Source organism: Pseudarthrobacter sulfonivorans (assembly GCF_014712225.1).
Taxonomy (GTDB): Bacteria; Actinomycetota; Actinomycetes; order Actinomycetales; family Micrococcaceae; genus Arthrobacter; species Arthrobacter sulfonivorans.
In genome coordinates, this window is record NZ_JACXBW010000005.1 from 169,046 (window position 1) to 284,388 (window position 115,343).

General features: G+C 65.6%; 101 protein-coding genes and 1 tRNA gene (2 of these 102 running past the window's edge). 35 read left to right on the top strand and 67 right to left on the bottom strand.

The features are described 5' to 3' along the window. The 5 genes from IAQ70_RS08610 to IAQ70_RS08630 all read left to right on the top strand — a co-directional run. Window positions 1–1,309, top strand: partial view of a leucyl aminopeptidase gene (locus tag IAQ70_RS08610; protein ID WP_190988894.1) — the 3' portion only. The gene continues 215 nt to the left of window position 1, outside the view; 1,309 of the gene's 1,524 nt are visible here — the last part of the coding sequence; its start codon lies off the left edge, out of view; its stop codon occupies window positions 1,307–1,309. Window positions 1,310–1,557: 248 nt separating this feature from the next. Then, a complete protein-coding gene (lpdA, locus tag IAQ70_RS08615; RefSeq protein WP_190988895.1) occupies window positions 1,558–2,940 on the top strand; it encodes a dihydrolipoyl dehydrogenase in 1,383 nt (460 codons plus the stop codon). A gap of 123 nt (window positions 2,941–3,063) precedes the next feature. Next, on the top strand, window positions 3,064–4,806 hold the full coding sequence (gene sucB / locus IAQ70_RS08620; RefSeq protein WP_190988896.1) for a 2-oxoglutarate dehydrogenase, E2 component, dihydrolipoamide succinyltransferase: 1,743 nt from the start codon (window positions 3,064–3,066) through the stop codon (window positions 4,804–4,806). A 98-nt stretch (window positions 4,807–4,904) separates the two neighbouring features. After that, window positions 4,905–5,255 carry a hypothetical protein gene (locus tag IAQ70_RS08625; protein ID WP_190988897.1) on the top strand — a complete coding sequence of 117 codons (351 nt, stop codon included), beginning with the start codon at window positions 4,905–4,907 and terminating at the stop codon, window positions 5,253–5,255. Window positions 5,256–5,448: 193 nt separating this feature from the next. Continuing rightward, complete coding sequence (locus IAQ70_RS08630) at window positions 5,449–5,877, top strand: OsmC family protein (RefSeq protein ID WP_190988898.1); 429 nt, start codon at window positions 5,449–5,451, stop codon at window positions 5,875–5,877. A 101-nt stretch (window positions 5,878–5,978) separates the two neighbouring features. Here IAQ70_RS08630 and IAQ70_RS08635 read toward each other — a convergent pair whose 3' ends face one another. Further along, the gene (locus tag IAQ70_RS08635) at window positions 5,979–9,503 is read right to left on the bottom strand and encodes a S41 family peptidase (RefSeq protein WP_190988899.1); all 3,525 of its coding nucleotides are present in this window, start codon (window positions 9,501–9,503) and stop codon (window positions 5,979–5,981) included. An 82-nt stretch (window positions 9,504–9,585) separates the two neighbouring features. Here IAQ70_RS08635 and IAQ70_RS08640 point away from each other — a divergent pair, with 82 nt between their 5' ends. Continuing rightward, entirely contained in the window at window positions 9,586–10,476 is an 891-nt protein-coding gene (locus IAQ70_RS08640) for a TIGR01777 family oxidoreductase (protein ID WP_190988992.1), read from the top strand. 2 nt (window positions 10,477–10,478) lie between these two features. Here the strand turns inward: IAQ70_RS08640 and IAQ70_RS08645 are convergent, their stop codons facing one another. Continuing rightward, window positions 10,479–12,416, bottom strand: a complete 1,938-nt coding sequence (locus IAQ70_RS08645) for a serine/threonine protein kinase (protein ID WP_190988900.1) — start codon at window positions 12,414–12,416, stop codon at window positions 10,479–10,481. Between the two features lie 137 nt (window positions 12,417–12,553). On the opposite strand from IAQ70_RS08645, the gene lipB reads away from it, so the two are divergent. The 4 genes from lipB to IAQ70_RS08665 all read left to right on the top strand — a co-directional run bounded on the left by lipB (window position 12,554) and on the right by IAQ70_RS08665 (window position 15,525). Beyond that, window positions 12,554–13,222 carry a lipoyl(octanoyl) transferase LipB gene (gene lipB / locus IAQ70_RS08650; RefSeq protein ID WP_190988901.1) on the top strand — a complete coding sequence of 223 codons (669 nt, stop codon included), beginning with the start codon at window positions 12,554–12,556 and terminating at the stop codon, window positions 13,220–13,222. Next, window positions 13,219–14,226: a lipoyl synthase gene (lipA, locus tag IAQ70_RS08655; RefSeq protein WP_190988902.1), complete on the top strand. Its 1,008-nt coding sequence runs from the start codon at window positions 13,219–13,221 to the stop codon at window positions 14,224–14,226. Before lipB ends, lipA begins: the two co-directional genes overlap by 4 nt. A gap of 88 nt (window positions 14,227–14,314) precedes the next feature. Beyond that, on the top strand, window positions 14,315–15,067 hold the full coding sequence (locus tag IAQ70_RS08660; protein WP_190988903.1) for a DUF4191 domain-containing protein: 753 nt from the start codon (window positions 14,315–14,317) through the stop codon (window positions 15,065–15,067). 107 nt (window positions 15,068–15,174) lie between these two features. Then, complete coding sequence (locus IAQ70_RS08665) at window positions 15,175–15,525, top strand: DUF3817 domain-containing protein (RefSeq protein ID WP_190988993.1); 351 nt, start codon at window positions 15,175–15,177, stop codon at window positions 15,523–15,525. A gap of 21 nt (window positions 15,526–15,546) precedes the next feature. On the opposite strand, the gene IAQ70_RS08670 is transcribed toward IAQ70_RS08665, so the two are convergent. After that, the gene (locus IAQ70_RS08670) at window positions 15,547–15,984 is read right to left on the bottom strand and encodes an RDD family protein (protein WP_190988904.1); all 438 of its coding nucleotides are present in this window, start codon (window positions 15,982–15,984) and stop codon (window positions 15,547–15,549) included. Between the two features lie 261 nt (window positions 15,985–16,245). On the opposite strand from IAQ70_RS08670, the gene glnA (IAQ70_RS08675) reads away from it, so the two are divergent. Together glnA (IAQ70_RS08675) and IAQ70_RS08680 are read left to right on the top strand one after the other, a co-directional pair. Further along, complete coding sequence (gene glnA, locus IAQ70_RS08675) at window positions 16,246–17,670, top strand: type I glutamate--ammonia ligase (RefSeq protein ID WP_190988905.1); 1,425 nt, start codon at window positions 16,246–16,248, stop codon at window positions 17,668–17,670. Between the two features lie 344 nt (window positions 17,671–18,014). Further along, complete coding sequence (locus IAQ70_RS08680) at window positions 18,015–18,758, top strand: polysaccharide deacetylase family protein (RefSeq protein ID WP_223859579.1); 744 nt, start codon at window positions 18,015–18,017, stop codon at window positions 18,756–18,758. Between the two features lie 326 nt (window positions 18,759–19,084). Here the strand turns inward: IAQ70_RS08680 and IAQ70_RS08685 are convergent, their stop codons facing one another. From IAQ70_RS08685 to glnA (IAQ70_RS08705), 5 genes are all read right to left on the bottom strand, one after another. Further along, window positions 19,085–19,606 carry a GNAT family N-acetyltransferase gene (locus tag IAQ70_RS08685; protein ID WP_190988906.1) on the bottom strand — a complete coding sequence of 174 codons (522 nt, stop codon included), beginning with the start codon at window positions 19,604–19,606 and terminating at the stop codon, window positions 19,085–19,087. A 79-nt stretch (window positions 19,607–19,685) separates the two neighbouring features. Further along, the gene (locus tag IAQ70_RS08690) at window positions 19,686–20,435 is read right to left on the bottom strand and encodes an amino acid ABC transporter ATP-binding protein (protein WP_190988907.1); all 750 of its coding nucleotides are present in this window, start codon (window positions 20,433–20,435) and stop codon (window positions 19,686–19,688) included. Next, complete coding sequence (locus tag IAQ70_RS08695) at window positions 20,432–21,868, bottom strand: amino acid ABC transporter substrate-binding protein/permease (RefSeq protein ID WP_190988995.1); 1,437 nt, start codon at window positions 21,866–21,868, stop codon at window positions 20,432–20,434. The genes IAQ70_RS08690 and IAQ70_RS08695 overlap by 4 nt, the downstream gene beginning before the upstream one ends. Window positions 21,869–22,070: 202 nt before the next feature. Next, the gene (locus IAQ70_RS08700; protein ID WP_190988908.1) at window positions 22,071–25,082 is read right to left on the bottom strand and encodes a bifunctional [glutamine synthetase] adenylyltransferase/[glutamine synthetase]-adenylyl-L-tyrosine phosphorylase; all 3,012 of its coding nucleotides are present in this window, start codon (window positions 25,080–25,082) and stop codon (window positions 22,071–22,073) included. Window positions 25,083–25,091: 9 nt separating this feature from the next. Continuing rightward, window positions 25,092–26,432: a type I glutamate--ammonia ligase gene (gene glnA / locus IAQ70_RS08705; protein WP_190988909.1), complete on the bottom strand. Its 1,341-nt coding sequence runs from the start codon at window positions 26,430–26,432 to the stop codon at window positions 25,092–25,094. A 264-nt stretch (window positions 26,433–26,696) separates the two neighbouring features. Here glnA (IAQ70_RS08705) and panB point away from each other — a divergent pair, with 264 nt between their 5' ends. Next, the gene (gene panB, locus IAQ70_RS08710) at window positions 26,697–27,602 is read left to right on the top strand and encodes a 3-methyl-2-oxobutanoate hydroxymethyltransferase (RefSeq protein ID WP_190988910.1); all 906 of its coding nucleotides are present in this window, start codon (window positions 26,697–26,699) and stop codon (window positions 27,600–27,602) included. A 22-nt stretch (window positions 27,603–27,624) separates the two neighbouring features. Here the strand turns inward: panB and IAQ70_RS08715 are convergent, their stop codons facing one another. Beyond that, window positions 27,625–28,215: a YceI family protein gene (locus IAQ70_RS08715; protein ID WP_190988911.1), complete on the bottom strand. Its 591-nt coding sequence runs from the start codon at window positions 28,213–28,215 to the stop codon at window positions 27,625–27,627. Window positions 28,216–28,238: 23 nt separating this feature from the next. Continuing rightward, window positions 28,239–28,403, bottom strand: coding sequence for an SPOR domain-containing protein (locus IAQ70_RS08720; protein ID WP_190988912.1), 165 nt, complete (start codon window positions 28,401–28,403; stop codon window positions 28,239–28,241). A 120-nt stretch (window positions 28,404–28,523) separates the two neighbouring features. On the opposite strand from IAQ70_RS08720, the gene map reads away from it, so the two are divergent. From map to IAQ70_RS08740, 4 genes are all read left to right on the top strand, one after another. Beyond that, a complete protein-coding gene (gene map / locus IAQ70_RS08725; protein WP_190988913.1) occupies window positions 28,524–29,402 on the top strand; it encodes a type I methionyl aminopeptidase in 879 nt (292 codons plus the stop codon). Between the two features lie 52 nt (window positions 29,403–29,454). After that, window positions 29,455–30,258 (top strand): polyphosphate--glucose phosphotransferase, encoded by an 804-nt coding sequence (gene ppgK, locus IAQ70_RS08730; RefSeq protein WP_190988914.1) that lies wholly within the window; start codon window positions 29,455–29,457, stop codon window positions 30,256–30,258. A gap of 2 nt (window positions 30,259–30,260) precedes the next feature. Further along, complete coding sequence (locus IAQ70_RS08735) at window positions 30,261–31,034, top strand: SDR family oxidoreductase (RefSeq protein WP_317983613.1); 774 nt, start codon at window positions 30,261–30,263, stop codon at window positions 31,032–31,034. A 218-nt stretch (window positions 31,035–31,252) separates the two neighbouring features. Next, on the top strand, window positions 31,253–32,236 hold the full coding sequence (locus IAQ70_RS08740; RefSeq protein WP_190988915.1) for a patatin-like phospholipase family protein: 984 nt from the start codon (window positions 31,253–31,255) through the stop codon (window positions 32,234–32,236). Window positions 32,237–32,265: 29 nt separating this feature from the next. Here the strand turns inward: IAQ70_RS08740 and nrdR are convergent, their stop codons facing one another. From nrdR to IAQ70_RS08755, 3 genes are all read right to left on the bottom strand, one after another. Then, window positions 32,266–32,772, bottom strand: a complete 507-nt coding sequence (nrdR, locus tag IAQ70_RS08745; RefSeq protein ID WP_190988916.1) for a transcriptional regulator NrdR — start codon at window positions 32,770–32,772, stop codon at window positions 32,266–32,268. A gap of 125 nt (window positions 32,773–32,897) precedes the next feature. Further along, on the bottom strand, window positions 32,898–34,274 hold the full coding sequence (gene hisD / locus IAQ70_RS08750; RefSeq protein ID WP_190988917.1) for a histidinol dehydrogenase: 1,377 nt from the start codon (window positions 34,272–34,274) through the stop codon (window positions 32,898–32,900). Window positions 34,275–34,283: 9 nt separating this feature from the next. Then, window positions 34,284–34,817: a hypothetical protein gene (locus IAQ70_RS08755; protein WP_190988918.1), complete on the bottom strand. Its 534-nt coding sequence runs from the start codon at window positions 34,815–34,817 to the stop codon at window positions 34,284–34,286. 131 nt (window positions 34,818–34,948) lie between these two features. On the opposite strand from IAQ70_RS08755, the gene IAQ70_RS08760 reads away from it, so the two are divergent. Continuing rightward, on the top strand, window positions 34,949–35,446 hold the full coding sequence (locus tag IAQ70_RS08760) for a flavin reductase family protein (protein WP_190988919.1): 498 nt from the start codon (window positions 34,949–34,951) through the stop codon (window positions 35,444–35,446). Between the two features lie 4 nt (window positions 35,447–35,450). Here IAQ70_RS08760 and dnaE read toward each other — a convergent pair whose 3' ends face one another. From dnaE to dinB, 23 genes are all read right to left on the bottom strand, one after another. Beyond that, a complete protein-coding gene (dnaE, locus tag IAQ70_RS08765) occupies window positions 35,451–39,008 on the bottom strand; it encodes a DNA polymerase III subunit alpha (RefSeq protein ID WP_190988920.1) in 3,558 nt (1,185 codons plus the stop codon). Window positions 39,009–39,058: 50 nt separating this feature from the next. Beyond that, window positions 39,059–39,985, bottom strand: a complete 927-nt coding sequence (locus tag IAQ70_RS08770; RefSeq protein WP_190988921.1) for an RluA family pseudouridine synthase — start codon at window positions 39,983–39,985, stop codon at window positions 39,059–39,061. Then, window positions 39,978–40,550: a signal peptidase II gene (gene lspA / locus IAQ70_RS08775; RefSeq protein ID WP_190988922.1), complete on the bottom strand. Its 573-nt coding sequence runs from the start codon at window positions 40,548–40,550 to the stop codon at window positions 39,978–39,980. Before lspA ends, IAQ70_RS08770 begins: the two co-directional genes overlap by 8 nt. Window positions 40,551–40,641: 91 nt before the next feature. Continuing rightward, the gene (locus IAQ70_RS08780; RefSeq protein ID WP_190988923.1) at window positions 40,642–41,337 is read right to left on the bottom strand and encodes a DivIVA domain-containing protein; all 696 of its coding nucleotides are present in this window, start codon (window positions 41,335–41,337) and stop codon (window positions 40,642–40,644) included. A gap of 178 nt (window positions 41,338–41,515) precedes the next feature. Continuing rightward, window positions 41,516–41,803: a YggT family protein gene (locus IAQ70_RS08785; protein ID WP_190988924.1), complete on the bottom strand. Its 288-nt coding sequence runs from the start codon at window positions 41,801–41,803 to the stop codon at window positions 41,516–41,518. A gap of 121 nt (window positions 41,804–41,924) precedes the next feature. Then, window positions 41,925–42,455, bottom strand: coding sequence for a cell division protein SepF (locus IAQ70_RS08790; protein WP_190988925.1), 531 nt, complete (start codon window positions 42,453–42,455; stop codon window positions 41,925–41,927). Between the two features lie 89 nt (window positions 42,456–42,544). Beyond that, window positions 42,545–43,273 (bottom strand): YggS family pyridoxal phosphate-dependent enzyme, encoded by a 729-nt coding sequence (locus IAQ70_RS08795; protein WP_223859581.1) that lies wholly within the window; start codon window positions 43,271–43,273, stop codon window positions 42,545–42,547. Between the two features lie 4 nt (window positions 43,274–43,277). Continuing rightward, on the bottom strand, window positions 43,278–43,970 hold the full coding sequence (locus IAQ70_RS08800; protein WP_190988927.1) for a polyphenol oxidase family protein: 693 nt from the start codon (window positions 43,968–43,970) through the stop codon (window positions 43,278–43,280). An 8-nt stretch (window positions 43,971–43,978) separates the two neighbouring features. Then, complete coding sequence (ftsZ, locus tag IAQ70_RS08805) at window positions 43,979–45,214, bottom strand: cell division protein FtsZ (RefSeq protein WP_190988928.1); 1,236 nt, start codon at window positions 45,212–45,214, stop codon at window positions 43,979–43,981. A 202-nt stretch (window positions 45,215–45,416) separates the two neighbouring features. Continuing rightward, entirely contained in the window at window positions 45,417–46,334 is a 918-nt protein-coding gene (locus tag IAQ70_RS08810; RefSeq protein WP_190988929.1) for a cell division protein FtsQ/DivIB, read from the bottom strand. After that, window positions 46,327–47,703 carry a UDP-N-acetylmuramate--L-alanine ligase gene (gene murC, locus IAQ70_RS08815; protein ID WP_190988930.1) on the bottom strand — a complete coding sequence of 459 codons (1,377 nt, stop codon included), beginning with the start codon at window positions 47,701–47,703 and terminating at the stop codon, window positions 46,327–46,329. Before murC ends, IAQ70_RS08810 begins: the two co-directional genes overlap by 8 nt. Then, entirely contained in the window at window positions 47,700–48,800 is a 1,101-nt protein-coding gene (gene murG, locus IAQ70_RS08820) for an undecaprenyldiphospho-muramoylpentapeptide beta-N-acetylglucosaminyltransferase (RefSeq protein ID WP_190988931.1), read from the bottom strand. Before murG ends, murC begins: the two co-directional genes overlap by 4 nt. 6 nt (window positions 48,801–48,806) lie before the next feature. Further along, window positions 48,807–50,237, bottom strand: a complete 1,431-nt coding sequence (ftsW, locus tag IAQ70_RS08825; RefSeq protein WP_190988932.1) for a putative lipid II flippase FtsW — start codon at window positions 50,235–50,237, stop codon at window positions 48,807–48,809. Window positions 50,238–50,239: 2 nt separating this feature from the next. Then, window positions 50,240–51,817: a UDP-N-acetylmuramoyl-L-alanine--D-glutamate ligase gene (gene murD / locus IAQ70_RS08830; protein WP_190988933.1), complete on the bottom strand. Its 1,578-nt coding sequence runs from the start codon at window positions 51,815–51,817 to the stop codon at window positions 50,240–50,242. Beyond that, window positions 51,799–52,908, bottom strand: coding sequence for a phospho-N-acetylmuramoyl-pentapeptide-transferase (gene mraY, locus IAQ70_RS08835; RefSeq protein ID WP_190988934.1), 1,110 nt, complete (start codon window positions 52,906–52,908; stop codon window positions 51,799–51,801). The genes murD and mraY overlap by 19 nt, the downstream gene beginning before the upstream one ends. Next, a complete protein-coding gene (locus IAQ70_RS08840; protein WP_190988935.1) occupies window positions 52,905–54,371 on the bottom strand; it encodes a UDP-N-acetylmuramoyl-tripeptide--D-alanyl-D-alanine ligase in 1,467 nt (488 codons plus the stop codon). The genes mraY and IAQ70_RS08840 overlap by 4 nt, the downstream gene beginning before the upstream one ends. A gap of 6 nt (window positions 54,372–54,377) precedes the next feature. Beyond that, complete coding sequence (locus IAQ70_RS08845) at window positions 54,378–56,018, bottom strand: UDP-N-acetylmuramoyl-L-alanyl-D-glutamate--2,6-diaminopimelate ligase (RefSeq protein ID WP_190988936.1); 1,641 nt, start codon at window positions 56,016–56,018, stop codon at window positions 54,378–54,380. Between the two features lie 77 nt (window positions 56,019–56,095). Next, on the bottom strand, window positions 56,096–57,898 hold the full coding sequence (locus tag IAQ70_RS08850; RefSeq protein WP_190988937.1) for a peptidoglycan D,D-transpeptidase FtsI family protein: 1,803 nt from the start codon (window positions 57,896–57,898) through the stop codon (window positions 56,096–56,098). Between the two features lie 94 nt (window positions 57,899–57,992). Beyond that, window positions 57,993–58,673, bottom strand: a complete 681-nt coding sequence (locus IAQ70_RS08855) for a hypothetical protein (RefSeq protein WP_190988938.1) — start codon at window positions 58,671–58,673, stop codon at window positions 57,993–57,995. Next, window positions 58,670–59,662 carry a 16S rRNA (cytosine(1402)-N(4))-methyltransferase RsmH gene (gene rsmH / locus IAQ70_RS08860; protein ID WP_190988939.1) on the bottom strand — a complete coding sequence of 331 codons (993 nt, stop codon included), beginning with the start codon at window positions 59,660–59,662 and terminating at the stop codon, window positions 58,670–58,672. The genes IAQ70_RS08855 and rsmH overlap by 4 nt, the downstream gene beginning before the upstream one ends. A gap of 167 nt (window positions 59,663–59,829) precedes the next feature. Next, window positions 59,830–60,258 (bottom strand): division/cell wall cluster transcriptional repressor MraZ, encoded by a 429-nt coding sequence (gene mraZ / locus IAQ70_RS08865; protein WP_190988940.1) that lies wholly within the window; start codon window positions 60,256–60,258, stop codon window positions 59,830–59,832. 558 nt (window positions 60,259–60,816) lie between these two features. After that, entirely contained in the window at window positions 60,817–61,191 is a 375-nt protein-coding gene (locus tag IAQ70_RS08870; protein WP_190988941.1) for a DUF3040 domain-containing protein, read from the bottom strand. Between the two features lie 265 nt (window positions 61,192–61,456). Continuing rightward, window positions 61,457–62,614 carry a DNA polymerase IV gene (gene dinB, locus IAQ70_RS08875; protein WP_190988997.1) on the bottom strand — a complete coding sequence of 386 codons (1,158 nt, stop codon included), beginning with the start codon at window positions 62,612–62,614 and terminating at the stop codon, window positions 61,457–61,459. A 140-nt stretch (window positions 62,615–62,754) separates the two neighbouring features. Between dinB and IAQ70_RS08880 the strand changes: the two genes are divergently transcribed. After that, on the top strand, window positions 62,755–63,285 hold the full coding sequence (locus IAQ70_RS08880; RefSeq protein ID WP_190988942.1) for a hypothetical protein: 531 nt from the start codon (window positions 62,755–62,757) through the stop codon (window positions 63,283–63,285). Beyond that, the gene (locus tag IAQ70_RS08885; RefSeq protein ID WP_190988943.1) at window positions 63,282–64,376 is read left to right on the top strand and encodes a polyprenyl synthetase family protein; all 1,095 of its coding nucleotides are present in this window, start codon (window positions 63,282–63,284) and stop codon (window positions 64,374–64,376) included. Before IAQ70_RS08880 ends, IAQ70_RS08885 begins: the two co-directional genes overlap by 4 nt. A gap of 75 nt (window positions 64,377–64,451) precedes the next feature. Here the strand turns inward: IAQ70_RS08885 and IAQ70_RS08890 are convergent, their stop codons facing one another. Next, a complete protein-coding gene (locus IAQ70_RS08890) occupies window positions 64,452–64,805 on the bottom strand; it encodes an Rv2175c family DNA-binding protein (protein WP_190988944.1) in 354 nt (117 codons plus the stop codon). 240 nt (window positions 64,806–65,045) lie between these two features. On the opposite strand from IAQ70_RS08890, the gene IAQ70_RS08895 reads away from it, so the two are divergent. Beyond that, window positions 65,046–66,425, top strand: a complete 1,380-nt coding sequence (locus IAQ70_RS08895) for a lytic transglycosylase domain-containing protein (RefSeq protein WP_190988945.1) — start codon at window positions 65,046–65,048, stop codon at window positions 66,423–66,425. Between the two features lie 115 nt (window positions 66,426–66,540). After that, entirely contained in the window at window positions 66,541–68,631 is a 2,091-nt protein-coding gene (pknB, locus tag IAQ70_RS08900) for a Stk1 family PASTA domain-containing Ser/Thr kinase (RefSeq protein ID WP_190988946.1), read from the top strand. Between the two features lie 46 nt (window positions 68,632–68,677). Here the strand turns inward: pknB and IAQ70_RS08905 are convergent, their stop codons facing one another. Together IAQ70_RS08905 and IAQ70_RS08910 are read right to left on the bottom strand one after the other, a co-directional pair. Continuing rightward, window positions 68,678–70,069 (bottom strand): class II 3-deoxy-7-phosphoheptulonate synthase, encoded by a 1,392-nt coding sequence (locus tag IAQ70_RS08905; protein WP_190988947.1) that lies wholly within the window; start codon window positions 70,067–70,069, stop codon window positions 68,678–68,680. A 65-nt stretch (window positions 70,070–70,134) separates the two neighbouring features. Then, on the bottom strand, window positions 70,135–70,917 hold the full coding sequence (locus IAQ70_RS08910; protein ID WP_190988948.1) for a lysophospholipid acyltransferase family protein: 783 nt from the start codon (window positions 70,915–70,917) through the stop codon (window positions 70,135–70,137). Window positions 70,918–71,028: 111 nt separating this feature from the next. On the opposite strand from IAQ70_RS08910, the gene IAQ70_RS08915 reads away from it, so the two are divergent. From IAQ70_RS08915 to IAQ70_RS08925, 3 genes are read left to right on the top strand one after another with little or no spacing between them, the layout of a single operon-like run. Next, on the top strand, window positions 71,029–71,880 hold the full coding sequence (locus IAQ70_RS08915) for an alpha/beta hydrolase (RefSeq protein ID WP_190988949.1): 852 nt from the start codon (window positions 71,029–71,031) through the stop codon (window positions 71,878–71,880). Then, window positions 71,877–72,671 carry an alpha/beta hydrolase gene (locus IAQ70_RS08920; protein ID WP_190988950.1) on the top strand — a complete coding sequence of 265 codons (795 nt, stop codon included), beginning with the start codon at window positions 71,877–71,879 and terminating at the stop codon, window positions 72,669–72,671. The genes IAQ70_RS08915 and IAQ70_RS08920 overlap by 4 nt, the downstream gene beginning before the upstream one ends. Next, entirely contained in the window at window positions 72,664–73,362 is a 699-nt protein-coding gene (locus tag IAQ70_RS08925; RefSeq protein ID WP_190988951.1) for a hypothetical protein, read from the top strand. The genes IAQ70_RS08920 and IAQ70_RS08925 overlap by 8 nt, the downstream gene beginning before the upstream one ends. Window positions 73,363–73,445: 83 nt before the next feature. Here IAQ70_RS08925 and IAQ70_RS08930 read toward each other — a convergent pair whose 3' ends face one another. After that, entirely contained in the window at window positions 73,446–74,534 is a 1,089-nt protein-coding gene (locus tag IAQ70_RS08930) for an ROK family glucokinase (RefSeq protein WP_223859589.1), read from the bottom strand. A gap of 178 nt (window positions 74,535–74,712) precedes the next feature. Between IAQ70_RS08930 and IAQ70_RS08935 the strand changes: the two genes are divergently transcribed. Further along, entirely contained in the window at window positions 74,713–76,518 is a 1,806-nt protein-coding gene (locus IAQ70_RS08935) for an AMP-dependent synthetase/ligase (protein WP_190988952.1), read from the top strand. A gap of 80 nt (window positions 76,519–76,598) precedes the next feature. Here the strand turns inward: IAQ70_RS08935 and IAQ70_RS08940 are convergent, their stop codons facing one another. Continuing rightward, window positions 76,599–80,000: a pyruvate carboxylase gene (locus IAQ70_RS08940; RefSeq protein WP_190988953.1), complete on the bottom strand. Its 3,402-nt coding sequence runs from the start codon at window positions 79,998–80,000 to the stop codon at window positions 76,599–76,601. A gap of 304 nt (window positions 80,001–80,304) precedes the next feature. On the opposite strand from IAQ70_RS08940, the gene IAQ70_RS08945 reads away from it, so the two are divergent. Then, window positions 80,305–81,126 carry a ParA family protein gene (locus IAQ70_RS08945; RefSeq protein WP_190988954.1) on the top strand — a complete coding sequence of 274 codons (822 nt, stop codon included), beginning with the start codon at window positions 80,305–80,307 and terminating at the stop codon, window positions 81,124–81,126. Between the two features lie 85 nt (window positions 81,127–81,211). Here IAQ70_RS08945 and IAQ70_RS08950 read toward each other — a convergent pair whose 3' ends face one another. The 5 genes from IAQ70_RS08950 to gcvH all read right to left on the bottom strand — a co-directional run bounded on the left by IAQ70_RS08950 (window position 81,212) and on the right by gcvH (window position 84,296). Beyond that, window positions 81,212–81,808, bottom strand: a complete 597-nt coding sequence (locus tag IAQ70_RS08950; protein ID WP_190988955.1) for a MerR family transcriptional regulator — start codon at window positions 81,806–81,808, stop codon at window positions 81,212–81,214. 238 nt (window positions 81,809–82,046) lie between these two features. Then, entirely contained in the window at window positions 82,047–82,550 is a 504-nt protein-coding gene (locus tag IAQ70_RS08955) for a bifunctional nuclease family protein (RefSeq protein ID WP_190988956.1), read from the bottom strand. Next, window positions 82,550–83,266: a transcriptional regulator FtsR gene (gene ftsR, locus IAQ70_RS08960; protein ID WP_190988999.1), complete on the bottom strand. Its 717-nt coding sequence runs from the start codon at window positions 83,264–83,266 to the stop codon at window positions 82,550–82,552. Before ftsR ends, IAQ70_RS08955 begins: the two co-directional genes overlap by 1 nt. Window positions 83,267–83,289: 23 nt before the next feature. Further along, the gene (locus tag IAQ70_RS08965; RefSeq protein WP_190988957.1) at window positions 83,290–83,766 is read right to left on the bottom strand and encodes an FHA domain-containing protein; all 477 of its coding nucleotides are present in this window, start codon (window positions 83,764–83,766) and stop codon (window positions 83,290–83,292) included. A 143-nt stretch (window positions 83,767–83,909) separates the two neighbouring features. After that, window positions 83,910–84,296 (bottom strand): glycine cleavage system protein GcvH, encoded by a 387-nt coding sequence (gene gcvH, locus IAQ70_RS08970; protein WP_190988958.1) that lies wholly within the window; start codon window positions 84,294–84,296, stop codon window positions 83,910–83,912. Between the two features lie 275 nt (window positions 84,297–84,571). On the opposite strand from gcvH, the gene IAQ70_RS08975 reads away from it, so the two are divergent. Together IAQ70_RS08975 and IAQ70_RS08980 are read left to right on the top strand one after the other, a co-directional pair. Beyond that, window positions 84,572–85,441, top strand: coding sequence for an Fpg/Nei family DNA glycosylase (locus tag IAQ70_RS08975; RefSeq protein WP_190988959.1), 870 nt, complete (start codon window positions 84,572–84,574; stop codon window positions 85,439–85,441). A 456-nt stretch (window positions 85,442–85,897) separates the two neighbouring features. Continuing rightward, entirely contained in the window at window positions 85,898–86,230 is a 333-nt protein-coding gene (locus IAQ70_RS08980) for a hypothetical protein (protein ID WP_190988960.1), read from the top strand. 60 nt (window positions 86,231–86,290) lie between these two features. Here IAQ70_RS08980 and IAQ70_RS08985 read toward each other — a convergent pair. The 10 genes from IAQ70_RS08985 to IAQ70_RS09030 form a co-directional block, all read right to left on the bottom strand. Continuing rightward, a tRNA-Pro gene (locus IAQ70_RS08985) sits at window positions 86,291–86,367 on the bottom strand. Between the two features lie 147 nt (window positions 86,368–86,514). After that, a complete protein-coding gene (gene der / locus IAQ70_RS08990) occupies window positions 86,515–88,065 on the bottom strand; it encodes a ribosome biogenesis GTPase Der (protein WP_190988961.1) in 1,551 nt (516 codons plus the stop codon). Further along, window positions 88,062–88,757 carry a lysophospholipid acyltransferase family protein gene (locus IAQ70_RS08995; protein ID WP_190989000.1) on the bottom strand — a complete coding sequence of 232 codons (696 nt, stop codon included), beginning with the start codon at window positions 88,755–88,757 and terminating at the stop codon, window positions 88,062–88,064. Before IAQ70_RS08995 ends, der begins: the two co-directional genes overlap by 4 nt. 28 nt (window positions 88,758–88,785) lie before the next feature. Continuing rightward, window positions 88,786–89,499 carry a (d)CMP kinase gene (gene cmk / locus IAQ70_RS09000; RefSeq protein ID WP_190988962.1) on the bottom strand — a complete coding sequence of 238 codons (714 nt, stop codon included), beginning with the start codon at window positions 89,497–89,499 and terminating at the stop codon, window positions 88,786–88,788. Continuing rightward, window positions 89,499–90,608 carry a prephenate dehydrogenase gene (locus IAQ70_RS09005; protein ID WP_190988963.1) on the bottom strand — a complete coding sequence of 370 codons (1,110 nt, stop codon included), beginning with the start codon at window positions 90,606–90,608 and terminating at the stop codon, window positions 89,499–89,501. The genes cmk and IAQ70_RS09005 overlap by 1 nt, the downstream gene beginning before the upstream one ends. Before the next feature lie 3 nt (window positions 90,609–90,611). Further along, window positions 90,612–91,913 carry a pseudouridine synthase gene (locus IAQ70_RS09010; RefSeq protein WP_190988964.1) on the bottom strand — a complete coding sequence of 434 codons (1,302 nt, stop codon included), beginning with the start codon at window positions 91,911–91,913 and terminating at the stop codon, window positions 90,612–90,614. A 111-nt stretch (window positions 91,914–92,024) separates the two neighbouring features. Beyond that, window positions 92,025–92,708, bottom strand: coding sequence for an SMC-Scp complex subunit ScpB (gene scpB / locus IAQ70_RS09015; protein ID WP_190988965.1), 684 nt, complete (start codon window positions 92,706–92,708; stop codon window positions 92,025–92,027). Further along, on the bottom strand, window positions 92,705–93,517 hold the full coding sequence (locus IAQ70_RS09020) for a segregation and condensation protein A (RefSeq protein WP_190988966.1): 813 nt from the start codon (window positions 93,515–93,517) through the stop codon (window positions 92,705–92,707). Before IAQ70_RS09020 ends, scpB begins: the two co-directional genes overlap by 4 nt. A 7-nt stretch (window positions 93,518–93,524) precedes the next feature. Continuing rightward, complete coding sequence (locus IAQ70_RS09025) at window positions 93,525–94,424, bottom strand: ParA family protein (protein ID WP_190988967.1); 900 nt, start codon at window positions 94,422–94,424, stop codon at window positions 93,525–93,527. A gap of 234 nt (window positions 94,425–94,658) precedes the next feature. Beyond that, a complete protein-coding gene (locus IAQ70_RS09030; RefSeq protein WP_190988968.1) occupies window positions 94,659–96,005 on the bottom strand; it encodes a cation:dicarboxylate symporter family transporter in 1,347 nt (448 codons plus the stop codon). 142 nt (window positions 96,006–96,147) lie between these two features. On the opposite strand from IAQ70_RS09030, the gene IAQ70_RS09035 reads away from it, so the two are divergent. Together IAQ70_RS09035 and IAQ70_RS09040 are read left to right on the top strand one after the other, a co-directional pair. Beyond that, window positions 96,148–97,803, top strand: a complete 1,656-nt coding sequence (locus tag IAQ70_RS09035) for a sensor histidine kinase (RefSeq protein WP_190989001.1) — start codon at window positions 96,148–96,150, stop codon at window positions 97,801–97,803. After that, complete coding sequence (locus tag IAQ70_RS09040; RefSeq protein WP_190988969.1) at window positions 97,800–98,513, top strand: response regulator; 714 nt, start codon at window positions 97,800–97,802, stop codon at window positions 98,511–98,513. Before IAQ70_RS09035 ends, IAQ70_RS09040 begins: the two co-directional genes overlap by 4 nt. Here the strand turns inward: IAQ70_RS09040 and IAQ70_RS09045 are convergent. Then, a complete protein-coding gene (locus IAQ70_RS09045) occupies window positions 98,510–100,408 on the bottom strand; it encodes an acetate--CoA ligase (RefSeq protein WP_190988970.1) in 1,899 nt (632 codons plus the stop codon). The genes IAQ70_RS09040 and IAQ70_RS09045 overlap by 4 nt on opposite strands. Before the next feature lie 175 nt (window positions 100,409–100,583). Between IAQ70_RS09045 and IAQ70_RS09050 the strand changes: the two genes are divergently transcribed. From IAQ70_RS09050 to IAQ70_RS09065, 4 genes are read left to right on the top strand one after another with little or no spacing between them, the layout of a single operon-like run. After that, window positions 100,584–101,240, top strand: a complete 657-nt coding sequence (locus tag IAQ70_RS09050; RefSeq protein ID WP_190988971.1) for a GntR family transcriptional regulator — start codon at window positions 100,584–100,586, stop codon at window positions 101,238–101,240. After that, window positions 101,233–102,753 carry an MmgE/PrpD family protein gene (locus IAQ70_RS09055; RefSeq protein ID WP_190988972.1) on the top strand — a complete coding sequence of 507 codons (1,521 nt, stop codon included), beginning with the start codon at window positions 101,233–101,235 and terminating at the stop codon, window positions 102,751–102,753. The genes IAQ70_RS09050 and IAQ70_RS09055 overlap by 8 nt, the downstream gene beginning before the upstream one ends. A 35-nt stretch (window positions 102,754–102,788) precedes the next feature. Next, entirely contained in the window at window positions 102,789–103,694 is a 906-nt protein-coding gene (gene prpB / locus IAQ70_RS09060; RefSeq protein ID WP_190988973.1) for a methylisocitrate lyase, read from the top strand. Window positions 103,695–103,728: 34 nt separating this feature from the next. Next, a complete protein-coding gene (locus IAQ70_RS09065) occupies window positions 103,729–104,874 on the top strand; it encodes a bifunctional 2-methylcitrate synthase/citrate synthase (RefSeq protein WP_190988974.1) in 1,146 nt (381 codons plus the stop codon). A gap of 64 nt (window positions 104,875–104,938) precedes the next feature. Here IAQ70_RS09065 and IAQ70_RS09070 read toward each other — a convergent pair whose 3' ends face one another. The 10 genes from IAQ70_RS09070 to IAQ70_RS09115 form a co-directional block, all read right to left on the bottom strand. Then, window positions 104,939–105,424 (bottom strand): 8-oxo-dGTP diphosphatase, encoded by a 486-nt coding sequence (locus IAQ70_RS09070; RefSeq protein ID WP_190988975.1) that lies wholly within the window; start codon window positions 105,422–105,424, stop codon window positions 104,939–104,941. 1 nt (window position 105,425) lies between these two features. Further along, a complete protein-coding gene (gene xerD, locus IAQ70_RS09075; protein ID WP_190988976.1) occupies window positions 105,426–106,454 on the bottom strand; it encodes a site-specific tyrosine recombinase XerD in 1,029 nt (342 codons plus the stop codon). Further along, window positions 106,454–107,116, bottom strand: a complete 663-nt coding sequence (locus IAQ70_RS09080; RefSeq protein WP_190988977.1) for an NUDIX domain-containing protein — start codon at window positions 107,114–107,116, stop codon at window positions 106,454–106,456. The genes xerD and IAQ70_RS09080 overlap by 1 nt, the downstream gene beginning before the upstream one ends. 25 nt (window positions 107,117–107,141) lie before the next feature. Then, on the bottom strand, window positions 107,142–108,902 hold the full coding sequence (locus IAQ70_RS09085) for a CTP synthase (protein ID WP_190988978.1): 1,761 nt from the start codon (window positions 108,900–108,902) through the stop codon (window positions 107,142–107,144). 89 nt (window positions 108,903–108,991) lie between these two features. Continuing rightward, entirely contained in the window at window positions 108,992–110,731 is a 1,740-nt protein-coding gene (recN, locus tag IAQ70_RS09090) for a DNA repair protein RecN (RefSeq protein WP_190988979.1), read from the bottom strand. A gap of 3 nt (window positions 110,732–110,734) precedes the next feature. Next, window positions 110,735–111,760, bottom strand: coding sequence for an NAD kinase (locus tag IAQ70_RS09095; protein WP_190988980.1), 1,026 nt, complete (start codon window positions 111,758–111,760; stop codon window positions 110,735–110,737). Window positions 111,761–111,773: 13 nt separating this feature from the next. Then, window positions 111,774–112,586: a TlyA family RNA methyltransferase gene (locus tag IAQ70_RS09100; RefSeq protein WP_190988981.1), complete on the bottom strand. Its 813-nt coding sequence runs from the start codon at window positions 112,584–112,586 to the stop codon at window positions 111,774–111,776. A gap of 2 nt (window positions 112,587–112,588) precedes the next feature. Next, window positions 112,589–112,819 carry a hypothetical protein gene (locus tag IAQ70_RS09105; RefSeq protein ID WP_190988982.1) on the bottom strand — a complete coding sequence of 77 codons (231 nt, stop codon included), beginning with the start codon at window positions 112,817–112,819 and terminating at the stop codon, window positions 112,589–112,591. Window positions 112,820–112,836: 17 nt separating this feature from the next. Further along, entirely contained in the window at window positions 112,837–113,826 is a 990-nt protein-coding gene (locus IAQ70_RS09110) for an HAD-IIA family hydrolase (RefSeq protein ID WP_190988983.1), read from the bottom strand. A gap of 6 nt (window positions 113,827–113,832) precedes the next feature. Continuing rightward, on the bottom strand, window positions 113,833–115,343 hold the 3' portion of the coding sequence (locus IAQ70_RS09115) for a tetratricopeptide repeat protein (protein WP_190988984.1). 289 nt of this gene lie beyond the right edge of the window; the window shows 1,511 of its 1,800 coding nt (coding positions 290–1,800); the start codon falls outside the window, past its right edge; its stop codon occupies window positions 113,833–113,835.

Genomic DNA, 115,343 nt, shown 5'->3' on the forward strand with positions numbered 1-115,343 from the left:
GCCTGAAACCGGAGCCGGCGTGCTTGTCCTGGCAGGCGTGGGCAAGGTCGCGGCCGGCCAGCCGCTGTCCGAAGAAGCACTCAGGCGCGCTGCCGGTTCCGCCGTCCGCCAGTTGGCCGGACTGCCCACCGTTGTCTTGGCGTTCCCGACGACGGGAGTCGCCGACGTTGCGGCAGTCGCCGAGGGTGCCGCACTGGGCGCTTACGCCTTCACCGAGCACAGGTCCACCAGCGATGGACTGAAGGATCCGGTCCGCAACGCGGTGATCTACACGGACGTGGCGTCAGGCGACGAACTCAGCGCAGCGTTGAAGCGCGCGGGCCTGATCGGCCAGGCAGTTAACGCCACGCGATCGCTGGTCAACCAGCCGCCAAGCCATCTCTACCCCGAATCATTCGCCGAGGCCGCGAAGGAACTGGCCAAGGGCCTGCCCATCAAGGTGACGGTCTGGGATGAGAAGCGTCTGGAGAAGGAAGGCTTCGGCGGCATCATGGGCGTGGGCAAGGGCTCCACCCGCCAGCCGCGCCTGGTGAAAGTGGAGTACTCCCCCGCAAAAGCGACAAAGAAGATCGCCCTCGTCGGGAAGGGAATCACTTTCGACACCGGCGGCATTTCCTTGAAGCCGGCCCTCGGCATGGGTGACATGAAGAGCGATATGGCGGGCGCCGCCGTCGTACTTAACACTGTGCTGGCAATTGCGCGTCTTGGCCTGCCCGTCAAGGCAACCGCCTGGCTGTGCATCGCCGAAAACATGCCCGGTGGTGCGGCATCCCGCCCCGCCGACGTCCTCACCATGTTCGGCGGCAAGACCGTTGAGGTGCTGAACACCGACGCCGAAGGCCGCCTGGTCATGGCGGACGGCATCGTCGCAGCCAGCCGCGAATACCCGGATGCCATCATCGACGTCGCCACGCTCACCGGCGCGCAGCTTATTGCCCTCGGAAACCGCACAGCGGGGGTCATGGGCTCGGACAGCGTCACCGCCCCGCTCAAGGCCGCCGCCGACCGCGCCGGCGAACTGGTGTGGCCCATGCCGCTGCCCGAGGAGCTGCGCCCGAGCATCGACTCGCAGGTGGCGGACCTGGCCAACATCGGCGAACGGCACGGCGGCATGATGACCGCTGCGGTCTTCCTGCGCGAGTTCGTGGGCAAGGGCAAGGACGGGGAACAGATCCCCTGGGCCCACATCGACATTGCCGGCCCGTCCTTTAACAACGGCAGCCCGTACGGCTACACCCACAAGCAGGCCACCGGCTGCACTGTCAGGACCCTGGTGGCCTACGTGGAGGATGTCCTCGCGGCAGCCTGACCACGTTCCGGTCTGTGACGCGGCTTTGTGCCGGCGTGATCCGTCGGGCACATAGCCGCGTGACACTGGACACAAGCGCTCCACAAACGCAGCGGCGAGGTGGAGCATGGATAAGTGGTTCGCTAAGGTAAACCACGGTAGTCACAAATGAAAGAGAACCTGCCTGCTGGCATAATCACGGCAGTACAAGTTCCAAGACCAGATGATGCGCAAAGCTCGCGTCATCGTTCACGCGAGGGAGCGTCTAAGTGGCCGATCAGGCAACTGCGCAAGAATTCGACATCCTGGTACTCGGCGGCGGAAGCGGCGGCTACGCCACCGCCCTGCGGGCCGTTCAGCTTGGCTTCACCGTTGGTCTCGTTGAAAAAGGCAAGCTCGGTGGAACATGCCTGCACAACGGCTGTATCCCCACCAAGGCCCTGCTGCACTCCGCTGAGCTGGCCGACCACGCCCGCGACTCCGCAAAGTACGGCGTGAATGTCACCCTGGACAGCATCGACATCACGGCTGTCAACGCTTACAAAGACGGAATCGTTGCCGGCAAGTTCAAGGGCCTCCAGGGCCTGATCAAGTCCAAGGGCATCACGGTCATCGAAGGCGAAGGCAAGCTGACCGCCCCGGACACTGTCACGGTCAACGGCACGGCCTACAAGGGCAAGAACATTGTGCTCGCCACCGGCTCCTACTCGCGCACTCTGCCGGGCCTGGAAATCGGCGGCAAGGTCATCACCTCCGACGAAGCCCTCACCATGGATTACATCCCGAAGAGCGCCATCATCCTGGGCGGCGGCGTCATCGGCGTCGAGTTCGCTTCGGTGTGGAAGTCCTTCGGCGTCGACGTCACCATCGTTGAGGGCCTGCCCTCGCTGGTCCCGAACGAGGACGCAACGATCGTGAAGAACTTCGAGCGCGCCTTCAAGAAGCGCGGCATCAAGTTCTCCACCGGTGTGTTCTTCCAGGGCGTCGAGCAGAACAACGACGGCGTCAAGGTCACCCTGGTGGACGGCAAGACCTTCGAAGCGGACCTGCTCCTCGTTGCTGTGGGCCGCGGCCCCGTCACCGCCAACCTGGGCTACGAGGAAGCCGGCGTCACCATTGACCGCGGCTTCGTCATCACCAACGAGCGCCTGCACACCGGCGTTGGCAACGTCTACGCCGTCGGCGACATCGTCCCCGGCGTCCAGCTGGCCCACCGCGGCTACCAGCAGGGAATCTTCGTCGCCGAGGAAATCGCAGGCCTGAAGCCCGTCATCGTCGAGGACGTCAACATCCCCAAGGTCACCTACTCGGAACCCGAAATCGCCACCGTCGGCTACAGCGAGAAGGCCGCCAAGGAGAAGTTCGGCGAGGACCAGGTGGAAACGCAGGAGTACAACCTGGCCGGAAACGGCAAGAGCTCCATCCTGGGCACCAGCGGCCTGGTCAAGCTGGTCCGCCAGAAGGACGGCCCCGTTGTGGGCGTACACATGATCGGCGCCCGCATGGGCGAGCAGATCGGTGAAGCGCAGCTGATCGTGAACTGGGAAGCCTACCCCGAGGACGTGGCCGCACTGGTCCACGCCCACCCCACCCAGAACGAGTCCCTGGGCGAGGCCCACCTCGCACTCGCGGGCAAGGCCCTGCACGGCTAACAGCCCCCCGTTTCACCGCAAGACATCAGGGTTTGGTGCACCCGGCTCATTCTGCCGGGTGCACTAAGCTCGAACAGGCAGCAATCATCCGCACTAAAGATCAATAAGGAGAACGGGGACGACATGTCTGAATCCGTTAACTTGCCCGCCCTCGGTGAGAGTGTCACCGAAGGAACCGTCACCCGCTGGCTCAAGCAGGTAGGTGACCGGGTAGAGGTGGACGAACCGCTGCTCGAGGTTTCCACCGACAAAGTAGACACTGAAATCCCCTCTCCAGTAGCCGGCATTATCGAGGAAATCCTCGTAGCCGAAGACGAGACCGCCGAAGTAGGCGCTCCCCTGGTCCGCATCGGTGACGGTTCCGGCGGCGGGTCAGCCCCCGCAGCAGCACCCGCCGCAGAAGAAGCCCCTGCCGCGCCGGCAGAAGAAGCACCGGCAGAGGAGGCTCCCGCCGCACAGGCTGAGGAAGCTCCTGCCGCAGAGGCCCCGGCCGCTTCCGGCGGCGAAAGCCACGACGTCACCCTGCCTGCCCTGGGCGAAAGCGTCACCGAAGGAACCGTCACGCGCTGGCTGAAGGCCGTGGGCGACACCGTCGCCGTCGATGAGCCGCTGCTCGAGGTTTCCACCGACAAGGTTGACACCGAGATCCCCTCCCCTGTTGCCGGCACGCTCCAGGAAATCCGGGTCAACGAGGACGAGACTGCCGAGGTTGGCGCCGTCCTCGCCGTCATCGGCTCCGGCGCGGCAGCCCCTGCGGCTGCAGCCCCGGCTGCACCCGCAGCACCCAAGGCCGAGCCTGCAGCACCTGCTGCTGCGCCTGCCCCCGCCCCGGCCGCCCCCGCGGCACCGAAGGCAGAAGCGGCTCCGGCTCCCGCAGCACCGAAGGCAGAAGCGGCTGCCCCCGCTGCCGCACCGGCGCAGGCTGCAGAGTCCGCCGGCGGCGAGTCCGGCTACGTCACCCCCCTGGTCCGCAAGCTGGCCAACCAGCACGGTGTTGACGTCTCCGCACTGTCCGGCACCGGCGTCGGTGGCCGCATCCGCAAGCAGGACGTTCTCGCGGCCGCAGAAGCCAAGGCCGCCCCGGCAGCAGCTCCTGCCGCCGCCGCGGCAAAGCCGTCCGCCGCTCCTGTGGTTGCTTCCTCCCTCCGCGGGACCACGGAGAAGGCTCCCCGCATCCGCCAGGTCATCGCCCGCCGCATGCGTGAGTCGCTGGACCTTTCCGCCCAGCTGACCCAGGTGCACGAGGTCGACATGACCCGCATCGTCAAGCTGCGGACCGCAGGCAAGGATAACTTCCTTGCCACCAACGGCGTGAAGCTGACTTACCTGCCGTTCATCGCCAAGGCTGTAGCCGAGGCCCTGAAGCAGCACCCGAAGCTGAACGCCGAGTACAACGAGGAAACCCAGCAGATCACCTACCACAACGCCGAGCACCTGGCGATTGCGGTGGACACCGAAAAGGGCCTCCTGGTTCCCGTGATCTCCAACGCCGGCGACCTGAACCTTGGCGGCATCGCCGGGAAGATCGCCGACGTCGCCTCCCGTACGCGCCAGGGCAAAATCGGTCCTGACGAACTGTCCGGCGGCACGTTCTCCATCACCAACATCGGCAGCGTCGGGGCACTCTTCGACACCCCGGTCATCAACCAGCCGAACGTCGCCATCCTCGGGACCGGTGCGATCGTCAAGCGCGCCGTAGTGGTGGCCGATGAAAACGGCGACGACTCCATCGCCATCCGCTCCATGATGTACCTGTCGCTGACCTACGATCACCGCCTGGTGGACGGCGCTGACGCAGGCCGCTTCCTCCAGACCCTGAAGGCACGCCTTGAAGAAGGCGCCTTCGAGGCAGAACTGGGCCTGTAACGCCATTACCCGACAGAGACCGGGTCAATGCAGGGCACCTTCCCGCAAGGGAGGGTGCCCTGCGGCGTTTACCGACAGCTTGTCGCTAAGCTGAAGGCATGGACATTCTCAAATACTTCCTGGTCTTCCTGCACATCCTGGGCGCCGCCGCGATCGTCGGTGGCTGGTTCGCCACCTTCAAGAAGCCCACCGTCCTGCCGGTGCAGCTGTACGGCGCCATTGCGCAGTTAGTTACCGGACTGGCACTCGCAGGAATCGCGGGCGCCACCCATGATCCCCTGAACTACGGCAAGATCGCGGTCAAACTGGTGATCGCCGTCGTTGTGCTAGTCGCCGCCGTCATCGGGTACCGCAAGGCCACTTCCGGTGCGGGCGTCTCCAAAGGCCTGGCACACGGCGTTGGCGGGATGGCACTTATCAACATCGCAGTCGCCACGCTCTGGAACTGATCACCCAAGCACCACCCACGACGGCGGCCCTCCCCTCATGGGGGAGCGCCGCCGTCGAGGTTTAATCACCGCATGCGGTCATAATCCTCTGAGAGCGGACACTCCGTGCATGCGTGCAGACGAATCCCTAGGATGGGAACCGGCGGGGGCGGCAACGGCCGGCCCCGGTTCGTATCGACTTTGAGGAGTGGACATGGCAGCAACACGCACCGCACACACAGTATGGAACGGCGACCTGATGTCAGGGGCGGGTCAGACCACGCTGGACAGCTCCGGCCTGGGCACGTTTGACGTCACCTGGAAGGCGCGCACCGAGGCCGCCGAGGGCAAGACCAGCCCCGAAGAACTGATCGCAGCAGCCCACGCGAGCTGTTTCTCGATGGCATTCAGCAACATGCTCGCCCAGGCGGGCCACGCCCCCGAGGAAGTAAACACCAAAGCGGACGTCACCTTCGTTCCTGGCACCGGCATCACCGGCAGCCACTTGACCGTGTCCGCGAAGGTCCCTGGCCTCTCCGAAGAGGAATTCCAGCGCATCGCAGGCGAGGCCAAGACGGGCTGCCCCGTTTCCGGCGCACTCGCCAGCATCGAGATCACCATGGAAGCGACCCTCCAGTCCTGATCTGCCCGGCGGCGTAAAACGCCGCTGAACCGCGACAAAAGGCCCTGCCCCCGCCGGATGACCGGATGGGAGCAGGGCCTTGTGTCTGTGCTGCGACGCCGTCAGCCGCCGTGACGGCGGGCCGGGAGCGGCCCGGGCAGCAGGCGGCGGTAGCCTTCACGGGCCGGCGGACGGTCGGTGGGCAGTTCCTCGATCATTTCCCTCAGCGCGCCGATACCGTATTCCAGCTGCGGGTCCCGCCCGGCCGCGTAAGCGTGCGGCGGATACGTGACCTCGATGTCGGGATCCACGCCGTAGTTTTCGACGGACCAGCCCACTCCACCGCCGAACCAGGTGGCGTAGCGCGGCTGGGTGACGCCGGTGCCGTCGGCCAGCGAGAACCTGTTATCGATGCCCACCACCCCGCCCCAGGTCCGCGTGCCGATGACAGGCCCGATGCCCCGCAGCTTGGACACCTGGGTGATGATATCGCCGTCGGACCCGGCAAACTCGTCGGCGAGGATGATCACCGGACCCCGCGGGGCGTGATGCGGGTACGTTCGCGGGCGTTCCCCGCGCGGCATGCTCCAGCCGGTGACCTTACGGCCGATCAGCTCGGCCACCAGCTGCGATGTGTGGCCGCCGCGGTTGCGCCGGACGTCCACAATCAGCCCGTCGAGGGCCGTTTCGGTGTCCAGGTCACGGTGCAGCTGGGCCCAGCCGTTGGCCATCATGTCCGGGATGTGGAGATACCCGTAGCGTCCGCCCGATGCCTCCCGGACAGTCCGGCGGTTCGCTGCCACCCACTCCTGGTACCGCAGGCGCTCCTCGTCCTTGACCGGGACGACGGCGATGCGCCGCTGCTTCCCTGCTTCGGCTCCGTGGCCGGGGCCGTTGCGCAGCGTAAGCTCCACGGCGCGCCCGGCTGCGCCGACCAGCTGCATCGCCGGTGTCACCGTGCCGGACAACGGTACGCCGTCAATGGCGAGGAGCACGTCCCCGGCCATGGCGGCAGCACCCGGGCGGGTCAGCGGCGAGGTGGCCAGCGGATCGGACGACTCTCCCGCCAGGATGCGCGTGATCTCCCAGCCCGCAGGGGTGGAGGCCAGGTCAGCGCCCAGCCGTCCCTGGCCGTTGCTGCCGTTTTCCGTGACCATTGCGGGCCTGACGTAGGCGTGGGACGTGCCCAGCTCCCCGTGCAGTTCCCAGAGCAGGTCCACCAGGTCGTCATGCGAACCCAGCCTGTCCACCAGCGGACGGTACCGCTTGTGGATCGATTCCCAGTCCTGGCCGGCCATGTCCTCCGCCCAGAAGAAATCACGCTGCAGGCGCCAGGCCTCGTCAAAGGCCTGGCCCCAGACGCTGACGGGGTCCATCATCACGCGGATCCGGCCCAGATCAACCTTGACCAGCTGCCCGGCTTCCTCGTCCGCCTTGGCGGCGGAAGGAACAACGCTGACCTGCTTGTCGCTGATCAGCACTACCTTTTGGCCGTCTTGGGAGAGCCGGTAGCTGTCCAAAGCCTCAACGAGCGTGGCGGGCTTGCGCCGTGCGAGGTCGAAGCGGACCAGGCTGGGGCGCGCGTCCTTGTCTTCCCGGCTGGCCTTGCCGTCGCCCGTGACGCCTGCGAGAGCCCAGTCGAGCCACAGCAATGCACCGTCCGTGGCTGTCAGCGCGGTGTAGTTGCCCTGCGGTACCGGGACGGTGATGACGCGGTGCGCGAGCCCTTCCGGATCCACCTGCACCGGGGCTGCTCCTGCCTCGTCGGTCTTTTGGTCCGCGCTGGCGGCCGGCGCCAGGTCGACAGCCGGACCAAAGGGCGACGGCGTGGCCGCCGCGAGTGCTACGAGGTAGGGCTTGATGGGGCTGGGGAACGAAAGGTCGAACGAGTGTCCGTCGTAGACCGGGTCAAAGCTGCGGTTGGACAGGAACGCCAGGAACTTCCCGTCCGGCGTGAAACTCGGCGATTGGTCGCAGAAGCGTCCGTCCGTGACCTCAACAATTCCCTTGCCCGGCTCCGCCACACGTGCCAGCCGCAGCCGGCTCCGGGAGCCGAACGACGTGACCGGTTCAGACCAGGCTAGCCACTGTGAATCCGGCGACCATGCCAGCTCCGCGATGGTGCCCTCACCGATGCTGGTGACCGGTGACAGCTCCCCCGTGGCCGCGTTGGCAACGTACACGTCGCCGAAGGAGGTCCCCACGGCAAGCCACTTGCCGTCCGGGCTTGCTTCCATGGCGCTGGCGCGCGACGGCTTCGGAAAGGCGATGCGGGACGCGCCGTGGCCCGGCGCGTCGCTCGGTGCAGCGCCGGTTTCGCCGTCGGCAGCACCGGCATCGGGGTTAGTCCCGGCCGCAGCGGGGACGGCTTCGTTGGAGGGGGCGTCGTCGGGGATCACGACGTCGGCAGTCACCACGCCGGCCGGGCCGGCGGCCGGAACCGGGCTGGGAAGCGGCGGGGCCAGTTCCTCCGGTGCGGCTGCATCACGGGTGGTCACCGCAGCGGCAGGAACCGCGGGTGCGGCCGCTGCCGCGACGGCACCCTGAGGTGCGGCAACGTCGGCGGCGATTTCCCTGATGTAGATGGCCTCCACACCCTCGTGGTCGGCAACGTAGGCGAGCCGTCCGCCGTCGAGCGGTCTGGGCAGCCGCGCCCGGACTCCGGGGGTGGCTTCGACGATACGGGAAGGTCCGTCCTTGTGCCGGATCCAGTGGACGGTGCCGTGGGCCTCGACGGCGCTGGCGGATCCGCTCGCGTCCGGGACCACCTCACCCAGGTGCTTGGCGGCCTTCAGCAGGCCCGGGCGCCGCGACTGCGACGCCGAGCCCAAGGTGATGTCGAGTCGGACAGCCTCCGAGGACAGGTCATGGAGGACCCAGAGCTCGCCTGCGGATTCGAAGACCACGCGTTCGCCGTCGCTGGCGGCGTGCCTGACGTAGAAGTCCTCATGGTCCGTGTGACGGCGCAGGTCACCGCCGCCGGGAAGCACCGAGTAGAGGTTTCCAAACCCTTCGTGGTCGGAGAGGAACGCGACCCGCCCCTTGACCCACATCGGGTCGGTGAGGTTTCCGTCCAGTTCGGGAACCAGGCGTTCGAACTCGCCGTTCCCGTCAGCATCAATCCACAGTTTGCCGGCGGTTCCCCCACGGTAGCGCTTCCACCAGGCTGGCTCCCGGGAGAGCACGCTGGCCAGGACAACCGGCCGTTCGTCGCCGACCTCCGGGCCAAAGGCCACGGACTCCACGGGACCGAAGGGGAGCTCTTCGGCCCAGCCGCCCTCAACGGGCAGGCTGTACGCGTAGGTGTGCCGGCTTTCGGCCTGGCGGAAGGCGCTGGTCACCACTACGTCACCCGCGGCGGTAAAACCCTTGACCTTGGTGGTGCCGTGGCCGAAATAAGTCAACTGACGGTACCCACCGCCGTCGACCTCGGCCGAAACAACTTCCGGGGCTGTCCCTTGGATCACAGTCCAGACCAGCCGTTTGCCGTCCGGCGTGAAGCGCGGGTTGCGTGCGGGCAACTGCAGTGACGAAACACGCCACGCCCGGCCACCGCTGAACGGCGCGATCCAGACGTCGTCCTCTGCAACAAACGTGACCAGATCGCCGTGGACATGCGGAAATCGGAAGTAGCTCGAAGAAGTCATCGTTCGATCATAGTCAACCCCCGCTGACGTCCCGGGGAGGTACGGCGGTTCCGTCAAAGGTTGGGTCGTGGTGAGATGGATCATGCACATCGTCATAGCCGGAGCCTCCGGGCTGATCGGGACACAGTTGTCCGCAACGCTGCGCGGAGCCGGCCATGAGGTGGTTACCCTGGTCCGCCGCAAACCCTCCTCGCCCACTGAAATCCAGTGGGATCCTGCAGCCCACAGCCTGGACCCGGCGGCGCTGGCCAGCGCTGACGCGGTGATCAACCTGTCCGGCGCCGGGATAGGCGACCGTCCGTGGACCAGCGCCCGGATCAAGGAGTTGCTCAGTTCACGGCTAAGGGCAACGCACACCCTGGTTGAGGCCATGGGCAAGCTCGATGACCCGCCGCGGGCCTTTATCAGCCAGTCCGGGGCTGATTTTTACGGCGATTCGGGGTCTGCGGAGCTTCGCGAAGACGCCTCGCCGGGTTCCGGCATCCTCGCCCAAATCTGCGTGGAGTGGGAGGCCGCCGCCCACCGGGCCCCAGCCGGCGTCCGCGTAGTCACCACCCGTTCCGGAGTTGTCCTCAGCCGCTCAGGCGGCTCGATGGGACGGCTGTTGCCGCTGCTTCGGCTCGGCGTGGGCGGTCCGCTGGGCAATGGCAGGCAGTACTGGCCCTGGATTACTTTGCCGGATATCAGCGCCGCTCTTGAGTTTCTGGCGCGCTCGGACATTCACGGCCCGGTGAATGTGTGCGCCCCCCAGGAAACGGACATGAACTCATTGATCGCGGCGCTGGCCTCAGCGCTGCACCGTCCGGCCTTTTTCCGGGTGCCGGCACCGGCACTCCGGCTGGTCATGGGCAAGATGGCCGACGAACTCCTGCTGTCCGGCAAGCGGATGGAGCCGGCTGTCCTGAAGGCAGCAGGTTTCCGGTGGCAGCATCCCTCCCTTGATCAGGCCGCAGCCTGGGTTGCCGGACGCTAGCGTCAGGAGCCTGGGAGGATATCCGTAATCCGCCATTGCCCATCCAGGGTAACCAGAACGAGCCGAAGGGCCTGTTCAGTGCCGGCGGCACCGGCGGCCACCATCGCGCCGGAGCTGTCCTGTTCCACGTACGGCGATGTCGCCGAAGTGACGCCCACTATCGCCTGGCCGGCTGAACTTCCCGGCTGAACCTGGACACCGGAAACTGTGCTGGTGAAGCCCGCGAGGACGTGACCGGATCCCTGGAGCTCGTCCTTGAGGCGTGCATCGGTGGCGGCCGCCGCGGACCCCGGGGCGTTAACAAGGTCCAGGAGCTCCAGCCGGCCCGAGCTGAACGCCAATGAGCGGACGGCAGCAAGCCCGTGGACTGCCTCGGCCGGGTCCCTAGAACCCAGCCGCGCCGCGACGGCAGCCGGAATCCCGGTGTCGTCGGTTCCCCCCGCCGCCTGCCGGGACGGGTCCGGATCGGAACCGTTCCGCGCCGCGTGGGCCGAGTCGCTGCCGGCGGCCGGCCCTTCGAAGCCGGCCAGATTTGCGAACGGTCCGCCCGGCCCGAAGGCGCCGGCCGTCCAGATGACACCTGCCACCACGGCAGCAGCGCCCGCGGCCAGCACAACGGTCCCCCGCCTGTGCACCGCCTTCGGCACCTGACTGCCCCGTCCTCTGGGACCGGAGCGCTGCCGCCCCGAGCCTTGTGGAGGCGAGGGTTCCGGAGGCGTGTCCGGAGGTGAGGGTTCCGGAGCCGTGTCCGGAACCCGCAGCCCGGTCCCCGGCTGCCGGGCGTGCTTGCCGAGCGGCGTGCACTGTTCCGCTCCTGCGGTCAGGGGCAGTCTGGCAGGGAGAGCCGCGTCTGAACTGGGCGGTCGCGGCTCAGGTGCCTCCTGCTCGGCCGGGAAAGGGAGTGCCTGCCGAACTCCGATGAGTCCGGACCAGCGCGACGTCGAGATTTTTCTGCGCCAGGCCCGCAGGCCGTTCCGGGCAACACTGTCAGGATGCTCCGGAGCGCGACGCCGGGTCAGCAGCTGCGGGATGACGGTGGCGTGGACAGAGGACGCGAGGTCTATCGGCAAGGGCGGCGCGCAGCGGTAGATCGCCGTCGCTAGCTCAACGGCCGTGGGCCGCAGCCGACGGTCCTCATTCAGGCCGGCCTCGAGGGCTGCCGTCAGCTCGGGCGGCACCTCCGGGAGCAGGAGCGATAGCGGTGCGCGGTCCGCGGTCCGCCGCGGCGGCTCACCGGTCAGGCAGTACCACCCCAGGGCTGCCACCGAATAAACATCACGTTCCGGCTGCAGCCCGGCCCGGACCGCATCCACCGGTGCCGGGTCCATAAAGCCGGCCGTGCCATGGTCCGCCACCGCCGATGCGTCTCCCACCATCCTGGCAATACCGACGTCGGCAAGCATCGGTTTGCCGTGCGCCGTGAACAGGACATTTCCGGGCGAGACGTCGCCGTGCGTAAACCCCTTGGCATGCAGGTAACCCAGCACCTGGGCGATGGGGGTCAACACGGTGACAGTCTCGCCAACGGGGAGTTGACGGCGGCTGCCAACCAGGTCTGCCAGGGAGCCGCCGGGCGCGTAATCCAGCAGTAGGCCAATCCCGTGGCTGCCGGCTTCCGCCGTCCCTCGCTCTTTCGGAAGCCGCGCGAAGCGGACGGCGTCGTGGGCCTTGATCAGATGCTGATGGTCCAGCACCGACAGGATCCGGATCTCACGGCGGACGTCGTCCTCGTCGGCGGCGACGGCGGCCGGTCCGGCGTCAACCGCGCCCGTTCCCCCGCTGCCTTCGAAGGCCTCCATACTCCGGTTGCCGAGGCATTTCAGCGCAAACTCCCGGCCGGTCCTTTCCTCGGTCACCAGCCACACTGTTGAGCTTCCGCCGCGGCCCAACATGCGTCCCACCAGGAAACCCGGAACCACCGGAGCAGTGAAATGATCCATGAGTCATGTCTAGCGGAATCCCGGAAGGCGCGCAGAAGTTATCCACAGGCAGTGGACGTCCTGGTCCGGCCCGGGCAGCATGAGAGGTGCGCCACTTATATCGGACCCCTCAGGGACCGGGGTCTAAGCTGGATGCCATGACTCTTGAGTTTTCACAGGTGGGTCTCGCCCCCGACTTGGTCGAGTACACACGGGGCTGGGACCTGCAGCGCGAAATCCACGCCAAGGTGGTCGCAGCCGAGGCACCCAGCACGGTCCTGATCCTTGAGCACGCCGCCGTCTACACCGCCGGCAAGCTCACCGAAGAGCACGAGCGCCCGCTGGACGGAACCCCCGTGATCCCTGTGGACCGCGGCGGCAAGCTGACCTGGCATGGCCCGGGCCAGCTGATCGCCTATCCCATTCTCAAACTGAAGAACCGGTCGGGCATCCGCGACTACGTTGAGCGGCTCGAGGCCGTCATGATCGCCGTCATGGCTGACTACGGCATCAACGCCGAGCGCATCAAGGGACGCGCCGGAGTGTGGATCACCGCGGACAGCAAAGGCCCGGACCGGAAGATTGCCGCCATCGGCATCCGCGTCCTGGACGGGGTCACCATGCACGGCGTGGCCATCAACTGCAACAACGACCTGGCTCCCTACGCGCAGATCATTGCCTGCGGTATTCCCGACGCCGGCGTCACCACGATGTCCATCGAAGCCGGCAGAACAATCAATCCGAGTGACATAGCAGACCGGTTTATGGACGAGTTCCGCAAACACGAAGAAGCACTCGTTTCAAACCCCGAAGGAGCGCTCCTGTGACATTGGCACCAGAAGGCCGGAAGCTGCTGCGCGTTGAGCAGCGCAACTCCGCTGTACCCGTGGAGCGGAAGCCGGAGTGGATCAAGGCCAAGGTCCAGATGGGTCCTGAGTACGTCCAGCTCAAGAACCTGGTCAAAAAAGAGGGACTTCACACGGTCTGTGAAGAGGCCGGCTGCCCGAACATCTTCGAGTGCTGGGAAGACAAGGAAGCCACGTTCCTGATCGGCGGCTCCGAATGCACCCGGCGCTGTGATTTCTGCCAGATCGATACCGGCAAGCCCTCCCCGGTGGACATGTTCGAACCCACCAAGGTGGCCCGCTCGGTCCAGGCCATGCAGCTGCGCTACGCCACCGTCACCGGCGTGGCCCGTGACGACCTCGCCGACGAGGGCGTGTGGCTGTACGCCGAGACGGTCCGGAAGATCCACGAGCTAAACCCCGGCACCGGCGTGGAACTCCTGATCCCGGATTTCTCCGGCAAGCCCGAGCACATCGCGGCGATCTGCGATTCCAAGCCCGAGGTCTTCGCACACAACGTCGAGACCGTGCCGCGGATCTTCAAGCGGATCCGGCCCGCGTTCCGGTACGAGCGGTCCCTGGATGTCATCACGCAGGGCCGGGCCCTGGGCATGGTGACCAAGTCCAACCTGATCCTGGGCATGGGCGAGACCCGCGAGGAAATCTCCGAAGCCCTGAAGGACCTGCACGAGGCCGGCTGTGACCTGATCACCATCACCCAGTACCTGCGCCCGTCCGAGCGGCACCTGCCGGTGGACCGCTGGGTCAAGCCGCAGGAGTTCGTGGACCTCCAGAACGAGGCCAACGAACTCGGCTTCCTCGGCGTCATGAGTGGCCCGCTGGTCCGCTCCTCCTACCGTGCCGGCCGGCTCTGGGCCACCGCGATGCGCAAGAAGGGCTGGGAAATCCCCGCCGAACTCGCCCACATCGAGTCCTCCGGCAGCACCCGCCAGGAAGCCAGCTCACTGCTCGCGGCACGATCCTGAGCAGCAAATTAGTTGTGCCCTGAGGGCCGGCACCGGACAACGTCCGGCGTCCGGCCCTCAGTCATAAATCACGTAGAATTGAGGCACTATGGCGAAATCCCCTGATTCCAGTAACACTGCACCGGCGGCCGACGGCGCCCCGAAGCGTGGCCTCTTCTCGCGCAAGCCAAAAGAAGCGAAGGTCAAGAAGCCCAGCCGGCTCAAGCAGATCGGCGAAGTCTTCAACATGACCCGCCGCCACGACCCCATGGTTCCGTGGCTGATGCTGCTGGTCTTCCTTGGCGTTGTGGCCATCAGCTTCCTGGTTGGCTTCTGGCTGGAGAACTGGATCACGGGCTTGCTGATCGGCATTCCGCTGGGCCTCCTCGGTGCCACCCTGATCCTGTCCCGGCGGGCGGAGCGCGCGGCGTTCGCGCAGATCGAGAACCAGCCCGGCGCTTCAGGTGCGGCCCTGGGCACGCTCAAGCGGGGCTGGGTCACCGAAGACCAGCCCGTTGCCGTCAACCCGCGCACCCAGGATGCCGTGTTCCGCGCCATCGGCCGTCCCGGCGTCGTCCTTGTCAGCGAAGGCCCCACCGTCCGCGTCAAGCCGCTGCTCGATGCGGAGCGCAAGCGACTGGCGCGCATCCTCCCGAACGTCACGGTCCATGTGATCGAGAGCGGCCGCGGGGAGGGCCAGGTGCCCATCAGCCAGGTTGCCAAGAAGATGGGCAAACTGAAGAACGAACTGACAAAGCTCGAGGTGAACGCAGTGTCCAAGCGCATCTCGTCTTTGGGCAACCGCCTCCCCATCCCCAAGGGAATCGACCCCTACAAAGCGCGTCCCAACCGCGGACGCTAAGAACCTAAAACCGCCCCGGATCCGGCTCAGGCTGGGCACCGGGGCGGTCTTTTTTGTGGCGCCAACCGGCGCGCCAACGCATCGTGAGATCGGAGAAGCCCATGAAAATGCCGCTGAAGACTGTTGTTATCCGTACCTTCCGGATCCTGGCGGTCGCCGAGGCGTTCAGCTGGGCGGCCCTGCTGATCGGCATGTATTTCAAGTGGATCGCCAAGACCACCGAGCTGGGCGTAGAGATCGCCGGACCCATTCACGGCGCACTGTTCGTTGGCTACGGAGTGGCAGCCCTCGCGCTGTGGCGGTTCCAGCGCTGGCCGTTCGTCGTGGCGCTGTTTGCCGGGGTATCAGCGGTCTTCCCGTTCGCGACCATCGCCTTCGAACGCTGGGCCGGGAAGCGCGGTCACCTCACCGACAACTCAGCACGCACCGCAGAAGTCAAGGAACCCGCAGGCGTCTAGGACCGCCCCGGGCGGGAGATTCTACCGCCGCACCAGGACCGTGTTCATGGCTTTGTCGTGCAGGCCGCGGTGGTCCGGGTCGAAGATCACGGCCGGAATGACCAGGCACAGGAGCAACGACCGCACCAACCCGGCCAGCGGGCCCGCCGGAGCCCCGCCCAGGCGGAGAACGTGGATCCCCACTATCCGGTGGCCGATGCTGTAGCCGAGGGTGCCGACGAGCAGCATCTGCTCCACGGCGAATACGGCCAGGGTGGCCCAGGAGTCACCGCCGAACGCGAAGTTGCTGATCAGCAGGGCCAGTCCCCAATCCAGCACGATGGCCACAATTCGCCGTCCCGCACGGGCGATGGAACCGGGTCCGGATTCGGGCAGCCCCAGCCGCTCCCCCGGATATTTGGAGATGCCGGAAGTGTCCGGTCCGGTGAGCCAGGAGCCAATGTCGTTGCGATCTACCACCGTCCAATCCTACCGACTCGTCACCGTTCACAGCGTGGAAGCCGCTGGACCGCAGTGTGGTCGCCCGATAGCGTTGCGTGAGCGGGGCATTCTGTAACCTGCGCGAAACAATACGGACACTGTCGGGAAATGACATGTCCATAAGGTTGGTAGCAGTTTCAAGCAATGGCCCGAGCAGGGGAACACTGTTTCCCTGCCCTTCGGATTGCGCTGGACCAGACGGCTTGCAGCCAGATATTTACATATGCGATAGGAGCATAGATGTTCAAGAATGCGGACGAAGTCCTCAAGTTCATCAAGGACGAGGATGTCAAATTCGTCGATATCCGCTTCACCGACCTCCCCGGCGTCCAGCAGCACTTCAACGTGCCGGCCAAGAGCGTCGACGCTGATTTCTTCGTCAACGGCCAACTCTTCGACGGTTCCTCCATTCGCGGTTTCCAGGGCATCGCCGAATCGGACATGCAGCTGATCCCTGACGTCACCACAGCATTCCTGGACACTTTCCGCATGGAAAAGACCCTCGCGCTGAACTTCTCCATCGTGAACCCGCGCACCGGCGACCCGTACCACCGCGACCCCCGCGGCGTGGCCGAAAAGGCTGAGGCCTACCTCGCCTCCACCGGCATCGCCGACACCGCATTCTTTGCTCCCGAGGCCGAATTCTTCGTCTTCGACAACGTCCAGTACCAGTCCTCCCCCGAGGGCAGCTTCTACAAGATCGACTCCGAAGAAGCGCACTGGAACTCCGGTCGCGAAGAAGAAGGCGGAAACCTCGGCTACAAGACCCCCGTCAAGGGCGGCTACTTCCCGGTTTCCCCCACCGACAAGCAGGCGGACCTCCGCGACGCCATGTGTATTGCCCTGGACGAGGCCGGCCTTGAGGTCGAGCGCAGCCACCACGAGGTGGGCTCCGCCGGCCAGGCTGAAATCAACTACAAGTTCACCACCCTGACCCACGCGGCTGATGACCTGCAGAAGTTCAAGTACGTCATCAAGAACACGGCCGATGCCTGGGGCAAGTCCGTGACTTTCATGCCGAAGCCGGTCTTCGGTGACAACGGCTCGGGCATGCACTGCCACCAGTCGCTGTGGACCAACGGCGAACCGCTGTTCTACGACGAAAAGGGCTACGCCGGCCTGTCCGACATGGCACGCTGGTACATCGGCGGCCTGCTGAAGCACTCCGACGCAGTGCTGGCCTTCACCAACCCGACGGTGAACTCGTACCGCCGCCTGGTCAAGGGTTTCGAAGCCCCGGTCAACATGGTTTACTCGCAGGGCAACCGCTCCGCCGGTATCCGCATCCCGATCACGGGTTCCAACCCGAAGGCCAAGCGCATCGAATTCCGCGCTCCCGACCCGTCCTCCAACCCGTACCTGGCCTTCGCTGCCCAGCTGATGGCCGGCATTGACGGCATCCGCAACCGCATCGAACCGCCCGCCCCCATCGACAAGGACCTCTACGAGCTCCCCGCCGAGGAAGCCAAGGACATCCCCAAGGCTCCGGGCAGCCTGGAAGAGGCCCTCGAGGCACTCCGCGAGGACAATGAGTTCCTGCAGGCCGGTGGCGTGTTCACCCAGGACCTGATCGACACCTGGATCGAGTACAAGTACGAGTACGAGATCCGCCCGCTGTCCCTGCGCCCGAACCCGTACGAGTTCGAGCTCTACTACGGCGTCTAGCATTATTTCGCGGCAAGAGCGGCCGTAGCCCGCAGACAGTCCGAAAAAATCGAGTTACAGCAAGGCCGGTCCCCTGCACCACCCGGGGCCGGCCTTTGCTGTGGCCGGATTCGCCCGGCCGGATCGGCGAAACCGCAGGTCAGCCTGCCGCCGCCGCGCCCCCGACGGCCGCCCGCGTGCTCTCCCTTGTGGGCCACATGCACCGGGTGTGGCCCATGTGGTCGGCGCCGGTAAATTGCCGGGTCCCCCGCGGTGCCATGCCGAGCAATTGGCTATTTACAGCGCCTCAGCGGGCGCCGTAAGGTGCTCACCTAGCAAAGTGTGGACATCCTTGAGAAGGGAAGATGAGCACCATGACAAGGAGCAAGATTGCCGTAACGGCCCTGGCCGCCGCGAGCTTGGCCTTCGCCTTGCTGGCCGGCGGCCCCGCCGTGGCGGCCCAGGCCGCCGACAAACCGCTGATTGGCCTGACCTTCGACGACGGGCCCTCGCCCCAGCGCACCGCGTTCGTCCTGGACGTCCTCAAGCAGAAAGGCGTCAAGGCGACGTTCTTCCTCGAGGGCTCCCACGCCCAGCAGTACCCCGACCTCGTCCGCCGGATCAAGGCCGAGGGCCATGTCATCGGAAACCACTCCTGGGACCACGCCAACTTCCCCGACATCACCCAAGCGGCGCAGAAGCAGCAGATCGACCGCACCAACAACGCCATCAAGGCCGCCACCGGCGAGGCGCCCAAGCTCATGCGCTTCCCGTTCGGCAACAGCACCTCCTACTCCCTGAACTACATCAAGACCATCGGCATGACCGGCGGAATCCTCTGGCGCTGGCATATCGGCCAGCCCGGTGACTTTGAGTGCCCCGGCGCGGCCGGCGTTCAGAAGTATGTGATGGACGAGGCGGCACCCGGCGCGATCATCCTGCTCCATGACGCCGAGGACGTCCTGTCCTGCCCCTCGTCGCAGTGGACCTACCTGGCCAAAACCATCGACGCACTGCGGGCGAAGGGCTACGAGTTCGGGGTGGTCGCCCCCTCCACCAGGGCCAACCCGCTCAACGAGGGCTCACCGGCCGTCGTGGTAGCACCCTAGGCCCTCGCCCGGCCGCCGGCTTAGTCCGCGCGGCAGGCCTTCTCAAGGGCACAAATATCCCGGCACACTTCAGTCCGACGAAGTCCGCCCGGAGAGCCGGCATCCATGCTGAGCCGTCCGGGCGGACTTCTTTTAATCCGGCAGGTTTGGCGAAAGGTGGAGGCTGGCTCCAGACGTGCTGAGACCAAGAGCCAGCCCCCTGACATGTGCTCCCCCGGACGAAGACTTTCAAGCCTTCCCCCCAACAAGGACTGAAGAACACCGCCACCCACATGATGGGTCAATGTGCGCCCGGAGGCAATGTTGTGGCTGCGTGTCTGGCCGAATTATCCCCTGAAGGCGCGGAACATGATCCGTTGGGGCCCGGAACTCCCGCCCAGGTATTGTCCCTTGTCCACGAATCCTGCGTTCCGGTAGGCGGCCAGGCCGGCAGGGTTGCCCTCATTGACTGAAAGTACGACGCCGGCCTGACCGCCGCCGTGCCTCGCTGTCAGTTGCGCGGCTGCCGCCACTGCCGCGGCCGCCGCGAGCCGCCCCAGTCCCCTTCCCTGGTGCCGACGGTCGATCGCGAACCCGCGCAGCAACCAGGCGGATTCGTCATCCGGCCAGCCGGCGAGGGTTGCCGCGCCTGTCTGCAGTGTCAGGATACCGACGGCGATCCCGTTGGAGTCAATGGCGTAAGGATGCCGGCTATCCTCTTCCAAGCCCACAAGTGCCATGCGCAGGGGTTCATCCACGTAGCTCCGCTGGTCGGCGGTGACTTCGAGTTCGGCAATCTCCCCCAGCTTCACGGCGCGGGCGTCGTCGTCGACATCCTTCAGCGGCAGCAGCCACACGTTTTCAGGCATCACAGTAGCCTGCCCAACGCATTGCCGTGTCCTCGCTCCCGCGCACGCCGGAGCGGGCCGTCCCGTACCGGTCTCAGGATCAAAGAACCTTGGACAGGAAGTCCTGGGTCCGCTGTTGCTGCGGGTTTCCGAACAGCTGCTCCGGCTTCCCCTGCTCGCAGATGACACCGTCCGCCATGAAAAGCACACGGTCGGCGACCTCGCGGGCGAAGCCCATTTCATGCGTCACCAATACCATGGTCATGCCTTCGGCAGCCAGGTCCTTGATGACCTGCAGCACCTCGCCCACCATCTCGGGGTCGAGCGCGGATGTAGCTTCATCGAAAAGCATGATGTCCGGGTTCATGGCCAGCGCCCTGGCGATCGCCACGCGCTGCTTTTGGCCGCCGGACAGCGACGCCGGCCGGGAGTCGGCTTTCTCGGCCAGTCCGACACGTTCCAGCAGCTTCAGGGCGTTTGCCCGGGCCTCGTCCTTGCCCTGCTTCTTCGATTCCACCGGTGCCAGCATGATGTTCTCAATAACGGACATGTGAGGAAAAAGGTTGAAGTGCTGGAAGACCATGCCGATGTGGCGGCGAACCTCGTTGATGTCCACTTTGGGATCCGACACGTCGAAACCATCCACGGTGACGTGGCCGGCGGTGATGTCCTCGAGCTTGTTCAGGCAGCGCAGGAATGTGGATTTGCCTGAGCCGGAGGGACCGATCACGCAAACCACCTCGCCTTCCGCAACCTCCGCGTTGATGCCTTTGAGGACCTCATGCGCCCCGAAGGACTTCTTGAGGTCCCTGACCGAGATCTTGCTGGCGGCACTTACTGCTGTGCTCATTTGTTGAACCTCTTATCTGCCACGTTGGCCAGTTTGGTCAAGAGCATGATCACCACGAAGTACAGAACAGCCACAATCAGCAGCGTTTCGGTAATCCGGAAGTTCCCGGCGTAGATCTGCTGGCCTTGGTAGAGGAGTTCGGCGAAGCCGATGGCGAGCAGCAGCGAGCTGTCCTTGAGCATGATGATCAGCTGGTTGATCAGGGAGGGCGTCATGATTTTGAAGGCCTGCGGGACAACGACCTTCTGCATGGACTTGGCGTAGCCGAGGCCCAGGCTGCGGCTGGCTTCGAGCTGGCCCGGGTCCACGGACTGGATGGATCCGCGGACGATTTCCGTGATGTAGGCACCTGAGTTGAGGCTCAGGGTCAGCACGCCCGCCACCCAGATGTCGATCGGCTGGCCGGTCAGCTGCGGGACGCCGAAGTAGAAGAAGAAAGCCCACACCAGCAACGGGGTTCCGCGGAAGACGCTGACAAAGGTCGTCGCAATGCCACGGAGCAGCACGCTGGTGGAGATCTTCAGGAAACCCATGAAGAGACCGATCAGCATGGCGATCGCGAAGGAGATGGCCGTCACCAGCACGGTGTTGCCAAGTCCCTTCATGAGCGCGGGGAAGCTATTGACCAGCAGGTCCCAGAAGCTGGACGGGGTAGCCTGGGTCGGGTCCTTGAGGTACTTGTCCAGAATTTCCTGGTATTTGCCGGTGGACTTCAGCTCCCCCAAGCCAGTGTTAAAGGCCTGCAGCAATTCCGGGTTCTGGCCCTTGTTGACGGCGAAGCCGTAGGAGCCACCCTTCTCCTTCTCTGTCACGGCCTTCAGCCCGTTGTTCTGGCTGATGCCGTACGCCAGGACCGGGTAGTCGTCGAAGACGGCGACAGCGTTCCCGGACTTCACGAGCTCGTACATGGTGGCGGACTGGTCCAGGGACTTGACCGTGAAGCCGTACTTGTCCGCGATGGACTTGGCGAAGGTTTCGCCCTCGCTGCCGGTCTTGGCCGTGACCGTCTTGCCCTTGAGGTCCTCGTAACCCTTAATGTCCGAGTTGGACTTGGCGACGGCCATCTGGACGCCCGACTCGAAATAGGGGTCGGAGAAATCGTAAATCTGCTTGCGGGGCTCGGTGATGGACATTCCGGCGATCACACCGTCCACCTGGTTGGAGGAGAGCGCCTGGAGTGCGGCGTTGAAGCCGAGCGACTTGATCTCGACGGCGAATCCCTGCTTCTTCGCGATCTCCTGGATGATGTCCATGTCGATGCCGGTCAGGTCACCGCCGGCATCGCGGAACTCGAACGGGGCGAATGTGGTGTCCGTGCCAATGACAAAGGTCTTGCCCGAGAGGCTCGTCGACGCGGTGGCCGGCGCTGAACCGATGGTGGCCGCGGTGGCGTGTGCCGGCGCGGCCGAGGCGCCGACGGCACCGAAGAACATGGCGGCAATAGCCAGCAACGCTCCGATGACTGTGGCCGTCCGGTGCCTGACGGCCCCGGTCTGCTGGAGTCTGGACAAGTTCTAACAACCCCTAGGTAAAGTGCGGCGGCCGGTCCTTGGACCGGCAAACTGACCCCTAGAGGTTACCCGCATTTCGCGGCTGTCATCACCGGCGCGCCCGCCGGGCGGACTTGTCCGGCCGCTAATGACCGTAGAAAACCCTCTCGAAGACCGCCCTGGCACGCCGGCTCAGGCGCAGGTAATCCTCCTCCAATGCGGCAGCGTGGCCAGGTTCGTAGCCGCACCAGCGCGCCACGGCTTCAAGGTCCCGCCGTGAGGACGGCAGCAGGTCCGAGGCCCGGCCGCTCCAGATGACGTTGGCAGAACGGATCCGGCTGGCCAGGCGCCACGAATCCGCCAGGAGTTTCGCATCAGCCACGGAGAGCAGGCCCAGGGACGCCGCAGCGTCCAGGGCCTCCACAGTGGACGTCGTCCGCAGCTCCGGGTGCTTCCCTGCGTGCTGGAGCTGCAGGAGCTGGACCAGCCATTCGACGTCGCTCAGTCCCCCGCGCCCCAGTTTCAGGTGGCGTGCAGGATCCGCCCCGCGCGGCAGCCGCTCCGCCTCCACCCGGGCCTTAACCCTGCGCACCTCGCGGACGTCGTGCTCGGAAATCTTTTCCGGGTATCTGATCGGATCGATGAGGGCCACGAAATCACTGGCCAGGGAATCGTCCCCGGCCATCGGGCGCGCCCGCAGCAAGGCCTGAGCCTCCCAGACCAGGGACCACCGGCGGTAGTACTCGGCGAAGGAATCCAGGGAACGCACCATGGCGCCGTTCTTCCCCTCGGGACGAAGATCCGCATCCATCTGCAGGACCCGTTCGGCCATGATGGCAGGCTTCAGCGGCTGCGTCAGGAGGCTGGAAACCTTGGAGACGATGCGGGCGGCCTGCTCCTGGGCTTCCTCCTCCGTGAAGCCGGGCAGGGCCCGGTGAACGTACATCACATCGGCATCGGAGCCGTACCCGATCTCGCGCCCGCCCTGCCGTCCCATGGCAACGATCAGCATGGCGGTCTTGAGCGGGCCCTTCGCAGACACGATGCCTTCGGCTACCCGCAGGGCACCCAGCACTGCTGCCCGGTCCGTGTCCGCCAGGGCTGCGCCAACCTCCTCCTGGTTGAGCAGTCCCGCAGAGTCGGCGATCGCTATGCGCAGGATCTCCCGGCGCCGGATCAGGCGGATCAGCCGCATGGCGCTTTCCGGATCGGAATGGCGCGACATCTTGGCGGTAATTTCCTGCCATTGGGCTTCGAAACCCAGCGGTGCGAGGTCCTTGTTCGTTCCCAGCCAGGCCACCGACTCCGGCGAGACCTCCAATAAGTCCGCGATCAGGCGGGAGTTGGAGAGAACGTGGCACAGCCGCTCGGCCGCGGCCGTGGAGTCACGGAGCATACCCAGATACCAGTGTGTGGTTCCGAGCGCTTCGCTGACCCGCCGAAACGCGAGGAGTCCCGCATCAGGATCAACCCCTTCGGCGAGCCAGTCCAGCAGGATGGGCAACAGCTGGCGTTGCAGGGCGGCGCGTCGGCTGACGCCGGCTGTCAGCGCCTCGATGTGCCGCATGGCTCCCTTGGGGTCAAGGTAACCCAGGGCAGCGAGGCGGCCCTGGGCCGCCTCGGGCGTCAGCCTCGCATCTTCGGTGCTGAGTTTGGCGGCCGTGTTAAGCAGCGGACGGTAGAAAATGCGTTCATGCAGCTCGCGGACGGACCTCTTGGTTTTCTGCCACTGTGCGAGCAGGGCGTCCGAATGCGGACGGTCGGTGGAGAACGGCCCAAGCACTGCCTTGGCCAGCGCGCGCAGGGCCGGTTCACTGACTGGCATGAGGTGCGTACGGCGGAGCTGGAACAGCTGGATCCGGTGCTCCAGGAGCCGGAGGTAGCGGTAGGCCTGGTCGAAGGCCGCGGCGTCGGACCGGCCAATGTAGCCCCCCGCAGACAGTGCCGCTATCGCCGAAGTCGTATCCCTGCGGCGAAGCGATTCATCGGATTTTCCGTGCACCAGCTGAAGCAGCTGGACGGTGAACTCAACGTCCCGGAGACCGCCCCGGCCGAGCTTGATCTGGCGCTGCTCCTCGGCTGCGGGAATGTGTTCGGTAACCCGGCGGCGCATCGCCTGCACTGATTCGACGAAGCCCTCCCGCCCGGCTGAACTCCAGATGAGCGGCGCCACCGCGTTTTCGTAGCGTTCCCCAAGTTCCCTGTCCCCCGCGATGGTGCGGGCCTTCAGCAGCGCCTGGAACTCCCAGCTCTCGGCCCAGCGGGCGTAGTAGCTCTCGTGGGACGCGAGGGTCCGCACCAGCGGCCCGGACTTGCCCTCCGGCCGCAGGTTGGCGTCCACCTCCCAGAGGCCCGGCTCCCGCGCCACCGAGGAAATCGCCCGGGAGATGCCGGCGGCCAGGGCCGTACCGATCGTGCTGGCCCGGGCATCGTCCAGCTCTCCGGCGTCGATCACATAGATAACGTCGACGTCGGAGATGTAATTCAGTTCGCGGGCCCCGCATTTGCCCATTCCGATGACGGTCAAGCCAACGGCCGCCACTTCCGCTGCGCTGAACTTCTCTGCCGCCTCCGCCCGGGATACCGCCAGGGCAGCCTCGATGGCGGCCCCTGCAAGGTCGGCCAGTTCGGCTCCGACGGCGGGCATGAAGTCCAGCGGGTCCGCGGCGCAGAGGTCCTTGACTGCCAGGTCCACTACCCCGCGGCGGTAGGCCGTTCGTAACGCGGCATAGGCGTCGGAGCCGGTTATCCCGGCCAGCGGCCTGGCCGACCTTGAGTCTGCCCGGACGGATGAGAGAAGAGCTGCCCGGAGCTGCTCCGGGTCTGCCTGCAGCGGTTCCGGACTGGCGGTGACCTCGAAGGCCACCAGGTGTTCCGGATGCCGGATCAGGAATTCACCCAAAGCCTCCGAGGCGCCCAGGACGCGGTAAAGCGGCTCGCTGGTCTCCGGGTCCGCAGCAGCCAGCTCCCGGAGGGCCGGGTGTTTCTCGATCAGGCGGACCAGGGACTGCAGCGCGACGTCGGGGTTTGCGGCCATCTGCAGGCCCGCAAAGACCCTCTCCGGGTCCAGGCCTTCCAGTTCGGGGGCAGCCAGGAACCTCCCGCCCTTCTCCAGGTCACTGAAGCCGGCAGAGATGAGGCGGCGGGCGAGGCTCACCGCTGCCGCCTAGAGGATGCCGAGGTTGCGCTGCAGTTCGTAGGGCGTCACCTGGAGCCGGTAGTCCTGCCACTCGGCCCGCTTGTTGCGCAGGAAGTGTTCATAGACCTGTTCGCCCAGAATCTGCGGCATCAGTTCCGATTCCTCCATGCTCCTAATCGCGTCGTGGAGGCTGGCGGGCAGCGGATCATGCCCCATGGCCCGCCGTTCAGCCGAGCTCAACGACCAGACGTCATCCTCCGCCGCTGCCGGCAGTTCGTAACCTTCCTCGATGCCCTTCAGGCCCGCGCCCAGCAGGACCGCGTACGCGAGGTAGGGATTGGCCGCGGAATCGATTCCGCGGTATTCGATGCGGGCTGACTGGCCCTTGCCCGGCTTGTACAGCGGCACCCGGACCAGCGCGGAACGGTTGTTGTGACCCCAGCTCAGGTAGCTTGGGGCTTCGCCGCCGCCCCAAAGACGCTTGTACGAGTTGACGAACTGGTTGGTCACCGCCGTGAACTCCGGGGCGTGCTTCAGAATGCCGGCGATAAACTGGCGCGCCGTCTTGGAGAGCTGGAACTCTGCGCCGGCCTCGTAGAACGCGTTCGCGTCGCCTTCAAACAGCGAGAAGTGGGTGTGCATGCCGGACCCCGGGTGCTCGGTGAAGGGCTTCGGCATGAAGGTGGCATAGGTGCCCTGCTGCAGGGCCACCTCTTTGATGACAGTCCGGAACGTCATGATGTTGTCCGCTGTCTGGAGGGCATCAGCGTAGCGGAGATCGATCTCGTTCTGGCCCGGCCCGGCTTCATGGTGGCTGAACTCCACCGAAATGCCAACGGATTCCAGCATGGTCACCGCGGTCCGGCGGAAATCCTGGGCCACGCCACCGGGCACGTGGTCGAAGTAGCCTCCTTCATCCACCGGAATGGGTGAGCCGTCGGGGCCAGGCTCCTGGGACTTCAGGAGGTAGAACTCAATCTCGGGGTGCGTATAGCACGTGAACCCCATGTCTGCAGCCTTCGCCAGCGTGCGCTTGAGGACGTTTCGCGGATCCGCGGAGGACGGTTCACCGTCCGGGGTCAGGATGTCGCAGAACATACGGGACGTCTGTTCGGTCTCACCGCGCCACGGCAGGATTTGGAAGGTGGACGGATCCGGCTGTGCCAGCATGTCCGATTCGAAGACCCTGGCCAGGCCTTCGATGGATGAGCCGTCGAAGCCGAGGCCCTCTTCGAAGGCACCCTCAACCTCGGCCGGCGCCAGTGCCACCGACTTAAGCGAACCTACGACGTCGGTGAACCACAGACGTACGAACCGTATGTCGCGCTCCTCGATTGTGCGCAGGACAAACTCTTGCTGGCGGTCCATGGGGGCCTCTTCTCCGGTCAACGTTCATGCCCCGGTTCCGCGGAAGCGGCAGCCGGCAGCAGTTCATCACCACTTTACTAAGCAATCCATCCCGATGCGGGAGCCGCCGCCGCACGTAACACAGGGTTAACATCGCAACGCAGGGCGATCGTGCAAACCAGCGGCCCAATCGCCCCGTCCGGCGCCGAGGTTATGATGCGTATCACAGCGCGCGCGGCTGCAAGCGGGTGGCTAGGACCGTCTGTGCCGCACTACGCTCTTGCCATGGCCACAACCAATAGCTCCCACTCAAGCGCGTCCGCCGAAGTACCCGCACCCTACGGAAGCGGGCCCGCACCGGCGCAGGCGCCGTCGTCGGGGGCTTCCGCGAAGCCATCATCCAGAGTCCGGCTCCACCACCTGCAGCAGGCCAAGCGTGACGGCACCAGGTTCGCCATGCTGACCGCCTATGAGCAGTACAGTGCCGAGATCTTCGACCAGGCCGGCATCGACGTCCTCCTGGTGGGAGACTCCGCCTCCAACAACGTCTTTGGCAACGAGACCAGCCTGCCGGTGACCGTGGATGAACTCCTCCCGCTTTGCCGGGCCGTGGCCCGGTCGGCAAAACGCGCCCTGGTGGTCGCAGACCTGCCGTTCGGCAGTTACGAGGTCTCCGCCCAGCAGGCCGTGGCAACCGGCGTCCGGTTCCTCAAGGAAGGCCTGGCGCACGCCGTCAAAATCGAAGGCGGCAAGTACTACGCGGAGACGGTCCAAGCCATGGTGCAGGCGGGAGTTCCGGTCATGGCCCACATCGGGTTCACCCCGCAAAGTGAGCACGCACTGGGCGGGTATCGCGTCCAGGGCCGGGGCGACGACGCCCAGCGACTGATCGACGACGCCGTCGCGCTGGCTGAAGCGGGCGCGTTCAGTGTCCTGATGGAAATGGTGCCCGCGGAGACCGCGGCTGCCGTCGACGCAGCAATTGACGTTCCGACGGTGGGGATAGGCGCCGGCAACGCAACCACCGGCCAGGTTCTGGTCTGGCAGGACATGGCCGGCCTCCGGGGCGGCCGGATGGCGAAGTTCGTGAAGCAGTACGCCGATCTCCGCACCACCCTCAGCGACGCGGCGAAGGCCTACGGCGAGGAAGTCCGGTCAGGACAGTTCCCGGGCCCTGAACACTCGTTCTAGCGCAGCCGCCTAGGCCGGCGTCTTACTCCCCAGCGTTGGTGGCACCCTCTTTTGTGGCAACGCCGTCGACCTTGATGGCGGACACCTCGAACTCCAGGGTGATTTTGTCCGACACCAGGACCCCGCCGGAGTCCAGCGTGGTGTTCCATTTAAGCCCGAAATCCTGGCGGTTGATGCGACGGGAACCTTCGAAGCCGGCCCTCAGGTTGCCCATTGGATCCCGCTCGACGCCCATGAAGTCGATCGGAATCGACACCTCCCGCGTGATGCCCCGGATGGTCACGCCTCCGCTGACAATGAAATGGCCTTCGTCCACCTGATCAACACGGTCGCTCACGAACGTGATCTCCGGGAACCGGGGAGCGTCAAAGAAGTCGTTGGTCCGCAGGTGCTGATCGCGGTCCGCATTCCGGGTATCGATGCTTGCGACCTTGATGCTTACCTGCACACCTGAGCGTTCAGGGGCATCCGGGTCGACGGTGATGGTGCCCTCGACATCATTGAAAGCTCCACGGACCTTGGTGACCATTGCGTGGCGGGTGGAAAAGCCGATACGCGTATGCGCCGGGTCGAAACGCCACTGACCTGCGTATTCCGGCCTGATGTCAGCCATGACGTGCCTCCTTGCGGTACGGTTCAGTCCTCGTCGCCTTTTTCCCAGGATTCGTTGCGGGCACGGACTTTCTCCAGCGCGTGCTCCGCCTCTTCACGTGTCTTGTACGGGCCAATCAGCTGGCTCCAGTCAGAGAGCGCGTCCTCTTCCACTTCGTGGGTATTCACGTTGTACCAGTACTCAGTCATCGATGCTCCTCGTTCCGGCTTGCAGGAGGCCCCGCTGTGATCCACGTAACGTAACAGCAGATGCGGACAGGTTGGGGCTTCCATTACTTGGCGTTCTGCGGCGCCTTATATGATCAATGTATGCCTTCCCTCGCCTCAACTGCACCTACCGGAACCCTGACCAGGGGAACCGTCAGCCCGCAGCTCCCCGTTCCGGCGTCCATCCCGCGGCCGGAGTACGTGGGCAAGCCCGGCCCGGCCAAGTTCACCGGCTCGGAGGTCAAGTCGGCCGAGACCGTTGAAAAGATCCGGATTGCCAGCAGGATCGCGGCCCGGGCCATTGTGGAAGTGGGGAAGCATATCCAGCCGGGAGTCACCACGGACCAGCTGGACAGAGTGGGTCACGAGTTCCTGTTGGACCACAAGGCCTACCCGTCCACCCTGGGCTACCGGGGATTTCCGAAGTCCCTGTGCTCATCGCTGAATGAGGTCATCTGCCATGGCATCCCGGACAGCACAGTGGTCCAGGACGGCGACATCATCAACATCGACATCACGGCCTTCATTAACGGCGTGCACGGCGATACCAACTACACCTTCCTGGTAGGGGACGTCGACGAGGAATCACGCCTCCTGGTGGAGCGCACCCACGAGTCGCTCAACCGGGCCATCAAAGCCGTGGCCCCGGGCCGGGAAATCAACGTGATCGGCCGTGCCATCCAGTCCTACGCCAAGCGCTTTGGCTACGGCGTGGTGCGCGACTTCACCGGTCACGGCGTGGGTGAAGCGTTCCACACCGGCCTGATCATCCCCCACTACGATGCCGCCCCTGCCTACAGCACCGTGATCGAGCCTGGAATGGTCTTCACCATCGAACCCATGCTGACCCTGGGCACCATCGAATGGGACATGTGGGAGGACGACTGGACAGTTGTCACCCGCGACCACAAACGGACCGCCCAGTTTGAACACACCCTGCTGGTGACTGACTCCGGCGCCGAAATCCTCACGCTCCCCTAATTATCCCCGGTCAGCCGCCCGGCCTGCCCGCCCTGCCACGAACGGAACAACATTGGCCAACAAGGACGAGAAGTCGCACAAAAAAGCCCCGCTGATCGGCATCGACATCGGCGGTACCGGGATCAAGGGCGGCATTGTCGACCTGAAGAAGGGCAAGGTCCTGGGTGAACGGTTCCGTGTTCCCACTCCCCAGCCGGCCACCCCTGAGGCCGTAGCCGAAGTGGTGGCACAGGTCGTGGCCGAGCTTTCCGGCCGCCCCGAGGCTCCGGCCGCCGATTCGCCGGTGGGCGTCACGTTCCCCGGCATCATCCAGCACGGTGTGGTGCATTCCGCGGCGAATGTGGACAAGAGCTGGCTCAACACGGACATCGACGCCCTGCTCACGGCGCGTCTGGGCCGCCCGGTAGAGGTCATCAACGACGCCGACGCCGCCGGGCTGGCTGAGGCGCGGTACGGCGCAGGCGCCGGGATTGACGGCACGGTCCTGGTCATCACCCTGGGCACCGGAATCGGGTCGGCCTTTATCTTCAACGGCAACCTGGTACCGAACGCCGAGCTGGGCCACCTGGAGATTGACGGCTTCGACGCTGAGACCAAAGCGTCCGCCGTGGCCCGCGAGCGGGACGGCCTGACCTGGGACCAGTACAGCGTGCTGCTGCAGCGCTATTTCTCGCACGTCGAGTTTCTTTTCTCCCCGGAGCTGTTCATTGTGGGCGGCGGCATCTCCAAGCGCGCGGACGAATACTTGCCCAACCTGAAGCTCCGCACCCCCATAGTCCCCGCTGAGCTGAAGAACGAGGCGGGAATCGTGGGCGCCGCCGTCGAAATCGCTGTGAAGCACAAGCTCACCAAGTAGCGTTGACTGACTTGGCTGCCCCGCGGCCCCGGGTGCCGGTGATGATCGTTACCGGTGCCAGCAGGGGCATCGGGGCGGCCATCGCCCGCCGCGCTGCCGGCGAGGGCTACGCCGTGGTCGTCAACTATTCCGCCGACGCCGCCGGCGCCCGTTCGGTGGTGCAGGACATCACCGGTGCGGGCGGAAAAGCCGTTGGCGTCCTAGCGGACGTGAGCGACCCGGCTGCCGTGGAAGCCCTGTTCGCGGCGGCTGACGGCCTGGGCCATCTGGCAGCGGTGGTGAACAATGCGGGCATCACCGGGAACCTGATTGGCAAACTCGCCGACGTTCCCGCGGAGACGGTGCGGCGGGTCATCGACGTCAACGTGTCCGGCCTGATCTACGTGTGCCAGGCCGCTGTCCGCAGGCTTGGGCGGAACAGCGGCGGCACGGGCGGCTCCATCATCAACATCTCCTCCACTGCCACGAAGGCAGGTTCGCCCGGCACGTGGGCACACTACGCCGCGTCCAAGGGCGCCGTGGATGTCCTCACGGTGGGTTTGGCGGCTGAGGTCGCGGAACAGGGGATCCGGGTCAACTGCGTGGCGCCCGGCAGTACCAACACGGGACTGCACGCCGCAGCCGGAATGCCGGACCGGATGGAGCGACTCAACTCGGCCATTCCCATGGGACGGGGCGCGGAGCCGCATGAGGTTGCGGCAGCGGTGATGTGGCTGATGTCCGCGGAGGCCAGTTACATCACCGGCGCGGTGCTGCCCGTCTCCGGCGGCGGCTAAAGGCGCCCACCACAGATGACGGCGCAGCGGCCGGCTTGATGCCCGTTGCGCACCGCATCGCTGGTGTGCGATCATTCCCGTAATCGTGATCCATCGGCAGGAGGTGAGACCCATGTACGCAGTATCCGCAATGGGCGCTCCCCGGCAGTCCGGGATCGCGCGGCTGAACTAGTCGCAGCCGGGAGCGCCCGCCAGGCAATTCGCGAAAGACGGCTCCCATGAACACAACACCTTCATCAGCTTTCCGATTCCCCCCAACAACGGCCTCCCACCGGCAGTGGTCCGGTCAGGATCAGCCGCAGGCCGACGCCCCGCAGCGCGGGCACGTGGCGGGCGGGCGGGCGCTGGTCCTCGGCGGCGGTGGATCGACAGGCAACGCGTGGCTGATCGGCGTCATCGCCGGCCTGTCCGATGCCGGGCTGGATGTGACCGAGGCCGATCTGGTCATCGGCACATCGGCCGGCTCCACGGCCGCGGCCCAGCTGGCCGGCGCGACCCCGGCGGAACTGCTTGCCGCCATCCTTGCCGCCGCGCCGCAGCAACGCACCGGTCCCCGGGGCGGCCGCGTTCCGATCGGGCCGACGGCGGACCACCTGCAGCGAACGGGCAGGATCATCGCCGCCGCTGAGGATGCGGCCGACATGCGCCGCAGAGTGGGCGCGGCGGCGCTCGACATGGCTGCGGCATCGGAGGGTTCCGGGCAAATGCGGTGGCGCGCGACCGTTGCCGCCCGGCTGCCCAGTCAGCGCTGGCCGCAACGAACGGTACTCATCACGGCGGTGGATGCCCCTACCGGTGAACCGGTCGTATTCGACCGCCGGAGCGGAGTCGACCTGGTGGACGCCGTTGCCGCCAGCTGTGCCAGTGGCTTCGCATACAGGATCGGGGACAACCAATATATCGACGGCGGCTACCGACGCAACGAGAATGCCGACCTGGCCGCCGGATACGGGCGGGTACTGGTGCTGTCGCCCTTCGGTGGCAGAACACGGACGCCGTTGGAGTGGGGCATGCAGCTTGCAGCACAGGTCGACGAGCTACGCGCAGGCGGCAGCCGGGTCGAAACGATCTTCCCGGACAACGGCTCCGAGCACATGTTCGGCGCCAATGCGATGGATCTGTCGCTGCGTCCGTCCGCTGCCCGGACGGGTTATGACCAAGGCAGGGCCCTTGCCGGGCGGCTCACCGAATTCTGGCGGTAGCCGGGCTTCCCGGCCACCGGCACCACTGCCTACAGCGGGCTCTTCTCCGAGCTCCTGGTGCTCTTCGCTGCCGGCCCGGCGGTTTCTTCCACCGACTCATGGCGGAGCAAGGCAATGGCCGTCTCGAAGTCCTCCAAGGATTCGAACGCCTGGTACACGCTGGCGAAGCGCAGGTATGCAACCTGGTCAAGCTTCTGCAGCGGGCCCAGGATCACAAGACCCACTTCGTGCGCTTCGATCTCCGCAGCCCCCGAGGCGCGGATCTGTTCCTCCACCTCTTGGGCAAGGAGCGCGAGGTCATCCTCGCTGACCGGGCGGCCCTGGCACGCTTTGCGGACACCGTTGATGACTTTACTGCGGCTGAAGGGTTCACCGACACCGGAACGCTTGATGACCGAAAGGCTGGTGGTTTCCACCGTCGTGAACCTGCGGCCACACTCGGGGCACTGACGGCGGCGCCTGATGGCCGAACCGTCGTCTGTCATGCGGCTGTCCACAACGCGGGAGTCCGGATTGCGGCAGAACGGACAGTACATGGTGTCCCCTCCTCCATCGTCAGCTAGCGGTCTACGAGTGATCTTACGTCATGAAGGAGCCCGCTTGCACTACATGTAGTGGTGGTCCCAACTACATGTAGTGCAAGCGGGCCCGTTCCGCGGACTCAGGCAGTCCCGGCGAAACGTGCCGTGACCGCCTGGCCGTGCGCCGGCAGGTCCTCGGCACCGGAAAGGCTGACGATGTGGCCGCTGACTTCCTGCAGCGCGGCCCGGCTGTAGTTGACCACCTGGATGGCGCGGAGGAAAGTGGTCACGTTCAGGCCGGAGGAGAACGCCGCCGTACCGCTGGTGGGCAACACGTGGTTGGAGCCGGCACAGTAGTCCCCCAGGCTGACGGGACTGTAGTCCCCCACGAATATGGCGCCCGCATTCCGGATTCTGGCGGCAACCGCGGAGGCGTCGGCGGTCATGATTTCCAGGTGCTCGGCAGCATACGCATCGCAGGCTGCAACGCCCTGATCGAGGTCCTCCACGAGGACGACGCCGGACTGGGGCCCGGACAGTGCCTCGCACACCCTGGCTGAGTGCTTGGTGGCGGCCGCCTGCCGGTCCAGTTCACTGCGGACGGCGGCCGCAAGATCCTCCGAGTCGGTGATGAGAACCGAAGCGGCCTTGGGGTCGTGTTCGGCCTGGCTGATGAGGTCGGCAGCTACAAGGTCCGGCTGCGCCGAGGAATCGGCCAGAATGGCGATCTCGGTGGTACCGGCCTCGGAGTCGATGCCCACTACGCCTTTGACAAGCCGCTTCGCAGTGGCCACAAAGATGTTGCCGGGACCGGTGACCACATCAACGGGCTCCAGGGCCGGTCCCGCGTCAGAGGCCTCCACCCCGTACGCGAACGCCGCGATCGCCTGCGCCCCGCCGATGGCGTACACCTCGCTGATGCCGAGCAGGGCGGCCGCAGCAAGAATGGTGGGGTGCGGGAGTCCCCCGAAGTCTTTCTGCGGCGGGGATGCAAGGGCGATGGATTCCACTCCGGCGGCCAGCGCCGGGACAACGTTCATGATGACCGAGGACGGGTAGACCGCCAAACCGCCGGGAACGTAGAGCCCCACACGCGAGACCGGCACCCAGTTCTGGCTCACCAGAGCGCCGTCGCCGAGTTCGACGTCGACGTTGCGCGGCCGCTGCCCGTCCGCGAACTGCCGCGCACGGCTGATGGATTCTTCCAGCGCGCTGCGGACGGCCGGGTCCAGTTCGGCCAGGGCCTTCGCCAGCGAGTCGGCCGGAACGCGGGGGTGCACCTGGTCAACTCCGTCGAACCGCCGGGCAAGGTCGCTGAGGGCGGCGAACCCCTGCTGGCGGACCGCATCGATGATGTGAAGGACCTTTTCTTCAGCGTCCGCCACGGTGTTCTGCCTAGCGCGGGGCACGGCGGCGCGCAGGCCGGCCAATGTCAGTCCCCGTCCCCGCAGGTCGACTGTCCGGAAGTTGACGGTTGCGGCTGGCAGGGTTGCTGGAAATTCAGGAGAAATGGTCACCGGTTCATTTTACGCGCCGGGCGAGGTGCCTTCGGCGACGGGTGCGCTCCCGGCGTCGGGCCCCTTCCGGAGCAGGTTGAGCAGGCTCAGGGCAAACACTGACACTGCTGTTGCGGCCGGCCACAACAGTAGTACGGACAACGAGCGGAGGGAGAACGCCACACTGGCAACGAACGTCGGATCCACTGCCGGGCCCCACAACCGCCCCGACAACACCCCTGTTTGCCAGGCAAGGATGGCGCCCACGAGGCCGCCTGCCAGGCTCAGGAGAAAGGCCGGCTGCGCAGCACGGCCGCCCTTGTCGGTCAGGAATACGGCTACGAGGCAGCCGGCGAAGACCAAGAGACCGCCGAGCGTGAGGTCACGCGGCAACCACACTTCCGGATTGGTCCCGTCACCCAACGCAGGAGTGCGCGTGATCAGGTTCAGTCCACCGGGTGCGAGCAGCCACCACAGCAGCCCCACCGGAACACCGCCCGCCGCGGCAGCACCAAACCATGTCCATGGCAGCCGGGCAGAAGGGTGGCTGATGTGTTTTTCCATGAAACAAACCTTAACAAATGTGGCTGTGCATTGCCGCATGACGTGGGTGGTCAGCCGATTCCGCTGTGCACGGCCGGAGCAATACGCTTAAGGGAGAATTCATATGAGCATGTTGAGGGAGCAGTTTTACGATGTCAGATGCAGCGCCGTTTGAGGGCACGTTCAAGGAAATGTTCCGGCGCCACGCTGCCGGCGTCGCGATCATCACGGTGAACTACCAGGGTGAGCCGTACGGCTTTACGGCCACGTCCGTGGCATCCCTCTCAGCCCAGCCGCCGCGGTTCACCTTCAACATGGCCCGCAGCTCAAGCTCCTGGCCGGCCGTGGCCAACGCCACCCATCTCGGCGTCCATATGCTGGGCCTGGAAAACCAGGCACTGGCCGACCGCTTCGCGCGGACCAAGGACCGTTTCGGCGGCGATCACTGGGAACTGGGACCCCATGATGTCCCGATCCTCAAGGACGTCGCAGGCTGGCTGATCGGCAAGATCCAGATGCGGCTCTCGTTCGAGAACAACGCCGTGGTCGTCGTCGAAGTGGTGGAGGGTGCCGTGGGCGAGGACGGCTCGCCGCTCCTGTACCACGCAGGCAGTTATGGCCAGCCGGTCCCCCTGGATTACGAAATCTAGCCGCCTAGTTATCCAGGCAGGTCGGCCCGAGGAGGACTTTCAGGTCCCCGAACAGCGACGGGCTTGGATTGACCCTGAGGTGGACCGGGAGGGCCATGACTTCGGTCCGGGTGTCCCCCTGCAGGTGCAGCCGGACTTCCGAGTTCCCGCGATGGTTCCGCAGGACATCCCCGAGTTCGGTGACCACGGCCTCGGTGGCCTTGTGGGTGGGCATCGAAATCTGCACCGGACCGTTTGTTCCCTCGCTAAGGTCCGGGACGCTGAGTTCCATGCAGTTCAGTGCCACGGCGCCGTCATCGCGCCGCTGCAGGCGGCCTTTCACCACTACCACCAGGTCCTCGGCGAGCACCGATGCGATGGGTCCGTAGACCTGGCCGAAGAACATGACCTCGATGGAGCCGCCAAGGTCTTCGATCTCAGCACGTGCGTAGGCGTTGCCGCTCGCCTTGGCAATCCTTCGGCTGAGCGAGGTGATCATGCCCGAGATGGTGATGATCGAGCCGTCATGCGGGCCGTCGTCGGCGATGACCGAGGTGATGCTCTGGTCAGCGTGCTGGCTGAGGAGTCCTTCAAGGCCCTGCAGCGGGTGGTCTGAGACATACAGGCCCAGCATGTCCCGTTCGAAGGAAAGCTTGTCCTTCTTCTCCCACTCCGGCAGGTCGGGAATCTCTATGCTCAGTGACGCCTCGGACTCGGCTTCCTCGAAGCCGGCGAAGAGGTCGAACTGGCCGATGGCCTCGTTGCGCTTGAGGGTAATGACCGAATCGATGGCCTCCTCATGGATCATCGCCAGCGCGCGGCGATGGTGGTTGAGGGAGTCGAACGCGCCGGCCTTGATCAGGGATTCAATGGTGCGCTTGTTGCACACCACGGCGGGGACCTTGACCAGGTAATCCTTGAAGGACGTGTACGCCCCTTCCTTTTCGCGGGCGGCCACCATGGCTTCGACGGCGTTGACACCCACGTTGCGGATAGCCCCCATGCCGAAGCGGATGTCATTGCCCACCGGAGTGAAGTTCAGCGCTGACTCGTTGACGTCCGGCGGCAGCACGGTGATTCCCATGCGCCGGCACTCATTGAGGTAGATCGCCGATTTGTCCTTGTCGTCGCCCACCGAGGTCAGCAGGGCGGCCATGTACTCGGGCGCGTAATGCGCTTTCAGGTAGGCGGTCCAGTACGAAATCACGCCGTACGCGGCCGAGTGCGCCTTGTTGAAGGCGTAGTCCGAGAACGGGAGCAAAATGTCCCAGAGGGTCTTGACGGCCGCCATGGAATAGCCGTTGTCCTGCATGCCCTGGGAGAAACCGGCGAACTGCTTGTCCAGCTCGGACTTCTTCTTCTTGCCCATGGCACGCCGGAGGATGTCTGCCTGGCCCAGGGAATACCCGGCGAGTTTCTGCGCCACGGCCATAACCTGCTCCTGGTACACGATCAGGCCGTAAGTTCCGCCAAGAATTTCCGCGAGGGGTTCCTTGAGTTCGGGATGGATCGGAATGACTTCCTGGATCCCGTTCTTTCGCAGGGCATAGTCGGTGTGCGCGTTGGCACCCATCGGACCCGGCCGGTAGAGCGCCAGGACGGCGGAAATGTCTTCGAAGTTGTCAGGCTTCATCAGCTTCAGGAGCCCACGCATAGGGCCGCCGTCGAGCTGGAACACGCCCAGGGTGTCGCCGCGGGCCATCAGTTCGTAGGAGGCGACGTCGTCCAGGGCCAGGCTGTCCAGGTCCAGGTCGTGGCCGCGGTTGAGCTTGATGTTCTCCAGGGCGTCGGAAATGATCGTCAGGTTTCGCAGACCCAGGAAGTCCATCTTGATCAGCCCCAGGCCTTCGCAGGTGGGGTAATCGAACTGCGTGATCACCTGGCCGTCCTGGATGCGGCGCATGATGGGAATGACGTCGATGATGGGGTCCGAGGACATGATGACGCCCGCGGCGTGGACTCCCCACTGGCGCTTCAGTCCCTCGATGCCGAGCGCCGTCTCGAAGACCTTGGCGGCTTCGGGGTCGGTGCTGATCAGCTGGCGGAAGTCCCCCGCCTCGCTGTACCGCTTGGAGTCCTTGTTCTGGATGTCGGCCAGCGGGATGTCTTTAGCCATCACGGCAGGCGGCAGGGCCTTGGTTAGTTGCTCGCCCATGCTGAACGGGTAGCCCAGCACGCGGGAGGAGTCCTTGAGCGCCTGCTTGGTTTTGATGGTCCCGTACGTGACGATCATGGCCACGCGTTCGTCACCGTACTTGCGGGTGACGTAGTCGATCACCTCGGACCGGCGGCGATCATCGAAGTCGACGTCGAAGTCAGGCATCGAAACGCGGTCCGGGTTAAGGAAGCGCTCGAAGATCAGGCCATGGTGCAGCGGATCAAGGTCGGTGATCCGCATGGCGTAGGCAACCATGGAACCCGCGCCCGAACCGCGGCCCGGACCGACGCGGATGCCGTTGTTCTTGGCCCAGTTGATAAAGTCGGCCACCACCAGGAAGTAGCCGGGGAATCCCATCGAGGTGATCACTTCGAGCTCGTAATCAGCCTGCGTGCGGACCTTGTCCGGGACGCCGCCCGGGTACCGGAATTCCAGCCCGGCTGCCACTTCCTTGACCAGCCAGGATGTCTCGTCCTCGCCCGGCGGGCAGGGGAACCGCGGCATGTAGTTGGCGCCGGTGTTGAACGAGACTTCGCAGCGCTCGGCGATCAGCAGCGTGTTGTCGCACGCGTCCGGGTGGTCCCGGAACAGCTCGCGCATCTCCTGCGGAGACTTGAGGTAGTAGCCGCTGCCGGAGAACGCAAAACGCGAACCACCATTGTCGTACGTAGGCTCCAGCAGCGTGGAACCCGACTGGATGGCGAGCAGGGCCTCATGGGCCTTGGCATCATGTTCGTGCGTGTAGTGCAGGTCGTTGGTGGCCACCAGGGGCAGGTTCAGATCCTTGGCCAGCCGCAGCAGGTCCCCCGTGACCCGGCGTTCGATGTCCAGCCCGTGGTCCATCAGCTCGCAGAAGTAGTTCTCCGCGCCGAAAATGTCGCGAAATTCCGACGCCGCTTCCAGGGCCTCGCGGTACTGGCCAAGCCGGAGCCGGGTCTGGACTTCGCCCGACGGGCAGCCGGTGGTGGCGATCAGGCCTTCGGAGTAGGTGTTCAGCAGTTCGCGGTCCAAGCGCGGCCATTTACCGAAGACAGCATCCAGGGAGGCGATGGAGGAGGCCCGGAAAAGGTTCCGCATGCCGGCGTTGTTGTAGCTCAGCAGCGTCATGTGGGTATAGGAGCCACCGCCGGAGATGTCGTCCTTGCGCTGGTGTTCCTCACCCCAGCGGACACGGCTCTTATCCGTCCGCGCAGTACCGGGGGTCACATAGGCTTCGACGCCGATAATCGGTTTGATGCCCTGGTCGGTGGCACGCTTCCAGAAGTCGAAGGCGCCGAACAGGTAGCCGTGGTCGGTGGTGGCGAGGGCTGGCATGCCGAGGCGTTCTGTCTCATTGAAAAGCTCTCCCAGACGGGCGGCGCCGTCCAACATGGAGTACTCGGTGTGGTTGTGGAGATGAACGAACGAGGCATTGCTGGAAGTCACCGGACCATTCTAAGCGCTGGCCGGCCGTCCCTGCCGCAGCGACCCAGCGCCTAGGCCTGGCCCGACTCCAAGACCTCCAAAGCGTAGGCCAGGTCCTGCGGGTATTCGCTGGTGACTGTCACACGCTCGCCGGTGACGGGGTGGTCAAAACCGAGCTGGCGTGCATGCAGCCATTGCCGTGTCAGGCCCAGTGTCGCGGCGAGCCGGGGATCAGCGCCGTAGGTCAGGTCGCCGGCGCACGGGTGGCGCAGGGCCGAAAAGTGGACCCGGATCTGGTGGGTGCGGCCCGTTTCCAAGTGCACTTCCACCAGGGTTGCCTTGCCAAACGCTTCGAGCACCTCGTAGTGCGTGATCGACGGGCGGCCGTCCTCGATCACCGCGAAGCGCCAGTCGTGTCCGGGGTGGCGGCCGATCGGGGCGTCAATGGTGCCCTCCAGCGGATCCGGGAGCCCCTGGACCACCGCGTGATAGACCTTGTCCACGGTGCGTTCCTTGAAGGCACGCTTCAGGGCGGTATAGGCGCGCTCGGTCTTGGCCACGACCATCACGCCGGACGTGCCGACGTCGAGCCTGTGGACGATACCCACCCGTTCGGGGGCCCCCGAGGTGGAGATCCGGTAACCGGCTCCGGCGAGGCCGCCCACTACGGTGGGCCCCACCCACCCGGGCGAAGGATGCGCGGCAACCCCTACGGGCTTGTCCACCACAACAAAATCGTCGTCGTCGAGCAGGATTTTCAGGCCTTCCACAACTTCCTCCACCACTTCGAGCGGGTCCCGTCGTTCAGGCACCGTCACTTCCAGGACGTCCCCGGCCACCAGGCGCGCGGACTTTCCGAGTTTCTTACCGCGGCTGAGCACGTTGCCTTCGGCAATGAGGGTCGCCGCCAGCGACCGGGAAATCCCCATCAGCCCCGCGAGCCCGGCATCCGCCCGGTTTCCGCCGAATTCGTCGGCCACCACCACGCGCTCAGGCATTGCCGGACTTTTCCTTGGGCGGCGCGACATGCCGGGAGCCATCCAGCGATATCCCCCGCAGCGTCAGGATACAAATGATGGACACCGCGGAGACCACGGCGGAATCGGCGATGTTGAAAATCGCGAAGTTGGGCAGCTGGATGAAGTCCACCACGTGCCCCATGGCAAAGGACGGCTCCCGGAACAGCCGGTCCGTCAGGTTGCCCAGCGCACCACCGAGGAGCAGGCCCAATGCCAGGGCCCACCAGGCCGAGCCGAGCTTGCGCACCTGGAACAGGATGGCAATGGAAACCCCGGCCATGATGATGGAAAACACCCACGTCACGTTCTCGCCGATGGAAAAGGCGGCGCCGGAATTCCGGATGAAGTACCAGTGCAGGAGCGGGGGCAGCACGGGTATACGCTCCCCTTCCACCATGGTGGTGGTCACCCAGATTTTGGTCAGCTGGTCAAAGGCATACGCAAAGACTGCGAAGCCCGCGAAAAGCGAGAGCAGAAGCCTTTTCCCTGGACGGGATGATGAGGGTGCGGGGGGTGCAGCGTCGGCGGCGAGGTCGTCAGTCATGGTGCTTTCATTTGTAAAACCGGTGTTAATCACAAAAGCCGGCGGCCGAGGAATCCTCAGCCACCGGCTTTCAGAATACGTGCTTGACGGACTAGTTCGCTTCGACCTCAGGCGCCGCGACAGAACCGCGGGCGTCAAGGTCGCGCAGCTGGCCTTCGATGTAGGCCTTCAGGCGTGAGCGGTAATCGCGTTCGAATCCACGGAGCTGCTCGACCTTGCGCTCCAGGACGGACCGCTGCTGCTCCAGTGCGCCGAGGATCTTGCGGGACTTCTCCTGGGCATCGTTGACCAGGCTGCTGGCCTCGATCTGGGCCTCGGCGATGATCTTGTCCTTCTGGGACTGGCCATCCGCCACGTGACGGTCGTGCATCTGCTGGGCCATGGCGAGCAGGCCGGCGGCGGACTCGGCGGAAACGCTGCTTCCGGCGGCGGGCGCGGGGGCAGCAGCAGGAACGGCTGCAACGGCGGCTGCCGGCTCGGCTTCCTTCTTCTTCGCAGCGTCGGGAGCCTTCGTCTCGGCCTCGGCCTTCGCCGGAGCTTCAACCTTGTCCAGCTTGGCCGGTGCGGGGACCTTCTCAACCACGGGTGCGGCTGCAGCGGAGCTGGCAGGCACGGCGGAACCGGACTCGGCAAGCTTCTTCCGGAGCTCGTCGTTCTCCTGGTTCAGGCGCCTGAGTTCCACAACGATTTCGTCCAGGAAGTCGTCAACTTCGTCCTGGTCATAGCCTTCGCGGAACTTGGTCGGCTGAAAGCGCTTGTTGACAACGTCTTCTGGCGTCAAAGCCATCTGGTCACCTCATTGGTCTAGTTAGTCAGTAGGCCTTCCGGCCGTCAAAACTACGGTACCTAAAATCTGTCTCGTTCCTCTAATTCAACACTGGGTGTCAAACCGGAGATTTTTTTCGCTTCACAGGGAAGTGTTCCATTCCAGGAACCACCCCTGAACTGCTAGGTCTTGTCGAAGATTACGCGAAACCCCTGGTCACCGCCATTGCGATACTCACCGCAATGAAGAGAACCAGGAATCCGAGGTCCAGGGTCACTCCGCCGAGCCTCAGCGGGGGGATGACCCGCCGGAGCCCCTTGAGTGGCGGGTCAGTCACCGAATACACCGTGTGCGCGGCCACGAGGGCCACACCGCGGGGGCGCCATTCCCTGGCAAACATCTGCACCCAGTCAAAGACCAGGCGGATGATCAGGGCTACGAAGAACAGCAGCAGGGCAATATAGAGAAGTCCGAAAACAATTCCCATGACTTAACTCATATCTCCATGTCCATTCCTTATACCGCAGTGTCCTGCCAACGTTTCTTGTCTATTTCAGCACAGATGCCAGACAGGTGTCCCTGCCTGGCATCTGCTCTAAGCTTTGTGGCTAGCTTTGGTTGAAAAAGCTGGCCTGGGTCTCGCTGACCTTCTTGTCATCGCCGATGACCTCTATGTACGACGGCGAGAGCAGGAAGACCTTGTTCGTCACCCTCTCGATGCTGCCACGGAGGCCGAACACGAGTCCTGCCGAGAAATCAACGAGCCGCTTGGCATCAGCCTCGCCCATGTCGGTGACGTTCATGATGACGGGAATGCCGTCGCGGAAACTCTCACCGATGAGCTTGGCGTCATTGTAGGACCGCGGGTGGATCGTGGTGATCTGCCGAAGTCCGGACGTTTCTTCGCGGCTCGAGGCCGCACGCTTGATGGGGGTCACGGGTGCGCGGTATTCCTCTTCAGGGGCGTGGACCGATTCACGGCTGACTTCGCGGACCGGTGCAGGGGCCCGGCGTTCCTCGCGGTCAGCTTCCATTGAATCGTCCTCGTCCTTACGTGTTGTGGTGTGCTCGGACTCGTAGTGTTCATCGCCGTCGGCGAGCCCAAGATAGATCATTGTCTTGCGCAGAGCGCCGGCCATGGTCGACTCCTAATCGTGTCCGTAGGCGGGCCGCCCAATAACTTGACAGCACTGGAATCCCCCGCCACTCACTTCCTATGTGCTCGACGCTACCCCACGGTGGGACGCGATCCGAGAATATCGGAACCGATTCGCAGGTGTGTCGCCCCGAACCTGATTGCCGCTTCCAGGTCCTGGCTCATGCCCGCAGAGATGGCTGTTGCAGACGGATGCACAGCCACCAGGGACACTGACATGGCGGCGAGTTTTTCGAAGGCCACCTCCGGACTGGTCCCGAGGGGGGCTACTGCCATCACGCCTGCCAACTCCAGTCCGTCGGCCGCGGCCAGCCTGTCAGCGAGGAGCGGCACTTCACCCGGCGTCGCCCCACCGCGGTGGGCGCCGGCGTCGTCATCGAGACTGACCTGGATGAAGCACTGAAGGGCGCCGCGGCCGGTCCGGTCCTGCTCCGCGGCGATGGCGCGCTCCAGGCCATCAACCAAGCCCGTCCGGTCGATGGAGTGGACGGCATGGGCGTACTTGGCCACAGACTTGGCTTTCTTGCTCTGCAACTGTCCGACAAAGTGCCAGTTGAGCCCGAGGTCGGCCAGTTCGGCGGCCTTGCTTGAGGCTTCCTGATCACGGTTTTCGCCCACATCGCCTACCCCCAAGGCAGCCAGGCGCCTGATGTCCGCGGCCGGATGGAACTTGGTGACCACGATCAGTGTGGGCACCCCATCGCCGCGGCCTGCCTCCGTCATGGCGGATCCGATACGCCGCTGAACCGCGGCCAGCCGTTCCGCCAGCTCCGAGATCCGCGCGGTGCCTTCCGCGGTCATTCCGTCATTCATGGGACCACACGAGTCCGGCAAAGCGTCCGGTAGCGGCGGAGCGACGGTAGGAGAACAGCTGATCACTTTCGAGTGTGCACTGCCCGGCGTACTCAAGAACCACCCCGGCGGCCTCCAGCTGGCTGCGCGCTCCCGCCGGCAGATCCAGCGCGGGAGTCCCCCATGACGTTTCAGCCCAGGCTGACGGCACCTGCCCAGCCACCCGGTCACGGAGGTCTGCGGGAACTTCGTAGCAGTTGCCACAGATTGACGGGCCCAGCCAGGCCCGGATGCCGGAGGCACCGGCTGCCCGCATGCGTTCCACTGCTGCGGGCAGAATGCCGTTGGCTACTCCCGGCCGGCCCGCGTGGACAGCGGCCAGGACCGGACCGCCATCCGGGCCGTGCCCCACGAGCACCGCCGGGATACAGTCCGCCACCATGACCGCGAGCGGCAGCCCCCGGGACACCATGGCGTCAGCCGTCGGCGAGGGAGTGCCGGGCTCCATCATTTCCACCGTTGAGCCATGGACCTGGTCCATGAACCGCAGGGAGCCCGGGGCCAGGTCCACGGCGTCCTCCAGCATCCTGCGGCGCCGCCGGACCTCGGCAGCGTCGTCACCTACATGGAGGGCCAGATTGCCGGCGCTCAGGTCCGTAAAAGCCACACTCACGCCGGGTGAGACTTCAGCCCGCCAAAGGAACAAGCCGTGCCCTACTTCAGGAAGTCGGGGACATCCAGGTCATCGGCGCGGTTCCCCGAGAGATCCGGCTCCACTACTGAGGGAAGGTCGACGTCGAAGCCTGAGTCCGCGGGGACGGCCGACGGGCGCTGCTGGCCCCAGTTGCTGAGCCCGGAGGCACCTACCCCGGCGTGGACAGGCTGCGTGTTCATCTGGTGGCTGCCGCCGCCGGACGTGGGGGCCTGAGCCGGTGCAGGAGCCGCGGCGGGCCGCTGCGGCGCCACCTGCGGCTGCGACTGGTCCATGGAGGGCGAGGTGGCCTTCACGTCGTCGAAGCCGGCGGCGATGACCGTGACACGGGCTTCGTCGCCGAGGGCGTCGTCGATCACGGCACCGAAGATGATGTTGGCTTCGGGGTGGGCCACTTCCTGGACCAGGCGTGCGGCTTCGTTGATTTCAAAGAGCCCGAGGTCAGAGCCGCCCTGGATGGACAGCAGGACACCGTGGGCACCGTCGATCGAGGCTTCCAGCAGCGGGGAGGCGATGGCCAGTTCCGCAGCCTTCACGGCACGGTCCTCACCGCGTGCGGAGCCGATGCCCATGAGGGCCGAGCCTGCACCCTGCATGACGGACTTGACGTCGGCGAAGTCCAGGTTGATCAGGCCGGGGGTGGTGATGAGGTCCGTGATGCCCTGGACACCGGACAGCAGGACCTGGTCAGCGGAACGGAAAGCGTCCAGGACGGAGACGTTGCGGTCGCTGATGGAAAGGAGTCGATCGTTCGGGATCACGATCAGGGTGTCCACCTCGTCGCGGAGGGCGTCGATGCCCGCCTCGGCCGAGCCGGCACGGCGGCGGCCCTCGAACGTGAACGGACGGGTGACCACACCGATGGTCAGCGCGCCGAGGGAGCGGGCGATTCGGGCCACGACGGGAGCGCCACCGGTTCCGGTGCCGCCGCCTTCGCCGGCGGTCACGAAGACCATGTCGGCGCCGCGGATGACCTCTTCGATCTCGTCGGCGTGGTCCTCGGCCGCCTGCTTGCCCACCTCAGGGTTGGCGCCAGCGCCGAGGCCGCGGGTCAGCTCACGCCCGACATCGAGCTTGACGTCGGCGTCACTCATCAGCAGTGCCTGCGCATCTGTGTTGATGGCGATGAACTCGACACCCCGGAGGCCGACCTCGATCATGCGGTTGACTGCGTTCACGCCACCGCCGCCGATGCCGACGACCTTGATGACGGCCAAGTAATTCTGCGGAGCTGCCACGTTACGTGTCCCTTGTTCGTGTCCTATTGCGAAAACTGTGGAGTCGGGCTTGAAGCTTGCAACCTTAACCTTCGAGTTGAAGGTTATAGTTATGTCAAGTAACTCATGTCTGGAACGCTATTTCCTATGGTTCTGACATTCAATAACCGGCGCCGCGTGTCGCGGGAATACCGGGAAAGTTTGCAGGTGCCGGGAGAGGCGTTCAACGCGTCACCGGATGCCGGGGCGCGCTCACATCGTACACGCGCACGGGGTTCTTCGGATCGGCGGGGACCTTCAGCAGGGCTGCAAGCACTTTGGCTTTGAGCTCCTTCTCCCCCGCGTTTCCCCAAATGATGGTCTGACCGTCCACAAGCTTCAGCTCCACGGCATCCACGGACTGGGCGGAGGCGTTGGAGAGCTTCGACAGCACGTCGGGCGGGAGCGCCCCCAGGACCTCGGCGGTGGCCTGGAAGAGGTCCTTCCCGATGGTGCCGGCACCGCCGTCGATCACGGGCAGGGAAACGGATGCGGGGTCCGCCGTGGTGCCCAGCACCACGCCGTCCACGTCCACCAACTGGTATTGTTCCCCCTGCTTGACCAGAGCCACCGGGACCCGTTCGAGCACTTGCACCACCAATTCCGACGGCGGCCGCGCTTGCGTCGACACGGATTTGATCTGGACCAGCGGCTCAAGCATGCGGCCGACCTCGTCGTCGCTGACCTGCGGGAGCGGTTTGCCCTTCAGGGGCTCAAGCGCGGCCCGGACCTGGTCCGTCGTGACCAGCTTGGTCCCCGTCACAGAGATAGTCCCTACGGCCAGGATGGGAGAAAAAATGGCTGCAGCCAGCAGGGCGGCAACCAGCCCCAGGACAGTTCCCGCGGCGACCAGGAGATGCCGCTTCCGGCGCTTTGCCGGCGGTTCAGGAAAGACCAGCACGTTGTCGCCGGCGGCCGCCGCCTTCTCCCGGGACGGTGCTGAGCCAGCACCCTTTCCCTTTTTGCGGCCGGGCGTGGAAGCTGTGTCCGGAACGGGGGCGCTTTTGGAGGCGGAGATGGTGTCCGGTTCAGCCGACGGCGTCTTGGCCGCAGGCTGCCGAGGTGTCGGTGAAGCGTACGTGGGGCGGCGCGGGCTACCCACCGAGTGCCTGCACGATCTGCGGCCCGAAGCCTGTCACGTCGCCCGCTCCAACGGTCAGGATGATGTCGCCCGGCACGGCGGCTCCCGCGAGGGAAGCCACTGCTTCCGCCGGCTCCACCAGGCGACCGCCCGGTCCCAGATGATCGGCGATAAGCTGGCTGGTCACCCCGGGGATGGGATCTTCACGGGCAGGGTAGATGTCCAGCACCAGGGCGGTGTCCGCCAGGTTCAGGGCCTCGGCGAACTCGCCGGCGAACTCCCTGGTGCGCGAGAACAGGTGCGGCTGGAACAGGACGTGGACGCTGTGCCCGCCTGCCACGGACCGGGCCGCGGTCAGGGCCGCCCGGACCTCGGTGGGATGGTGCGCATAGTCATCAAAAACGCGCACGCCACGCGCCTCCCCCTTCAGCTCGAAACGCCGGGACGCCCCGGAGAACTGCGCCAAGGCACCTGCAGCAGCATCGGCGTCGACCCCCAACTCCAGGGCGACGGCGACGGCGGCGGCCGCGTTGAGCGCGTTATGCCGGCCCGGGACCTGCAACTGCAAGGCGAACCGGCCGGCCGGAGAGGACACCTCCACATGCCCGGGGCCGTCGTCGTGCAGCACCAGGTCGGACCGCTCCGAGGTTCCGTACAGGACCACCCTGGTGTTTCCGCGGGCCCGCGTGCGTTCTGCGAGGGCGAGGGCGCCGGCGTCATCCGCGCAGGCGATCAGGACGCCGTCGGCCGGCAGCAGCCCGGTGAAGCGGTCAAAGGACTCGTACACAGCTTCCGCCGTGCCGTAGTAGTCCAAGTGGTCGGGCTCGACGTTGGTGACCACGGCAATCCTGGGCCGGTAGTTCAGGAACGAACCGTCGGATTCGTCCGCTTCGGCCACAAAAATTCCGGCGGAGCCGTGGGCTGCGTTGACTCCCAAGGCAGGCACGTTGGCACCGATGGCAAACGACGGGTCCAGCCCGGCTCCCTGGAGCAGGACCGCAATCATGGAGGTGGTGGTGGACTTTCCGTGGGTTCCCGCGACGGTCACCACAATGTCATCCCCCATGGTGGCTGCCAGCGCCTCGGACCGATGGAGTACGGGCAGGCCGGCAGCACGCGCGGCCACCAGTTCGGGGTTGTCAGCACGGATGGCCGAACCCGCCACCACGGTCTGGGCGTCGCCCAGGTTGGCCGCGCCGTAGCCGACGGCGATCCGGGCTCCGGCGGCAGCCAGCTCCGCCATGACCGGCAGGTCCTTGGCGTCTGAGCCGCTGACGGTGGCACCGCGGGCCACCATGATGCGGGCCACGGCGGACATTCCGACGCCGCCGATCCCGATGAAGTGGACGCGGCCCAGGGACTCCTGGCTGCGGATGCCTGCGGGGGTCATGCGGATACCGCTTCCAGGACAAGACCAGCCATGCGCTGGTCGGCGTTTCTGATGCCAAGTTTGCGGGACTTCGCAGCCATCGTGGCCAGCCGGCCGGAGTCGGTGGCCAGCGGGATGAGTTCGCCCGTTATCCACTGCGCGGTGAAGTCCTTGTCCGGGACCAGGAGGGCGCCACCGGTTTCGACCAGTCCTGCCGCGTTGAGGGCCTGCTCGCCGTTGCCGATGGGGAGCGGGACAAAAACAGCCGGAACTCCGACCGCTGCCACTTCGCAGACTGTGGCGGCACCGGACCGCGCCAGCAGCAGGTCAGCGGCCGCATACACGAGTTCCATGCCGTCCACGTACTCAACCTGCCTGTACCCGTCAGCGGTGAGCGGGCTGCCGTCGGGCCCTTTGACCGTCTTGCCGCGCCCGGTGATGTGGAGGGTCTGGATCCCGGCGGCGCCCAGCTCCTGCACCGCAGCCGCAACTGCGTCGTTGATGCTCTGGGCGCCGGAGGACCCGCCCGTCACAATCAGCGTGGGCTTCTGCGCATCCAGCCCCAGCGCTTCACGAGCAGTTCCACGGGCGGCATCCCGGTCGAGGCCGGAAATTTCGGTCCGCATGGGCATGCCCACGTGGCGCGCGTGCCTCAGGCGGGTGGTGTCAAAGGCGGTGGCCACGTGACGGGTCAGGAAGGAACCCACGCGGTTGGCCAGGCCCGGCCTGGTGTTGGCTTCATGGATCACGATCGGGATCCCCCGGCGGCGTGCGGCGAGGTACAGCGGCGTGCACACGTAGCCGCCCACGCCTACCAGGACGTCAGCCGAAGCTTCGTCCAGGATGCGGCCCGACTGCCGCACCGCCCCGGCCAGCCGGCCGGGCAACTTCAGGAGGTCCAGCGAAGGTTTACGGGGAAACGGAACGCGGTCGATGGTGGCCAGCTCGACGCCCGCAGCGGGCACCAGCCGGGTTTCCATGCCTGCCGGCGTGCCCACGGCGAGCAGCCTGGACCCCGGAGCTGCGGACCGGAGGGCAGCCGCAATGGCCAGGAGCGGGCTGATGTGGCCGGCGGTTCCGCCGCCCGCGAGGACAATGGACAGGTTCTGGGAAGTCATCTGGTGCTAGGTACGCTTTCTTGCGGTCTTGGTGCGGGTGGTTTTCCCGGCCTTTTTGGTGCCGAACTTCAGCATTCTCTTGGGCCGGATGGCCGGCGCCATCTGTTCGCGGGCCAGCGACAACACCACCCCCACGGCGCACAGGGACATCAGCAATGCCGAGCCGCCATACGAAATGAACGGCAGGGGCACGCCAATGACGGGCATCAGGCCCGTCACCACGGCCATGTTGACAGTAGCCTGCCCCAGCAGCCACACCATGATGGTGCCGGCCAGGACGCGGTGGAACATGTCCTCCTGCGCCACCACCACTCGGTAGATGGCGGCTCCGAGGATGGCAAAAAGGACAAGTACGACGACGGTGCCAACCAGGCCGAGTTCCTCGCCGATGATGGCGAAAATGAAGTCGTTGTGGGCTTCCGGAATCCAGCTGTACTTCTGCCTGCTTTGGCCAAGGCCCACGCCGAACCAGCCGCCGGATGCGAGGCCGTAAAGCCCGTTGGTGGCCTGGTAGTTGGCATCGATGCCGTCGGCGCAGGACTGCCCGGTCCACCAGGAGGTGATGCGGCACATCCGGTTGGAGCTGGTGATGGCCATAACGGCCGTTCCCGCTGCGGCCGCCACGGCCGCGAATCCGAAGAGGTAAAGCGGCACGCCGGCAAAGAACAACGCCGCAGCCGTGATCATCATGATGATCATGGCCGTGCCGAGGTCATTGCCCAACAGCACCAGGCCGATCACCAATCCTGCCGCCGGCACGGCGGGGATCAGCACGTGTTGCCAACGCCGAAGGAGCTTCCCTTTCCTGGCAAGTACCGTGGCCATCCACAGCGCCAGGGCAAGCTTGGACGCCTCGGACGGCTGGAAGGTGATACCGCCCAGGTCGATCCAGTTCTTGTTTCCGTTGACTTCGTCACCGACCAACTGGACCAGCGCCAGGAGGACCAGGGCCGCGCCCAGTACCGGCCAGGCCAGGCGCTTGAGCCAGACCACGTTGATGCGCGAGAGGACGAACATCACGAAGATGCCGATCGCGGCGAACATCCCCTGTTTGAGGGCGTCACCGTACGGCGATTTTCCGGCGGCGATGGATTCAACGCTGGAAGCCGAGAGCACCATCATGATGCCGATGGCCGTGAGCGCCAGCGTGGACCCCAGGATGAGGTAGTACGTGGAGCCGTTCCGGGACGTCCCGTTTCCTTCCAGGGCGGACCAGAAGCCCCGGTACCAGCCCCTGATCCGGGCGGGCAGGTTGGGCCGGGCCCCCGGCGCACCGGAGGCGCCGGGACCGGAGGCGCCGGGACCGGAGGCGCCGGGCCTGGACGCGGCAGGTCTGGCCACCGTGGGCCTGGGTGCCGCGGGCGTGGAAGCCTTGGGCGACTCAGGTTTCCCGGCGCGCGGCTGTGAAGCCTTCGGCCGGGTGGGCGTGCTGACCATTGTTACTCCTCGCCGGTCTGGGCCTGCCCTTCCACCAGCTCGCGGACAGCGTCGATAAAGGCGTTGCCGCGGTGAGCATAGGAAGAGAACTGATCCATGGAAGCAGCTGCCGGTGCCATCAGTACGGTGTCACCTGATACGGCCAGCTGCGCCGCTGACGCAACGGCCCGGGACATCACGGCCTCCCCTGAAACCGGAGAGTCGCCCGCGATGGCTCCGCCCGTTACGGCAGTCTGCATGTTTTCAGTGTCGCCCGCCTCAGTGGTGATCACGGGGACATCCGGCGCGTGTCGCTGCAGGGCCTCGGCCAGCGGAGCGGTGTCGGCGCCGATGAGCACCACTGCCTTGAGCCGTGCCGCCTGGTCCCGGACCAGGTCGTCATAGCTGACACCCTTGGACAGTCCACCGGCGATCCAGATGACGTTTTCAAAGGCAGCCAGCGATGCTGCTGCGGCGTGGGGGTTGGTGGCCTTGGAGTCATTCACCCAGAGAACACCGTTCTGGCGGGCGACTGTCTGGATGCGGTGGTTGCCCGGCACGTAATCCTGGATGCCCCGGCGCACAGCCTGCGCGTCCACTCCATATGCGCGGACCAGGGCGGCCGCCGCGAGGGCGTTGGCCACCATGTGGCGGGGGGCAAACTGCCCCAGGTCCGCCATCGAGGCCAGCTCGGCGGCACTGTCCTTGCGCTGCTCAATGAAGGCGCGGTCCACCAGGAGGCCTTCCACCACGCCAAGCATGCTGATGGCCGGCGTGAGGGTGGTGAAGCCGACGGCCCGGCAGCCCTCAACAACGTCGGCGTCCTCCACCATCCGTTCGGTTTCGATCTGTTCGGCGTTGAAGATGCAGGCCTTTTGGGTCCGCGCATAGACCTTTGCCTTATCGGCGAGGTACGAGTTGTAGGAGCCGTGCCAGTCAACGTGGTCTTCGGCCACGTTGAGGCACACACTGGCGACGGGCGACAGGGACCCGGCCCAGTGCAGCTGGAAGCTGGACAGTTCAACCGCGAACACGTCGTACTCAACGGGGTCGCGGAGGGCATCCAGGATGGGTGTGCCCACGTTGCCCACGGCGATCGCTTTCAGTCCCGCGGCCTGCAGCATCGACGCCGTCAGCCCAACCGTGGTGGTCTTGCCGTTGGTGCCGGTGATGGTCAGCCAGTCAGCGGTCTTGTGCCCTTCCCGGACGCGCAGCCGCCAGGCGAGTTCGACGTCGCCCCACACCGGGATGTGCGCGCGCGCAGCGGCGGCGAGGAGCGCCTGGTCGGGACGCCAGCCCGGCGAGGTGACGATGAGGTCGGGGAAGCTGCCATCCACCTTCGGGACCCTGCTGACGGCCTCTTCGCCGAGGAACACGTCCACGGCGCCGACAATCTTCAGGGTGTCGGCCTGAGCCCTGGCTGTGTCCGTGGTGGCGGCGTCGACCACCACCACGCGGGCCCCGAGTTCGATGAGGGTGTCTGCGGCGGCAAACCCCGACACCCCGATCCCGGTGACCACAACGCGCAGGCCCGCCCAGTCGGAGTCCCAGGTGACAAGGCTCTGGAGGCGTGGAGAAACAGTCACAGGAGCACAACCCATTCAGCGTAGAAGACACCCAGGCCCACGGCTACGAACAGCCCGCCCAGGATCCAGAAGCGGACAACTACTGTCACTTCGGCCCAGCCTTTGAGCTCGAAGTGGTGTTGCAGCGGCGCCATCTTGAAGACGCGTTTACCGCCGGTGATCTTGAAATAGCCCACCTGGATGATCACTGAGAGGGTAATCAGGACGAACAGGCCGCCCACGATGCCCAGGAGGAGTTCAGTGCGGGACAGGATGGCGAAGCCGGCAATGGCACCGCCGATGGCAAGGGACCCGGTGTCGCCCATGAAGATCTTGGCGGGCGAGGTGTTCCACCACAGGAAGCCCACCAGGGCTGCACTCAGGATGGCCGCCAGGAGCGCCAGGTCCAGCGGGTCCCGGACCGTATAGCAGCCACTGCCGGCCTGGCGTGGTGATCCGCAGGCCTGGTTGTTCTGCCAGATTCCCATGAGGGTGTAGGCGCCGAAGACCATGACGGAGGCTCCGGCAGCGAGCCCGTCCAGGCCGTCCGTGAGGTTCACGCCGTTGGTTGCTGCCGTGACGATCAGGTTGGACCAAAGGACAAACAGAATGGCGCCGACAACTGTCCCGCCGAAGGCCAGGTCCAGCCAGGGAATGTCGCGGACCAGGGAGATTTTCGTCGACGCCGGCGTGAGGCCGTCGGGGTCGGGAAAGTTCAGGGCGAGGACGGCGAAGGCGATGCCTACCGCCGCCTGGAGGATGAGTTTGGCCTTCGCATCCAGGCCCAGGCTGCGCTGGCGCGAGATCTTGATGAAGTCGTCGAGGAAGCCCACCAGGCCCATGCCGACCATGAGGAACAGCAGGATCAGGGCCGAGGCTGATGGGCCGGCGGACGCCGGGTTCATCAACCACATGATCAGGTGGGTCAGCCCGTAGCTGAGCAGGACTGCTCCCACCACCACGGTTCCGCCCATGGTGGGCGTGCCGCGTTTGGTGTGGTGCGATGTGGGTCCGTCATCGCGGATGAACTGTCCGTAGCTTTTGCGGACGAGCAGGCGGATAAACAGGGGGGTTCCCACCAGGGCGAACAGCAGGGCAAGTCCCGCGCCGATCAATAGTGCGATCACAGCAGCTCGCTCCTTTCTTCGGCAGGTTCCGTGGTTTGTGGTGGTAAGGCTATCCGATCGCCCAGGTGCCGAAGCCCCACGCTGTTGGAGGACTTGAAGAGCACCAGGTCACCGGGTTCGAGTTCGGCGTCGAGGAGCGAATGGGCGTCCTCGATTGTCTCAGCGAACACGCATTCGTCACCCCAGGAGCCTTCCTGGACGGCGGAAACGTACAGGGCCCGCGCCTCGCGGCCGACAACCACCAGCCGCGAAATGTTCAGGCGCACCACTTGGGTTCCCACGGCGGTGTGTTCGCGGATGGAATCCGGGCCCAGCTCAAGCATGGCTCCCAGCACGGCCCAGGTGCGGCGTCCGCGGCCCAGGTCGGCCAAGGTGCGCAGGGCGGCGCGCATGGACTCGGGGTTCGCGTTGTAGGCGTCATTGATGACCGTGACGCCGTCCGCGCGTTCGGTGCGTTCCATCCGCCAGCGGCTGGCCGCCGTCTGGGTGCTGAGGGAAGCTGCGATGTCTGTGCCCGGCACACCTGCTGCATGCGCTGCCGCTGCTGCCGCCAGGAGGTTTCCCGTGTGATGGGCACCAATCAGTCCGCTGCTCACGTGGAGGCCGGCTTCACTGCCGGGCAGGAGAAGGTCGAATTCCGGGTTCCCGAAGGCGTTCGTGTCCGGGTCAACAGCCCGCACGGCCGCTTCGGGGCGGTTCTCGGCGGAGAAGCCCAGCACGGCGGCGACGGTGCGGGGCCGCATGCCCGCGACCCGGTCGTCGTCGAGGTTAAGGATGGCGGTGCCGGTGGGCGCGAGTGCCTCGACGAGTTCGCCCTTGGCAAGCACGATGTTTTCGACGCCGCCGAATTCCCCCGCGTGGGCTGTGCCGACGCCCAGGACTACGCCGATGTCGGGCTTGACCATGTCGGCGAGGTAGCGGATGTGCCCGATGCCCGTGGCACCCATTTCGATGACCAGGTACCGGGTCCCGGTGTCGGCCCGGAAGACGGTGAGTGGCACGCCGACCTCGCCGTTGTAGGAGCCTTGAGGCGCGACGGTGTTGCCCTGCTTTGTGAGGATCCCGGCCAGGAGGTCCTTCGTGGTGGTCTTTCCTGCTGAGCCCGTGATACCGACGACGGTGAGGGTTTCGCCGGCCGAAGCACGGGCCGCACGGATGCGGCGGACGGCTTCGGCGGCCAGCGCGCCCATGGCCAACACCGCGTCCTGGACCAGGACTGCGGGATAGTTCACGCCGTCGGGCCCTGTGACGGGCCGCTCCGCGAGAACCAGCACGGCACCTTGGCTGAAGGCGGCTGCGACGAAGTCGTGCCCGTCCGCGTGCTCGCCGGGTTTCGCGACGTAGAGCGTCCCGGGCGTGGCATCGCGCGAATCGGTGACCACCGAACTCGGGGTGATCCCCGGATCGGCGTCCAGGCGGCCGTTTGTGATTTCGGCGATTTCCGCCGCAGTAAGTGCAATCATCTCGGTCTAGGACTCTATCCGGTCGTCTTGGAGAACGGTGAATCCCCTGGCTGTCAAGGCGTTCCGGAGTTCCACCCGGTCATCGAGGGCAAGGTTGACACCTTTGACCTCTTGCCAGACCTCGTGTCCGCGGCCGGCCACGAGGATGGTGTCCTGACGTCGGGCCAGCTCAACGGCACGTTTGATGGCGGCGTCACGGGGATGGATTTCCTCGATGACGCACTCAAGGGCTCCCTGTTCCTGGGCGGTCCGGGCACCCGCGAGCACGTCCGCGCGGATGGCTGCTGCGTCCTCGTCATGGGGGTCGTCATCGGTGACGATCACCACGTCGGCGAGCTGGGCCGCGATGGCTCCCATGGCCGGTCGCTTGCCCTGGTCCCGCTGTCCGGTTGCACCGAAAACGACAATGACCCGGGAACCGGGAAGCGGCGACCGGACAGCCTCAAGGGCACGGGCCAGTGCGTCGGTGTTGTGGGCAAAATCCACGACGGCGGCCGGCTCCTCCGAGACGAGTTGCATGCGGCCTGGTACCGCCACGGTAAAGGGGTCATGGTGTGCCAGGGCGGCCTGGACGGCGGCGGCGTCCACTCCCCCGGCCAGGACCATCACGGTGGCCAGCGCCGCGTTGGCGACGTTGAATGCCCCGGGCAGGCCGGTGTGGACCTGCAGCCGGGCGCCGTCCGGCCCGCTGAGGGTGAACCCGGTACCCAACCCGCGCGCCGCGGTCGCGGTGACGGTCCAGTCCGCCGAACCGCTCTCCGGCATGGCCGCGACTGTGGTGACCGGGATCCGGGCCGCAGCAGCAAGCTTGCGGCCCCATTCGTCGTCGACCATCACTACGGCTGCCCGGGCGCGGCGGGGCGTGAACAGCTCGGCCTTGGTGGCAAAGTACTCGTCCATGGTGCCGTGCAGGTCCAGGTGGTCCTGGGTCAGGTTCGTGAACCCGGCGACGTCGAAAACCACTCCGTCGACGCGCTGGTAGGAGACGGCGTGGGAGGACACTTCCATGGAAGCTGCGTCCAGGCCCCGCTCCCGCATGAGAGCCAGCAGGCCGTGCACATCCGTTGACTCGGGCGTGGTCAGAAGGCTGGGAATGGGGTCTCCACCGGCGAGGATTTCGATGGTTCCGATCAGGCCGGTCCGTCGCCCCAGGGCACGCAGGAGGGCATTGATGAAGTACGTAGTGGTGGTCTTGCCGTTTGTACCGGTTACCCCGAACAGGTGCGGAGGGTGGCCGGCGGCGGGCTGGCTCTGGTAGATCATGGCGGACAGCGGACCCACCACGTTGCGCGGACCGTCCACCACGAGTACAGGGACCGCAGCCTCCGCCGCCAACGCAAGCAGGCGCGCCCCGGCGTCGTCCGTAAGGACCGCCACTGCTCCCCTCCCGACGGCCTGGGTGACAAAGTCAGCTCCGTGGCGGGAAGCGCCCGGCAGGGCCACGTACAGATCCCCGGATTCGACGGTGCGTGAGTTGAGCGAGATCCCCGTGACACCCACGGCGGCCGAGACACCCGGAACCTGCACGCCGATGGCTTCCCCGATGCTGGCCAGGCGGACCGCGGCAACGGCTGTCGGCCTGAACCGGGCAGCTGCGGGTTCCTCCGCAGGCGCGGTATGACTGCCGGGTGCGTACTGCTCTGACAAGGGAATCTCCGATGGTGCTAGTGGATCATGCCCGCGCGAAAAAGCCCCGCGGGCGGTGTAGGTGCTGCTGCCTGACGTTACTTGGCGTACTGCGGCAGCCGGGCCGGTTCGCCCGTGGAGGGCTGTACGTTGTAGGTGCGCAGTGCCTGGCTCATGACCGACCGGAAGACCGGACCATTGGTGATGCCGTAGATGCTGCCCTTGGGACGCTGCAGGACCACCTCCACAATAAACCGCGGATCGTCCATCGGCGCCATCCCCACCATGGAGGCCGTGTAGCCGCAGTAGCCGGACTTGCCGTCGTCGCACGGGGACTCGGACGTTCCGGTCTTGGCTCCCACGCGGTAACCGTCGATGGCTGCGTCCTTGATCTGGCCTTCGGTGACCGCACTTTCCAGGATGTCCTGTACCTGCTGCGCGGTGCTGTCAGACACCACCTGCCGTGGCGGCTGCGGGGCCACCTTTTCCTCGGTGCCGTCCGCTGAAACGTAGGAGTCGATCAGGCGGGGCTGGAGCATTACGCCGTTGTTGGCGATGGTCTGGAAGGCGCGGACCGTCTGCAGCGTGGACTGGGAGACGCCCTGGCCGAACAGCACCGTGTACTGCTGGCGGCTGTCCCACTGGTCCGCTGGCGCAAGGATGCCGGACGCCGTGGCAGGCAGTCCGATGTCCGGCGCCTCGCCGATGCCGAACTTCCGCAGCCAGTCGTAGCGTTGCTCCTTGCTGAGCCGGGAGCCGGCCGCAACGGTTCCGGTGTTCATGGAGTAACCCAGAATGCCGGCGAGCGTGCGTTCCTCGGTGCCGTGGGTAAAGGCGTCCGTGAAGGTCTGCCCGTCGATCGTGTACGAGGGCGGCAGCGTGAAGGTGTCCAGCGGGCTGGATTTTCCTTCGTCGATGAGCGCCGATGCCGTGATCATCTTTTGCACCGAGCCCGGCTCGTAGGCTGCTGTCACCGATCGGACGCCCCTGTCCTTGGCCGCCACCCTGCCGGGGTCGTTCGGGTCAGGGGAGTTGGTGTCCGCCATGGCCACGATGTTGCCCGTCTTGGTATCCATGACCACGATGCTGCCCCACTCCGCACCAAGTTTGTCGCTCTGGCTTTGGATGGCCTGCTGGGCGAAGTATTGAAGATCCGAGTTGAGGGTGAGCTTGACGTCCTTGCCGTCCTGCGGGGGTGTCAGTTCATCCACGCCGACGGGGATCCTGAGGCCGTCGGCCCCGATTTCGAAGAGCCGTTTGCCGTCTTCTCCGCGCAGCAGCCCGTCCTGGGTCTGCTCAATACCGGCCTGGCCGGTGTTGCCGTCCTGGAGGAAACCGATGATCCCGCCGGCAACGGATCCGTTCGGGTAGACCCGCTTACTGACGCCCACTGTGTCTACTCCGGGGATGCTCAGTTTCGAGACCCTGAGCTCGACGTCCGGCTTGAGGTCCTTCGCCACGATGTAGTACCGCTGTTCGCCGGTGACAGCTTCGCGGATGGCATCCTGGCTCATGCCTAAGACCAAGGCCAGTTCCTTCAGGCCCTGCTCCCGGCTGACGTCCACCAGCTTGTCCTTGCCATCAACTTTTTCGAAGCGTTTAAAGCTCTCGGTTTTTGTATTGACGGTCTGGTCCACCACCACGTTGTACCGGATGACGCTGTTGGCCAGGACTGTGCCGTTGGAGTCCAGGATGCTGCCGCGCTCGGCCGGAAGGGTAGTTTCGCGCATGCGGTAGTCAAGGGCAGCCGCAGCCATCCCGCCGACGTCCAGGCCCTGGACCATAAAAAGCTTGCCGCCGACGACCAACAGCAGTGTCAGCATGATGCCCAGGCCGAGGCGCAATCGCTTGGTAGCGTTTGGCACTTTGACGCCTCTTGCGTTGCCGGTCCTCTGCGCCACCGTAATCCCTTGCTGCTCGCCTTGTTGCCTGCTGTGGAGCCGGGCTGGGCGCCTGGCCGTTCTGCGTGACCGCTTGCTTTTCAGCGGCCGTCAGTTACTGCCCCGGCACCTTTTGTTCCGGCGCCGGGACGGAACCGCCGTGGAGCTCGACGGCGGGAGCCGGGGGTGCCGGTACCGCTACCGGTGCTGCGGCGGGCGCGTCAGCCGGAGCCGGCACCGCCGCTGCCGGCGCAGGACCTTCGCTGGCCGGCTTGCGGCTCGCTGACGGCTCGGAGGCTGTTACCGGCGGAACCACTGTCAGCACCCCGGCGATGGCTGGAGCCGGGATAACGGCTCCAGCAGCGCCGCCCTTCACGGCCGGTGTTGCCTTGCCCGTGACGGTGAGGGTGGAAAGGTCGATCTGGCCTTTAACAGTGGAAGCCACCATTCCCAACTCTGCCGCCTTGGCAGCAAGGTTCTGGGGAGCTTCGAAGTTCTGGAGCTGCTGTGTCAGATCCTGGTTCTCTTTCGTGAGGGTGCTCTGCTTGCTCCTCAGTTCCACCAGCTGGTACTGGGAGGTGGACACCGAAATATTGAGGACCAGCACCGCCACCAGGGCCACGGCGAGCAGGGCGAAACACATCACGACAAACGGGGCCCGGCGCTTCTTCGGTGCTGAGCGCACCACGGACAACGGTGTGCGTTCCTTCCGGCCCGGACCGGCAGGCAGGGCCTTGATAGCGGGCGCGCTGCTGCCGGAGAGGACCGGAAACTTCTTGACGGCGGCGGTGCTCATGCTTCTCTCCTGGCTCTGATGCGTTCCACTGCGCGCAACCTGGCGGAGGCTGCGCGGGGGTTTTCGGCGATTTCGACGGCGGTGGGTACCTCGGTGCCCTTGGTCAGGGTTTTCAGGGCTGCCTTGTGTTCTTCCAGTTCCACCGGGAATCCAAGCGGTGCTGAGGATTTGGAGCCGGCCTGGAAAACCGACTTGACGATCTTGTCCTCGAGGGAGTGGTACGACATCACCACGATGCGTCCGCCCAGTGCTGTGGCTTTCACGGCCGCGGGAACCGCGCGTTCCAGCACGTCCAGTTCCTCGTTGACTTCGATCCGGAGAGCCTGGAAAGTCCGCTTGGCCGGGTGGCCGCCGGATTTGGCGGCGGCGGCGGGAACCACCGAACGGATCTGTTCCACCAGCTCCCCGGTTGTGGTGATCGGTTTGACGGCCCTTGCTGCGACGATCCTGTTGGCGATCCGGCCGGCGAATTTCTCCTCGCCCCATTTCCGGATGATCCGAACGAGGTCCTCTTCGCTGTAGTTGTTGACCACGTCCGCCGCTGTCTGACCGCGGCTGGTGTCCATCCGCATGTCCAGCGGCGCGTCAAAGGAGTAGGCGAAACCACGTTCGCGCTCGTCCAGCTGAAGGGACGAGACCCCCAGGTCCATGAGGATGCCGTGGACCTCCTTAACCCCCAGGTCCTCGAGAACCTCGGCAATTTCGTCGTACACAGCGTGCACAAGGTCCGTGCGGTCAGCGAAACGGGCCAGCCGCTCCCCTGCCAATGCCAGCGCCTCTTCGTCGCGGTCGATCCCAATCAGGTGAAGGTCCGGGAAGCGCTCCAGCATGGCTTCGGAATGGCCGCCCATGCCGAGCGTCGCATCTATGGCGATAGGTGTTTCGCCCCGGAGGCGCGCCGCCTCGAAACCTGGTGCCAACAAATTGATGCACCGGTCCTTGAGGACCGGCACATGGCGTTCGGACGTCGGCTTCGGGTGGTCATTCATGCCTTCGTCCTTTCATTCGGCGGGTATCCGGGGTGCTTCTTGAGCCAGATCCCCATCCGCGCCTATCGGCCCGACCGCCTGGCTCCGGGGAAGTGAGCCAGGTGGACTGACAGATGGGCGGCTGGAGATCTCGTTCAAGAAGCGGGTCTTCGGTGCCGTTCAGGTGATTACAGAATCCCCGGAATGGCGTCGTCGGTTTCAGAGAAGGCGGTTTCCTTCTCTGCCAGGTACTCGTTCCAGGCCTGGGCGTCCCAGATCTCGGCGCGGGTTCCTGCGCCGATGACAGCCAGTTCCCTGCCGAGGCCTGCGTACTCCCGGAGCGCCGCCGGAATGGTCACGCGCCCCTGCTTGTCAGGTACCTCGTCCGAGGCTCCAGAGAGAAAGACACGAATGTAGTCCCGAGCCTGCTTGGAGGAGATGGGCGCCTCCCGCATTTGCTCGTGAACCCTCGCAAATTCCTGCTCACTGAAGACGTAGATACAACGCTCCTGGCCCCTTGTGAGAACCAGCCCGGCGGCAAGTTCCTCGCGGAACTTTGCGGGGAGGATAATTCGGCCCTTTTCGTCCAGTCGTGGCGAGTGCGTGCCCAGAAACACTGGCCCACCGCCCGTCTGCCGTCAGGAACTGCACATCCCCTAATGTTGCAACTACCCTCTTATGTCCTCCACATTACTCCACTTTCCCCCACAGTCAATGCAAAATGGCCCTCAGCGACCCCCTTTGGGTGATCTTTTCCGCCACATGGCGCGGAAGCGCGTGGTGGGTGAGAGTGGAGGGCCGGGGGAGTCAAGTGGGCCTCCCCGGACCGGAGGGCCCGACGGCGGTGCGCACGCGCCGTCGTGCGCTCCCCTCCGGAGTCCCCGGCCGCCGTCGCTCATTTCCCAACTGTGCCGCTGCCGCCACCACGAATTCCCAACTAGGTAGCAGTAGGTGTCGTTTTGAGCGCCCAAAACGACACTTACTGCTACCTACTTGGGGCTGCTAGGCGGTTAAACGCAGAAGACCCGCCGGGGCGGGTCTTCTGCAGCGGTCCCACTCAGCAACGGGAGCCAGGGGGAGAAAAGTGGAGGGGTGGGAAGTGGAGTGAAAAGGACGGCAATCAGCGCGGCGGGCAATTCAACACAAAGAACCGTGCAATCAGCGCAGGCCGGGCCTTAGGAGTCGTCGCGGCGACGCTCGTCCCAGCGCTCCTCAAGGCTGGACATGAAGGTACTCCGGGGCTTTCCGGACTTCCCCGGACCGGAAGCGGAGCCACCCTTGGCGCCGGACGCATTGCGCATGGTGGCGAAGTAGACACCACCGCCCATAACGACGAAGCCGAGGACGCCAACAATGATCATCTGGGTGGTGACGCCGACCAGTAGCAAAGCGATGCCCGCCAAAGCGCAAAGGACACCGATGACAAGGTGCCGGGTGGACCAGGTACGTCCAGGATCCGATCCCATGGAATTCGCGAACTTCGGATCGTCCTCGTGCAGCTGCTTCTCCAGCTGCTCGAGCAGCTTCTGTTCGTGCTCCGAGAGCGGCATCACGACCTCCTTATGTAGGCCAACGTCCGGGCTGATCCCATCCCGTACTCCTGCCCCAATAACGACCCGCATGCCCGGGAGGTTCCCGCCCCGCCAACAGTGGCGGATTGCGAACACCGGCATGTGGGTGATTGGAACGGCAGTACGTCCAAGAAGTCCGGCAGTAACTGAAAACTATGTACATATAAGGATAGTTTGTCGGAGCCTGTTCTGAAAGACGGCCAACGCCCTCCTGGCCCGCCATGAACCGGAACTGAAATGCTTCTTAGCGCCCGCTGCCGGGATCCAGCAGACTGGCCGGTAGGACGGATTTGTTTCCGAACTTCCGGCTGACCTGGTCCAGTACCTGTTCTGCCGCGCGCCAGTTGTCATCCCTGCGGTCAAAGCTCAACTGAAGGGACGTTTGGGCGGCCTCTTCCAGCTGCTCCGCCCGGATGCCGACCAGCCGGACGGTCATGGGACGCGGCCCCAGGGTTTCCAGGAGCTGGAGCGCCACCCCGTGGATCAACTGCGCGCTGTCCACCGGCGTGTGTACTGTGCGGCTCCGGGTAATGGTGGAGAAATCCGCATAGCGGAGCTTCAACGCCACGGTCCGGGCCACCGTTCCCGAACTTCGCAACCGGCCGGCAGTGCGATGGGCCAGCCTCAACAACTCGCGGCTGATGATGGCATCGTCGCCGGTGTCCACCGCGAAGGTCTCCTCTGCACCGATGCTCTTTTCCAGCCGCACAGGGGTCACCGGACGCGGGTCGATCCCCCACGACAGCCGGTAGACGTGCTCACCGGTGGCACCGAGCACCTTCTTCAGGGAATTCACAGGGGTGGCGGCCACATCCGCCACGGTCCGGATGCCCATCCGGGCCAGCACGTCCGCGGTCTTGGCACCGATTCCCCACAGGGCCCCCACGGGCAGGCTGTGCAGGTAGGGTACCGTCTCGTCCGGCCCGATGAGCAGCAGCCCGTCCGGCTTGCAGCGCGTGGAGGCGATCTTTGCCACGAATTTGCTGGCCGCGATTCCAACGGACGCGGTGATGCCCAACTCGGCAGCAACCCGGCGGCGGATCAATTCACCAATTTCGCGCGGGGGACCCAGCCGCCGGATGGCCCCTCCCACATCAAGGAACGCTTCATCAACGCTGAGAGGCTCCACGAGGTCCGTGATGGACTCGAAGATTTCCATCAGCTGCGCGGAGACCTCGTAGTACAGCTTGTGGCGCGGCTCAATAATGACGGCCTGGGGGCACATCCGCGCGGCGACCACCATGGGCATGGCGGACTTCACGCCGAAGGCCCGGGCTTCATACGAGGCTGACAGGACCACTGACCGGTCTGCCGGGAACCCCACGATCACTGGCTTTCCACGGAGTTCCGGACGGGTGCGCAGCTCCACGGAGACGAAAAATGCGTCCATGTCCACGTGCATGATGCAGTTGCGCCGGAGCTCGCGAAGACCCGCTTCGTTGTACTGGTTGTTCCGCTCAGGCCCCACAAGGGCAATTCTATCTGTTGGTACTGACTAAACTGGAGGCTGAGCCCGGCATCAACCCCAGGAGGAAAGTCCCTGTGACGGTCACGAAGAATCTTAAGCCAACAGGATTAGCGGCCCTCGCCGCCGGCGCAATGCTGGCCCTTGCCGCCTGCAGTCCCGCGGCGCCCGACGTGGCCGCCTCATCCTCAGCAGGCACGTCCTCACCCACCCCCGGCCCGTCCAGCGTCACGGCGTCGGCGAGCCCGACGGCATCGCCCGGAACGTCTGCCACGGTGGGAAAGATCGTGGCAGGATTCCCCGAATCGCTGATACCGGTGATGCCTGGCGCCACGGTAATTTCCAGCAGTTTGGATAAGGCCAAACAGCCTGCCACCGCGGCGCTCGTTGCCAGCATCACAGCCCCCACCGCCGCCGTCGTGGACTTCTATACAAAGCACCTCGAGGGCCAGGGGTTCAAAGCCGTGCCCGGCGACGCAGTCGGAGCGGTGGCGTCCAAGGATTTCGTCCGAAACGACAACGAGACTGTCAACATTGCGGTGGTCGAGGCGGCCGGCGTTTCCACCTTCACCATCGGCGCCAACGCGGCAGTTGAGTCAGCCAAGTGACGGTTTCGGAGCAGCTGAGACTTGAACAGACCGCCTTCGTAGCCGCCGTTGCCGGCGAGCTGACAGACTTCCTCACCACGCGGCAGGCCCTGGTGGCCGGAATTTCCCCCGACATCGAACCCCTCATGGGGTCCATCTCCAATCTGGTGACCGGCGGCAAAAGGCTCCGCGCCCTCATGTGCTACTGGGGTTGGCGGGGCGCCGGCGGCGAGCCTGCGGCCGGGCAGATCGTCACGGCAGGGTCGGCGCTGGAGCTGTTCCAGGCGGCCGCACTTATCCATGACGACATCATCGACCGTTCGGACACCCGCCGGGGTGGGCCCAGCGTGCACCGCCGGTTCAGCCAGCTGCACGATGCCCAGGGCTGGGCACTGGACAGCGAACGGTTTGGACACGCAGCGGCCATCCTGACCGGCGACCTGTGCCTGTCCTTCAGCGAAGAGGCCTTCACCGATATCGGCGGACAGGCGGCCTCGGGCAGCAGGGCGAGGCTGATCTTCAACCTCATGCGCACAGAAGTGATGGCCGGCCAATACCTGGACATCCTTGAAGAAGTCGCCGGACCGGTGCGGGACCGGGCAGGGGCTGTCACGCGGGCCCAGTCGATCATCCGGTTCAAGTCGGCGAAGTACTCCACCGAACATCCGCTGGCACTGGGCGGTGCACTGGCGGGGGCCTCGGATGAGCTCCTCCGCGGCTATTCGGCGTTCGCCTTGCCTTTGGGCGAGGCGTTCCAGCTGCGCGACGACGTCCTGGGCGTCTTCGGCGACCCCGTCACCACCGGCAAGCCGGCAGGCGACGATCTCCGCGAAGGAAAAAGGACCGTGTTGATTGCGCTGGCGTTGGAACAAGCGTCAGCGCAGGAATCAGCGTTTATTGATGCAAGACTCGGGAGCCCGGACCTGGGCGAGGAGGACGTAGCCGAGATCCGCCGGATTATTGAAGAATCCGGAGCGCTCCAGGCCACCGAACTGCTGATCAACGAATTCGGCACGGCCGCCTACGAAGCTCTGGAACAACTCCCACTCGACGAACTGCCCAAGACGGCCCTGCGACGGCTGGCCGAAGCCACCGTCAGCCGCGCCGCCTGATTCCGGCGCCGCCGGGACAGGCACTGCCTGGACACCGGCGTCGCCAGGGTCCAGTTGTACCAGGATCCAGCAGCGCTACCAGGCGAGAGTCTGCGCCCTGCGCCTGATTTCGGTTTTTCGACCTTCCCTCAGGGCATCAATTGGCCGGCCGCGCAGGGAATCGTCAGCGGTGAACAGCCAAACAATGAGGTCCTCGTCGGAGTAGCCGGCATCCGCCAGGACGACGATGGTTCCCCGCAGGCTGTCGACAACCTGGCCGTCCTGGATGAACGCGGCCGGGACTGACCGAATCCGGCGTTCACCCACGCGGAGGGCCGCCAGGGCACGTTCATCAATAAGGCTGTGGACTTTCGTAATCGAAACATCCAACAACTGCGCGACATCAGGCAGGGGCAGCCACTCGCCCACAAGGCTTTCTACGTTACTCACGGATCAAGATTGCCACGGCCGGAGCCCTGCCGCCTAGTCAGCTTTACCGCGCATTCCGACGAATGAATCGACACTCCGCAGAATGGCAGATACGGGGCGCTGTCAACTTCTTGTGCTATGGCCAAATTCATGAGAGATTCACATAGATCACATTTGTAACAGTAACAACTTAAGTAACACTAGTATCAATAGTCACACGCATCACCCGTCCCCCGGCAGTTAAAGAAGAGGATTCCTTTCATGACGACGTCCCGCTCGCCAAAGCAGGCACCCCGGCCGAGTCTGCCCATGATTGCTGCCACCACAGCGGCACTTCCTGCGGTTGTCTTGTCGTCCTTGGCCCTCGCCCAGCCAGCTGCGGCAGAGGCGCCCGCCCGGTCCATCCCGGCAACGCTTGCGGCCGCCATGAAAGCACAGGCAGCGGAAGTCAAAGCAGCCCTCATCCCGGCCGCCTCAGTTTCCTCCAGTATTCCGGCGGCGTTTATGCCGGCACAACCCTCTGCCCCTGCCGAATACACGATCGCCCGCGGCGACACCATCAGCGCCATCGCCGGGAAGTTCGGCCTGAACACCGGCGAGGTCCTGACCCTGAACAACCTTCAGCCGAACACCATCATTTACCCCGGCCAGAAGATCAAGCTCTCTGGGTCGGCTCCGGCCCCCGCCCCGGCAGCCGCCCCGTCGGCGCCGGCCAGCTCCGCCGGCAGCTACACCGTAAAGGCCGGGGACACGCTCAGCGCCATCGCCTCCCGGCACAACGTCGGCCTGTCTGAGATCTTCAGCTGGAACGGCTTGAATATGCGCTCCATCATCTACCCGGGCCAGAAGATCAGGGTTGGATCCGGCGAGGCAGCAGCGGCGGCAGCCCCCGCGCCCCAGCCCGCTGCTGCACCGGCAGCCCCGGCCGCTGCTCCGGCAGCCCCTGCACCGGCCGCCGCTCCGGGTGGTTCCTACACCATCAAGGCCGGCGACACCCTGTCCGCGATCGCCTCGAAGCACGGTGTGAAGCTCTCCGACGTCCTGGCAGCCAACCAGCTGAGCATGACCACCGTGATCTACCCGGGCAACAAACTGGTCATCCCCGGCGGCTCCATCCAGCCGGCGTCGTCCACCCCGGCAGCCACCGTGACCCCACTGGTGCCGAGTTCCTTCCTGGGCTTCACCTACCCTGAGGCCGTGGTCAGCTCCGCCAACCAGAACAAGGCATTGCTGAACGCCGCACCGGTGCCGTCCCGGGATGAGATGCGCACCATCGTGGCTGACACTGCGCGTTCGATGGGGGTGGAGCCGTCCCTGGCCCTCGCCTTCGCGTACCAGGAATCAGGCTTCAACCAGCGTGCGGTGTCGCCCGCCAACGCCATCGGCACCATGCAGGTGATCCCCACCTCCGGCGAGTGGGCGTCGGACCTCGTAGGGCGGAAGCTGAACCTGCTGGATCCCTACGACAACGCGACTGCCGGCGTGGCCATCATCAAGCGGCTGATCGCCACCAGCAAGGACTTGGACACGGCAATTGCCGGATATTACCAGGGCCAGTACTCAGTCAGCAAGTACGGCCTGTACGACGACACGAAGGCGTACGTGGGTGCCATCAAGGCACACCAGAAGAACTTCGGCTAACCGGCCGACTTCGCAACGCGCCGGGGGCTTGTCGAAACAGGCACCGCGGATAACGATAAGGGTCCGGACCGCACGTCGGTTCGGACCCTTTTCGTTGCGGGATTAGGATCGTAAGGTGCAGGAACAAGTGTCTGACCGTCTCGTTGGAACGCTGGTGGATAACCGCTACGCCGTCCGTTCCAAACTCGCGCGCGGAGGCATGTCCACCGTCTATCTCGCCACGGATCTCCGGCTGGAACGGGATGTTGCGCTCAAAGTCCTCCATCCGCACCTCGCCACCGATGAGACCTTCCTGGACCGGCTCGGTAGGGAGGCGAAAGCCGCCGCGAAACTTTCCCACCCGCACGTTGTGGGAGTGCTGGACCAGGGCAACGACGGCGTGACGGCCTATCTGGTGATGGAGTACATCAAGGGCCACACCCTGCGCGACGTCATCAGGTCCAAGGGTGCGCTGCCTCCGCGGCTGGCACTTGCCCTCATCGATCCCGTGGTGGAGGGCCTGGGCGAGGCCCATGCGGCCGGTCTGATCCATCGCGATGTCAAGCCGGAAAACGTCCTTATCGCCGACGACGGCCGCATCAAGATCGGCGACTTCGGGTTGGCCCGCGCCGTCACGACGACAACCAGCACGGGAGCCCTGATCGGCACCGTGGGCTACCTCTCCCCCGAGCTTGTCCTGGGGAAAACTGCCGACGCCCGCAGCGACATCTACTCGGTGGGCATCATGCTCTACGAGATGCTCACCGGGCAGCAGCCGTACGACGGCGAGGTCCCCATCCAGGTGGCCTATCAGCACGTCAACGAAACCGTTGGGCCGCCGTCGGCCCTGGTGCCGGGGCTCGCCGCCGAAATGGATGAACTCGTCCAGTGGTGCACCGCCAACGATCCCGAGAACCGGCCGGTGGATGGCCATGCGCTCCTCCAGGAGTTGCGGCATATCCGGACCAACCTCACGAATTCCGAGCTGGACCTCCGGCCTCCTGCCGCCGTCCCGGCCGGGCAGCCCAACCCCACCGAGATCATCTCGCGGACCAACAATCCCACCGCCGTGTTGTCCTCCTCCCTCGGCCGGCCGCAGCCACAGCAGCCGTCGCGTCCGCCACAGGCCGCACAGCCGCCCCATGCACTGTACCCGCCGGGTGACCTGTACCCCTCAGACCCGCGGCCCATGCAGTACGGGCAGGACGTTCGGAGCCAGTCTGGCGCCCCGGCGTCCTTCCCGCTCAGCAAACGCGCCCAGCGCAAGGTTGACCGGGAGGATGAGAAGGCAAGGTCCCGGGCAGCGGCAACTCCGGTCAGGAGCCTGCGGGAGGGAAACCCTCGCCGCCGGGGCATCCTCTGGGTAGTGGCCCTCATCATCATCGCCTTGCTTGCCACCGGGGCCGGCTGGTTCTTCGGCATGGGGCCGGGCGCATCCGCCACTATTCCTGCCGTCGCCAACAAGTCGGTGGCCCAGGCGCAGCAGTTGTTGAGCCAGGCGGGCTTTCAGTCCCGGACCAACGACGTGTTCGACGACGACGTTCCCTCGGGACTGGTGGTGGGCTCCGAACCCGCAGCGGGGACCCAGATCAGAAAGTTCCAGCCGGTGGCGCTGTTTGTCTCCAAGGGGCCGCAGCTGTACGAGCTGCCGAAGCTGGCGGGCGGAACACTGGACCAGGCGAAGGTTGCACTGAACCAGGCTGAGATGGCGCTGGGCAATGTCACGGAAAAGTTTGACGAAGCGGTGGCCGCCGGTGTGGTGCTCGCCCAGGATCCGGCCGCCGGAAGCCCCGCTCGGCACGGCACCCCGGTGAACCTTGTGGTATCCAAAGGCCCGCAGCCAATTCCCGTGCCGTCAGTTGTGGGCAAGGAAGAGAACGACGCCGTCGACGCCATCGAAGCTGCCGGGCTGAAGGCCGACGTCGCGTCCGAGGAAGTTTTCGACCGCAAAATCCCCGAAGGGTCAGTGGTCAGCCAGTCCCCGGCCAGCGGCACCCTAACCAAGGGCGGCACCGTCACGCTGACCATCTCCAAGGGCCCCAAAATGATCAAGGTTCCCAGCTTCGTCGGCAAGCAGGCCTCGGAAGCCCGCAAGGGACTGGAAGCCCTGGGCTTCAAGGTCGAGGTCAACAACATCCTGGGCGGTTTCTTCGGCACGGTGCGGGATCAGGACCCCGTGGACGAGGAGGTCCCCGAGGGTTCCGTCATCACCCTCACGGTGGTGTAACCGGCGGCTGCCGGTCACACCACTCGCAGCGCTCCCCCGAAAACGTTCAGTGCTTGGCCAGTGCTCCGGCCACAAGGAAGGCCATCTCGAGGGATTGCATGTGGTTCAGGCGGGGATCGCAGACCGACTCGTACTTGTCCAGGAAGGATTCCTGGTCCACAGGATCTGCACCGCCGAGGCACTCCGCGACGTCGTCGCCGGTCATCTCCACGTGCAGGCCGCCGGGAACGGTGCCCAGCGCGTGGTGCACTTCGAAGAAGCCGCGCACTTCGTCAATGACGTCGTCGAAATTGCGCGTCTTGTAGCCGTTGGGCGACGTGACGGTGTTGCCGTGCATCGGATCCGTGACCCAGAGGACCTGGGCACCGGAAGCGGTGACCTTCTCGACGACGGCGGGAAGCTTCTCGCGGATGTTTCCCGCACCCATGCGCGTGATGAAGGTCAGGCGGCCGGGTTCGCGTTCCGGGTCCAGCTTGTCGATGAGGCGCAGGGCGTCGTCCCCGGTTGTGGACGGGCCGAGCTTCACGCCAATGGGGTTGCGGACGCGGGAGAGGAAATCGATGTGCGCGTGGTCGAGCTCGCGGGTGCGCTCCCCGATCCACAGGAAGTGCGCGGAGGTGTCGTAAGGGAAACCAGTGCGGGAGTCGATGCGCGTCAGTGCCCGCTCGTAGTCCAGCAGCAGGGCCTCGTGGCTCGCGAAGAATTCCACCCGCTTGAGCGCTTCGAAGTCGGCGCCGCAGGAGGCCATGAACTTGATGGCGCGGTCGATGTCACGGGCCAGGGACTCGTAGCGTGCGTGGGCGGGGTTCTCCGTGAAGCCCTTGTTCCACTGGTGCACCGAGCGCAGGTCGGCGAACCCGCCCTGGGTGAAGGCCCTGATGAGGTTCAGCGTGGAGGCCGAGGTGTGGTACGCCCTGAGCATCCTGGCAGCGTCGTGGCCACGGGATTCAGGAGTGAACTCGTACCCGTTGACGATGTCGCCGCGGTACGCCGGCAGGGTCACGCCGTCGCGGGTCTCGTCATTGGAGGAGCGGGGCTTGGCGAACTGCCCGGCCATCCGGCCCATCTTGATGACGGGCATCGCCGCCCCGTAGGTGAGCACCACTGCCATCTGGAGGATGGTCTTGACGCGGGCGCTGATCTTGTCCGCTGTGGCGGCTTCGAACGTTTCGGCACAGTCGCCGCCCTGGAGCAGGAACGCCTTACCTTGGGCCGCAGCCGCCAGCCGCTCACGCAGGACGTCTACTTCGCCGGCGAAAACCAGCGGCGGGAGCATGGAGAGTTCGCGGACCGAGGCGTCGAAAACGTCCTTGTCCTGCCAGCTCGGCTGCTGGGAAATCGGAAGATCCCGCCAGTCATCAAGGCCAGGATAATTGGCTGCTCCGCTCTGGGCGGTACCGGACAGCGAAAAGGCAGGTTTTGCAGATAGCTCAGTCACTATCTAAGACTAATGCGCGCCGGACTCTTCAGAACACCCGGCCGTCACGCGTCCCGGGAGCGGCGTCACAGTGCCCCGGCGGCCGGGTCCTTGCCCTCCGGGCCGGCGGCCGGGTCCTTGCCCTCCGGACCGGCGGCCGGGTCCTCGCCCTCCGGGCCGGCGGTTTCGGCGCCGGCAAGCCGGAGCTTCACGACGGCCGCGTATTCGTCCACATATTCCTGGCCGGAGAGCCGCATCAGTTCGAACATGATCTCGTCCGTGACTTTGCGCTGCACCAGCCGGTCATCGGCCTGGTCCGCGTACTGGCTGAAATCCAGCGGCGCCCCAAAAATCATGCCGATCCGCCGGATATTGGGCAGGCGCTTGCCGATGGGCTGGACCTTGTCCGTCCCGATCATCGCCACCGGAATCACCGGCACGCCAGCCTGCAGGGCGAGCCTGGCCACGCCCACTTTGCCGCGGTACAGGCGCGCATCCGGGCTGCGGGTCCCCTCGGGATAGATCCCCAGCAGGCCGCCGCTGGTAAGGACATCCATGCCGGCATTCAGTGAAACCGCGGATGCTGCCCCGCCGGACCTGTCCATGGGCAACTGGTTGGTGAGCCTGAAAAACATTGCCGTCAGCCGGCCTTTGACACCGGTGCCCGTGAAGTACTCGGACTTTGCAAGGAAAACGACAGGCCTCGGAACCATCAGGGGCATAAAAATGGAGTCGGAAAAAGACAGGTGGTTCGACGCGATGATGGCCGCGCCCTCCGCCGGAACGTTGTCCAGGCCCTTGACCCAGGGCCGGAAAAGAAGCCGCAGCACCGGCCCCAGGAAGATCCTTTTCATGACCCAATAAAACACGTGTCGAACCTCTCCGGAAGCCTGCCGGCCGGCCCTCCGTTGGGTCAGGCCGGCACTTCAATGCAACCCTACTCTAGTGAGATTTGTCCCGAAGAGTGACACGATGGAGTCATGACAGAAAGCAGCACACCGCCCCGGCCTGCCGCTTTCAGCTACCCCGGCCACGGACCTAACGCCAGGACCGGGATCGCCATCTGCCATGGCTTCACGGGCAGCCCGCTCAGCGTCATGCCCTGGGCTGAAGAGCTCGCCGCCCAGGGATTTGCCGTGTCGGTTCCCCTCCTCCCGGGCCACGGGACTGACTGGAGGCAGCTTGCACGTTCCGGCTGGCGGGAATGGTACGGATCCTTCGAGGCTGCCTACCAGGAACTGAACGCCCGCACGGACCACTGTTTTGTGGCCGGCTTGTCCATGGGCGGCGCGATCGCACTGCTGACGGCTTCCCGGCATCCCGTGGCAGGGGTTTCGGTGGTGAACCCGGGGCTTAGCTTCTACGACCGCCGCGTCCGCGTCATCGGGGTCCTCAAGTATTTCCAGCGGACCACGCTGCCCATCCAGGAGGAACAGCCGACCGCGGCAGTAACCGACGACGGCGACTACTCGCGCACGCCGCTGGCAGCCGTGCATGAGCTCAAGAAGCTCTTCGGCGCAACGGTCCGCGGACTGCACCGGATCAACGCGCCGGTGCAGGTCTTCAAGTCCAGGACCGACGCCGTGGTGCCGCCCACCTCGCTCTCGACCCTGCGGCGCCGGCTGGGCCCGCGGCTGGTGGAGGTGGTTGACCTCCACCACAGCGGCCACGTAGCCACCCTCGACCTTGACGCTCCGGAGATTTTCACCCGTTCCAGCCAGTTCTTCCTCGACCATTCAGCCAGCGACCAACCGGCCAGAGACCACTCCGGCGGTTCGCCAGAGCCGGCCCGCACGGCTAACGGCGCCCAACCCACCTCGGAGACTTCATGACCGGCCTTCCGGACCACAGCCCCTTCAGCAGCCCGGCCGCCGGTGACGGAGCCCGGGTCGGGGTGGTTCTCTCGCACGGGTTCACGGGCAGCCCGCACGGGCTCCGCACCTGGGCCCAGTCATTCGCCGACGCCGGCTTCGCCGTTCGCATGCCCTTGCTGCCGGGCCACGGCACCAGCTGGCAGGAGCTGGCCCGGACCCGCTGGACGCAGTGGCATTCCGCCCTTGACGACGCTTTCCTCGAGCTCGACGCCCAGTGCGACCATGTCTTCGCGGCCGGGCTGAGCATGGGCGGAGCACTTGCGCTGAGGATCGCCGCCACCAGGCCGGTGACCGGCGTGATCCTGGTAAACCCCGGGCTGGTCATCGATGATCCCCGCGCCCCGCTGGCCGGCATCCTGAAGCTTGTCCTGAAGAGCACTCCTGCGATCGCGAATGACATCCTGAAACCCGGGATGGACGAGGGGGCCTATCCACGGACACCGGTGGCTGCGGCGCATGAACTGAACAAAATGTTCAAGGACACCATCCGGCTGCTCCCCCGTGTTACCGCTCCGGTCCGGGTGTTCCGCTCCACGGTGGACCATGTGGTCTCAGACTCGAGCATCGTGGCCCTGCGCCGCGGCCTGGTCAACGCTCCCCTGACGTTGAGCACCCTCGAGAACAGCTACCACGTGGCAACACTGGATAACGACGCCCAGGAAATCTTCGGCGGGTCCGTGGACTTCATCCGGACTGTACTGGCCGGGGCTTCAGCCGGCGAGCCAAAGGAGGGCGCTGCCCGTGACTAGGCCCGATTCCGGCTCGCCGGACCAGAGTGCGAACCAGGACGATGCTGTCTGGCTCGATCTTGTTGCCCGGCTGGAGGACACGACCTCCGAGGACAGCCGCGCGGCGGACGGCGGTACCCCGGACGACACGACTGCGCCGAACGCTCCGGTCGATCCGGTCAGTCCGGTCGATCCGGTCAGTCCGGATGCTGAAGGACCCGGCACCCCAAGTCCCGGCCCGTCCTTGGCACCAGCCGACACGCCTGGACGGCCTGCGACTTTCCGCGACTTTGATCCCCTGGGCCTTGCCGGCCGGGCTCCCACGGAGTTGTCCGCGGCCGAGCGTTCGGCCGCAGCCCGAAGCGGCGGCACCGGTCAATCACGGTCCGGCGAGAGTGCCGGCGCCGGGCAGGATGGACCGGACCTCCAAGGCAGCCCTGACGGCCCACGGGACTATGTGGTGGAGGACCACGGCGGCGACTTCGTCCCGGAGGAACCGCCAAGCCTGTCCGGGACGGACCCGCTGACCATGCTTGCCTGGCTTGGCGCAGTGGGCGGGCCGATTGCCCTGCTGCTGTCAGCCATGTTCTGGCGGTCTGCTCCGCTGCTGGCAATAGTGGGGATGGTGTCGGCGTTCGTCCTGGCCGTGGTCTACCTGATCATGAAGCTGCCCCAGGAAAAAGACGACAACGACGACGGCGCCCGCGTCTGAGCGGTCCGTCTCAGCGGTGCCGGACCAGGGGTATCGACCCAGCGGTGTGGTCCGAGCGTTTCGTGCAGCGGCAGCTTCGCGGCTCAGCCGCGTGTGCGGCTGCTTACGCGGGACAGATCCGCTGCTCCGATGAGCCCTGCGCTGGGTCCCAGCGCTGCCAGTTCGATGCCGGCGGCGGGCCGGAAGCCGCGGCCCGTCAGATTCCTGGCGAAGGCTTTGCGCGCCGGTTCCACCAGCAGGTCCCCTGCTGAGCAGAGCCCGCCGCCGATCACAAAGAGACCCGGGTCCAGCGCGGCGGCGAGATTGGCCAGTCCCAGGCCAAGCCACTCGCCCACTTCTTCGAGGAGTTCGCGGCAGGCGGCGTCCCCGGCCAGAGCAAGTTCGGTAACTATCGCGCCGGTGATCCGGTCCGGCTTTCCTCCCACCGCGGCCAGCAGTTCCTGGGCCACCGGCGAGTTGGCGGCGGCCAGGATCCTCGCTTCGCGCCCCAGCGCATTGCCCGAGGCATATTGTTCCCAACAGCCCCGGTTGCCGCATTCACAACGGTGTCCGCCCGGCATGATGATCTGGTGGCCAAATTCACCGGCGACACCAAACCGGCCCCGCTCCACCCGGCCGGCCATCACCATGGCGCCGCCGATGCCCGTGCCGAGGGTGATGCACACCATCCGGTCCTCACCCTGCCCGGCACCAAAGCGCCATTCCGCCCACGCTGCCGCATCGGCGTCGTTCGTCAACAGGACGGGCCTGCGCAGCAGGCGCTGGAGGCTGGCCCGCAAAGGCTCATTGCGCCAGGCAAGGTGCGGGCTGAAAAGCACGGTTCCGCCGTCCAGATCCATCCAGCCGGCCGCCCCGATACCCACCGACCGGATCCGGTGACCGGCGCTCAGCTCGTCCACGAGCTCCACGATGACCTGCTCCACGGCCCGCGGATCGCTGCCGGGCGTGGATCGCCGCGCCTCGCTGAGAATCCGGCCGTCGGCGTCCACCACTCCGGCGGCCACTTTGGTGCCGCCGATGTCGATGCCGATCGCGAGCCCCTTGCGCCCGAGCCGCAGGTGTTCACGGAACTGTTTTCCCCGCGAGGGCTGCACCTGGGCAGGCCGGCGCCGCCGCCAAGGCACCGGCCGGCCGGGCGGACTGTTCTGCTCAGGGGGGGACGCTGCGTACATAGTGACTTATTCTAGGCGCGCCGCCGGACCGGGTTCCGGCAGGCCGGCACCGCGCCTTCCCCGCACCCTTTGACTCCGATGTTACTGGCCAGTAGGTTTAGGACTGCACGACCACGTTGCGGGCGTATTAGTCTTTAGGGACACCCTGCGCGGGTCCATGGATATCAAAGGAGCTATAGTGCGCGAATTCAGTGTTCCGCCACTGGTTGTTGTCCCACCGGAAACCAACATCACCGATCTGGTGCTGCGGCAGGCCGCCAAGCCCAGCAACCCGGCATTGTTTTCGCGGCTCGATTCCGCAGGAGCCTGGCAGGACGTCTCCGCAAAGGACTTTCTGGCGGACGTCTCCGCGCTTGCAAAGGGTCTGATGGCAAGTGGGGTGGCCGCCGGTGACCGGGTGGGCATCATGTCCCGCACCCGCTACGAATGGGCGCTTGTTGACTTCGCCGTCTGGTTCGCCGGGGCGGTCTCGGTGCCCATCTACGAGACGTCGTCGCCGTCGCAGGTCGCCTGGAACCTTGGCGACTCGGGCGCCGTCGCCGCCTTCGGCGAGTCCGCCCACCACGAGGACGTGATCCGGCAGGCCGCCAATTCTGAGGGACTCACTGCCCTGCAGCACGTCTGGCAGCTCGACGGCGGGCTGGACGCCGTTCGTGAGGCGGGGCGTGATGTCAGCGATGCCGACCTCGAGGAACGCCGGACGTCTGCCAAGCTCAGTGACGTCGCCACGGTGATCTATACCTCCGGCACCACCGGCCGGCCCAAGGGCTGCGAGCTTACCCACGGCAACTTCGTGGAGCTTTCCGACAACGCGCTGGCGATCCTCGGCGACGTCGTCAATGAGCAGGCCAAAACCATTATGTTCCTGCCGCTGGCCCACGTTTTCGCGCGCTTCATCTCGGTGCTGGCCGTTGCCGCCGGCGCCACCGTGGCACACACTCCCGACATCAAGAACCTTCTCGCTGACCTGCAGAGCTACCAGCCCACCTTCATCCTGGCTGTCCCCCGCGTGTTCGAGAAGGTCTACAACTCGGCACTGACCAAGGCGGAGGACGGCGGGAAGGGCGCCATCTTCCACAAGGCCACCGAGACCGCCATTGCGTTCTCGAAGGCCCGGCAGGCCGGACACGTGGGCCTGGGGCTCAAACTCAAGCACACCCTGTTCGACAAACTGGTGTACGGAAAGCTGCGCGCTGCCATGGGCGGGAATGTGGCCCATGCAGTGTCCGGCGGCGGACCGCTCGGCGAACGGCTTGGCCACTTCTTCCAGGGCATCGGCCTGCAGATCCTGGAGGGTTACGGCCTGACTGAGACGACCGCCCCCATTTCGGTGAACACCCCGGCCCTCATCAAGATCGGGTCGGTGGGCAAACCCCTGCCGGGTAACTCGGTCAAAATTGCCGACGACGGCGAAATCCTTGCCAAGGGCGTCTGCGTCATGCGGGGCTACTACAACCTTGACGGCCTGACATCGGAAACGTTCGCCGACGGCTGGCTGCGCACCGGTGACATCGGACGCCTCGATGAGGACGGCTTTTTGTGGATCACCGGCCGGAAGAAGGAAATCATCGTCACTGCCGGCGGCAAAAACGTCATCCCGGCCCTTCTGGAAGATCAGATCCGCGCTGACGCCTTGGTCTCGCAGGTCCTGGTTGTCGGTGACAACAGGCCCTTCATCGGCGCCCTGGTCACCCTCGACCAGGAAGCACTCCCCGGCTGGCTGCAGCGCCATGGGCTGCCCCAGTCCACCAGCCTTGACGAGGTAGTGGAGAATCCCGTGGTCAGGGCAGCAGTGCAGGATCTCATTACGCAGGCCAACAGCTCGGTGTCCCAGGCCGAAGCCATCAAGTCCTTCCGGATTGTCGCGTCGGACTTCACGGAAGCGTCCGGCCACCTGACCCCGTCCATGAAAGTGAAGCGCGCCCAGGTGATGAAGGACTTCGAGACAGTCATCGAGGAAATGTACGGCGCCCCGCGCGACTAAGCGAAGGTCCGCCGCCAAACAAAAGGGAAGGACGTTCCGGCGAAAGCCTGAACGTCCTTCCCTTTTTGGATCGGGCCTGGTCAGGCCTGCTCCACCACCAGGAGGAGATCCCCGCCCTGGACCTGCTCCACCGCTGAAATGGCGAGGCGCGAGACCTTGCCGCCCACCGGCGTCGTGATGGATGCTTCCATCTTCATCGCTTCGATGGTGGCCACGGTGTCACCGGCCTTGACCGTATCGCCGGCCTTGACGGTCACCGTGACCGCGCCGGCGAACGGCGCGGCGACCTGGCCCTGCTGGGCAGGGTCCGCCTTCTCGGCGGCCTTGACGTTGCTGACCACGGAACGGTCCCGGACGACGACGGGTCGGGACTGCCCGTTCAGCGTGCACATCACTGTGCGCATGCCCTTTTCGTCCGGCTCCGAGACGGCCTCCAGCGAGGCGATCAGCCGGACGCCCTTTTCGAGCTGGATCTCGTGCTCGGCTCCGCGCTGCAGACCGTAGAGGTAATCGCGGGTGTCGAGCACGGAGATGTTGCCGTAGGTTTCCACGCTCTTGAGGTAGTCCTTGGTGGGACCGTCGAAGAGCAGCCGGTTCAGGGTGCTCTGCCGGGTCTTGGAATCACCCTTGAGCGCGGCGCTGTCCTCGGGGCTGAGGTCAACATCGCGGACCTTGATGCTGCGGCCCTGGAGTGCCTTGGTGCGGAACGGTTCCGGCCAGCCTCCGGGCGGGTCGCCGAGTTCGCCGGACAGGAACCCGATAACGGAGTCGGGGATGTCGTAATTCTGCGGGTTCTCGTTGAAGTCCGCGGGATCGGCGTTAAGTCCCACGAGGTGCAGGGCGAGATCGCCCACCACCTTCGAGGACGGTGTGACCTTCACCAGGCGGCCCAGGATACGGTCCGCCGCGGTGTACATGTCCTCGATCGCCTCGAAGCGCTCCCCCAGGCCCAGCGCCATGGCCTGCTGCCGCAGGTTGGACAGCTGGCCGCCCGGGATCTCGTGCTTGTAGACCCGGCCGGTGGGGCCCGGCAGGCCCGACTCGAACGGTGCATAGACGCGGCGTACGGCCTCCCAGTACGGCTCCAGTGAGCTGACTGCGTCCAGGTCCAGGCCAGTGTCCCGCGGGGTGTGGGCCAGGGCCGCCACGAGGGCGGAGGCCGAGACCTGGCTGGTGGTGCCGGCCAGCGACGCCGACGCAACGTCCACGGCATCCACGCCGGCGTCAACTGCCGCCAGCAGGGTTGCCAGCTGGCCGCCTGCGGTGTCGTGGGTGTGGAGGTGGACCGGAAGGTCGAAACGCTCGCGCAGGGCGGCCACCAGCTTGGCAGCCGCTGCCGGCCGGAGCAGGCCCGCCATGTCCTTGATGGCCAGGATGTGGGCGCCGGCGTCCACAATCCGCTGCGCGAGTTCCAGGTAGTAATCCAGGGTGTAGAGCTTCTCGTCCGGATTCAGCAGGTCGCCGGTGTAGCACAGGGCCACCTCGGCCACTGCCGTTCCGGTGGCCCGGACGGCGCGGATGGCGGGGGCCATCTGGTTCACGTCATTGAGCGCGTCAAAGATGCGGAAAATGTCGATGCCGGTGGCCGCGGCTTCGTTGACAAAAGCCTCGGTCACCTCTTCCGGGTACGGCGTGTAGCCAACGGTGTTCCGGCCCCGCAGCAGCATCTGCAGGCAGACGTTGGGCAGTGCCTTCCGGAGGGCCGCCAGGCGGTCCCAAGGGTCCTCGCCCAGGAAGCGCAGTGCTACGTCGTAGGTGGCGCCGCCCCAGGCTTCGACGGACAGGAGTTCAGGCAGCAATGCTGTCACTGCCGGGCCTGCCGCCACGAGGTCGCGGGTCCGTACCCGGGTGGCAAGGAGCGACTGGTGGGCGTCGCGGAACGTGGTGTCGGTTACCGCGACGGCCGTCTGCTCCCGCAGCGCCTTCGCGAATCCCTCCGGGCCGAGCTCCTGGAGACGCTGGCGGGAACCCGGCGCCGGCTGCAGATCGCCCACGGCAGGCAGCTTCGCCGCCGGATCCGAATGCACGGTGAGCTCGCCGTTGGGCTTGTTGACGGTCACTTCGGCCAGCCAGGTGAGCAGCTTGGTGCCGCGGTCAGCAGAGACGCGGGCCTTCAGGAGCTGGGGACGCTCGTCAATGAAGTTGGTGGCCACATCGCCGGCAATGAAGTCAGGATCGTCCAGCACGGCCTGCAGGAACGGGATGTTGGTGGATACGCCGCGGATGCGGAATTCGGCGAGAGCACGGCGGGCACGGGCAACGGCAGCCGGGTAATCGCGGCCCCGGCAGCTCAGTTTCACCAGCATGGAGTCGAAGTGGGGGCTGATCTCGGCACCCGAGTAAACGGTGCCGCCGTCGAGCCTTACACCGGCGCCGCCCGCGGAACGGTAACCGGTGATCTTTCCGACATCGGGACGGAAGCCGTTGGCAGGGTCCTCGGTGGTGATGCGGCACTGCAGCGCCGCGCCCCGGAGCTTGACCGTCTCCTGGGACAGGCCCAGGTCGGCGAGGGTTTCCCCGGACGCGATCCGGAGCTGCGCCTGTACCAGGTCGACGTCGGTCACTTCCTCGGTGACGGTGTGCTCCACCTGGATGCGGGGGTTCATTTCGATGAAGACGTGCTGGCCTGCGCGTTCGCCGACTGTGTCCACCAGGAACTCGACGGTTCCGGCGTTGACGTAGTTCAGGGCCTTAGCGAACTTCACGGCGTCGCGGTAAAGCGCCTGGCGGATCCCTTCGTCCAGGTTGGGCGCGGGCGCGATCTCAATAACCTTCTGGTGACGGCGCTGAATGGAGCAGTCACGCTCGAACAGGTGCATGACGTTTCCCTCGGCGTCCGCCAGGATCTGCACCTCAATGTGGCGGGGGCGGAGGACTGCCTGCTCCAGGAACATCGTGGGGTCCCCGAACGCCGCATCCGCCTCGCGCATGGCCGCCTGCAGTGCTTCCGGCAGGGCCTCGCGGGTGTCCACGCGGCGCATGCCGCGCCCGCCACCGCCGGCCACGGCCTTGGCGAAGATGGGGAAGCCTATCTCGTCGGCAGCCGCGATCAGTTCGTCCACGTCCTTGGACGGTTCGCTCGACTGCAGGACCGGTACGCCTGCTTCACGTGCGGCCTTCAGGGCCGCCACCTTGTTACCGGCCAGCTCCAGCACCTCGGCCGGCGGGCCCACGAAGGTGATGCCCGCTTCCTTGGCGGCGCGGGCCAGGTCGGGGTTTTCAGAGAGGAAGCCGTAGCCGGGGTAGATGGCGTCCGCCCCGGATTCCTTGGCCACCCGCACAACCTCGGCAACGTCAAGGTAGGCCCGGACGGGGTGCCCCTCTTCGCCGATCAGATATGCCTCATCGGCCTTCTGGCGGTGGATCGAGTTGCGGTCCTCGTTGGGAAAGACGGCAACGGTCTTGGCGCCCAGCTCGTAGCCGGCGCGAAAGGCCCTGATCGCGATTTCGCCGCGGTTGGCCACCAGAATCTTGGAAAACATGCTTCTCCTGCATCATCGCGGGTGTATCGGTAGGTGGTGACAGTGTCTAAGACCTGTGCGGACAAACACAAATCATTGTGGCCACAGTCACAAAAACTTCCGTCATGTCCCGCATGAATCGACGGACGCCCGCGGAATCCGGTCCGCTGACCGGAGCGCGAAGCCATGCCGGTCTCCTTTAAGGCGGTATTCGCGGGCATGGCCACATATGATGAGTACGGCGGCAGGGGCCGCCCGGCTTCGGCACTGCCGGAGCAAACATTACCCCCAACACGGCATCCGGCGTTAGGTTTTGGTCTCACAAGTGCAAGTAGTCAGCATCAGCAGCCTCAAGGGCGGAGTCGGCAAGACTTCCGTCACCACAGGATTGGCGTCTGCGGCGCTTGCCGCGGGCATTCCCACCCTGGTGGTGGATCTGGATCCGCATGCCGACGCGACCACCGCCCTCGGCGTCCAGCCCGGCGACCAGCTGGACATCGGCAGGATGCTCAAGAGCCCGCGCCGCGCCAAGCTGGCTGAGAACGTGGCGGGCAGTGCCTGGACCGCCCGGGCGCACTCGAACGGATCCGGACCGGCCGTGCTGGACGTGGCTGTGGGCTCCGCGTACACCGGAATCTATGACCGCCCCGACCTTGGCCGCCGCGACCTCCGCCGGCTTTCGTCAGTCCTCGCCGGCGCCGATGGATATGACCTGGTCCTCATCGACTGCCCGCCATCCCTGAACGGACTGACCCGGATGGCCTGGTCAGCGAGCGACAAGGTGGCGCTCGTGGCCGAGCCCGGGCTTTTTTCCGTGGCCGGCACAGAGCGGACCATGCGCGCCATCCAGCTCTTCAAGCAGGAATTCGCCCCCAACCTCTCGCCCGCGGGCATTATCGCCAACCGCGTACGCACCGGCTCGTCCGAACACACCTACCGGCTCGCCGAGATGGAGTCCATGTTCGGCGACCTGCTGTTGAGCCCGCGGATTCCCGAGCAGGCGAACTGGCAGCAGATCCAGGGTGCCGCCCACCCTGTGCACCACTGGCCGGGAGAGTCGGCCAAAACCTCGGCGGCCTTGTTCGATGCCTTGCTGGCCAACCTTCTCGCGGCCGGCAGCGGATTGCGGAACCGCACCCAACGCTGATCCTCCCGGACACAACCCCGGACATGGAAGAGGCCACCCCGGCCTGAACATTTCAGACCGGGGTGGCCTCTTCTCTTGTCTTGCGTCAGCCTGTCTTACGTGCGGCGCGCCGTTTGCTCAGTTCGTCGTCGGGAAAGGACTGGACTGCCGCGTGTTCGCTCGGCAGGGAAGCCAGGCTGCCCTCGACTTCGCGCCAGACCCGGCCCACCGCGATCCCGAAGACGCCCTGGCCGCCCTGGACGAGGTCAATTACTTCGTCAGCGGAGGTACATTCGTAGACGCTCGCGCCGTCGCTCATGAGCGTGATCTGTGCCAGATCCTCCACACCGCGTTCGCGCAGGTGCTCCACGGCCGATCGGATCTGCTGGAGGGAGACGCCGGTGTCCAGCAGGCGCTTGACCACCTTGAGCACCAGGATGTCCCGGAAGCCATAAAGCCGCTGCGAGCCGGAGCCGGCGGCACCGCGGACGGCGGGCTCAACCAGGCCGGTACGCGCCCAGTAATCCAGCTGGCGGTATGTGATGCCCGCCGCTTTGCAGGCCGTGGGACCGCGGTAGCCTGCGTCTTCGTCAAGGACAGGGAGGTCTTCGGTAAACAGGAGGCCCTGGGCACCGCTTGCCGGCACAGCCACACCAGTCGTCGTGGGCTGCTTCAGTCCGCCTGCTTCGCCTTTGGGACTCACCTGGATCCTCCTTCGTATAAGCTCCCGGGGACTACTGCATCAGCCAGTGCACGCATGAAGTCCATGTGTGTAATTTCGCGGGGGTCGTACTTTTACAGTGTGACTTGCGCGGCTGCTGTAAGCAATGGAAGCTTGATACCTTTGACGTTAGGCCCGCGGAGGCCGCAGGTCAAAGACCTTCACCGGATCGCGAAGGCGTGTCGGAACTTTCAGCCTCAACTTTAACCTTAATGAAACCTCAGCCGTCGAAATCCTCGGGTTCCACGTCGTCCAGGAACTCCCGGAACCGCCGCAGTTCCCGCTCTTCGTCCACGGTGGGCCCGGGCTCGGCGTCCTCGCCCTCATCGTGTTCGGTGATCCGGACACCGGCTTCATCCATGACCGAGTCGGCGCACCAGATGCGGCACTTTGCCCGCAGTGCAATGGCCAGGGCATCCGAAGCCCGCGAGCTGACGGTGGTGCCGTTCTCGAACTGGAGTTGACCGTAGAAGATGTTGTCCTCCACGGCGACGATGTTCACGCTGACAACTGAATGTCCGAGGGACTCCACCACGTCCACCAGGAGGTCGTGGGTCATGGGCCGCGGCGGGACCACCCCTTGCTGGGCGAGGGCGATGGCGCTGGCTTCCGGCGTTCCGATCCAAATGGGAACGTGGCGCTCACCATGCATCTCGCGCAGAAGGACCAGCGGCTGGTTGGAGGGCAGTTCGATGCGAACGCCTACTATCTCGACTTCGATCATCAGATGTCCATACGGGAGATGCGGTCCTGCACCAGGGCCCGGTGCAGGATCAGGCAAAGGTCGGAAATTTCGCGGGCGGCTTCGGCAGCCCGCGCCTGGGAAGCGGAATCGCGCCGGGACGCCAACGGGGCAACTGCCCGCTCCACGAGCCCGAATTCGCGTTCCGCGGCGGCCTGGAAAGGACGCAGGTGGCGCGGCTCCAGGCCGTGGCCTTCCAACTGCACGCATGCCCGGGCCACTTGGAGCGCATGCTCATCAAACTTGCCGTTGCTGTGGCTGATCAGTCCAAAGCTCAACAGAGACTGGAGCAGCGGGACGCTCGCGCCGGACTCGGCCCGCAGCTGCTCTTCGCTGAATTTCCGTCCCCGGTTTTGGAGCTCCGCTGCCAGTTCGTCGGAGACGATCCGGGGCGAAACCACGACGCCGGGCGGAAGGTTTTCGGGGCGTTCTCCCCTGTCGATCGCGTCAAGGTAGTCCTTGATGACCTTGAGGGGAAGGTACTGGTCGCGCTGCAGCGCAAGCACAAAGCGGAGGCGCTCAACATCGCTCTCTGCGTACTGCCGGTAGCCGGCCGGGGTACGGCGCGGATTGATCAGTCCCTTTTCCTCAAGGAACCTGATTTTCGACGCGCTCATACCGGGAAAGTCTGCGCTGAGTTGGGCGAGGACTTCCCCGATGTTCAGGACTTGGGGTCCCCGGCGTTCCGGTTGTGCCATTGCCACAGGCAGGTGTCCCTGAATCAGGCGCGGCCTGCTGCGCGGGCAGGGCTCAGGTAGAAGGTGAGGCGGAACTTGCCGATCTGGACTTCGTTCCCGGATTTGAGCTCGACACTGTCCACACGGTCGTGGTTGACGTAGGTCCCGTTGAGGCTGCCTGTGTCCACCACTTCGAAGCTCCTGGGAGTCCGGCGGAACTCCACGTGGCGCCGCGAAACGGTGACGTCATCAAGGAAGATATCGGCGTCCGGGTGCCGGCCGGCCGTGGTGGTGTCGGAGTCAAGCAGGAAGCGGGCCCCGGCATTCGGTCCGCTGTGGGCAACCAGGAGCGCAGATCCGGCAGGCAGCGCTTCGACCGACGACCGTTCCTCGGTGGACAGCCGGGGCGCGATGGTGGGCTCGTCGGCGACGGGGGTGAGATGGATCGAGGTGGTCTCCGAAGCCCTGGCCGCACCTGTGCCGTAATCGCCTTCGGCATGGTCCTTTTTGTGGCCAACCATGGGCTTCCTCCTCTTTCGCTGCAGCTCACACGACTGCATTCAACATTTGCTGCGGGATACACCGCGCAGTTCCGACGCGGGCCCGCATCCGGCCAATGACGTGCGACGACGCCCGCTGGCCGGACCGGATGAACCCGTTATGTTCAGCCTACCTGCTGTTCGTACTCGGATGCACTGAGCAATGAGTCCACGGCGTCGGCTTCGGCGAGTTTGATCTCGATCAGCCAGCCATCACCATACGGATCAGTGTTGATCAGGGCCGAGTCGGTGTCGAGGGATTCGTTGCGGGCAACCACTTCACCGCTCACCGGGGCGTAGATGTCGCTGACGCTCTTGGTGGATTCCACCTCGCCCACCACTTCATTCGCGGTAACCTTGCTGCCGGCTTCAGGCATCTGGGCGTAAACAACATCCCCTAGGGCGTCCTGGGCGAAATCGGTAATGCCCACGCGGACCACGCCGTCAGCGTTCGGTGCGGTTACCCACTCGTGCTCGGCGGTGTAGGACAGGTCTTCGGGAATGTTGCTCATCAGGGGCCTTTCATCGGGTCAATCACCAATGTCAACGGGGCCTGGGAAACAAGCCGCCGCTGAAAGTATAGGCACAAGTCCACGGGCGTTCGAGGATGGTTCTGACATGATGGGACGCATGGGATTACGGGCACAGGAAACACCCAGGAAAAAGGGATATTGGGCGCCGCGGATCATCTTTGGCGGTGTTGCCCTTGCGTCAAAGATAGACGGGGAAGGCGCGGCCGAGCCAAAGCCCGCCGCACCCGACACGCAGGCTGACGGCAGGTAGTCCCATGCCGGAGCTACCTGAGGTTGCAGGCCTGGCGGGATTCCTTGACGGACAACTGCGCGGATCGGTGGTGGAGAAGGTCCAGATCGTGTCGTTCGCAGTCCTGAAGACCGCAGATCCGCCTTTCAGCGCGCTGGAGGGGAGCACTGTTGCCGGCGTGCGGCGGTTTGGGAAGTTCGTCTGCATCGACACCGACGGGCCTTCCTTCGTCTTCCACCTTGCCCGGGCAGGCTGGGTCCGTTTCACCGACTCCCCCGCCGACACGCAACTCCGGCTGGGCAAGAGCCACATCGCCGCCAGGCTCACATTCACGGGCCCGGATGGCCGCCACGGAATGGATCTCACCGAGGCCGGGACCAAGAAGAGCCTCGCAGTCTACGTAGTGCGCGATCCCCGGGATGTGCCGGGCATCGCAGCCCTCGGCCCGGACCCCTTCAGCGACGGGTTCGACGCCGGCACGCTGACGGAGATTCTCGGCTCCAGTTCCCAGCAGATTAAGGGCCTCCTGCGAAGCCAAAGCGTTATTGCCGGGATCGGGAACGCCTACAGCGACGAGATCCTGCATGCGGCGAGGATCTCCCCCTTCGCCATCGCCAAATCGCTGGACCGCGCCACCGTGCAGGTTCTGTATGACTCAATCCACAGCATCCTCGGAACGGCCCTGGCCGAGGCCGCGGGGAAACCGCCCAGTGAACTCAAAGACGTCAAGCGCAGCCACATGCGCGTTCATGCCCGGACCGGGGAGGCATGCCCGGTCTGCGGCGACACCGTCCGGGAAGTCTCGTTCGCGGACACGGCCCTGCAGTACTGCCCCACCTGCCAGACGCACGGGAAGATCCTGGCGGACCGCAGGACGTCCAAGTTCCTGAAGTAGGAACCGTATTTGCAGGAATTATCTGCAGAAAGCCTCCAGTAATAAAACCCTGAGTCTTCTAAAGCCGGAGCCACCTCAGTAGTGTGGTTGTCACGTCCCCCCTTCGAATACAAAGCGCGGACGGAATCTGGTTGCATAAGGGCCCGGAGACCCGGCGCCCATCGCTTAAGTTCACTGCCCATTTGGGCCTTTGTCATCTCAGTAAATCACCCACAGCGCCCTTCACATCGGTGAACCGGGGGCATTACAGGGTTCACTGTTTGTTGCGGGCGTTGGCACCCTCGAGCATGGTGCTTCCTGCGCACATACCGCGCCAGAGCACCTACCGGGCTTGGGAGACAACCGTAGACAGGCGAGTTCGCAAAGGGGTGGCCGCGCCCACGATGGCCAGCGCCCACTCACCTTGTTCATCTGTTCCTGCGGGTATCTATCAAATGATCACGTTTGGAAAATTCCATGAATAAAATATCGCGCTTCTTCGGTACTACAGTCCTCGCCGCAGGCCTGGCCTTCAGTGGAGCAGCCCTGACAGCCGGCGCTGCCTCTGCCAGCGACCATCCCAAGGACAGTAAGAGCAGCTCGCCCTATCACAACGACCACGACAATAACGGCCACGGCCGCTACGACAAGGACGGCTACGACAAGGACGGCTACAACAAGGACGGCTACGACTGCGATGGATACAACCGCTACGGTAATGACCGGCACGGCCATCACCGCAGTTCGGATTCCTGGTACAGGGACAGCCGCGGCCACGTTCACTACATCATCATCATCATCGTGAGGTAGTTAGTCCGCATACGCCAAAGGGCCGTTTTCCGGTAAACAAACCGGAAAACGGCCCTTCTTTGGTCGGGCTGACAGGATTTGAACCTGCGACCCCTTGACCCCCAGTCAAGTGCGCTACCAAGCTGCGCTACAGCCCGTCAGTTCCGCCGTTCTCCGCTGCGTTTACTCCCAGTGTTACCCGGGATTTCAACTCAGCAGTCCGGCCGAACCACCTTGAAAAGCTTACACGATCCCGGAGGGTGCCGGTGACACTTTGCCACCCGCACGCCCCCGGTGTGTCGTAATTAACGCTGTTTGCCGCGTTTTTCGCGTACACGCATGTTGACCTCGATGGGGGTGCCTTCGAACCCGAAGGTCTCACGCAGCCTGCGGGTGATGAAGCGGCGGTAACCGGGGTCCAGGAACCCGGTGGTGAACAGCACGAACTTGGGCGGCCGGCTCGACGCCTGCGTGCCGAACAGGATGCGCGGCTGCTTTCCGCCACGGACCGGGTGCGGGTGCGCCGCCACCAGTTCGCCCAGGAAGGCATTGAGCCTGCCGGTGGGGATGCGCTTGTCCCAGTTCTCCAGGGCCAGGTCCAGAGCGGGAACCAGGCGGTCCTTGTGCCAGCCGGTCAGCGCCGAAATGTTGACCCGGGGTGCCCAGGCCACGTGGGCCAGGTCCTGTTCAATTTCGCGTTCCAGGTAGGTGCGGCGTTCGTCGTCGAGCAGGTCCCACTTGTTGAACGCCAGCACGAGGGCGCGGCCCGACTCGATGGCCAGCTGCAGAATGCGGACGTCCTGTTCGCTGAGCACCTCATCCACCGCAAGGAGCACGACGGCGACCTCCGCCTTCTCGAGCGCGGCCTGCGTACGCAGGGAGGCGTAGTAGTCCGCGCCCTGCGCCATGTGCTGGCGGCGGCGGATGCCTGCCGTGTCCACAAAGCGCCAGGTGCGGCCACCCAGGTCAATGAATTCATCCACGGGGTCGCGGGTGGTGCCGGCGGTGTTGTCCACCACCACGCGCTCGGAGCCCGCGAGCTTGTTCAACAGCGATGACTTGCCCACGTTGGGGCGGCCAATCAGCGCAATGCGGCGCGGTCCGCCGGACCGTTCCAGGCCCTCAATGGTGGAGAACTCCGGCAGGGTGTCCATGACATGGTCCAGGAGGTCAGCCACGCCGCGGCCGTGCAGGGCCGAGACGGGGTAGGGCTCGCCAAAGCCGAGGCCCCACAGGGTGGCCGAGTCAGCCTCCTGGGCGAAGTCGTCCACCTTGTTGGCCACCATGATGACCGGCTTCTTGCTGCGGCGGAGCATCTTCATGACGCCCTCGTCTGTGGCCGTGGCCCCTACGGCCGAATCAACCACAAAAAGCACGGCATCGGCGAGTTCCACGGCCATTTCGGCCTGTTCTGCCACACGTGCATGGATGCCGCGGGCATCGTGCTCCCACCCGCCGGTGTCCACCAGGGTGAAGTTGCGGCCGTTCCAGTGCGCCGAGTACATCACGCGGTCGCGCGTCACACCCGGGGTATCTTCCACAACGGCTTCGCGGCGGCCCAGGATGCGGTTCACCAGGGTGGACTTGCCCACGTTGGGGCGGCCGATGATGGCCAGGACGGGGTCGAGCTTGACCGGGCCGTCGAAGTCTTCGTCGTCATAGTCCCCGCTCAGCAGCGCGGCGTCGTCCTCATCGAGGTCGTAGTCGGCCAGTCCGGCCCGGAGCGAGGCGGCACGAAGCTCCGCCTCGTCATCGCCAATGGCGGCCAGCCGCTCGGCCACCTGGTCCGTGCCGGTGGGCGTGTATTCGTCTTCGCCGGCGCCGGAGGGGCCGGAGGTTTGAGTCGTATCGCTCATTGCAGTTTCCTTAAGTGTTCATCTGCCGGCGTCCCGGCTACTGCTGTGAAGTTCGTGCGGGAATCCGCGTGGGGCAATGGCTGCCCACTGTGTTCGATAGTGTCCTGGACGTGCCCCGCCAGCGCAGCGCGGATTTCCAATCCCGCTCTGTCCATTGAAGCACGGCCTGTTTCGCCGGGGTTGCGGCTGAGGGTCAGTGCGTTGCCGAAGCTGACGTGGAAGCGCCGCCCCGGCCTGGGTACGGTGTCGAGGTGTTCGCTGCCCGTCCGGGTGCCGAGGATCGCCACCGGAACCACGGGTGCCCCCGAATTCAGGGCCAGCCAGGCGACCCCGTTGTTGATGTCCGTCGCCTGCCCGCTCCCCCGCGTACCTTCCGGGAGAATCCCAATGCAGCGGCCGGCGTCGAGCACGTCCTTGCCCAGCAGCAGTGCTGCCCGGTCCCCGGAACGGTCCACCGGGAGCTGGCCGGAGGCGTGGAGGACCCTGCCCAGGAAACCTTTGAACATCTCCTTTTTAACGAGGATGTGCATGGGGCGCGGCGACGCGCCGAACATCACCGGCCCGTCCAGGAAGCTGATGTGGTTGCCGGCAAAAATAACCGGCCCGCCCGTGGGGACGTTGTGCCTGCCGGTGACGGACGTCCGGTACACCACATGGTCCAGCAGCCAGCCGACAGGCCGGCTCCAGGCCATGGTCAGGCCGGAGGGAAGCTTGGCGCGGTCAGTCACGGTTGAGGACCTTCGTCACGATCACCAGGGCGGCATCGACGGTTTCGGCGAAGTCCAGGTCCGACGAATCGAGCGTGACCACGCCGTCGGCAGCCTGCGTGAAGTTCACCACCGTGGAATCCTTCGCGTCGCGCTGGGTGACCTGGGCGGCGAGCTGCTCAGCGTTCTGGGTGCCGCCCAGCTGGATGCCGCGGCGGCGAAGCCGGGCTTCCTCGCTGGCAGTCAGCAGCATCCGGACTTCTGCGCCGGGCGCGACGACGGTGGTGATGTCCCGCCCCTCCACCACCATGCGGCGGTGGTGCTTTTCGATGAGTTCGCGCTGCCTGCGGATCAGTTCGGTCCGTGCCCCGAGGGTGGTGGCCACCGCACTGACCGCCGACGAGATGGCGGGCTCGCGGATGGCATCGGTGACGTCGGTCCCGTCCACGCGCACGTAGTCCGTGTGGGGTGTGGTGCTCAGGTCCAGGACGAGGTCCCGGGCTGCCTGCTCCACGGCGGCGGCGTCCGCGAGATCGATTCCGCCGGTGACGCAGAACCAGGTGAGGGCACGGTACATGGCGCCGGTGTCCAGGTAGGCAAGGTGCAGCCTGCGGGCCACTTCCCTGCTGACACTGGATTTGCCCGAGCCGGAAGGCCCGTCGATGGCGACCACCAGTGGCCTGCCGACGCGCAATGCCGGCACGGTGTCAAGAAGTTCCTGTGTCATTACTGCAGTACCCGCCATCCGCGGTCGTTGAGTGCTTCGATCAGGTGGTCATGCTTGTTGGGCAGCACGGATAGTTCCACCATTCCCACGTTCTGCCCCGACGAATGGTCCAGCCTCAGGTCCTCCACGTTGACGCCGACCTCACCGATTTCGGTCAGGAGCCTGGCGATCTGGCCCGGCCTGTCGTCAACCAGGACCGTCAGCCAGGCGTACGCCTGCGGCGGTCCGCCGTGCTTGCCAGGGATGCGGGCCTGCCCGGCGTTGCCTTCGCTGATGAGTTGGGCCAGGTCCAGCCTGGCTCCCGGAGCGAGGGGTTCCTCCAAGGTGCCGATGAGCCGGTTCAGGTCCTCCCGGACACCGTAAAGGATCTCCACCACCTTCGCCGCGTTGCCGCCCAGGATCTGGACCCACAGCTTGGGGTCGCTGGCGGCGATCCGGGTAACGTCCCGCAGGCCATTGCCGGCAAGGGACAGCGCGTGAAGCGGTGTCCCCTGCAGCCGGCTGGCCAGCAGCGAAGACATGATCTGGGGCAGGTGCGAGACGAGGGCAACGGCCTGGTCGTGTTCGTCGGCCGCGAACTCCGAAACTACGGCTCCGAGATCGGTTGCCAGCGAACGCGCCGTCTGCACGGCAGCCGCGGATGATTCCGGGCCGGGGCAAACCACCCACGGCATGGACGTGAAGAGCTCGCCGCGGGCCGCAACGGGGCCTGACTTTTCGCGCCCCGCCATCGGGTGCGTACCCACATAACGGGACATGTCCGCGCCGCTCCCCTGCAGCTCCGCCAGGATGGCGGCCTTGACGCTGGCGATGTCCACCACCACGGAATCCGGGTAGTCAGTCAGCGCCCGCGCCACAACAGTGGCTGTCACATCCGGCGGTGCCGCCACCACCACCAGCTCCGGCGACTCATCACCGAGTTGGTTCAACGGCTGGCCGGCGCCGATGTCCACGGCAACGGCCTGGTTGGTGGGCGACGGATCAGAGAGGAACACCGGCACGCCGCGCCCCCGAAGGCCCAGCCCGATGCTGGTGCCGAGCAGGCCGGTGCCAATCACCACGACCGGACCGTTGAGGTGTCCGCGCCCGTGTGAGCGAAATGCGGACATGCGTCAGAGCCCTACGGATGCCAGCAGGTGGCCGACTTCCTGCTTGCCAAGGTTGCGGATGCTGCCCTGGCGCTGGTCACCCAGGCCGATGGGGCCCACCTTGACGCGCACCAGGCGCAGGACCGGGAAGCCAACGGCGTCAAACAAACGCCGGACAATCCGGTTCTTGCCGGAGTGCAGCACAACTTCAATCAGCACGTGGCCCGGGGTGGAGTCCACCAGCTTGAACGAGTCCACGGAGGCAAAGCCGTCCTCGAGTTCCACGCCTTCCTTGAGCTGGGCACCGATTCCCTGCGGGAATGGTCCGCGGACCTGGACCAGGTAGGTCTTGGGCACCTCGTAGGACGGGTGGGTCAGGCGGTTGGCCAGCTCGCCGTCGTTCGTGAGCAGCAGCAGGCCCTCGGTGGCGACGTCAAGCCTGCCAACGTGGAACAGGCGTTCGCCCTGATGGGTCTTCCGCACAAAATCACTGATGCAGGGCCGTCCGTCGGGGTCCTCCATGGTGGACACCACGCCCTTGGGCTTGTTGAACACCATGTAAACGAGGTTTTCGTCCAGCTGGATGCGCAGCCCGTCCACATGGATGACCGCCGTCTTGGGATCCACGCGGACACCAAGCTCAGTGACCACCTGGCCGTCAACTTCAACCCGGCCCTCAGCGATCATTTCCTCACAGACGCGGCGCGAAGCCACGCCTGCCTGGGCCATGACCTTCTGCAGGCGGGTGCCGTCGGCGTCGTGCATTTCAGACTGCGGAACGGGACCTTGGGGTCCGCGCTTGCGGGAAGGCTTGCGCACGGGTCCAAGGTTCTGGCCGAAGCGTTCGCTGCCGAACGCACGCGAGGCTGCCGCCCCCGGCTTGCCGGCGCGCGGCTTGGGCTTGAGCGCCCCGGGAGTGCCCGGCGCTTTTTTGGCGCCCGGCTTCCGGGCAGCAGGCTTCCGCGACGAGGCGGCAGCAGGCTTCCAGTCGGAATCTGCGCGGCCGGCCGGAGGTGCCGGGGCATCGCCGGGATCAACGAAAGGCTCCTCGCGCGGCTTCGGTGCCTTGTAGGGGCGGTCGCCGCCGCCGAACCCGGCGTTGCGCTTGCCGGCGCCGGCGCGGAAGCCGCCACCCGCCGCGCTGGGGCGGCCGCTGCCACCCTGGGCAGGAGTGCGGCCAGTGCCGCCCTGCGCCGGTTTGCGGCCTGCAGCTGTACTGCGGCCCTCCGGCGTATTGCGGCTCCCGCCGCCTTGTCCTGCATTGCGTTCTGAACTGTTGCGTCCCGAACTGTTACGTGGTGAACCCTGGCGTCCCGCCTGTGTCATGACCCGTCCTTCGATATGTTGACCGGCAAGTTGTCCGAGAACAACCCTAGCCAGCCATGCAGAATTTATCTGCCCTTATAAATACTCTTGTGTGCAGGCGGGATGTCCCGCCTACATTCTGTCGGCGTCGTAGAACTCGGCGATGCCCTCAAGCCCCGGAAGATGGGGTGAGAGCTGCGGCAGTTCCGCCACGGACCCGATTCCCATCCGTTCCAGGAAATACGATGTAGTCCGGTAGAGGATGGCTCCCGATTCGGGATCGTTTCCCGAATCTTCGATCAGCCCGCGCTGGGTCAATGTCCGTACGACAGAATCGACATTGACTCCCCGAATTGCGGACACCCTGGCTCTGGAGACAGGCTGGCGATACGCGATGACAGCAAGTGTTTCCAGCGCCGCCTGCGTCAGCCTGGCCGTCTGACCCTCCAGCACAAACCTGCCGACAATGTCGGCGAAGTCTGCGCGGGAATAAATCCGCCAGCCACCGGCGATGCTCCGCAATTCAAAACCCCGGGGGCTGGAGCTGAAACCAGCAACGCTGGCATCGTCCATGTCCGGGGCTTTAACAGTATAGCCGCTATACTCCCGCTGCAGTTCCGCAAGCAACCGCTCGACGGCGGCGACCGTCAAGTTAAGGCCCGTGGCGAGTTCCGTGGCGGTGGCAGGCTGGTCCAGGACCATCAGGACCGCTTCGAGTGCAGCTTTGGCACCTCCCGGGAGCGCGTGGACATCCGGACATTCCTGCGCGTCGTCATTGGCAGGTGCCGTCGGGGTGGCCGAAAAGTCTTCAGTCACGGTTGCTCCTCATACTCTTCACTCAAGTTTTCTGTAGACCAGTGCTTGCCGTCCGCCGACCAGTGCACCGTGAGGTCACCCAGCGGCGACAGCTGGTCAAAGGAGACTGCCCTGTCCCGGAACATCTCCAGCAACGCCAGAAAACGGGCCACCACCACGAGGGTGGACTCGGCGTCGGCAATCAGCGCCCGGAAGGACAGGGGCTTTCCCAACTGAAGCCGCAGGCCCAGGATCTCCGCCTGTTCCTTGACACTGACGGCACTGCCGTGAAGGTGTGCCAGGCCCACCTCAGTGGGCTTGGCAGCCTTTGACTGCAGGGCGCCTTCAGCCAGGCGCGCGAATTGCTGCGGCGTATGCTTCCACACCAGCTCCGGAAGCATGGCGGCGAAGTGCTCCTCCAAGGCAACCTGCCGCGGAAAGCGCTGCGCCTCCTGCTCCAGGCTTTCGGCCATCAGCGCGGCCACCCGCTTGAAGGCCTTGTACTGGAGCAGGCGGGCAAACAGCAGGTCACGGGCCTCCAGCCGGGCGATGTCCTCGTCGTCCTCCACTTCGCCGGCCGGCAGCAGCCGTGCTGCCTTGAGGTCCAGGAGCGTTGCCGCGATGACGAGGAATTCGCTGGCTTCGTCCAGCGCCCATTCCTCACCCAGCTTCTGGAGCTTCCTGATGTACTTGATGAACTCATCCGTGACGGTGGCGATGGCCACCTCGGTGATGTCCATCTGATGCTTGGCGATAAGGCCCAGCAGTAGGTCAAACGGACCCGTGAAGTTGGCCAGCCGCACCTCAAAGCCGGGCTTGGACTCAGCCACGGCCTGGCTAGGGTGCGCCGCCGCGGGAAATCAGTTCCTTGGCCAGGCGGCGGTACGCATCCGCGCCGATGTGGTTCCCTGCGTAGCTGGTGATCGGTTCGGCCGCCACAGTGGCGTCGGCGAATTTAATGGACCGCTTGATGACGGTCTCGAACACCTTGTCGCCGAAGGCTTCCACCAGGCGGCTGATGACTTCGCGGCTGTGCAGGGTGCGGGCGTCATACATGGTGGCGAGGACGCCGTCCACCTGCAGCCGGGGATTGAGCCTGTCCTGGACTTTGTCGATGGTTTCCACCAGCAGGGCAACCGCGCGGAGGGCGAAGAACTCGCAAATCAGCGGGATGATCACTCCGTGCGCGGCGGTGAGGGCATTGACGGTCAGCAGGCCAAGCGACGGCTGGCAGTCGATCAGGACGACGTCGTAGTCGTCCTCAACTTTCTTCAACGCCCGGTCCAGGACCTGTTCGCGGGCCACCTCGTTGACAAGCTGCACTTCGGCAGCGGAGAGGTCGATGTTGGCCGGCAGCAGATCGACGTTTTCGACGCCGGTCTGATGGATGGCATCGCGGATATCCACTTTGCGGTCCATCAGGACGTTGTAGACAGTCAGGTCCAGCTCGTGGGGATTGACACCCAGGCCGGCCGACAGTGCGCCCTGGGGATCAAAGTCAACCAGCAGCACCCTGCGGCCGTATTCGGCGAGGGCCGCTGCAAGGTTGATGGTGGACGTGGTCTTGCCTACGCCACCCTTTTGGTTGACCATGGCGATCACGCGCGCGGGACCGTGGGACGACAGCGGTGCGGGTTCCGGAAATTCGCGGTGGGGGCGCCCGGTGGGACCCATCACGGCGTCTTCCAGATCGAGTTCCGTGCCTTCCAGAGTTGCCGAACCCTGTTCGCTGCTCACGTATCTATCCACACTTTCGATGACGGTGATCTTTCCTGCCGCTGATGATCCAGCGCCGATCCTGCTTTTCACCTAGGCTACAGGTCCCGACACGGTATTCGAGGGAACTTGACTTTGTAAGCATTCTGAGCCTTGACCTTCTACTAGAGGTCGAAGGTTCCCCTGGTGGACAGAGAAACCGCCCCTGCAGCAGGGCTGCAGGGGCGGCGTGTCTGGCCGGGTCAGCAGGGAGGGTTAGGCGTGCGCCGCGACCTCTGAGTTGGCTGAGGACGTGCCCATACGGTCGCCGTGGCCTGCCATCATGGTCTGCTCGTCGAAGGGAAGTTCGCCGGCAAGCACCTTGGTGACCTGCTCGCCGTCGATCTCTTTCACCCAGGTGCCGATCAGGACGGTGGCGACGGCATTGCCGGTGAAGTTGGTCAGCGCGCGGGCCTCGGACATAAAGCGGTCGATGCCGACTATCATGCCCACGCCACCCAGCAGCTGGGGCGCGTGCGCCTGCAGACCGGCAGCCAGGGTGGCCAGGCCGGCACCGGTGACGCCGGCGGCACCCTTGGAGGCAATGATCATGAAGATGAGCAGGGAAACCTGCGCGCCGAGATCCATCGGCATGCCCATCGCGTTCGCCACGAACAGCGACGCCATGGTCAGGTAGATGGCTGTGCCGTCCAGGTTGAAGGAGTAGCCCGTGGGGACGGTGACGCCGACAACCGGCTTGGAAACCCCAAGGTGTTCCATCTTGGCGATGAGGCGCGGGAGGGCCGCTTCGGAGGATGAAGTGGAGAAGATCAGCAGGTATTCGCGGGCCAGGTACCTCATGAGCTTGAAGATGTTCACACCGGCCACCACCTGGAGGATTCCGCCCAGGATGACCACGATAAAGAGCGCACAGGTGATGTAGAACGCCACCATCAGCGTGAGCATGCTGATGATTGCCTGGAAGCCGGTGGCGCCAACAACAGCGGCGATGGCGCCGAAAGCACCTACCGGGGCAAGCCACATGATCATGATGAGGATGCGGAAGACGAGTGCCTGGCCGTGGCCGATTGCTTTGAGGATCGGAGCGCCCTGGGGCCCCATCTTCTGCAGGGCAAACCCGACGAGGATGGCCGCAAGGAGGGTGGGCAGGACAGGGATATCACCGGGGATGATCCCCAGCAGGAAGTCCACGGTACTGTCCGTGGCAGCTTTTTTATTGGGATCGTAAGGGGTCAGGTTGAGCCCCTCACCCGGGTGGATGAGGTTGCCCACTACCAGGCCAATGGCCAGCGCAAACGTGGACATGAGCACGAAGTACCCGAGGGCCAGGCCTCCCACTTTGCCCACCGTGGCCGCTTTGGCAATGGACCCGATGCCCAGGACGATGGTGCAGAAGATGATGGGCGCAATCATCATCTTGATGAGCTTAATGAACCCGTCGCCGAGGGGCTTCAGCGATTTTCCGACCTCAGGGAATAACAGGCCGACGAGGGCTCCCACAATGACGGCGGCAATGACCGCCATGTAGAGGTAGTGCGATTTGTCGAGTCCCTTGCGGGCGGCCTTCGCAGGCGCCGCTGACTCTCCTCGTTGAGAAGCCATGATGTGTCTCCTTATGGATAATCTGGTAGACGCTGCGGCGAAAGTTTCTGGGCTCATCGCGCCGGTCTGGTGTGATATCCATCATTGGCCACACCGTGACTTAGCTCACCGTTGCGTTCATATTGGTCATGGGAGGTGCGTGATGATCCACCGCTGGAGTATCGCCCGCAGGCTGTTTGTGGCCAATCTGCTGATTGTGCTGGCCTTCATCGCGATCGTGGGCACTGCCACCTACGTTGATGCCCGGGACCGCAGCTATGAGGAAGCCGGCCGGCGGATGACGGGGGTTGCGGCCGCTGTCGCAGCCAATCCCCTGGTACTGCAGGCTGCTGACACCCCGGATCCGTCGGCGTCGCTGCAACCCTATGCGCTGGACGTCATGGCTGGTTCCGGGGCGGATTTCCTGACGATCATGGCGCCGGACCGGACACGCTGGACGCATCCCCGGGACGAGGAACTCGGCAAGCCATATATCGGTTCCATCGATGCTGCGTTACGTGGCGAAGTCTTCACCGAGGTCACGGCCGGAACGCTGGGACCGTCGGTGCGGACGGTTGTTCCGGTCAAGGATGCTGCCGGAGACGTCAAGGCCCTCGTCGCTGCCGGCGTCACGGTCCGGACAGTCGATGTTGCCCTGTCCGGCCGGTTGCCGGCACTGCTTGCCATCGGCGGCGCCCTGCTCGTCGGCGGATCACTGGCCTCCTGGCTGCTGGGCCGTTACTTGCGGCGCGTCACCCGGGGTTGGGGCCCGGAGCAGCTGGCGCAACTGTTTGCCTACTACGAATCAGTGCTTCACTCCGTCCGGGAAGGCCTTATCCTCATCGACACCAAGGGCCGGGTGGTGATGTACAACGACCAGGCAGCGGACCTGCTGGGCCTGGAACCCCACGGCTCGGACGATGATCCGTCCCGGCCGCCGTTACTGGCCGAGCTGCCGCTGGCACCGAGCCTGAAGAGTCTCTTTGAATCAGGCCGGACCGCCCTCGACGAAATCCACCTGACAGGTCCGCGGATCGTAGTGGTGAACCAGGGCCCGGCCGTGGGGCCGGCCTCCCCCGGCATCCGCCGCCCTTCCGTCTTCGGGACCGTGGCCACCATCCGCGACCGGACGGAGATCGAGTCCCTGGGCAGTGAGCTGGAGACGATGCGGACGCTGTCCGATGCCCTCCGCGCCCAGACCCACGAGCACGCCAACCGGCTGCACACCCTGGTTTCCCTGCTGGAACTGGGCCGCACCCGGGAGGCCCTGGAGTTCGCCACCAAGGACCTCGAACTGAGCCAGCAGCTCACGGACGAAATGGTGAGCTCCGTGGACGAGCCCGTCCTCAGCGCCCTGATCATGGGGAAGGCGGCCGAAGCGAATGAACGCGGCGTCAAACTGACGCTCGCCGCCGAAGGGTCTGCGTCCGTCACGGGCCTGGCCGTCCAGGACCTTGTCACCATCCTGGGAAACCTTTTGGACAACGCGATAGACGCAGCCGCGGATGGAGGGGTACCGAAGCAGGTGCAGCTGACCGTTGAGTCCGACGCCGAGGGCCTGGACATCACTGTGGAGGATTCCGGCCCGGGCGTGGACCCTGCCGCCGTGGAGCACATCTTCCGGCACGGCTTCAGCACCAAGGCTGGGGGGCCATTCGGCCGCGGCATTGGCCTTGCCCTCGTCCGGCAGGCCGTCCAGCGGCTTGGCGGTACCATGACCATCACAGGCACGCACGGGGCACGCTTCCATGTCTTCCTGCCGGCCCTGGCCGCCGGAACCGACACCGCCGGAACCAAAAGTGAGGGGCAGTTCCTGTGAGTGACATCCGCGTGCTCGTGGTGGAAGACGAACCGGTGGCGTCAGCCGCCCATGCAGCCTACGTGGGCCGGATGGCGGGGTTTACGCTGGCAGGCACAGCGCCCGACGGCCAGTCCGCGCTCAGGCTCCTGACAGAGTTCTCCGCCTCCGGCGAGCCGGTGGAACTTGTCCTGCTGGACATGAACCTCCCGGACCTGCACGGCCTGGACATCGCCCGGCGGATGCGCTCCGCGGGGATCCTGGCGGACATCATCGCGATTACGGCCGTACGCGAGGTGGCGATCGTCCGGAGCGCGGTGGCCATCGGGGTGGTCCAGTACCTGATCAAGCCCTTCACCTATGCCACGTTCGCGGACAAGCTGACCAGCTACAGGCTGTTCCGGGAGCAGCTGGCAGCGCCGGCAGCCGGGGCGGGCAGGGCCGGGGCGTCCCAGAGCGACGTGGACCAGGCGTTCGCCAGCCTCCGGGCGCCGTCGGAACTGCCGTTACCCAAAGGCCTGTCCGGCTCCACCCTCGACTCCGTCAAGGAGTACCTCAAACAGCAAGGAAGCGCGGTTTCGGCCACCGAAGTCATGACCGCGCTGGGCATGTCGCGGGTGACGGCCCGCCGCTACCTCGAATACCTTGCCGACGCCGGCACGGCCACGCGGGCACCGCGCTACGGCACCCCCGGCCGCCCCGAGAACGAATACGGCTGGAAACGGCCCTAAGCGGCACCCTCCGGCCGGAGCACACCCAGCAGCTGCGCAATCACCTCCGGGTCCTCAATGGTCGAGGGCACAACATACTCGTCGCCGTCGGCGATTTGCCGCATGGTCTTGCGCAGGATCTTCCCTGACCTGGTCTTGGGCAGGGCCTGCACCACCGTTGCGTGCTTGAAGTCAGCCACGGGTCCGATGTTCTTCCGGACCAGGGCAACCAGTTCGCGGGCGAGCTCACCTTCGTCGGCGACCACCCCGGCCTTGAGCACGACATAGGCGCTGGCACGCTGCCCCTTGAGGGGGTCGGCCACGCCAATGACGGCGCATTCAGCGACGGCCGGGTGGCTGGCGATGACCTGTTCGATCGCACCGGTGGACAGGCGGTGGCCGGCGACGTTGATGATGTCGTCGGTTCGGCCCATCACAAAGACGTAGCCATCGGCGTCCTGGTATCCGCTGTCGCCGGTGGCGTAGCTGCCTTCGAAGGCCGCCAGGTAGGAGGACACATAACGGTCGTCGTTGTGCCAAAGCGTGGTCAGCGTGCCGGGAGGCAGCGGCAGCCCGAGGACAATATTGCCCTCCTCGCCCTGTTCCACCGGAGCGCCGGAGCCATCCACGATGCTCAGCGCAAAGCCGGGCATGGGGACGGTGGGCGAGCCGGGCTTGAACGGCAGATCCTCCAGTCCGCGCGGATTGGCACAAATGGCCCAGCCGGTTTCGGTCTGCCACCAATGGTCCACCACGGGAACATCCAGGACCGAGCCGGCCCAGCGGTACGTCTCTGTATCGAGCCGCTCACCGGCCGCAAACAGTGTGCGGAGGCTTGAAATGTCGTAGCGCGCCAGCTCGGCCGCCTCGGGGTCAGCCTTGCGGATCGCCCGCAGTGCGGTGGGTGCCGTGAACAGCACGTTGACCTTATGGTCCTGGACAACGCGCCAGAACGCACCGGCGTCCGGAGTGCCCACAGGTTTGCCCTCATACAGCAGCGTGGTGGCACCGGCCAGCAGCGGGCCATAAACGATGTAGGAGTGGCCCACCACCCAGCCGACGTCGGACGCCGTCCACATCACGTCGCCGGGTCCAATGTCGTAGATGTTCGCCATGGTCCAGGAAAGCGCGACGGCGTGGCCGCCGTTGTCCCGCACCACCCCTTTGGGCGTCCCGGTGGTGCCGGAGGTGTAGAGAATATAGAGCGGATCGGTTGCGGCCACCTCCACGGGGGCCGCCGGAACAGCTCGTTCCATGGCCTGGTCCCAGTCGAGCCAGTCCGGAAAGTCAGACAGCGCGGTGGCGAAACCTTCGCGGCCCTTGACGATGACAGGGAGCGCGCCGGCGCTGCTCAGGGCCAGGGCTTCGGCAACGGCAGGCAGGTACTCCACCCGCCGGGACGGTTCAATCCCGCCCGAAGCGGTGACAATGACAGCAGGCCCGGCGTCGTCAATCCGCGCCGCCAGCTCCTTCGGCGCGAACCCGCCGAACACCACCGAATGGACTGCCCCCAACCGCGCCGTCGCGAGCATGGCAATCGCCGCTTCGGGAATCATGGGCATGTAGATCACCACCCGGTCGCCCTTGCCCACACCCTGCGAGCGCAGAACTCCGGCGAACCGTGCCACGAGTGCAGTCAGTTCGGCATAGGTGAAGCTGCGTTTGATTCCCAGCATGGCCGAATCGTAAATGAGTGCGTCCTGGTCGCCGCGGCCGGCTTCGACGTGGCGGTCCAGGGCGTTGTAAGCCGTGTTGAGGGTGGCCTCCGGAAACCAGCGGAACAAGGGTGCGGCGGAGTCATCCAGGGCCGCGGCGGGTTCCCTGCTCCAGTCCACTGCCCTGGAGGCCTCCAGCCAGAAGTCCTCCCGCTGTTCCAGACTGCGTGAATAGGTGGTCCGATAGTTCGTGCCGGCCATTGGTGTGCTCCTGTCGACTCTGACATCCTGCGCTCCATGCTATGCCGGGAGCGCGCCCTGGACAAGGGGTCTGTATACATCACGGGCAAGTTTTGGGTGATTTAGGCCCATTGCTTGGGGTTGGACGGGAGTTGTGTATACACTGACATCATCCACGGAATGAGAGGAGGGAACCTTGCGAGCCAGCGACAAAGCCTATGCGGCACTGCGCGAAGACATCATCGAATGGCGCCTCGCGCCGGGTACCGTCCTCGCCGAAGTGGAACAGTCTGAACGCCTCGGCGTGTCCCGCACTCCGGTCCGGGAGGCGCTCAGCAGGCTGAACGCGGAAGGGCTCACGACGGCGGCGGGCGGCCGCGGCGTCGTCGTCACCGATATCTCGCTGGACGACATCGACGAGATGTTCGAGCTCCGTGAGACCCTCGAGGGCAAGGCTGCGGCCCTCGCCGCCGAACGGGGCGAGCGCGCCGTGTTCGAGCAGCTCCACGCCGACCTTCTGCGCGCACCCGAACTGATCAGCCAGGATGATCCCGCCCGGCACGCCTACTATGCGCTGGTGGGACGCCTCGATGAGGCGATCGACGCCGCCATCTCCAACTCCTACCTCGCCCAGGCGATGCGCAGCCTGCGGGTCCACCTGGTCCGGGTCCGCCGCCTCGCGGCCGATGACGCACCGCGCCTGAACGCGGCCGCCGTCGAACACGCGGCGATAGCCGAGGCCATCGCCGCCGGCAACGCCAGACTCGCCGAAGCGGCCACCACCCTGCATCTGCACCGCAGCCTTTCCCACGTCAAAGCCACCCACTCACCTACTGAGGAGCACCATGGTTAAGCTCAACCACGTCCGTGTCTACAAGAGCGAAGAGAACCTCGCCCGTGAAGACCAGCTGGCCCACAAGATCGCAGAGGTCGCCGCCGACCCCGTCGAGGTCACCCCGGACGTCACCGAGATGGTCATCAACCGGGTCATCGACAACGCGTCCGTCGCCATCGCTTCCCTGAACCGCGGGCCCATCGTCGCCGCCCGCGCCCAGGCACTGACCCACGCCCCCACCACCAACGGCAAGGGCGCCGGCGTCTTTGGCATCACCGACAGGGTCTCCCCCGAATGGGCAGCCTGGGCCAACGGCGTGGCCGTCCGCGAACTCGACTACCACGACACCTTCCTGGCCGCCGACTACTCGCACCCGGGCGACAACATCCCGCCGGTCCTCGCCGTTGCACAGCACGTCGGTGCCAGCGGCCGGGACCTGATCCGCGGCATCGCCACCGGCTACGAGATCCAGGTCAACCTGGTCAAGGCCATCTGCCTGCACAAGCACAAGATCGACCACGTGGCCCACCTCGGCCCGTCCGCCGCTGCCGGCATCGGCACGCTCCTGGGCCTCGACGTCGAGACCATCTTCCAGTCCGTCGGCCAGGCGCTGCACACCACCACCGCCACCCGCCAGTCCCGCAAGGGCGAGATTTCCACCTGGAAGGCCCACGCTCCCGCGTTCGCCGGCAAGATGGCCGTTGAAGCCGTGGACCGCTCCATGCGCGGCCAGACCTCCCCCGTGCCGATCTACGAAGGCGAAGACGGCGTCATTGCCTGGATGCTGGATGGCCCGGACGCGTCCTACGAGGTTCCGCTGCCCGAAGCCGGCGAAGCAAAGCGCGCCATCATGGACACGTACACCAAGGAACACTCCGCCGAGTACCAGGCCCAGGCCTGGATCGACCTGGCCCGCAAGCTGCACAAGGAACACCCGGAGGCCACCGACCCCGCCAACGTGAAGTCGGTCCTGATCAAGACCAGCCACCACACGCACTACGTGATCGGTTCCGGCGCCAACGACCCCCAGAAGTACAGCCCCACGGCCAGCCGCGAAACCCTGGACCACTCCATCCCGTACATCTTCACCGTCGCGCTTCAGGACGGCTCCTGGCACCACGTTGATTCCTACGCCCCGGAGCGTGCCGGCCGGCCCGACACGGTGGAGCTGTGGCACAAGGTCACCACTGAGGAAGACCCGGAATGGACCCGCCGCTACCACTCGCTGGACATCTCGGAGAAGGCCTTCGGCGGCTCCGTGGAGATCACCCTGAACGACGGCACCGTCATTACCGATGAGATCGCCGTGGCCGACGCGCACCCGCTGGGGGCCAGGCCCTTCGCCCGCCAGCAGTACATCAATAAGTTCCGCACGCTGGCGGCCGGTCTCGTCGCCGAGCAGGAAATCGAGCGTTTCCTCGCCGCCGCCGAAAGCCTCCCGGACCTGGGCCCGGGTGAGCTTGACCAGCTGAACATCACCGCCGCCCCCGGCGTGATCAACCTCAGCGATGCGCCCGCAGGCCTCTTCTAGGCCCCCCTTTTTTCAACCTCCGACAGGGAGAACCCATGCTGTACTCCAAGACCACCCCGGAGCAGAAGCGCGTGGCACTGCGCCAGATGCTCGCCTCCGGCACCATCCAGCAGTTCCCCGGCGCCTTCAATCCGCTCTCCGCACGGCTGATCGAGGAGAAGGGCTTCGCCGGCGTGTACATCTCCGGTGCAGTGCTGGCCAACGACCTTGGCCTGCCGGACATCGGATTGACCACGCTCACCGAGGTGGCCACGCGTGCCGGGCAGATCGCCCGCATGACCGACCTGCCCTCGCTGGTGGACGCCGACACCGGGTTCGGCGAGCCCATGAACGTGGCGCGCAGCATCCAGGAACTCGAAAACGCCGGCCTGGCCGGCTGCCACATCGAGGACCAGTTCAACCCCAAGCGCTGCGGCCATCTGGACGGCAAGAACGTGGTTGACCTGGACACCGCCACCAAGCGCATCCGCGCCGCAGCTGATGCGCGGAGGGACCCGAACTTCCTCATCATGGCCCGCACCGACATCCGGGCCGTGGACGGGATCGAGGCGGCACAGGACCGCGCCCGGGCACTGGTGGAGGCCGGCGCGGACGCCATCTTCCCGGAGGCGATGAGGGACCTGACCGAGTTCCAGGCCATCCGCGATGCCGTGGACGTGCCGATCCTGGCCAACATGACCGAATTCGGCAAGAGCGACCTGTTCACCGTTGACCAGCTGCAGTCCGTGGGCGTCAACATGGTGATCTACCCGGTCACCCTCCTGCGCATTGCCATGGGGGCTGCAGAGCGTACGCTGGAAACAATCAAGGCAACAGGGTCGCAGGAAGCACAGGTGGAGAACATGCTCACCCGTGCGCGGCTCTATGAGCTTGTGGACTACGAGGCCTACAACCACTTCGATACCGGCGTTTTCAACTTCCAGATTCCCGGCGTCCACTAGGACCCGAATCCCCGCAAGAACGAAGGAGTTCAACATGGCTGCTGAAGATATCAAAAAGGGCCTGGCCGGCGTCGTGGTGGACTACACCGCGGTCTCCAAGGTCAACCCCGACACCAACTCGCTGCTGTACCGCGGCTATCCGGTCCAGGAGCTGGCCGCAAGGTGCAGCTTCGAGGAAGTGGCGTTCCTGCTTTGGAACGGCGAACTGCCCACACCGGAGGAGCTTGCGGAGTTTACCAAGCGCGAGCGCACCGGCCGTGCCCTTGATCCGGTGGTGAAGCAGGTTGTCGACACCCTGCCCACCTCCGCACACCCCATGGACGTGTGCCGGACGGCGGCATCCGTGCTGGGCGCGCGGCATAAGCTCGCCGAGGACTCCTCGCCCGAGGCGAACATGGCCAAGGCCGTGGATCTTTTTGCCGCGATGCCGGCAGTGGTCGCCTACGACCAGCGGCGCCGCCGCGGCCAGGACGTGGTGGAACCGCGGGATGACCTGGGCTACTCAGCCAACTTCCTGTGGATGGCATTCGGCGAAGACCCGGTGGACGAGGTCGTTGAGGCCTTCAACGTCTCGATGATCCTGTACGCGGAGCACTCGTTCAACGCTTCCACGTTCACGGCACGGGTGGTCACCTCAACCCTTGCTGACCTTCATTCGGCGGTGACGGCTGCCATCGGCGCCCTCAAGGGGCCCTTGCACGGCGGCGCCAACGAGGCAGTGATGCACACGTTCGACGAGATCGGCATCCGGCCCGAAGAATCGCTGGAGGAAGCCGCCGCGCGGGCGAAGACCTGGATGGAGGACGCCCTGGCCCAGAAGAAGAAGGTCATGGGCTTCGGCCACCGCGTCTACAAACACGGCGATTCCCGCGTGCCCACCATGAAGGCCGCGCTGGATAAGATGATCGCCCACTACGGGCGGCCGGAGCTGCTGGGGCTGTACAACGGGCTCGAGCAGGCCATGGACGAGGCAAAGGCCATCAAGCCGAACCTTGACTACCCGGCGGGCCCCACCTACCACCTCATGGGCTTCGATACCCCCACGTTCACGCCGCTCTTCGTGGCCAGCCGGATCACCGGGTGGACCGCGCACATCATGGAGCAGGCCGCCTCGAACTCGCTGATCCGGCCGCTGAGCGAATACAACGGTCCGGAAGAACGGCACGTGCCGCAGTCCTAGGAAATGCACGACGGCGGGCCGGTCACCTTACGAAGGTGGCCGGCCCGCCGTCTGTGTGTCGGCGTCAGCGCGTTGAGTAGTCCAGCACCTCGCGGACGGTCTCGTTGTCATCGTTCAGGACCACCGTGAGGCGCAGCAAGGACCCCCCCAGGGCCAGCGGAAGCCAGTGGGCTGCGTCCTGCCACATCCGCTCAACAGGCAAGGAACCGACGTCGAACCATTCCGGCGCGATCTCCACGCTTTCGGATGGCTCACCGTCCCAGCGCTCCGCCACAAACAGTCGGCTGGTCATGTTCCACTCCGGCCGGGCCGGGAACTCGAAGACCACCACACCGGCGTCGCGGAGATCCTTCTCAAGGACCACCACGCCGGCTTCCTCCTGCACTTCGCGGCAGGCAGCCTCTTCATCCGTCTCCCCCGGCTCAACATGGCCGCCAAGACCCACGATCTTGCCCATCCCGAAGCCTGTCTTCTTCGTTCCCAGCAGGACCTGCGGCATTCCGTCGGACTCGCGGGTGAGAAAGCACAGCGTGACAGCGGTGAACGTCATGTCAGCCCAGCGCCCGGGGGTGGGCTGCGGCGTAGATTTCCCGGAGCGTGTCCGCGGTGACGAGCGTATAGACCTGGGTTGTGGTGACGGACGCGTGGCCCAGCAGTTCCTGCACCACACGGACATCCGCTCCACCCTCCAGCAGGTGTGTCGCGAAGGAGTGCCGCAGGGTGTGCGGCGAAACGTCCTTGGTGATGTTGGCCTTCTCAGCTGCAGCCTTCAGGATGGTCCAGGCGCTCTGCCTGCTGATCCTGCCGCCCCTCGCATTCAGGAAGAGAGCCGGCGTGCCCTTGCCCTTTGCTGCCAGCAGCGGGCGGCCCCGCACGAGGTATGCGTCCAGGGCCCGGGCCCCGTAGGAACCGAGCGGCACCAGCCGTTCCTTGGATCCCTTGCCGAACAGCCGGACCACCGCAGGCCCTGCGTCAACGTCCTGCAGGGAAATATCGTCCACGTCCAAGCCCACGGCCTCGCTGATCCTGGCCCCGGTGGAGTAGAGGAATTCAAGCAGCGCACGGTCCCGGAGTCCGGTGGCCGTGTCTGTGCCGGCCGCTTCGAGGATGCGGGTGACTTCGTCCACGCTGATGGCCTTGGGCAGCCTTTTGCCCGGCATGGGCGGGTGGACGTCGCTGGCGGGATCCGTCGTCGTCAGCCCTTCCAGCGCCCAAAACTTGTGCAGGCCGCGGACGGCCACCACCGTCCTGGCCGCGGACCTGACGCCCAAGGGGGTGCCGCCGTCGGAACCGTCGTTGAGGGCCAGCACAAACCCCGTCACATGGTGGCGGGTGATCTGGTCCGGGCTTAGGCAGTCCTGGGCCCTCAGGTAGCGGGAGTACCGTGCCAGGTCACGGCGGTAGGCGGCGAGCGTGTTCGGGGCCAGCCCGCGTTCGACGCCCATGTGCTGGAGATACGCCGTGACAGCACGGTCGATGGGGCTCCGGGGAGGGACGGGCGGCGCGGTCGCTTCCGAAGACGCGGCCTCCGGGGTTGCGGCTTCCGGGGCTGCGGCTTCCGCTGACGGAGAGGGTGTCATCAGCGCTGGCTGGGGTGCGCAGGCCAGGCTGCGCCGGCGGGGCGCAGCCCGGCAAACCCGTCAGCGCGCGCCGCTGCTGCGGCCAGGACCCCGACGACGGCGGACGGGTTGTGCAGCCGTCCGGCCAGGACGCCCGCCACGGCTTCGTCCAGCGAGATCCAGTGGAATTCGATTTCCGCTTCCTCGTGGGTCCGTTCGTGGCGCTCGTGGTGGGGCACTTCGGTGAGGTCGCGGGCGAGGTAGATCCTGATGGCCTCGCTGGAGGAACCCGGTGAATTGAAAAAGTCGGCCAGGACATTCCAGGTGGCCGCCGCAAGGTCCGCTTCTTCAGCCAGCTCGCGGGCGGCGCCCACCACAAAATCCTCGCCCTCCACGTCCAAGAGGCCGGCCGGGATTTCCCAAAGGTCCATGCCCACGGGGTGGCGGTACTGCCTGATGAGCAGGACCTCGCCGGCGTCGTTCATCGGCAGAACCGCAACCGCGCCCGGGTGGTCGATGTAGTCGCGGGTCAGTGCCTCGCCTGTCTCAGTCAGCTGGAAGCTGTCGCTGACAACATCCCAGATCCGGCCTTCATAGACCTTCTCCGTAGACAAAAGACGGCGCGGGCTCGGCGCATCCGAAACCTGCTTTGCAGCCGGGGTCGTCTCAGGTGTACCGGGCATCGCGCCGTCCTCTACTTATTCGGTTCTATTTTGCGGCAACCGTGCGTGACGGCTTGGCTGCCGGTGCGTCCTGTGCGTTCTGGTCCTGGGCATTCTGGTGGTCCAGGGCGGCCTTGATCAGCCCGCTGAACAGCGGGTGGGGGCGGGTGGGACGCGAGCTCAGTTCCGGGTGCGCCTGCGTTGCCACATAGTACGGGTGGACCTCGCGCGGCAGCTCAACATATTCCACGAGCTTGCCGTCCGGTGACGTGCCGGAGAACACCAGGCCCTCGGCTGCGATCTGCTCGCGGTACTTGTTGTTGACCTCGTAGCGGTGGCGGTGGCGTTCGCTCACGGTGGTCTTGCCGTAGGTTTCCGCGATGACGGAGCCTGCGTCGAGCTTTGCCTCGTACAGGCCCAGGCGCATGGTGCCGCCCAGATCGCCCTTGCCTTCCACGATGTCCAACTGCTCTTCCATCGTCGCAATCACCGGGTACTTGGAGTCGGGCTCGAACTCGCTGGACGAAGCGCCCTCAAGGCCAACCACGTTGCGTGCATATTCGATCACCATGCACTGCAGGCCGAGGCAGAGGCCCAGCACCGGAAGCTTGGATTCGCGGGCGTACTTGAGGGCGCCCAGCTTTCCTTCGAGCCCGCGGATTCCGAAGCCGCCGGGCACGCAGATGGCGTCCACGCCGTCCAGGGACGCTACGGCGCCTTCATGGGTTTCGCATTCATCCGACGGTACCCAGCGGATCTTGACCTTGGTGTCGTTGGCGAAGCCGCCTGCACGCAGCGCCTCGGTCACGGACAGGTAAGCGTCCGGGAGGTCGATGTACTTGCCTACCAGGGCGATTTCGACGTGGTGCTTGGGGTTGTGGACTGCTTCGAGCAGCTTGTCCCAGCTGGTCCAGTCAACGTCCTTGAACGGCAGGTCCAGGGCGCGGACGATGTAGGAGTCCAGGCCCTGGGTGTGCAGGGTCTTGGGGATGTCGTAGATGCTCGGCGCATCAGGGCAGCCGATCACGGCTTCAATGTCGACGTCGCACATGCGGCCGATCTTGGCCCGCATGGCCTCGGGCACTTCGCGGTCCGAGCGGATGACGATGGCCTCCGGCTGGATGCCGATGGAACGCAGGGCTGCAACAGAATGCTGGGTTGGCTTGGTCTTCAGTTCCTGCGACGGGCCGATGTAAGGAACCAGTGAGACGTGGACGAAGAAGACGTTGCCGCGTCCGACGTCCTGGCGGACCTGGCGCGCGGACTCGAGGAACGGCTGCGACTCGATGTCGCCCACCGTGCCGCCGATTTCTGTGATGATGACGTCCGGCGCGTTCTTGCCCTCGGCGGGCAGGCGCATGCGGCGCTTGATCTCATCGGTGATGTGCGGGATGACCTGGACGGTGTCGCCCAGGTATTCGCCGCGGCGTTCCTTGGCGATCACGGTGGAGTAGACCTGGCCGGTGGTGACGTTGGCCGAGCCTTCCAGGTTTTCGTCCAGGAACCGCTCGTAGTGCCCAATGTCCAGGTCGGTTTCGGCGCCGTCGTCCGTGACGAAGACTTCACCGTGCTGGAAGGGGTTCATCGTGCCCGGATCCACGTTCAGATAGGGATCGAGCTTCTGCATAGTCACAGACAGGCCGCGTGCCCGCAGCAGGTGACCGAGGCTCGAAGCCGTCAGTCCCTTACCGAGCGAGGACGCCACACCACCGGTTACGAAGATGTGTTTGGTCGTCTTGGATGAGCCCGGGAACCGGGAATTTACACGGGAATTTGATCGCTGCACCACGGAATTCGAGCCTATCATCAATTGAGCCTTTCCCGGATCAGGAACTGGTTCCCCAAATGATCCAGTGTGCACGGCGGGGCCCCTTGCGATCAAGGGTGGGCCGCGGGTCAGGCCCGCTGCGGCAGCAGTTTTGCGTCGTCCAGGAGCTCCTGGGCGTGCGCCTGCGCGGATTCAGAGTCCTCCTGGCCTGCGAGCATGCGGGCGAGTTCCTTGACCCGTTCCGCGTTGTCGAGGAGTCGCACATCACTGGACGTGAACCCGGTGGCGGTGCCGCCGTCGGCTCCCCTGACCGAAGTTTTGGTGACGGTGATGTGCTGGTCAGCGAACGCCGCCACCTGCGGCAGGTGCGTGACCACCAGGACCTGCACATGCCGGGCGAGCATGGCCAGCCGGCGTCCGATCTCGACGGCGGCACGGCCGCCGACGCCGGCGTCCACTTCGTCGAACACGAAGGTGGGCACCGGGTCGACTGCTGCCAGCACCACTTCGATGGCGAGCATCACACGGGACAGTTCACCGCCGGAGGCACCCTTGCCGAGCGGCCGCGCCGGGGCTCCCGAGTGCGGCTGGAGCAGGAACGAGATTTCGTCCGCGCCGTGTGGCATCAGCTGTCCGGCGTTTTCGAGGTTGATCACCAGGGTGGCATCGGCCATGGCCAGCGCCTTGAGCTCGGCGCTCACGCGGCCGGAGAGGTCCTTCGCTGCCTTGCCCCGGATCTTGCTGATGGCGGCCGCCTGCTTCTGCAGTTCCGACTCGGCCCGGACAACCTCGGCGTCCAGCGCCTCGATGCGGGTGGAATCGTCCTGCAGTTCGTCGAAGCGGACCCGGGCGTTCTCGGCCCAGACCAGGACTTCGTCGATGCTGGGAGCGTACTTGCGGACCAGCTTGGCCAGGGCTGCCCTGCGGTCCTCGATTTCGGCGAGCCGCTCCGGGCCCTCCGAGTCCAGGCCCGCTTGGTAGCTGGCCAGCTCGGTGGCGATGTCGTTGAGCAGGAAGCCCACTTCGGCGAGGCGTGCCGCGGCGGCTCCCAGCTCGGCGTCGTGTTCGGCCACCTGTTCGAGCGTCCGCTTCGCGGCATCCACGAGGGTGGTGGCATCGCCCGCATCACCGTAGTCCTCCGCGATGAGGGCCTGGTGCGCGGTGTTCGCCGCGATCCTGAGCTCCTCCACGTTGGCAAGCTTCACGGCCTCGGCCTTCAGGGATTCGTCCTCCCCCGGCTGCGGATCGACTTCGTCAATCTCGGCCAGCGCGATCTCCAGCGACTCGGCCTCGCGGAGCCGGTCGCGGGCGGCGCTGCGGAGGGCTTCCAGCTCCGCCTGGCTGGCCTTCCAGTGGCCGTACAGCGACTGGTAGGTGCCCAGCGGACCCGCCAAGGCCTCGCCCGCGAACTTGTCCAGGGCGCCGCGCTGGGCGGCCGCGCCCTTCAGCCTGATCTGGTCCGACTGGCCGTGGACCACCACAAGGGTTTCACCGATCTCGGCGAGGACGCCCACCGGCGCTGCACGCCCGCCCAGGAAAGCACGGCTGCGCCCGTCCGCTCCGAGGCGGCGGGCGAGGATGAGTTCCGCGCCGCCGTCGAACTCTTCGACGTCGGCACCCGCGTCCACTGCCCGGGCAATCGCGGGGTGCCCGGCGTCGAGCTTAAGCACGGCTTCCGCGGTGGCGCTCTTCGCGCCGCTGCGCACCGCCCCCGCGTCGGATCTGGCCCCCAGCAGGAGGCCGACGGCGGTGACCACCATCGTCTTGCCGGCGCCGGTTTCGCCGGTGACAACGCTCAGCCCGGGGCCCAGCGGCAAGGTGGCGTCGGTGATGACGCCCAGATCACGGATTCTCAGTTCTTCAAGCATGGTTCACTTCGCGTTCGCGGGATCGGTTTCGTCTTCAGGCTGGTCCCTGGCGGGCACCTGAAGCGGCGGCATCGGGGAAGGCGTCCTGACCACCGGGATGGGACCGGTGTGGATGACATCCGACTGGGGAACCGGCCCGCGCCAGCCGTGGATGGGCAACTCGAACTTGCGGACCAGCCGCGCGGAAAACGGCGTCTGATGGGTCCGTGCGAGCCGGACCGGAGTGGGGGACTTTGTCACTTCCACGCGCGCGCCGGGCGGGAGGTCCACGGAACGGCGGCCGTCGCACCAGAGCACGCCCTCGGCGCCGGTGCGGGTGAGGACCTCCACTGCCAGCCGCGACCGCGGCGACACCACCAGGGGCTTCGCGAAGAGCGCGTGCGCGCTGATGGGAACAATCAGCAGGGCCTCGACCTCGGGCCAGACCACGGGCCCGCCTGCGGAGAAGGCGTAGGCGGTGGAGCCGGTGGGCGTGGCCAGCACCACACCGTCGCAGCCGAAGGATGACAGGGGCCGCTCGTCCACTTCGGTGACCAGTTCAAGCATGCGTTCGCGGTTGCCCTTTTCGATGGCAGCCTCATTGAGGGCCCACGTGTGCCAGATCTTTTGGCCGCGGACCCAGACCTGCACGTCGATGGTCATTCGCTCTTCCACCGTGTAGTCGCGGCGGGCGATCCATTCCACGGTCTGCGCCAGGTCCGCGCGCTCACTCTCGGCCAGGAACCCCACGTGTCCGAGATTGACGCCCAGCAGCGGAACATCGACTTCCCGGACCAGCTCGGCGGCGCGCAGGATGGTGCCGTCACCGCCCAGGACCATGACGAGCTCCACGTCCGGCAGCCGCACATGGTCGTGCAGGATTTCCACCGGCTGGGTGAGGTGGCCGAAGAATCTTTCCATGTCCGCCAGCTCGGATTCCTGCATCACCGGGATGATTCCTGAGTCATGGAGCTGGGCGCAGGCCTCCCAGGCAGCCTTCAGCGATTCCTCGCGGCCAGTGTGGGCAAGGACAAGTACTCGCCTGGTCATCAGGTTCCGCTTTCTAGTGGTTCGGCCAGATTCGTCCAAGCAGGCCGTCAAGGGCTGCCTGGCGCTCTTCGATCTTAGGCAGGTCCTGCGTCATCCTGCGCTTTATCCACAGGAAGTATTCGACGTTTCCGTCCTGGCCGGGCAGGGGGCTTGCCGCCAGTCCGCACAGGTCCAGTCCGGCGTCGAGCGCTGCATTGGCGACTTTTTCCACCGCCATCCGGCGTTCGCGTTCGGAATTCACCACCCCGGTGCGGCCCAGCCGCTCCTTGCCGATCTCGAACTGGGGCTTCACCATCAGCACCAGATCACCGCCGGGCTGTGTGCACAGGGCCAGCGGATGGGCCACGAGGGTCAGCGAGATGAAGGAGAGGTCGGCCACCGTAATTTCGGCCTGTCCACCGATATCCGCCGGCGTCATGTACCGCACGTTCATGCCTTCGTGCACGGCTACCCTGGCATCCTCGCGGAGCTGCGGCACCAGCTGGCCGTGCCCGACGTCGACCGCCACCACGTGTGCCGCACCGCGCCGCAGGAGCACCTCGGTGAAGCCGCCCGTGGACGCGCCGGCGTCCAGGCACCTTTTGCCTTCAACGATGACCTCCGGGAAAGCATCCAGCGCTCCCGCGAGTTTGTGGCCGGCGCGGCTGACGTAGCTGTCCTCTTCGGTGTGCTCGACGGCCAGGTCCTTGTCCTCCGGCACTTGGAGGGAGGCCTTGGAAAGGACCTGCCCCGCGGAGCTCACTTTGCCCTCGGCTATGAGCGCGGCGGCGTGGGTCCGCGACCTCGCGAGGCCGCGGGCCACCAGGGCCTGGTCAAGCCGTGCCATGCTTAGGCCTTTCCTTCGCCGTTGGGAGCGTCTTCATTCAAGGCCAGGAGCAGGGCGTCGTGCAGTTCACTGTAGACAGCTTCGTGCTCCGCGACAGGCAGGTGCCGGACGCCGTCCAGCACAGCAACGATTGCTTCGACGGCCGGATCGGTGATCCGCTCTGTGGCGGATTCTGGCCATTCGGGGGTTGGCTGGGCTGGTTCGCCGTTGTGCCCGTCGTTCAGCTCAGTCATTGGATCAGTCTACTGATTTACGGAGTGCGCCAATCGAGTTTGGGCGCCGTTGCCACGGCAGCGTCCGGCACGGCGGCCCACCACGCGGCGCAGGCGGCCCGCCACGCATTGAGGTCGTCCTCACCGCCCTGGATGCTGAGGGTCTCCCCTTCTACGTGTGCCGTGGCATCGCCGCAGCGGTAGGTCCCGTCGATGTTGTCCACGGCCGGGTACGGGCGGTGGAGGTCGCTGAGTTCCCCGACGAGGTAGACCGGTCGTTCGGCGGTACGTGCGGCGAGGATGGAGTGTTTGGTGTCGACGCCGGTCAGCACTGCCACCGTGGCAAAGCCGGCGTTGTTGCCGCCGAGGATATCCGTGTCCAGCCGGTCACCCACCACCAGCGGGCAGTCGGCGGCGAGCCGTTTGGCCGCGGCATGGAACAGCGGCGCCTCGGGTTTCCCGGCGACGAGTGGGGTCTGTCCGGTGGCCGCCGAGACGGCCGCCACCAGCGTGCCGTTTCCGGGTGCGATGCCGCGTGCCTGCGGCAGGGACATGTCCGTGTTGGTAGCCACCCAGAGCGCTCCGGCGGAGACCACGAAGGCGGCCTCGGCGAGGTCCTTCCAGCCGATCCCGGGGTTGAACCCCTGGACGACGGCCACCGGGTTCTCCTCCTGGCTGCTGACGGGTGTCAGTCCCACGAGTTCGATCTCCTGTGCCAGTGCCGGGCTGCCGGTGATCAGGACCCTGGCTCCGGGGGCCAGCCTGGACGCCAGCAGTTCGGCAGCAGCCTGCGAAGAGCTGACCACCTGGCTGTCTTCGGCCGGCGCACCCAGGTCACGCAGGTGTTCAGCGACCTGTGCAGGTGTACGGGAAGCGTTGTTGGTGACGTAGCCCAGGCCGATGCCCAGGCCCTCAAGTTGCTGCAGGGCCTCCACGGCGCCGGGAATGGCGTGCGGACCGGTGTAGACCACACCGTCCAGGTCGGCCAGGAGGGCATCAAACAGGGAAATCAGGGAAACTTCAGTCATGGCGGGCTAGCTGTCCTGTCGCTCGGGGTGGCCGGCGTCGTCGGCGTTGCCGCCGTCGAAGTCGCCGGCGTTGGCTGAATCCTCGTGGCCTGAGTCCTCGTGGTCCGATGCTGCCTCTTCAGAAGCACCGGATTCAAGCTCATCCGATTCGACGGAGTCCTCATCAGACTCGGCGTCATCGGACTCGAAGTAGTCGGATTCCACGTCATCGATGGCGTCCTCCACACCGGCTGTCCCTTCAGGGGCCTCAGCGGAGGTTTCCGTCCCGGCTGCAGACGCGGCGGACTTGGCCTCAGTGGCTCCGGCAGCACGTTCCAGCAGACGCCGCCGCTGGGCTTCCTCGCGGGCTTCCTCTTCCTCGTCCCAACCCAGATCCACGATGTCCGGTTCCTCGTCAACACCGAGGCCGAGGGCGTTCTCAGCCACCACAGCCTGCTTCTGCCATTTGGCGGCTTCCTCCTGGCGGCCCACGGCGGCCAGGGCGTCAGCGTAGGCGCGGAACAGCCGGGGGCTGTAGGAAAACGCGCGGTTGATGTCCAGCTGGGCGATTTCAAGCTCTGCCACGGCAGCGTCCAGCTGGCCGAGATCTGTCCGGGCTCCTGCTGCCACAATGGCCAGCTCGGCCTTGCCCGGAGCGTCCAGGTCATTGGCTTCCTCGGAGCGCACCACGTCGAGTGCACGGTCAGGCCGGCCCAGGCCGCGTTCGCAGTCGGCCATCACGGGCAGGTGGACGTTGGAACCGCTGATGCGGCGGTAGGTCCGGAATTCGCGCAGAGCTTCGCCGTAATGTCCTGCTGCGTAAGCGGTCAGTCCAACGGCTTCACGGACGGCTGCCAAACGGCCACCTCGCCGGCTGGCGGCGAGGGCATGCTGGAAGGCAAGCTCAGGTTCTTCATCGATCAGGCGGCCGGCCATGACGAGGTGACGGGCAACCCATTCGGCGCTCTTGGCTTCCAGCGTCTTGATCTGGTGCTGGGTGGCGCGGTCAAGTTCCTTGCCCGTGACATCCTCATCGATCTCAGGGGAGCGTTCGCGGTCGGGACGGTTGGCGCTGCGCAGGTCACGCGCATTGGGAACACGGGCCGGACGGTCCTCAGCACGGTCCCGTCCGAACTGGCGGGGACCGGAGTCACCGCGGTCGAAACTGCGGGGTGCCCGGTCCTGGCGGTCGCCGAACGGCTTGCGGTTGTCGCCGCCGGAGAACCCGCGGCGTTCGCTGTCGCCTTCGCGGCGCGGACGGTCACCATAAGGCTTGTTATCGCGGTCGCCGTAAGGCTTCCGCTCACCGCCGCCGCTGAAGGGCTTGCGCTCACCGCCGCCGCTGCCGAAGCTGCGGCGTTCACTGTCGCCTTCGCGGCGCGGACGATCACCGAACGGCTTGCGGTCGCGGTCACCGAACGGCTTACGCTCACCGCCGCCGCTGCCGAAGCTGCGGCGTTCGCTGTCGCCTTCGCGGCGCGGACGATCACCATAAGGCTTGTTATCACGATCGCCGTAAGGCTTGCGCTCACCGCCAC

What these genes read in the sequence shown, in the direction of transcription:
- sucB (WP_190988896.1), top strand. Translation starts at nt 3,064, where the DNA reads ATGTCTGAATCCGTTAACTTGCCCGCCCTCGGTGAGAGTGTCACCGAA.
- IAQ70_RS08625 (WP_190988897.1), top strand. Translation starts at nt 4,905, where the DNA reads ATGGACATTCTCAAATACTTCCTGGTCTTCCTGCACATCCTGGGCGCC.
- IAQ70_RS08630 (WP_190988898.1), top strand. Translation starts at nt 5,449, where the DNA reads ATGGCAGCAACACGCACCGCACACACAGTATGGAACGGCGACCTGATG.
- IAQ70_RS08635 (WP_190988899.1), bottom strand. Translation starts at nt 9,503, where the DNA reads ATGACTTCTTCGAGCTACTTCCGATTTCCGCATGTCCACGGCGATCTG.
- IAQ70_RS08640 (WP_190988992.1), top strand. Translation starts at nt 9,586, where the DNA reads ATGCACATCGTCATAGCCGGAGCCTCCGGGCTGATCGGGACACAGTTG.
- IAQ70_RS08645 (WP_190988900.1), bottom strand. Translation starts at nt 12,416, where the DNA reads ATGGATCATTTCACTGCTCCGGTGGTTCCGGGTTTCCTGGTGGGACGC.
- lipB (WP_190988901.1), top strand. Translation starts at nt 12,554, where the DNA reads ATGACTCTTGAGTTTTCACAGGTGGGTCTCGCCCCCGACTTGGTCGAG.
- IAQ70_RS08660 (WP_190988903.1), top strand. Translation starts at nt 14,315, where the DNA reads ATGGCGAAATCCCCTGATTCCAGTAACACTGCACCGGCGGCCGACGGC.
- IAQ70_RS08665 (WP_190988993.1), top strand. Translation starts at nt 15,175, where the DNA reads ATGCCGCTGAAGACTGTTGTTATCCGTACCTTCCGGATCCTGGCGGTC.
- glnA (WP_190988905.1), top strand. Translation starts at nt 16,246, where the DNA reads ATGTTCAAGAATGCGGACGAAGTCCTCAAGTTCATCAAGGACGAGGAT.
- IAQ70_RS08680 (WP_223859579.1), top strand. Translation starts at nt 18,015, where the DNA reads ATGAGCACCATGACAAGGAGCAAGATTGCCGTAACGGCCCTGGCCGCC.
- IAQ70_RS08685 (WP_190988906.1), bottom strand. Translation starts at nt 19,606, where the DNA reads ATGCCTGAAAACGTGTGGCTGCTGCCGCTGAAGGATGTCGACGACGAC.
- IAQ70_RS08690 (WP_190988907.1), bottom strand. Translation starts at nt 20,435, where the DNA reads ATGAGCACAGCAGTAAGTGCCGCCAGCAAGATCTCGGTCAGGGACCTC.
- IAQ70_RS08695 (WP_190988995.1), bottom strand. Translation starts at nt 21,868, where the DNA reads ATGTTCTTCGGTGCCGTCGGCGCCTCGGCCGCGCCGGCACACGCCACC.
- glnA (WP_190988909.1), bottom strand. Translation starts at nt 26,432, where the DNA reads ATGGACCGCCAGCAAGAGTTTGTCCTGCGCACAATCGAGGAGCGCGAC.
- panB (WP_190988910.1), top strand. Translation starts at nt 26,697, where the DNA reads ATGGCCACAACCAATAGCTCCCACTCAAGCGCGTCCGCCGAAGTACCC.
- IAQ70_RS08715 (WP_190988911.1), bottom strand. Translation starts at nt 28,215, where the DNA reads ATGGCTGACATCAGGCCGGAATACGCAGGTCAGTGGCGTTTCGACCCG.
- IAQ70_RS08720 (WP_190988912.1), bottom strand. Translation starts at nt 28,403, where the DNA reads ATGACTGAGTACTGGTACAACGTGAATACCCACGAAGTGGAAGAGGAC.
- map (WP_190988913.1), top strand. Translation starts at nt 28,524, where the DNA reads ATGCCTTCCCTCGCCTCAACTGCACCTACCGGAACCCTGACCAGGGGA.
- IAQ70_RS08740 (WP_190988915.1), top strand. Translation starts at nt 31,253, where the DNA reads ATGAACACAACACCTTCATCAGCTTTCCGATTCCCCCCAACAACGGCC.
- nrdR (WP_190988916.1), bottom strand. Translation starts at nt 32,772, where the DNA reads ATGTACTGTCCGTTCTGCCGCAATCCGGACTCCCGCGTTGTGGACAGC.
- IAQ70_RS08755 (WP_190988918.1), bottom strand. Translation starts at nt 34,817, where the DNA reads ATGGAAAAACACATCAGCCACCCTTCTGCCCGGCTGCCATGGACATGG.
- IAQ70_RS08760 (WP_190988919.1), top strand. Translation starts at nt 34,949, where the DNA reads ATGTCAGATGCAGCGCCGTTTGAGGGCACGTTCAAGGAAATGTTCCGG.
- IAQ70_RS08770 (WP_190988921.1), bottom strand. Translation starts at nt 39,985, where the DNA reads ATGCCTGAGCGCGTGGTGGTGGCCGACGAATTCGGCGGAAACCGGGCG.
- lspA (WP_190988922.1), bottom strand. Translation starts at nt 40,550, where the DNA reads ATGACTGACGACCTCGCCGCCGACGCTGCACCCCCCGCACCCTCATCA.
- IAQ70_RS08780 (WP_190988923.1), bottom strand. Translation starts at nt 41,337, where the DNA reads ATGGCTTTGACGCCAGAAGACGTTGTCAACAAGCGCTTTCAGCCGACC.
- IAQ70_RS08785 (WP_190988924.1), bottom strand. Translation starts at nt 41,803, where the DNA reads ATGGGAATTGTTTTCGGACTTCTCTATATTGCCCTGCTGCTGTTCTTC.
- IAQ70_RS08790 (WP_190988925.1), bottom strand. Translation starts at nt 42,455, where the DNA reads ATGGCCGGCGCTCTGCGCAAGACAATGATCTATCTTGGGCTCGCCGAC.
- IAQ70_RS08795 (WP_223859581.1), bottom strand. Translation starts at nt 43,273, where the DNA reads ATGACCGCGGAAGGCACCGCGCGGATCTCGGAGCTGGCGGAACGGCTG.
- murC (WP_190988930.1), bottom strand. Translation starts at nt 47,703, where the DNA reads ATGACCCCCGCAGGCATCCGCAGCCAGGAGTCCCTGGGCCGCGTCCAC.
- murG (WP_190988931.1), bottom strand. Translation starts at nt 48,800, where the DNA reads ATGACTTCCCAGAACCTGTCCATTGTCCTCGCGGGCGGCGGAACCGCC.
- ftsW (WP_190988932.1), bottom strand. Translation starts at nt 50,237, where the DNA reads ATGGTCAGCACGCCCACCCGGCCGAAGGCTTCACAGCCGCGCGCCGGG.
- murD (WP_190988933.1), bottom strand. Translation starts at nt 51,817, where the DNA reads ATGGGTTGTGCTCCTGTGACTGTTTCTCCACGCCTCCAGAGCCTTGTC.
- IAQ70_RS08840 (WP_190988935.1), bottom strand. Translation starts at nt 54,371, where the DNA reads ATGATTGCACTTACTGCGGCGGAAATCGCCGAAATCACAAACGGCCGC.
- IAQ70_RS08855 (WP_190988938.1), bottom strand. Translation starts at nt 58,673, where the DNA reads ATGAGCACCGCCGCCGTCAAGAAGTTTCCGGTCCTCTCCGGCAGCAGC.
- rsmH (WP_190988939.1), bottom strand. Translation starts at nt 59,662, where the DNA reads ATGAATGACCACCCGAAGCCGACGTCCGAACGCCATGTGCCGGTCCTC.
- IAQ70_RS08870 (WP_190988941.1), bottom strand. Translation starts at nt 61,191, where the DNA reads ATGCCGCTCTCGGAGCACGAACAGAAGCTGCTCGAGCAGCTGGAGAAG.
- dinB (WP_190988997.1), bottom strand. Translation starts at nt 62,614, where the DNA reads ATGCACGTGGACATGGACGCATTTTTCGTCTCCGTGGAGCTGCGCACC.
- IAQ70_RS08895 (WP_190988945.1), top strand. Translation starts at nt 65,046, where the DNA reads ATGACGACGTCCCGCTCGCCAAAGCAGGCACCCCGGCCGAGTCTGCCC.
- IAQ70_RS08915 (WP_190988949.1), top strand. Translation starts at nt 71,029, where the DNA reads ATGACAGAAAGCAGCACACCGCCCCGGCCTGCCGCTTTCAGCTACCCC.
- IAQ70_RS08920 (WP_190988950.1), top strand. Translation starts at nt 71,877, where the DNA reads ATGACCGGCCTTCCGGACCACAGCCCCTTCAGCAGCCCGGCCGCCGGT.
- IAQ70_RS08930 (WP_223859589.1), bottom strand. Translation starts at nt 74,534, where the DNA reads ATGTACGCAGCGTCCCCCCCTGAGCAGAACAGTCCGCCCGGCCGGCCG.
- IAQ70_RS08940 (WP_190988953.1), bottom strand. Translation starts at nt 80,000, where the DNA reads ATGTTTTCCAAGATTCTGGTGGCCAACCGCGGCGAAATCGCGATCAGG.
- IAQ70_RS08955 (WP_190988956.1), bottom strand. Translation starts at nt 82,550, where the DNA reads ATGATCGAAGTCGAGATAGTAGGCGTTCGCATCGAACTGCCCTCCAAC.
- ftsR (WP_190988999.1), bottom strand. Translation starts at nt 83,266, where the DNA reads ATGGCACAACCGGAACGCCGGGGACCCCAAGTCCTGAACATCGGGGAA.
- IAQ70_RS08965 (WP_190988957.1), bottom strand. Translation starts at nt 83,766, where the DNA reads ATGGTTGGCCACAAAAAGGACCATGCCGAAGGCGATTACGGCACAGGT.
- gcvH (WP_190988958.1), bottom strand. Translation starts at nt 84,296, where the DNA reads ATGAGCAACATTCCCGAAGACCTGTCCTACACCGCCGAGCACGAGTGG.
- IAQ70_RS08975 (WP_190988959.1), top strand. Translation starts at nt 84,572, where the DNA reads ATGCCGGAGCTACCTGAGGTTGCAGGCCTGGCGGGATTCCTTGACGGA.
- IAQ70_RS08980 (WP_190988960.1), top strand. Translation starts at nt 85,898, where the DNA reads ATGAATAAAATATCGCGCTTCTTCGGTACTACAGTCCTCGCCGCAGGC.
- der (WP_190988961.1), bottom strand. Translation starts at nt 88,065, where the DNA reads ATGAGCGATACGACTCAAACCTCCGGCCCCTCCGGCGCCGGCGAAGAC.
- IAQ70_RS08995 (WP_190989000.1), bottom strand. Translation starts at nt 88,757, where the DNA reads ATGGCCTGGAGCCGGCCTGTCGGCTGGCTGCTGGACCATGTGGTGTAC.
- cmk (WP_190988962.1), bottom strand. Translation starts at nt 89,499, where the DNA reads ATGACACAGGAACTTCTTGACACCGTGCCGGCATTGCGCGTCGGCAGG.
- IAQ70_RS09005 (WP_190988963.1), bottom strand. Translation starts at nt 90,608, where the DNA reads ATGTCCGCATTTCGCTCACACGGGCGCGGACACCTCAACGGTCCGGTC.
- IAQ70_RS09010 (WP_190988964.1), bottom strand. Translation starts at nt 91,913, where the DNA reads ATGACACAGGCGGGACGCCAGGGTTCACCACGTAACAGTTCGGGACGC.
- IAQ70_RS09030 (WP_190988968.1), bottom strand. Translation starts at nt 96,005, where the DNA reads ATGGCTTCTCAACGAGGAGAGTCAGCGGCGCCTGCGAAGGCCGCCCGC.
- IAQ70_RS09035 (WP_190989001.1), top strand. Translation starts at nt 96,148, where the DNA reads ATGATCCACCGCTGGAGTATCGCCCGCAGGCTGTTTGTGGCCAATCTG.
- IAQ70_RS09045 (WP_190988970.1), bottom strand. Translation starts at nt 100,408, where the DNA reads ATGGCCGGCACGAACTATCGGACCACCTATTCACGCAGTCTGGAACAG.
- IAQ70_RS09055 (WP_190988972.1), top strand. Translation starts at nt 101,233, where the DNA reads ATGGTTAAGCTCAACCACGTCCGTGTCTACAAGAGCGAAGAGAACCTC.
- prpB (WP_190988973.1), top strand. Translation starts at nt 102,789, where the DNA reads ATGCTGTACTCCAAGACCACCCCGGAGCAGAAGCGCGTGGCACTGCGC.
- IAQ70_RS09065 (WP_190988974.1), top strand. Translation starts at nt 103,729, where the DNA reads ATGGCTGCTGAAGATATCAAAAAGGGCCTGGCCGGCGTCGTGGTGGAC.
- IAQ70_RS09070 (WP_190988975.1), bottom strand. Translation starts at nt 105,424, where the DNA reads ATGACGTTCACCGCTGTCACGCTGTGCTTTCTCACCCGCGAGTCCGAC.
- xerD (WP_190988976.1), bottom strand. Translation starts at nt 106,454, where the DNA reads ATGACACCCTCTCCGTCAGCGGAAGCCGCAGCCCCGGAAGCCGCAACC.
- IAQ70_RS09080 (WP_190988977.1), bottom strand. Translation starts at nt 107,116, where the DNA reads ATGCCCGGTACACCTGAGACGACCCCGGCTGCAAAGCAGGTTTCGGAT.
- IAQ70_RS09085 (WP_190988978.1), bottom strand. Translation starts at nt 108,902, where the DNA reads ATGATAGGCTCGAATTCCGTGGTGCAGCGATCAAATTCCCGTGTAAAT.
- recN (WP_190988979.1), bottom strand. Translation starts at nt 110,731, where the DNA reads ATGCTTGAAGAACTGAGAATCCGTGATCTGGGCGTCATCACCGACGCC.
- IAQ70_RS09095 (WP_190988980.1), bottom strand. Translation starts at nt 111,760, where the DNA reads ATGACCAGGCGAGTACTTGTCCTTGCCCACACTGGCCGCGAGGAATCG.
- IAQ70_RS09100 (WP_190988981.1), bottom strand. Translation starts at nt 112,586, where the DNA reads ATGGCACGGCTTGACCAGGCCCTGGTGGCCCGCGGCCTCGCGAGGTCG.
- IAQ70_RS09105 (WP_190988982.1), bottom strand. Translation starts at nt 112,819, where the DNA reads ATGACTGAGCTGAACGACGGGCACAACGGCGAACCAGCCCAGCCAACC.
- IAQ70_RS09110 (WP_190988983.1), bottom strand. Translation starts at nt 113,826, where the DNA reads ATGACTGAAGTTTCCCTGATTTCCCTGTTTGATGCCCTCCTGGCCGAC.